We start from the raw sequence: 113,369 nt of genomic DNA, 5'->3' as shown, positions 1-113,369 counted from the left end.
AGAAAGTAGAAAGTCGCAAGGAAACCCAAGCCCGCCCCACCTTGGAAAAGAAGGCCCCGCTGGTGATTGCCAGAAGTGAGGTGGCCCTGAAAAAGTAGACACCTTGATCAGGCAGCGGCTTCAAACGCCTTGGGCGATACCCCGCCCAAGGCGCCATGCAGCCGCACCTTATCGTAATACTCTTCGATGTAGTACTCCGCCTCAGCCTGCAGTTCAGCACGACTCTGCCGTGCCAGGCGACGGAGCCACTCTTCCTTCAGCTGGGCAAAGAAACTCTCGGCACAGGCGTTATCCCAGCAATTGCCACGACGGGACATGCTCAACGTGATGCCTCGCTCCGTCAGCCACCGCATCACGTTCTCGCTGCGGTACTGCGCCCCCTGATCTGAATGGAACAGCATGCCTCCGCTTGAGGGCTGCCGCGCCGCCCAGGCCATCCTCAGCGCCCGCTCCACCAGGTGGCTGTCGTTGAGAGGCCCACCGGCCCAGCCGACGATCCGCCGGGAATACAGGTCCATGACGATGGCCAGGTACCACCAGCCTTCGTGACAGCGTACCTGTGTGATGTCCGAGACCCAGACGCGATTGGGCGCCGTCACATCGAATTCTCGGTTCAGCAGGTTGGGTAAGGCCGGCAGGCCAGGCTTGGGGCGCCGATAACCGGGGCGCAAGGCCCGTGTCGAGCGATAGCCCGCGCGCTGCAGGAGCCGCTGCACACGATTCTGGCTACAGGCAAAGCCCACGTTCACGGCCGCCTGCCAGAGTTTGCGATAACCTGGTACGCCTGCCTGCCGGTCAGCTTCGGCCAGCAGGAAGCGCAACAGGCGCTCGTTCTCCGTCACCTGGGGGGACGGTCGGCGACTTAGCCAGCGATAGAAGCCCGCCTTGGACACGCCGAGTACTCCGCACATCAAAACAACCGTCCAGCGTCGGGAGCGGTAGCGCTTGATGAAGGCGAACTTCACTTCGGGTCTTTGGCGAAGTACTCGTTGGCCTTTTTTAGGATTTCGACTTCCAGCTCGGCCCGCTCGAGACGCTTCTTGAGTCGCCGGTTCTCACGCTCCAGCTCATGCTGGCTCTTGTGGGGACCCGCGTTGGGCACCCCCTTGGGCTGGCGGTCATCCGTGGTCACGAGTTCTCGCCTCCATCGACCTAGCAGTTTCGGGTGTATCCCGAACCGCTCCGCTACGCGGGCCTGGGGTTCGGGGGACTCCAGCGAATGCTGGACCACATGGCGTTTGAACTCCAGGGAGAACTGGCGACGGGTTTTCAAGCGCATAGCACCTTACCTCCGGGTTGCAGGTAAGGTGTCTACAAATTCAGGGGCACTCCAAAGAGCCTTCTTGCCACTTTCTACTTGTCACTTGCTACTTTGCGGCTCGGCGCTCGGCGCTTGCAGCTCGGCGCTCTCAGGCGCGGTCGACCACCGTCACCTCCTGCAGCGAGACGCCGTGGCGCAGCGCCTCGCGGACGACCTCGTCCTGACTCTCCTTGGCGGCCAGGCGGTGGATCACGAGGCGCCGGGGGAGGAAGGCGAGTTCGACCAGTGCCCAGGCGACCAGGAAGCCGACGCCCGCCAGCCACCAGCCGGTAGGGTCGAAGACCAGCGCCAGGAAGTAGCTGGCGGCCGGCGTGAGCAACAGGCCGTACCACAGCTGGTGCAAGCCGAAGAAGCGGTTGTCGCGCAGCATCTGCCGGCGCACCAGGCGCGCGGACCGGGCCACGGGGGGAGCGGTCATGGTCATGTCGCATCCAGGAATCTTTCCAGCGAGTCTCGGCCCAGTATGCCGGGATGCACCTGAAACGATGGACGCATTAAGCCAGATAAGCTTTCGCTTATCCGGCTAAAGTTACGCGCCGGCAACATTCGGGTACCGTCCCGAAAGCCAGCCGCTCACTTGGTGTCGATATAGCGATGGTCGTTGAAGGTCGCCACCCAGTCCGGGTGATAGACCATCAGGATGCTCATCAGCATGCCGGTGATGAAGGCCTCGGAGGGCATCAGCAGGGGCAGGAAGCGGGCGTATTCCATGGCCTGATACATGGCCTGGGGATCCGTGCCCCCCAGGGCCATCAGGCCGACGGCGGCCAGGCCGCTGCCCAGGGCGGAAAGCGCCGAGCCGAAGAAGCCGCACACGAAAAGGAAGACCATCAGGTTGTCGGGCAGGCGACGGTCCACCAGGCGCCACACCAGGCTGATCACCAGCACCGGCACCACCCCGGTCACCAGCAGGTTCACCCCGAACAGGGGCCACTCGACCCGCCCCAGCAGGATCATCGCCAGGTTCACCAGCGCCACCGACAGCAGCGCCAGGGGGGCCTTGAAGAGCAGCGTCAGCAGCGCGGTGAACATCAGGTGCAGGGTCAGCCAGTCCACCGCCTGGGCACGCAGCTGCCACAGCAGCATCACCATCACCGTGGCCGCCAGCCAGCGATGCTGGAGGCCATGGTCGGCGAGCAACGCCGCCCAGGGCCGGCGGCTCAGCGCCAGTCCCAGGAAGCCGACCGACACGGCCCCCCCCAGCCAGAGCAGCCAGGGGGCCAGTACCAGTTCGGAGAAAGACATCGAAACTCTCCTGCCTCGGTGCGCGTCGTTGCCGGGCTAGGCGAACACTACCGTCTTGTTGCCATGCACCAGCACCCGGTCCTCCAGGTGCCAGCGCAGCCCCCGGGCCAGCACGGCCTTCTCGACATCGCGGCCGAAGCGGACCAGGTCGTTGGGGGTATGGCAGTGGCTGACCCGATGGATGTCCTGCTCGATGATGGGCCCGGCGTCGAGCTCCTCGGTGACGTAGTGGCAGGTCGCGCCGATCAGCTTGACCCCGCGCTGGTAGGCCTGGTGATAGGGCTTGGCCCCGGCGAAGGATGGCAGGAAGCTGTGATGGATGTTGATGACCCGCCCGGCATAGCGCTCGCAGAGGCTGGGCGGCAGGATCTGCATGTAGCGGGCGAGCACCACGCAATCGGCCCGGGCCTCGTCCACCAGCCGCTGCACTTCGCCGAAGGCGGCGGACTTGTCATCGGGGCTCACCGGCACATGGTGATAGGGAATCCCGTGCCATTCCACCAGGGCCCGCATGTCCTCGTGATTGGAGATTACCGCGGCGATATCGCAGTCGAGTTCCCCGGCGGTCCAGCGATACAGCAGGTCCACCAGGCAGTGGCTTTCCCTCGAGACCATCAGCACCACCCGCCGCCGTTGCCGGGTGTCGGTCAAGGCCCAGTCCATCTCGAATTCCTCGGCGATGGGCGAGAAGGTATCGCGCAGCGTCTCGGCGGACATGCCGATGGAATCCGCCAGGATCACGTAACGCATGAAGAAGCGCCCGGACTCCAGGTCGGAATGCTGGCTCGCCTCGGTGATCGAGCCTCCCTGCCCGGCGATGAAGCTCGAAACACGAGAGACGATTCCCAGGCGGTCGGGACAGGAAACCACGAGACGATAGTAGTGAGACATCGAAGGACCGTTGCATGTCAGCTGTCGAACGAGGCCGCATTGTAACGGACTCGACCGCTCGGGGTCGCGCTTCGGCGCCCCTCGGGGTCAGACCCTTCAGTAAATTTAGGGGTCAGCCACCTAAGTTTAATGAAGAGTCTGACCCGGAATGTGGGCCGTTGTTGGAGGCGGGGTCGCTCCCGTATAGTGAAATCCACATCTTCCCGTTACCGGCCCTTCGATGCCCAGACCCCGCGTCCAGATCCGCCCCCGCCGCCGCCCGCCCCTGCATTTCCTGCCGCTGGGCGGCTGCGGCGAGATCGGCATGAACCTCAGCCTCTATGGCCACGAGGAGCGCTGGATCGCGGTGGATTGCGGCATGATGATTCGCCAGGACCTGCCGGACAGCCCGCTGCAGGTGCCGGATCTCTCCGCCCTGGGGACGCTCGGCATCGCCCCCGAGGCGCTGATCATCACCCACGGCCACGAGGATCACATCGGCGCGGCGGCCTGGCTGTGGCCCCAGTGGGGCTGCCCGATCCACGCCACGCCCCTGGCCGCCGGCCTGCTGCGGGCCAAGTTCGCCGAACGCGGCCTGTCCCAGGACGCCATCCGGGTCATCGAACCCGGCGAGGCGCTGGAGATCGGCGCCTTCACCCTGCGCTACCTGCCGCTGACCCACTCCATCCCGGAAAGCTGCGCCCTGCTCGTCGCCGCCGGCGATCACCGGGTGCTGCACACCGGGGACTGGAAGCTGGACCCCGAGCCGCTGATCGGCCCGCCCGTGCGCGACGAGACGTTTCGCGCCCTGGCCCCGGTCGACCTGGTGGTGGGGGACTCGACCAATGCGCCCCTTCCCGGCCACTCGCGCAGCGAGGGCGAGGTGGCCCGAGCCCTGGAGACCGCCATCGCCGGCTGCGAGGGGCGGGTGGTGGTGAGCTGCTTCGCCAGCAACCTGGCCCGGGTGCTGGCCATCGGACGAGCCGCCGCCCGCTGCGGACGACGGATCAGCCTGATGGGCCGCGCCATGGAGCGCATGGTCGGGGTGGCCCGCGGGCTCGGCTACCTGGACGACCTGCCGCCCCTGGTGCCGGTCCGCGACCTCGGCTACCTGCCCCGGGAGGAGGTGCTGGTGATCGCCACCGGCAGCCAGGGCGAGCCCCGAGCCGCGCTGTCACGGCTGGCTCGGGACCGACACCCGCACTTCTCGCTGGAGGCCGGCGACACCGCGATCTTCTCGTCCCGGGCGATCCCCGGCAACGAGCGGCTGATCGAGCGCCTGAAGCACGCCCTCGGCCTGCGAGGCGTGACGCTGATGGACGAGACCAACCATCCCGAGCTGCATGCCTCGGGCCACCCGGCCCAGCAGGAGCTCACCACCCTCTACGGCTGGGCAAGGCCGCGCCACCTGTTGCCCGTCCATGGCGAGCTGCGCCACCAGCACGCCCACCAGGCCCTCGCCCGGGAACTGGGCATCGAGGCCCCGCTGATCCCGCGCAACGGCGACCTGATCCGCCTGGACGGCGAGGGCCTCCATCGCGAGGCCCGGCACCCCCAGGCGCCCCGGATCATCCACCAGGACGAGGTCGCCCGCTTGCCCGGGCTCGGCGGGGACTCCACCGCGCGCCACGGGGAGCTGCACCTGGCCTTGACGGTGGCCGCCACCGACCGGGGCTGGACCCGCGTCGGCCGCCTGCTGCTGGACGCCAGCCACGCGAGCCCCCTGGACGAGGACGCCTTCGCCGACTGGCTGGACGACTGCCTGGAGGAGATCCAGGTGGATTCCCTGGCCGACCTGCCGCTGGCCCTGCGGCCCCGCCTGCTGGCCTGGTTCGGCGATCACCTGCGGCGCATGCCGGACATCCACCTGCAGATCCTCGCCGCCGAAGCGGAGTTGTCGGGGTAGCAGCCAAGCTGCAAGCTGCAAGCTGCAAGCTGCAAGCTGCAAGCTGCAAGCTGCAAGCTGCAAGTCATGTAGCTTGGATTCTCCCCAAGCAAACGCAACCCCCGAAGGCCGCGTGAGGTGGCCGGAAAAATTAACCCCGAAGGTCGATGCCTCCGGGGTTCCTTGTCGCTTGCGCCTTGTAACTTGTAGCTGCCCGAAGGGCGCTTGTTGCTCGGCGCTTGGCGCTACTCGTCGCCCTACTCCTCGGCGGCCTTCTTCTTCGGCGGGCGACCGCGCTTGCGCTTGGGTTGCTCGGGTACCAGGTCGTCGATCGACAGGCCGGCCTCGTTGATCTGCTCGCGAATCTCGGCGAGCTTGCGGGCCTTGAGGGCTTCCTCTTCCTGGCGCTTGCGCTCCTCATCGTTCTTCTGCTCGATGACTTCGCCGATCACCTCGGCCAGCTTGTGGAGTTGCTCCATGCTGAGTTGACGGGCCGCCGCGCGGGCCACGTTCTTGTTGCGAGCGATACGCTCCAGGGTGTGGTCGGACATTGCCCCCTCCATGACAGGAATTGACGCACGGTCGCACGCGACCGACATAGGGAAAAGTATAAGCGCCTGCGAGGATTTGGCAAGAAATGCCGGGGCGATATTCCCGCTGGAGTGCCCGGCAATCGGCTGGCTCCACCTTCACATAAGCCGGGGACGATACTAGCGGGTTGACGGTCATTCGGGTGGCCGGGAGGGGCAGGATGATGGCCCTTTGGGCACAGCAATGAGCCGCGAAAGGAGGGCGACCTCGGCGCCCCTTGCCCCTCATTGGGCCATCGCCTCGGGCATGCGGAAAGCTTGCGCGGGAACGGCCACGAGCGGGCCATCATGGCCAGGAGGATCCGGGCGGATGCGTCTCCGGGTCACGACCAAATGAGGATGGCAAGGGGGACCGGGGTCGTGCGAAGAATCCCGCAGGCGTCGTACCGCGCCCCACCCTCATCCATCACCCCGGGAGGTTGCATGTCCCGCTATCTTCAGCACCGTGTCTTCGTCGTTTCCGTCGTGGTGAACGTGCTGATCGTGATGGCCGGCGCCCTCTTCCCCGAGCGGGTCGCGGAGCTGGCCGAGGCGGGACTCGCCGCCGTGACCCGACTGTTCGGCTGGTTCTACATGGCCAGCCTGTTCGGCTTCATCGTCCTGCTGGCGGCACTGGCCTTCAGCCGCTATGGGAAGGTTCGGCTGGGGCCCCAGGACGGCCGCCCGGACTACGACGCCTTCTCCTGGATCAGCATGCTGCTGGCCGCCGGTCTCGGGGTGGGCCTGGTGTTCTACGGCGTGGCGGAGCCCATGCGCCACTACCTGGCGCCGCCCTATGGCGAGGCCGTCCCGGGCACTGCCGAGGCGGCCCGTCGGGCCATCCAGTACAGCTTCTTCAACTGGGGCGTCCACCAGTGGTCGGTCTTCGCCCTGGTGGGCCTGGTCATCGCCTATTTCCAGTTCCGCAAGGGACGGGCCGGCCTGGTGTCCTCGGTACTGTCCACGGTGGCGCCCGCCACGCCCCGCGGGCGCTTCTGGGCTCCCTGGCTAGACGTCTTCGCGGTGGTGGCGACGGTGATGGGGGTGGCGACCTCCCTGGGGCTCGGCGTCCTGCAGGTCAACGGCGGCCTGCATGCCGTCTTCGGCCTGCCGGAGAGCGTGCTGTGGCAGGGCGTCATCCTGGCGGTCATGTTCGTGGCCTACATGACCTCGACCTGGGCCGGGCTGGACAAGGGGATCCGCCGCCTGTCCAACTTCAACATGCTGCTCTGCCTGGTCATGCTGGTCTATGTGCTGTTCGCCGGACCGACGCTGCGGATTCTCGAGACGGTCACCCTGGGCTTCGGCGACTACCTGCAGCACTTCATCGGCATGAGCCTGCGGGCCACGCCCTACTCGGACGGCGCCTGGGCGCGGGACTGGACGCTGTTCTACTGGGCCTGGGCCATCGCCTGGTCGCCCTTCGTCGGGACCTTCGTGGCACGGGTCTCGCGGGGGCGCACCATCCGCGAGTTCGTGCTGGGGGTGCTGCTGGTGCCGGCGCTGCTGGCCTGCCTGTGGGTCGGGGTGTTCGGCGGGGCGGCGCTGCACCTCGAACGCAGCGCCGATACGGGGCTGGCTTCGGCCACGGAGGCCAACCTCAACGTGGCGCTCTTCCAGATGATCGACCTGCTGCCGTTCAGCGGATTGCTCTCGGTTGTGGCCATGCTGTTGATCCTGGTCTTCCTGGTGACCTCGGCGGACTCGGCCTCCTACATCGTCGCCCAGATGACCGACGACGGCTCGATCAATCCCCCCTTCTACAAGCGGGCGATCTGGGGCGGGCTGATCGCCGCGATCTGCCTGATGCTGATGGCCCTGGGCGGGCTGTCGGGACTGCAGTCGGCCTCGGTGCTGGCCTCGCTGCCCTTCGCCTTCGTGCTGTTCGCCATGGCGGTCGCCCTGCTCCGAGTCCTGCGGGAGGACCACCGCTCGCTGCTCAGCCTGCTCTACCGGCGCCACGGCGAGGTGCCCGTGGGCGCCGATCCCATCGAGGCCGACCTGCTCGAGCGCGAGCGGCGAGCGGCAAGGGCCAGCGGCAAGGGGCGAGTGGAAAGTAGAAAGTAGAAAGTAGAAAGTAGAAAGTGGAAAGTGGAAAGTGGAAAGTGGAAAGGGCCCTCCGGGCAGCTACAAGCGCCAAGCTGCAAGCTGCAAGCTGCAAGCTGCAAGCTGCAAGCTGCAAGCTGCAAGCTGCAAGCTGCAAGCTGCAAGCTGCAAGCTGCAAGCTGCAAGCTGCAAGCTGCAAGGCAGTGTGATAACCCCCGAGGCACGCTACAAGGGGTTTCCTTGTAGCTTGCTCCTTGTAGCTTGTAGCTGCCCTAAGGGCGCCTTTCTACTTGTTACTTTCTACTCGAGACTGGTTTGGCTCAGCCGCCGGTCATGTTCATGAAGCGCACCACCTGCACGTCGCCGTCGGTGGTGAAATGATGGCGTTCCGGCTTGAGCGGCATGGCCTTGACGATGGCGTCCTTGAGGGCGTCGATATCGCCGGGGTGGCGGCGCAGCACGGCGCGCAGGTCCACCGAGTGTTCGTTTCCGAGACACAGCAATAGCCGCCCTTCCACGGTCACCCGCACCCGGTTGCAGCTGTCGCAGAAGTTGTGGCTGTGGGGCGAGATGAAGCCCACCCGGGTCTCGCTGTCGGCCATGCGGAAATAGCGCGACGGGCCCAGGGTGGATTCGGTGGTGGGAATCAGGGCATGCCGGGCCTCGATCAGCGCCTGCACCTCGTCGCTGGAGCAGTAGGTCTCGTCCCGGGAGTGATCGGACACGTCCCCCAGGGGCATCTCCTCGATGAAGCTGATGTCGACGCCCTCGGCGCGGGCGAAGTCGACCAGATCCACCACCTCGTCGTCGTTGCGGCCCTTGAGGATCACGGCATTGAGCTTGATGCGCTCGAAGCCGGCCTCCCGGGCGGCCCGGATGCCGTCGATGACCCGGGACAGGTCCCCGGTGCGGGTCAGGCGCCGGAAGCGCTCCGGATCCAGGGAATCCAGGCTGATGTTGAGGCGCTGCAGGCCCGCCTCGCGCAGCCGCGGCGCGAACTTGCCAAGGCTCGCCCCGTTGGTGGTCATGGCGAAATCCTTCAGGCCCGGCAAGGCGCCGATGTCCCCCACCAGGCGATCGATGTCGCGACGCACCAGGGGTTCGCCGCCGGTGAGGCGGATCTTCTCCACCCCCATCTCGGTGAAGGCCCGCGCCACCATGGCCAGTTCCTCGAGGGTCAGCACCTGGGCCCGCGGCAGGAAGGTCATCTCCTCGCTCATGCAATACACGCAGCGGAAGTCGCAGCGGTCCGTGACCGAGATGCGCACGTAGCGCACTCGCCTGCCGAAGTCGTCGATGAGCTCGTCGGTCATGAGGTCGTCTCCCAACGCCGTGCGTCCTGGTGATCGGTCTCCCGCTCGGCCACCCAGTACTCGCCACTGGCGGTGTGTTCCTTCTTCCAGAAGGGGGCGCGGGTCTTGAGGTAGTCCATGATGAAGTCGCAGGCCTCGAAGGCGGCTCGCCGGTGGGCGCGAGCCACCACCACCAGCACGATGGGATCGCCCGGCGCCAGCCGGCCGACCCGATGGATCACCCGCACGCCCTGCAGGGGCCAGCGGGCCTCGGCCTCGGTGACGATCTCCTCCAGCGCCGCCTCGGTCATCCCCGGATAGTGCTCCAGGCTCAGGGCCTGCACCTCGGGGCGCTCGTTGAAGTCTCGCACCAGGCCGGTGAAGCTCACCACGGCCCCGATGTCGGTGCGCCCCGCGGTCAGCGCCGCCTGCTCGGCGCCGGCCTCGAAGACCGCTTGCTGTACGCGTACCCGTGTCATGCTCAGCCTCCGGTCACCGGGGGGAAGAAGGCGACTTCATCCTCGGCGGTCAGGGGGGTGGCATTGCCCGCCATGACCTGGTTGACGGCACACAGCACCCGACCTTCCTCGAGGGCCGCGAAGCGCGGGTCCATGGCCTTGAGCGCCGCCTTGAGGCCGGCCACGTCGGCGGTCTCCAGGTGGTCGACGGAGACGGCGACCTCCCCGACCCCCAGGCGCTCGCGCAGCTCGGCCAGGCACTTGACCAGGATACAGGGCTCGCCCAGGGCGCACCTTGCTCCCAGCGACACCTCGCCCGCCTCGCCCTCGCCGGTGACGATGGGAGCCGGCTCGGCGGGGGCGTCGCGGCGATAGTCGCCGGACTTGCCGCCGGTCTTGGCGTCCAGGTGGATCGCGCCGATCTCCATGTCCTTGTCCACGGCCTTGCACATGTCGTAGAGCGTCAGGCAGGCCACCGAGACCGCGGTGAGCGCCTCCATCTCCACGCCGGTGCGCCCGGTCAGCCGGCAGCTGGCGCTGACCCGCACGCAGGACTCGGCCTCGTCGAGCTCGAAGTCCACGCTGACCTTGGACAGGGCCAGGGCATGGCACAGCGGGATCAGCTCATGGGTGCGCTTGGCGGCCTGGATGCCGGCGATGCGGGCCGTGGCCAGGACATCGCCCTTGGGCAGCTGACCGTCGGCCAGCAGCGCCAGAGTGGCGGGCCGCATGCGGATCACCCCGGAGGCCGAGGCCTCGCGTCGACTCTCCGGCTTGTCGCCGACATCGACCATGTGGGCTTCGCCGCGGGCGTTGAGATGGGTCAGGCTCATGGAAAGGGGTGCCTCATGACAGTCGGGAAAGGGGTTGAATGGTCACCGGCTCGCCGGGTTCGACCGAGGCGCGGGTCTCGTCGAGTTCGATCAGGCAGTCGGCGGCCACCATGGAAGACAGGATACCGGATCCCTGGGCGCCGGTGTCGCGCACCCAGAGTCGCCCCTGGGCATCGTGGCGGGTGACGCCACGCAGGAAGTCGGTGCGCCCGGTGCGGCTTCTCAGCGCCGTTTCGGCCAGGGCGGTCAGGCGCCGCGGCGCGACGTCCGGTCGCCCCTCCAGCCGGCGCAGCAGCGGCGCCACGAACTGCAGGAAGGTGACCATCGCCGCCACGGGATTGCCGGGCAGGCCGAGGAAGGGCACCTCCCGCTCGCCGAGCTGCCCGCAGGCGAGCGGCCGCCCGGGGCGGATGGCGATGCGCCAGAAGGCCATCCGGCCCACGGCTTCCAGGGCCTGTCGGGTGTAGTCCGCCTGGCCCACCGAGACGCCACCGCTGGTCAGCACCAGGTCGGCCCGGCGGGCGGCGTGCTCCAGGGCCCGGATCATCGCCCCGCGATCGTCGGGCAGGATGCCGAGGTCCAGGCAGTCGGCGCCGTGCTCGGCGAGCAGCCCGGCCAGGGTGAAGCGGTTGGCATCGAAGATGCCCGCCTCCGGCAGCGGCTCCCCCGGGGCGGTGACCTCGTCGCCGGTGGAGAACACCGCCACCCGGGGCCGGCGCATCACCGCGGCCTCGGCGTGGCCCAGGGAGGCCAGCAGGCCGAGTTCGGCGGCCGCCAGGCGGGTCCCGGCGGCCAGTGCCCGTTGGCCGCGAGCGATGTCCTCGCCGGCCCGCCGGACGTGCTGGCCCCGGCGCACCCGATCGGGGTGCTCGACGACGACCTCGTCGCCGTGCCAGGCCAGCTGCTCGCGCATGACGACGGTATCGGCCCCCGCCGGCAGGGGAGCGCCGGTGGTGATGGCCACGCACTCCCCGTCCCGCAGCGGGGTGGCATGGCGACGGCCGGCGAGCACCTCGCCGACCCGGCGCCAGCGCGCCGGCGCCTCGCCCTCCCCCGGCCAGGCCAGGGCGATGCCGTCCATGGCGGCGTTGGTGTTCTGGGGCACGTCGATGGACGAGACGATGTCCTCGGCCAGCACCCGCCCGTGCAGGGCCGCCAGGGGGAGCCACTCGGCCGGCAGGGGCGCCGGCGCCAGGCCGCCGAGGGCCTCGTTGGCCTCGGCCGGGGTGAGCATGCGTTCGCCAAGGTCGAAGCAGGACAGCGTCATGCCGGCAGCCCCTCCCGGCGGGGGTGGCGCTCCTCGGGCCATCGGGCGGGCCACTCGGCCACCCAGTCGGCCAGGCGTTCCAGGTCGTTGAGGTCCAGGGCCGCGACCCCGGCCGGGAGCGGCAGCAGGGTGTCGCTGGCCACCGCCTTCACCCAGGGGTCCTCGGCGGCGCGCAGCGGCTTGCCCACGTCGTCGCGGTAGAGCTCCAGCTTCGGCAGGGGCCAGGCCTTGAAGCCTTCCACCAGCACCAGGTCCGGCGCTCTCGGGGCGACCATCTCGACCAGTTCGGCGAGATCGGCCTCCTCCCGCTCCGGGGTCTCCAGCATCAGGGCGATGCGTGCCCGGGAGGCCACCACCATGGGCTCGGCGCCGGCCTGGCGCAGGCGATGGCTGTCCTTGCCGGGCTGGTCCACGTCGAAGGCGTGATGGGCATGCTTGATCACCGCCACCCGCAGCCCTCGGGCGCGCAGCCCCGGCAGCAGCCGCTCCAGCAGGGTGGTCTTGCCGGTGCCGCTCCAGGCGGCGATGCCGAGCAGCGGCAGCTCGTCGCGAAGGGGCAGCTCGGACAGGGGCGCGTCGCTCATGGCCGTGACACCTCCTCTTCCAGGCGGCGCTTGTCGTCGTCGGTGTTGAGGTTGGCGAAGGCCGCGGGGCAGTCGGACATGTCCACGGCCCGCCAGTCGTGCCGGGCATACCAGCGATCGATCTTGCGCTCGCCCTCGGCGAGCGCACGACCCAGGTCGTCGACCAGGTCGCGACGGACCAGGGCCACCACCGGATGCAGCCGCTCGCCGTCGTGGGCGACGGCGATCTCGGCCTCACCGCGCCCGGCGATCAGGCGGGCGACCAGGTCGTCCGGGAGCGCCGGGCTGTCGCAGGGCACCACCACCACCCAGTCGGTGGTCGCGGCGCGCAGGCCGCTGTAGATCCCCATCAGCGGCCCCTGGTAGCCGGCCTCGGCATCGGGAACCACCCGGTCGGCCAGCGGGGCGTAGGCGTCGAGGTGGCGGTTGGCGTTGATCAGCACCTCGGCCACTCGCCCTTGCAGCGGCGCCAGGGCATGGCACGCCAGGGGACGGCCGGCGAAGGCCTCCAGGCCCTTGTCGCGGCCCCCCATGCGTCGTCCCTGGCCGCCGGCCAGGACCAGGCCGGTGAGCGCGTCGCGGTCGATCACGATAATGCTCCAGTAAAATGGTCAGGCTTGGGCTCATCATGCCTCAGCCACGGTCCGTGTGCCATGACCATGGGGTCAGGTTCCGTCCTGACGCTGACCCGGGTCAAGCCACGACTTATCGTAGCCGACGAGAGACGGTATCATCCGTCAAGAATTCTCCACGTACCGCGGCCCCGGCCGCTGCAGGATCGATGATGGACGCAGGTTTCGATGTGGGCGCCCGGCTGAGGCAGCTGCGCCTGGAAAGGGGGCTCTCCCAGCGGGAGCTGGCCAAGCGGGCCAAGGTGACCAACAGCAGCATCTCGTTGATCGAACAGAACAGCGTCAGCCCCTCGGTGAGTTCGCTGAAGAAGATCCTCGATGCCCTGCCGGTCTCGATCAGCGCCTTCTTCGCCGGCGACGAGCCCAACCACCCGAGCCCCTTCTACAAGGCCTCCGAGCTCACCGAGATCGGCGACGGCCAGCTTTCCTGGCGGCTGGTGGCGGCTCGGCGGCCGGACCGGCGGATGTCGATCCTCCACGAGCGCTACCCGCCCGGCTCGGACAGCGGCGAGGACATGCTGGAGCACGACGGCGAGGAAGGCGGGGTGGTGATCTCCGGGCGGATCGAGATCACCGTCAACGGCGAGGTGGAGGAACTCTCGGCGGGCGACGCCTACTACTTCGACTCCCGCCTGCCCCACCGCTTCCGCAACACCGGCGACGAGGAATGCGTGATCGTCAGCGCCAACACCCCGCCGACCTTCTCGGATGGCGGGGAGGAGTTGCATCACGGGTGAGCTGCAAGCGCAAAGTGGCCAAGCGGCCAAGCGGCCAAGCGGCCAAGCGGCCAAGCGGCCAAGCGGCCAAGCGGCCAAGCGGCCAAGCGGCCAAGCGGCCAAGCGGCCAAGCGGCCAAGCGGCCAAGCGGCCAAGCGGCCAAGCGGCCAAGCGGCCAAGCGGCCAAGCGAAGGCTCAAGTAGAAAGTAAAAAGTAGCAAGGAAACCCAAGCTGGCCCCACCTTTCAAAAGAAGGCCCCGCTGGAGATCGCTAGCGAGGCCTTCTTGTCACTTTCTACTTGTCACTTGCTACTTGGCGGCTCGGCGCTCGGCGCTGGATCACTCCCCCGCCCGATAGAGCGTCTGGATGCTGGAGAAGTCCAGCTGGCCGCTGCCTTGGGCGCTGTGCAGGGCGAAGAGGTTGCGGGCCTGGGAGCCCATGGGCACGGTAGCCTTGGCCTTGAGGGCCAGTTCCCAGGCGAGGCCGAGGTCCTTGGCCATGAGGTCGGTGAGGAAGCCGCCCTGGTAGTCCCGCGAGGCCGCCGAGCCCTCCATCACCCCCGGCCAGGGGTTGTAGACGTTGAGCGCCCAGTTGCCGCCGCTGCTCTGCTTCATGATCTCGGAGAGCACCGCCGGGTCCAGGCCGTTCTTGACCCCCAGGGCGAGCGCCTCGGCGGTGCCGCTCATCAGGATGCCGAGCAGCATGTTGTTGCAGATCTTGGCCACCTGGCCGGCACCGATCTCGCCGGCGTGGAAGATGTTCTTGCCCATGCCCTCGAGCACCGGTTTCGCCTGGTCGAAACCGACCGCCTCGCCGCCGACGATGAAGGTCAGGGTGCCGGCCTTGGCCCCGCCGACCCCGCCGGACACCGGGGCGTCCAGGTAGGTCAGGCCGCGCTCGGCGGCGGCCTCCCCCTCCGCCCGGGCATCGTCCGGGGAGATGGTCGAGGCGTCGATGATCAGCGGCTTGTGATCCAGGGCGTCGAGCAGGCCGCCCTCGCCGTCGCGGCCCAGGTAGAGGCTGCGCACGTGGGCGCCGGCCGGCAGCATGGAGATGACCGTCTCGGCGTCTCGGCAGGCCGCCTCGGCGCTCTCGCCGCGCCGGGCGCCCTGCCCTTCCAGGTCCGCCATGGCGGCCTCGACCAGGTCGAAGACGCAGACGTCATGGCCCGCCTGGAGGAGGTTGGCGGCCATGGGCGCGCCCATGTTGCCGAGTCCGATGAATGCGATCTTCATGGCGTTGCTCCTTGGTGTCTTGTCAATTGTTCTACTGCTTCTACTCGGTGTGACAATTCCGGGGGCACCGGGATCATGTCATGACCTTAGGGAGCGCTGATTGATGTCGCGAGCGAAGAGAGGCTGGCCGCCGCCGGAACGGAGCAACCGGAGTTGACTGGCTGCTCAATGAGGATTGCGAGTACCGCCGGCGGCCAGGATATCGAGCGCAGCAATCAATCAGTGTTTCCTAGCCGACCCGGTGGCCCACGCCCAGGTCCCGCAAGGGGTGCTCTTCCTTGCTCCAGGGCGAGGCGAACAGGGCCTGGATGTCCTCTTCGGGGACGCTGGCCACGTCGGCGTGGGACCACTTCGGCTGCTTGTCCTTGTCGATCAGCAGGGCGCGCACGCCTTCGGCGAAGTCGCCCTGGCGGCAGCACTGGACGGAGAGCCCCAGCTCGTCGCGGAAGGCATCGGCCAGGGAGCTGTGGCGATGGCGCTCGAGCATCCGCCACACCAGGTGCGCGGTCATCGGGCAGCCGGAGGCGAGTCGCCCGCGGTTGGCCTCGAGCCAGGGGTCGTCGCTGGCGTCGGCGAGGATTCGCGCGGTGGCGTCCGCGGCCCCGGTCTCGCCCACCAGCGACTGGAGATGATCGCGCAGCGGCCAGACCTGGCCCTCGGGGGCCTGGTCGCGGGCCTCGAAGCGATCCAGCACGCCTTCCACGGCCAGCCGGCAGTCCGCGGGGTCGTGATCGCCGTAGTCGGCCTCGGCCAGGGCGCCGAGCAGGTCGTCACGCCGGTCGCGGGGGATGAAGCGATCCGCCAGCCCCAGGTCCAGGGCGTCCCGGGCGTTGAGCTGGGCGCCGGTGAGCCCCAGGTAGGCGCCGATGCCCGGGGGCATGCGGTTGAGGAACCAGCTGGCGCCGATGTCCGGATAGAGGCCGATGGTGATCTCGGGCATGGCGATCCGGGTGGTCTCGGTGGCCAGGCGCTGGAAGCCGCCGGCCAGCAGGCCCAGGCCGCCGCCCATGACGATGCCGTCGCCCCACACCATCAGCGGCTTGGGATAGGTGTGGATCCGGTGATCCAGGCGATACTCGGCGGTGAAGTAGGTCTCGGCGAACAGGCCGCCCCGGTCCGGGCCCCGCACGTCGCCCTCCTCCATGAGGGAGCGATACAGCGCCACCACGTCGCCGCCGGCACAGAACGCCTTGTCCCCGCTGCCCTCCAGCCAGACGGCGACCACGCTGCGATCCACCGCCCAGGCCTCGAGCTTGGCCGAGAGGCGCTGGATCATCTCCAGCGACAGGGCATTGAGGGATTTCGGCGCGTTGAGTCGCGCCACGCCGACCCGGCCGCCGCCGCGGGTCGGCAATTCGTCGAAGCATACCGCAAGGTCCGACATCACTGTCTCTCCTGGTGTCCGGTCACTGAAGCGATTCGATGACGCCGTCGGCCAGCAGCCGGCGAGCGACGATCAGCCGCATGATCTCGTTGGTCCCCTCGAGGATCTGGTGGACGCGGGTGTCGCGGACCAGGCGCTCCAGGGGGTATTCGCGGATATAACCATAGCCGCCGTGCAGTTGCAGGGCCTCGTTGCACACGTTGAAGCCCATGTCGGTGGCGACGCGCTTGGCCATGGCGCAGTGGGCGGTGGCCTCGGGGTCGCCCTGGTCGAGGCGCCAGGCGGCATGCCGGACCATCAGGCGGGCGGCGGTCAGCTCGCTGGCCATGTCGGCGAGCTTGAACTGCAGGGCCTGGAAGCTCGACAGCTCGCGACCGAACTGCTTGCGCTCGGCCATGTAGTCACGGGCCAGGGTCAGCGCCTGCTGGGCGGCCCCCAGGGAGCAGCTGGCGATGTTCAGGCGGCCGCCGTCGAGTCCCTTCATGGCGAACTTGAAGCCCTCGCCTTCCTCGCCCAGGCGATTGGTCACCGGCACCCGCACGCCGTCGAAGCTGATCAGGCAGGTGGGCTGGCTCTTCCAGCCCATCTTCTCCTCCTTCTTGCCCACCTCGACGCCGGCGGCATCCGCCGGGACCAGGATGGCGGAGACGCCGCCGGCGCCGCTGTCCGGCGCGCCGGTGCGGGCCATGACCACCAGCACGTCGGTGGCGCCGGCGCCGGAGATGAACATCTTGGAGCCGCTGATCACGTACTCGTCGCCCTCGCGCACCGCGCGGGTCTTGAGGCTGGCGGCGTCGGAGCCGGCGCCGGGCTCGGTCAGGCAGTAGGAGCCCAGGGCGTCACCCGCTATCATGGCCGGGACGTAGCGCTCGCGCAGGGCGTCGTCGCCCCAGTTGGCGACCATCCAGGTCACCATGTTGTGGATGGTCAGGTAGGCCGTGGTGGCGATACAGCCCTGGGAGAGCTGCTCGAAGATCAGCGAGGCGTCCAGTCGGGACAGCCCCAGCCCCCCGTGCTCCTCGGGGGTGTAGATGCCGAGGAAACCCGCCTCGCCGGCACGGCGGATGACGTCCACCGGGAAATGGCTGCGCGCATCCCAGTCGGCGGCATGGTCGGCCAGCTCGGCCCGGGCGAAGTCGGCGGCGGCGTCGGCCAGCGCCTTCTGATCGTCTGTCAGCGCAAAATCCATGGAAACCTCTCTTCGAAGAACGGCTATGGGGATCGGGATATCGGCTAGCGCCCGCCCTGCCGACGCCGCTCGCCGGGCGAGACGCGTCGGCTGTCTGGGCACCAACCTAGCACTTGCTTGGTTTATCCCATATCACCCCATGGTCGAACAAGCACTTTACGTTAACGTAAACCTCGTCTAGGGTTCTTGGACGAGGTGGGAAACCGCCGGTGGACCACCCGGCTACAGGAAACAACGTCATGAGTCGACCCTCATCCCAGGCCCAGGAGGCCAACCCCGATGCGCTGCCCAAGCAGCACCGTACCTACAGCATCGGCGAGTTGGCGCGAATGTTCGAGGTGACGCCTCGCACCATTCGTTTCTACGAGCAGGAAGGCCTGCTGGCCCCGACCCGCCAGGGACAGAAGCGCATCTACCGCGAGAAGGACCGGGTGCGCCTGAAGCTGACCCTGCGCGGCAAGCGACTGGGATTCTCGCTGGCCGAGATCCGCGAGGTGGTGGAGATGTACGACGCCATGCCCGATGGCAACGCTCGTCAGCTCAAGCGCCTGCTCGAGATCCTGGCCGACAAGCGCGCCAATCTGGAGCGCCAGCTCGAGGATATCCGCCTGATGAAGCTGGAGATCGACGACGTGGATCAGCGGGCGCGGGAAGTCCTGCGCCAGCTGGGAGATGATGCCTAGCCGGGTGGTCGCCGCGTGATGTTTCCGGTGCCCGACGCTTTCACGCCACAACAAGACGAGAGCCACCATGTCACGCCAAACCCGTCAGATCAGCTATGTCAGCGGCATCAGCGACACCCCCTTGAAGGGCCAGACCATCGGCGACTGCTTCGACGAGACCGTCGAGCGCTTCCCCGACCGGGACGCCCTGATCAGCCGCCACCAGGGGCTGCGCTATAGCTGGAAGGCCCTGCAGGAGGCCGTGGATCAGGCCGCCCGGGCCCTGATGGCCCTGGGCGTCGCCAAGGGCGACCGGGTGGGCATCTGGTCACCCAACTGCGCCGAATGGACCATCACCCAGTTCGCCACCGCCAAGCTCGGCGCGATCCTGGTCAACATCAACCCCAGCTACCGCACCCACGAGCTGGAGTATGCGCTCAAGCAGTCGGGCACCTCGACCCTGATCCTGCAGGGCGCCTTCAAGAGCTCGGACTACGTGGCCACCCTGGCCGAGCTGGCCCCGGAACTGCGTGACGCCACCCCGGAGAGCTTCAAGAGCCAGGGCCTGCCGGAGCTCAGGCGGGTCGTCTGCCTGGACGCCGAGCGCGCCCTGCCCGGCATGCATAGCTGGGACGGCCTGCTCGCCCATGCCGACCGGGTCTCCGCCGAGGAGCTGGCAAGGCTCCAGGCCACGCTTCAGTTCGACGAACCGATCAACATCCAGTACACCTCCGGCACCACAGGGGCCCCCAAGGGCGCAACCCTCTCGCACCACAACATCCTCAACAACGGCTTCTTCGTCGCCCGGACCCTGAACCTCAGCGAGGTCGACCGCATGGTCATCCCGGTGCCGCTCTACCACTGCTTCGGCATGGTGATGGGCAACCTGGGCTGCATGACCCACGGGGCCGCCATGATCTACCCGGGCGACGGCTTCGATCCCCGGAGCACGCTGGAGGCCGTGGCCGAGGAGCGCGCCACCACCCTCTACGGCGTGCCCACCATGTTCATCGCCGAGCTCGAGCATCCCGACTTCGACCAGTTCGACCTGAGCAGCCTGCGCACCGGTATCATGGCCGGCTCCATCTGCCCCATCGAGGTGATGCGCAAGGTCATCGACCAGATGCACATGGAAGACGTCACCATCTGCTACGGCATGACCGAGACCAGCCCGGTGAGCTTCCAGACCCAGACGGATGCGCCGCTGGAGAAGCGGGTGACCACGGTGGGCACCATCCACCCTCACCTGGAGGTCAAGCTGGTGAGCCCGGAGACCGGGGCGGTGGTGCCGCGGGGCGAGACCGGCGAGCTCTGCACCCGGGGCTACAGCGTGATGCTCGGCTACTGGAACAACCCGGAGGCCACCGCCAAGTCCATCGACGAGGCCGGCTGGATGCACACCGGCGACCTGGCCACCATGGACGAGGACGGCTACGTGGCCATCGTCGGGCGGATCAAGGACATGATCATCCGCGGCGGCGAGAACATCTATCCGCGGGAGATCGAGGACTTCCTCTATACCCACCCGGCCATCTCCGACGTCCAGGTGATCGGCGTGCCCGACGAGAAGTACGGCGAGGAGATCATGGCCTGGGTCAAGCTCAGCGAGGGCGAGCGGCTCGACGAGGAAGGCCTGAAGGAGTTCTGCCAGGGCAAGATCGCCCACTACAAGATCCCGCGCTACGTGAAGTTCGTCGACGAGTTCCCGATGACCGTCACCGGCAAGATCCAGAAGTTCAAGATGCGGGAAGAGGCGACGCACGAGCTCGGACTGGACTGAAAGCTGCAAGCTGCAAGCTGCAAGCTGCAAGCTGCAAGCTGCAAGCTGCAAGCTGCAAGCTGCAAGCTGCAAGCTGCAAGCTGCAAGGCAGTGTGATAACCCCCGAGGGAGGCTACAAGGGGTTTCCTTGTAGCTTGCTCCTTGTAGCTTGTGGCTGCCCGAAGGGCGAGGGGTTTCCTTGTAGCTTGTAGCTCGGCGCTTGTAGCTTGAAGCTCCCGGGCGAAGCCCGGGTCACAGCCCTTTCGGCGCGAAGATGCCCGGGGCGTTGCGCCAGTAGCCCTTGTAGTCCATGCCGAAGCCGAAGACGTAGCGGTCCACGACCTCGAGGCTGCAGTAGTCGGCCTTGAGGTCGGGCACGGCCTTGCGGTCGTGACGCTTGTCGACCAGCACGGCGGTGGAGACGCTGGCCGCGCCCGCCTCGCGGCAGTAGTCGAGGATGGCGGCCAGGGTGGCGCCCTCGTCGAGGATGTCGTCGACGATCACCACATGGCGGCCGGCCATGGGGATCTCGGGAGAGACCCGCCAGAACAGCTCGCCGCCGCGGGTGCCGCCGCGATAGCGGGTGGCATGGAGATAGTCCACTTCCAGGGGGAAGCCGAGCCGGGTCAGCAGGTGGCCGGTGGTGATCAGGCCACCGTTCATCACGCAGTAGAAGACCGGCAGCTTGTCGCCCAGGTCCCGGGCGATCTCGTCGGCCATGCGGTCCAGGGCGCGTTCCACCTCATCGTGGCTGATCAGGCAATCGGCGGAATCCATGACCTCACGCATGTCCTCCAGGGACGGGAGGTCGGCATCGAGTTTGGGCATCGGGTGACTCGTCGTGGTTCGGAATACGAAAGGGCGTCAATCGGCGGCCATGGCCTCGAGGCGGTCGTGGACGCGGCGCCAGCGCGGCAGGGCGTCGAGGGCGTCGAGGTCGGGGCGGGCGCGGGCGTAGCGAAGCCTGGCCGGGCGCTTGGCGACCCGGCCGTCGCAGGCCTCGACGACCTCGAGCGCCGCGGCCCGGTCATTGCACACCAGCAGGATGTCGCACCCCGCGGACAGGGCCAGGCGGGCGCGTTCCGCGGGCGAGCCGGCGGCGTTCGTCCCGGCCATGCTCAGGTCGTCCGAGAAGATGGTGCCCTTGAACCCCAGGGTCTCGCGCAGCATGCCGAGCCAGGCCGGGGAGAAGCCGGCCGGTCGATGATCGAAGGCGGGATAGACCACATGGGCCGGCATCACGCCCTCGAGCCGGGGGGCCAGCGCCGCGAAGGGGGCCAGATCCCGGGCGCGCAGCGCGTCCAGGGGCCGCTCGTCCACCGGCAGTTCATGATGGGAATCCGCGGCCACGCCGCCGTGCCCGGGGAAGTGCTTGCCCACCGCGGCCATGCCGGCCTCGTGGAGGCCGTCGACGAAGGCGCCCCCCAGGGTCGTCACGGTGCCGGGATCCGCCGCGAAGCTGCGATCCCCGATCACCGTGGACCGGCCGTCGTCCACATCCAGTACCGGGGCGAAGCTGAGGTCCAGGCCACAGGCCGCCATCTCCATGCCGAGCAGCCAGCCGGCATCCTGGCACAGGCGCCGGGTCACCTCGGGGGTGACGGGATAGTCACGGCCGATGCGCCCCATGGGCGGCAGGCGGGTGACGCCCTGGCGCAGGCGCTGCACGCGCCCGCCTTCCTGGTCGATGGCCAGCAGCAACTCGGGGCGCTCCCGACGGATCGCCCGGCACAGCTCGCGGACCTGGCCGGCGTCCTCGACGTTGCGGCCGAACAGGATCACGCCGCCGACGGCCGGCTGCCTGAGCAGCTCACGCTCCTCGTCACGCAGCCGGGGGCCCTCGAGATCCAGCATCACCGGTCCAAGCGTCTGGGTCATGGTCGCCTTCCTGACGGTTGAAGGGGGGCGATTCTAGCCGAATGCCGAAGCATGTGACAGTCCGGGACGACTCCGCCCGGGGCAATCCGAATCGAGAACCGCGTGTCAGTCGGCCGGATCAAGCCGAAGGCGCATTCGACGTGGCGAGGACGCGGCCGGCCTGGGCTGTCGGGTGCGCTCGCGAGCTGGCGTACCCGACCTACGCCACTGAGCGATCGGCGCCGACGGGCGCCCTTGGCGACAGGAGAGAGCCTGCGCTCACCGCCATCGAGCAGCGGAGATGCCTCCTGCACCCGTCCCGGCGGCCATTGATATCGGCTCCAATGCGAAACAACCGTTGCCCGTGTTTCCCTCGGGAATCCACCCGCCATTCAGGATAGATGAGACCGGACAAGACCGCGCTCGCCCCGTAGAATGGGGCCGGACACCATCGCGGAAAGGAGCGCCCCTTGCCTGTCGACCTTCCCCCCCCATTGCTGTGGCCGCTGGCCGCGATCCTCGGCCTGTGCCTCGGCAGCTTCCTCAACGTGGTGATCGTGCGCCTGCCGGTCATGCTGATGCGCGAGTGGCGCGCCGAGGCCCGGGAGGCCCTGGAGCTCGAGACCGAGGCGCCGCCGACCTTCAACCTGGTCACGCCGCGCTCGATGTGCCCGCGCTGCGAGGCCCCCATCGCCTGGCACGACAATCTGCCGCTGCTGGGCTGGCTCAAGCGCCGCGGCCGCTGCGCGAGCTGCCGGTCGCCGATCAGCCCGCAGTACCCGCTGGTGGAGCTGGCCGGCGGCTTGCTGGCCCTGGCGGTGGTCGCCCTGTACGGGGCCAGCCTGGAGGGGCTCTTCATCCTCGGCGCCTGCCTGGCCCTGCTGGCCATGGCGGTGATCGACCTGCGCACCCAGCTGCTGCCGGACATCCTCACCCTCCCTTTGCTGTGGGCGGGACTCCTCTACCAGCTGATCTTCCAGCCCCTGCAGCTGCCGAGCGCCGTGGTGGGCGCCATGGCCGGCTACCTGGCGCTATGGAGCTTCTACTGGCTGTTCAAGTGGGTCACCGGCAAGGAAGGCATGGGCTATGGGGACTTCAAGCTGCTGGCGGCCCTGGGCGCCTGGCTGGGCTGGCCCTTCCTGCCCATGGTGCTGATCCTCGCCGCCGGCGCCGGCGCGGTGGTCGGCGTCATCGTCCAGCTCGCCGTGCCCCGCCTGCGCGGCGCCCCCATGCCCTTCGGCCCCTGGCTGGCCGCGGCGGGCTGGATCGCCCTGCTGGTCGGCGAGCCGCTGATGGCCACCTACCTGGGACTGGTGACCTGATATGCCCGACATTCCCCTGATCATCGGCGTCACCGGCGGCATCGCCTCCGGCAAGTCGACCGTGGCGCGCGCCTTCGCCCGGCACGGCATCCCGTGGGTGGATGCCGACGACGTGGCCCGGGAAGTGGTCGAGCCTGGCGAGCCGGCCCTGGCCGCCATCGCCGAGCGCTACGGCGAGCGCGTGCTCCAGCCGGACGGCCGGCTGGATCGACGCGCCCTGCGCGAGATCGTCTTCGCCGATGCCGAGGAGCGCCGCTGGCTGGAAGGCGTCACCCACCCGCGCATCCGCGAGCGCCTCACCGAGCGCCTGGCGGCGTTCCGCGACGGCGACGCGCCCTATGCGCTGCTGGTCTCGCCGCTGCTCTTCGAGTCGGGCCAGCACGCGCTGGTCGATCGCACCCTGGTGATCGACGTGCCCGAGGCGCTGCAGATCCGGCGAACGGCGAGCCGAGACGATGTCGACGAGGCCCAGGCCCAAGCCATCGTCGCCGCCCAGATGCCGCGCCGCGAGCGCCTCGCCCGGGCCGACGACGTGCTGGACAACGACACCGACGAGGCCGGCCTGGCCGAGCGGGTCGCCGATCTCGACCGCCGCTATCGCGCGCTGGCCGGTTTGCCCCCGGAACGCTGATTCGAGATCCTTGTCACCAACGAATGACGCCCCCGAAAACGAGAGCGAGCCGATGAGCCAAGCCGATTCCAAGCGCCCCCTCGAGGTCGCCTGCCCCCAGTGCCGCAAGACGGTGCCCTGGACCACGGACCACCCCTACCGCCCCTTCTGCAGCAAGCGCTGCCGGCTGCTCGACCTGGGTGCCTGGGCCGACGAGTCCCACCGCATCGCCGGCGAGCCGGCCATGGACGAGACCGATATCGATGCCTGGCTGGCCCGGGCGGATCGGGACGGGAGCGACTGAGCGACCCTTCCCCCCATCGCAAGGCACTCGAAGAGCTTTTCCGGCGACAAGCCTGCGCGAGGGCGCTGTAGACCCTTCCATGGGCGCTACTTTTGCCCTGCGGCGCTACTGCATCCTGCGTCGCTTGCAGGGCCTGGGTTGGCCATCCGTGGCCAACCCGCTCGGCGGGAAGAACATCCACCGGATGTTCTTCACTTTCCGCCTCGCCCCTGGTCAAAAGACCCACGCTACGCCTTGTCCCCGGCGCTCTTCTCGTCGGAGATCTGGACATGAATTCTGAAGCCATGGGCGACGCCCCGGAATATCGCCTGCTGGCGGAGCTGGAGGCCGCCTATGACCGGCTGGTCGAGGAGGCCGAGGCGCTGGTGAGCGCCTGGCGGGAGAGCGGTGCCCAGGCCTGGGCCTTCGAGGCCGAACACGCCGACGCCGACTGGCTGCACCGGGCCCTGCTGGACTTCTGGTACCAGGACGGCCAGGACGGTCGCAGCACCCGCAGTCACGTGGGGCTGGTCGCCGCCCCGGCGCGGGTCATGGCCGGGGCCGAGGCGGTCAATGCCGCGAAGCGGGCCTTCGCCGAGGTGCTGGGCCGGATCCGCGAACAGGCGCCGTCGCTGCTCCCCGAGGCCAAGGCCGTCCTGCCCTTCCGTCATCCCCGGCTGCACAGCCACCTGCGCGGCAGCGGGCTGGCGCGGCTGCATCTCAAGCAGTGCTGGCGGGCCATCCCGATCGCTCCGGCCCCGGTGGCCCGGGTCCGGCTGGCCTGGTACGCCAGCGGTCGCTCGATCAAGCGCCTCAGCGTCCGGGAGGCCGAGCAGAAGCTGCTCGCCCTGGACACCGAGGCCCCCCATGTGCAGATCCAGCTGCGCACCCTGGCCGGACTGCCCGACGGCGAACCCCTCGCCCAGGTGCAGCAGCAGGCCCCGCTGATGCGCGCCAACCTCTTCTTTCGGGAACCGCTAGAGGACGGCCACGACCGGCAGGCCATGAACGTGGCGCTGCCGCTCTTCGTCCCCGCCGAGGATGGGCGCCTGCCCGACCACAATCGGCCGCCGACGAGCCCGCCGGAGCGGCGCACCCGCGCCCTGCGCCGAGATGTCCGCCTGGAGGCCGAGCCGTTGCTGCCGAGCCTGAGGGTGTATCGCTACCGAGGCTGAGCAAGGCTCGGGGTTCGAGGGTCGAGTGGAAAGTAGAAAGTAGAAAGTGGCAAGGAAAAGGCTGCAAGCGTGAGGGGCCAGGTGTGAGGTGGCCCTGTAGGCTGGATAAGCCCGCCCAGCGGGCGCCTCCGGCGTCCCGGAAGGCCAGGCTCGTGCCGGCATCGTGCTGGATGCGCTAGCGCTTATCCACCCGACCCCACTACCAGATGACTGCAGGCCCCTCGGGCAGGGACAAGGCGCGAGGAACGAGCAGCAAGGAGCGAGGTATTCCTTGCGACTTTCTACTTGCTACTCGCAGCTCGCACATACCCGACGCCTTACCGGGGGGGGATCAGGCGATGCGGCCGAGGGCCTGAAGGGTCTGGAGAAGGTCCTTGACGCTCTCGGCGGGCAAGGCGTAGTCCTGCATCAGGGCCGCGAGCTGGCGCTCGAAGGCCTGGTGCCGGGCCTGTTCGTCCATCTCGGGTTCCTGGTCCTCGAGGGGGCGCACGGGCGGGCCGGTGGGAATATCCAGTCGGGAGTCCGGACGTTCGAGTTCACGCAATGCCTCGGCGAAGGCATCGTCGAGTTCGCGGAACTTGCGTAACTTCTCACGCTCATCCATGGGTTTTCGGGAGTTTGACTGTTTCATTCGCTTCCAATGGGTTTACGGCACAGGGCGGTAAGGGGAGCGGCCGCTGGCCATGACGATGCGTTGGAGTATACCCGCTAACCCGCCCCCTGACACCTGCCGGTGGCGGGCTCGCCCGCCAGAAACTATGCCGAATCGCTCAATGCTGGTGAGCAAACTTGCCTTTGTTGCGAAGAGTCGGCATAAACAAAACTATATAGGACATAATTAAAGCCGTCAGCGGCATACGGCTGGCTTCAGCCCGACACCAGATCGGGCATGCCAAAGGCCCGAGGGCCACTACCGCCATCACGCAAGGCACGGGTATGAGTCGCAGTACGGGGGAAAGGCCATGTGCCAGGAAATGATGCGAGCGGAAATCTGGCTGCAGGAGAGTCTGAGCAGTCAGGGAGGAATCGAGGAGCTGGCCGTGCGAATGGGCTACTCCACTTCACAGATTCGGCGTCGGTTTCGACACTGCTTCGGAATATCGCCCGGCGTCTATCGCGACCGGCTGCGTCTGGAGAAGGCGGCGCGATTGCTGATCCACACGCCGGAAGGCATCAGCCAGATCGCCAGGTTGTGTGGGTATTGCAACCATTCGGCATTCTCGCGCGCCTTCCACCGTCGCTATGGCCAGACGCCACGCCGCTACCGCCAGAGCATGCGCCTCAGGCTCAATCGACAACGACGGGGGATCCCCGCCTTCCCTTTCCGGGTGACCGAGCTACCGGCGCGACAGGCGGTACTGACGCGACTCTACGACCCGCCCGGTGAACTGGAGGACCTGACGGGATGGCGGTCGCATGCCCAGGGAGCGGAGGTCCTGCCGCCCCAACTCGGCGAGGCGCCGCCCCTCGCCATCTTCCATGACCAACCCCTGGAGAGCAGCCTGCCGCGGCTGGACCTGGGCGTGCAGCTGCCGGACGAGCCGCTCAACCTGGCTCTGCCGCCGACCTTTCGCTTGATGCGCCTGCCCGCGCAGCGCCATGCCTGCCTCAGGCTCGAGCATAGCCGGGAGCTGCGCTCCGCGATGCTGTTCATGACCTGTCGCGGCATCACCGGCGAAGGGGAGACGCTCAGCGGCGATCCTCCCCACCTGGTCCAGGAGGACAGCGAACTGGAGCTACGCATCCCCCTCCTCTAGGCAATGTCCGAAAAGTGCCTGCGCTCGGCTATACTGCGTTAAAAATCGGCTCAAAGTGCTCATTTACTACCTGTAAACTCCGCCTTTTCACCGATTTTTGCCTTGTCTAGCCTTCGCTCGTCGACTTTTCAGACAATGCCTAGGAACGACGACGCCGCCCGAAGGGGCGGCGTCGCAGCACGGGTCGTCGCGACCGGGCTCAGTCCTCGGTGCGCACCAGCCAGGACTCGACGGTCTCGGCGCCGAACTCGTCCTTCCAGGCCTTCAGCGTCTTCTGGTTGCCGCCGCGGGTCTCGACCACCTCGCCCGTATGGGGATTCTTGTAGATCTTCAGCTTGCGCTTGCGACGCCCGCCGGCAGTGGATGCCGCCTTGGGAGCCGCCGCGGCCGGCTGCGGGTTGAGCAGCTCGATGACATCGCCGGCACTCTTGCCGAACTCCTTCATCAACTCCTCGAGCTTGGTCTTGAACTCGAGCTCTGCCTTGAGGCGCTCGTCGTTCTCCAGCTTTTCGAGTTCGTTCTGGAGTTGCTTGAGCTGCTGCTCCTTCTGCATGTAATTACTGAGCAGTGATGACATCTAGGGAATCCTTGTTCGAAAGTTCGGGAATGCGTCCGTATTATTGCTCCAATATTCGACTTATGCAACTGTGCGCTAATAATACATCCGGGAGACAACTACGAGGACTCTTGAGAACCTCCAGCCAACTTAGACAATAATACCGGTCAAGAAGCTCCTTGAAGTCCGATACCCGGCCGGATAAACGCGTCTGCGAGTGTATCCGGCATGGAACCGTCAAGATGACGAGTAGCAAGTGACAAGTAAAAAGTGACAAGAAAGCCCCGCCGGGATCATCAGCGGAGCTTTCCCTTGAAAAGACGTAGCCAGCCAAGGTTTCCTTGCTACTTTCTACTTGAGCCTCGGCTTGGCCGCGAGCCGAGATCTGGCGGATGCGCTAACGCCTTTCCACCCTACGATTGCCAGCTACAAGGAGCAAGCTACAAGCCCCAAGGCCGAGACCTCGGGGGGTTCCTTCGCATCGGGGGCCGGTCACGGCCTGGGGTTTCGCCGGATGCGCCCGCTACGCGGGCTTATCCGGCCTACGACTGCTCGCCCCTCGAACCTCGCCCGTCGAACCTCGAACCTCGAACCTGGAACGAAAAACGCCGCCCCGGAGGGCGGCGTTGTCGATCGGGCTATAGGCGGGGCATGGGCCCTCGACCTCAGTCCTGACCCATCTGCTGCTTGATCAGGTCGCCGATGGTGGTCGGGCCACCGGTCTCGACATCCTGCTCGCGCAGCTTCTGCATGCCGCGACGAGTGTCTTCCTGATCCTTGGCCTTGATGGACAGGTTGATCTGGCGGTTCTTGCGATCGACACCGATGATACGGGCCTCGACGCTATCGCCTTCGTTCAGCACGTTACGGGCGTCCTCGACACGGTCGGCGCTGATCTCGGAGGCCTTCAGCACGGCGACCACATCGGTGGCCAGCTCGACGTGGGCTTCCTTGGCGTCGACCTCGACCACACGGCCGGTGACGATGGAGCCCTTGTCGTTGACGGCCAGGAACTCGGCGACCGGATCGGTGTCGAGCTGCTTGATGCCCAGGGAGATGCGCTCGCGCTCCGGGTCGATGGACAGGATGACGGCTTCCGCCTCGTCGCCCTTCTTGAACTGGCGAACGGCTTCCTCGCCGGTCTCGGTCCAGGAGATGTCGGACAGGTGCACCAGGCCGTCGATACCGCCTTCCAGGCCGATGAAGATGCCGAAGTCGGTGATGGACTTGATGGTCCCGGTGACGCGGTCGCCCTTGTTGTACTGGGCGTTGAAGGTCTCCCAGGGGTTCGGGGTGCACTGCTTGATGCCCAGGGAGATACGACGACGCTCCTCGTCGATATCGAGCACCATGACGTCCACCTCGTCGCCGACCTGAACGACCTTGGACGGATGGATGTTCTTGTTGGTCCAGTCCATCTCGGACACGTGGACCAGACCCTCGACGCCCTCTTCCAGCTCGGCGAAGCAGCCGTAGTCGGTGAGGTTGGTGACGCGGGCGTGCACCTTGGTGCCTTCCGGGTAGCGATCCTTGATGTTGACCCAGGGATCCTCGCCCAGCTGCTTCAGGCCCAGGGAGACACGGTTGCGCTCGCGGTCGAACTTGAGCACCTTGACGGTGATCTCGTCGCCCACGGAAACGATCTCGCTCGGGTGCTTGATGCGCTTCCAGGCCATGTCGGTGATGTGCAGCAGGCCGTCGACGCCGCCCAGGTCGACGAAGGCGCCGTAGTCGGTGAGGTTCTTGACGATACCGACGATCTGCTGGCCTTCCTGCAGGGTGGCGAGCAGGGCCTCACGCTCGGCGCTGTTCTCGGCCTCGAGGACGGCACGACGAGAAACGACCACGTTGTTGCGCTTCGGGTCGAGCTTGATGACCTTGAAGTCCAGCTCCTTGTTCTCGAGGTGCGTGGTGTCGCGCACCGGACGCACGTCGACCAGGGAACCGGGCAGGAAGGCACGGATGGAGTCGATGTCGACGGTGAAGCCGCCCTTGACCTTGCCGTTGATCACGCCCTTGACGATCTCTTCCTTCTCGAAGGCCGCTTCCAGGACCTTCCAGGCCTCGGCGCGCTTGGCCTTCTCGCGAGACAGGCGGGTCTCGCCGAAGCCGTCTTCCACGGCCTCGAGGGCGACGTGGACCTCGTCGCCCTGGGCGATGGTCAGCTCGCCGTTGTCGTCGCGGAACTGGGCCGCGGGAATCTGACCTTCGGACTTCAGGCCGGCATTGACGGTGACCCAGTCACCCTCGATGTCGACGACGGTGGCCGCGACGATGGCGCCCGGCTCCATGTTGATGTCCTGAAGAGACTGTTCAAACAGTTCAGCAAAGCTTTCGCTCATGATGTTCCTACGTGATCAACGTTGTGTGCGGCAGGGCCGCTCCTCCGCACCACCAGCGAGTGCGGGCCATTTCAGACTACCCTCGGGGATGTTGGCGCTGGTTCGACCTGGCCGGGCTCACGGGAAACGGGGTGCCCGACCACGTCATCACATCTTGCCGAAGGCGCCGCAAGGGAGTTCAGGTGCCGGAGGCCAGGCCACGCCGGGCCAGCAGTTCCGTCAGCCGATCCACCACTTCCGGTATCGTCAGGCTCGTGGTGTCCAGCTCGACGGCGTCATCGGCCGGGACGAGCGGGGCCACGCTGCGCTGCATGTCGCGTGCATCGCGTGCCTGAATCTCCTTTAGAAGACTCGATAGACTAGCATCCACCCCCGCCTCTCGCAACTGCAGGTGCCGGCGGCGGGCGCGTTCCTCGGCACTCGCCGTGAGGAAGATCTTCAGCGGGGCCTCGGGAAAGACCACGGTGCCCATGTCGCGGCCGTCGGCCACCAGCCCCGGGGATTTCCGGAAGTCGCGCTGGCGCTTGAGCAGCGCCTCGCGCACCGCCGGCAGGGCCGCCACCCGCGAGGCGGCGTCGCCCACCTGCTCGGTGCGGATCGCCTGGGTGGCGTCCGCCCCCTCGAGCAGGATGCGCGCCTCGCCCTCCTCGGCCAGGAAGACCACGTCCAGGCCCTCGGCGATCCGCGCCAGGCCCGCCTCGTCGTCCAGCGACACCTCGTGCTTGCCCGCGGCCAGCGCCGTCAGCCGATAGAGGGCGCCGCTGTCCAGCAGGTGCCAGCCCAGGCGCTCGGCGATCAGGCGGCTGATGGTGCCCTTGCCGGCCCCGCCGGGGCCATCGATGGTCAGTACCGGCGGCTGCTCGCTCATGACGCCTCCCGCTCTTCCTCGAGGGACAGGCCGACCCGGCGGGCCAGGGCGACGAAGCCGGGGAAGGAGGTCGCCACGTTGGCGCAGTCGTCGATGACGATCTCGTCCGAGGCGCGCAGCGCGGCGACGGTGAAGGCCATGGCGATGCGGTGGTCTCCCAGGCTGTCGATGCGCCCGCCCCCGTAGCTGGGCCCCTCGCCGCCGTGGCCGACGATATCGATACCGTCGTCGTACAGTCGGTTCTCGACGCCCAGCACGGCGAGCCCGTCGGCCATGGCCTTGAGGCGGTCGGATTCCTTGACCCGCAGCTCGGCGGCCTCGCGCAGCCGGGTGGTGCCCTCGGCGTTGGCGGCGGCGACGAACAGCGCGGGGAACTCGTCGATGGCCAGCGGCACCTGGTCGACGGGGATGTCGATGCCCTTGAGGGGCGCGTAGCGAATGTGCAGGTCGGCCACCGGCTCGCCGCCCACCTCGCGCTCGTTCTCCAGGCGCAGGTCGGCCCCCATGGCCTTGAGGATGTTGATCACGCCGATCCGCGTGGGATTGATGCCGACGTGCTCGAGCACCAGGTCGGCGCCCGGGGTGATGGCCGCGGCGACCAGGAAGAAGGTCGCCGAGGAGATGTCGGAGGGCACGTCGATGGGCGCGGCGGCCAGGCGCCCTCCCCCCTGCAGCCAGCAGGTGTCGCCCTCGCGGGAGACCTCGTAGCCGAAGCCGTTGAGCATCCGCTCGGTGTGGTCGCGGGTCGGCGCCGGCTCGCGCACCCGGGTCTCGCCCTCGGCGTAGAGCCCGGCCAGCAGCAGGCAGGACTTCACCTGGGCGCTGGCCATGGGCATGTCGTAGGTGATGCCCCGGAGGCGCTGGCCGCCGCGGATCTTCAGCGGCGGCCGGCCGCCCTCGGCGGTCTCGATGACCGCGCCCATCTCGCGCAGCGGGTCGGCGACGCGCCCCATGGGCCGCTTGGTCAGGGAGGCATCCCCGGTGAGCTCGGTGTCGAAGGCCTGGCCGGCCAGCAGGCCGGCGAACAGCCGCATGGCGGTCCCGGCGTTGCCCACGTAGAGCGGCCCGGCCGGCGCCTTGAGGCCGTGCAGGCCCACGCCGTGCACGGTGACCCGCCCCTGGTGGGGCCCCTCGATGGCCACGCCCATCTCGCGGAAGGCCTGGAGGGTGGCCAGGCTGTCCTCGCCCTCGAGGAAGCCGGTCACCTCGGTGACGCCGTCGGCCAGGGCCCCGAGCATGATGGAGCGGTGGGAGATCGACTTGTCGCCGGGCACGCGGATGCGGCCGGTCACGCCGCCGCCGGGCCTGACCCGGTAGCGCAGCCTGTCTTGTGCTTGCATCTGGTATTCCGCCTGATAGCTGGTCTGGTTGAGCAGGGAATCGAAGTAGTGGCGGGCATGGCTGGCACGATCGAAGGTCGCCAGCATGGCATCGGTGTCGCCCCTCTCCACGGCCCGGCGCAGCCGGGCCACCCCGGCCTCGAAGTCGTCGAGGGCGGCGAGCACGGCGTCGCGGTTGGCGACGAAGATGTCCCGCCACATCACCGGGTCGCTGCCGGCGATACGGGTGAAGTCGCGAAAGCCGCCGGCGGCATAGCGGAAGATCTCCAGGCGCTCGTCCTGGCGCGCCAGGGTATCCACCAGGGAGAAGGCCAGCAGGTGCGGCAGGTGGCTGGTCCGGGCCAGCACCTGGTCGTGGCGATCCACCGCCATCTCCAGCACCTCCGCACCGGTCGCCTCCCAGAGCCGGCGCACCCGGGCCAGGGCCTCGGGATCGGTGTCCGGCTCGGGGGTCAGGATCACCTTGTGCCGGGCATAGAGCTTGGAGTCGGCGGCCGCCACGCCGCTCTTCTCGGAGCCGGCGATGGGATGGCCGAGCACCAGGTTCGCCGGCATCCTGCCGAAGACCCCCGCGGCGGCCTCGCGGATCGTGCCCTTGGTGCTGCCCACGTCGGTGATCACCAGGTCGTCGGCGGCCCGTTCCCGGCCCGCGGCGACCTCCTCCATCACCTGGCGCATGGCCAGCACCGGCACCGCCAGCACGACCAGGCTGACGCCCTCGAGGAGCGGCGAAAGCCGGGTGCCGCCGCGCTCGATCAGCCCCATCTCGACGCCCCGGGTGATCTCCTCGGCATCGGGATCGCAGGCCAGGATCTCGCCCGCGAAGCCCGCGGCACGCAGGGCGGCGGCCAGCGAGCCGCCGATCAGCCCGACGCCGACGATCAGCAGCCGCGGCTCCGCCGGCGCGACGGCATGACGCCCCATCTAGAGCACGCCCTGGGGGTAGGAGCCCAGGACCTTGACCTCGGCGGCGCGCAGCCGCACCTCCTCGAGCATGGCCGAGACCCGCGGTTCCTCGTGGTGCCCCTTGAAGTCGATGAAGAAGACGTAGTTCCACACGCCGCTGCGCGAGGGCCGAGTCTCCAGGCGGGTCAGGTCGATCTGGTGGCGATGGAAGGGCTCGAGCAGGTCATGCAGGGCGCCGGGCTGGTTGCGCATGGCCACCACGATGGAGGTCTTGTCCTCCCCGGACATGGGCACGTCCTGGTTGCCGATGATCAGGAAGCGCGTGGAGTTGTCCGGGCGATCCTCGATCTTCTCGGCGATGCGGGTCAGGCCGTAGAGCTTGGCGGCCATGTCGCCGGCGATGGCGGCGCTGTGCCACTCGGTCTTGACCAGGCGGGCGGCCTCGGCGTTGGAGGAGACGGGGACCCGCTCGGCCTGCGGATAGTGGGCATCCAGCCACTTGCGGCACTGGGCGAAGGACTGCGGATGGGAGTAGATCCGCGAGACCTTGTCGCGCCGGGTGGTCTCGGAGACCAGCAGGTGATGGTGGATCCGCAGCACCACCTCGCCGCAGATGCGCAGGCTGGAGTCCATGAAGGAATCCAGCGTGTGGTTGATCACGCCCTCGGTGGAGTTCTCCACCGGCACCACGCCGTAGTTGACGGCCCCGGCCTCCACCTCGCGGAACACCTCGTCGATGGCCGCCATGGGCAGGCTGATGGCGCTCTCGCCGAAGTGCTTGAGGGCCGCCTGCTGGGTGAAGGTGCCCTCCGGCCCCAGGTAGGCGACCTTGATCGGCTGCTCCAGGGCCAGGCAGGCGGACATGATCTCGCGGAACAGCCGGGCCATCTCCTCGCTGTCCAGGGGACCATGGTTGAGCTCCATGATCCGGCGCAGTACCTGGGCCTCGCGTTCGGGACGATAGAAGACCGCCTGGGGGTCGTCCTGGGTCTTGATCTCGGCGACGTTGCGGGCGCACTCGGCCCGCTCGCTGATCAGTCGCAGGATGTCGTTGTCCAGCTCGTCGATGCGCTGGCGCAGCGCCTCGAGATTGATGGGGGTATCACTCATCGGTGGTTCCCTTCTTATCGGGCAGGGCCCGGTGTCTTACATGTCGGCCAAGCTGCAAGCTGCAAGCTGCAAGCTGCAAGCTGCAAGCTGCAAGCTGCAAGCTGCAAGCTGCAAGCTGCAAGCTGCAAGGCAGTGTGCTGCCCCCTGAGACAAGCCGACAAGGGGTTTCCTTGTCGCTTGCTCCTTGTAGCTTGTCGCTGCCCGAAGGGCGTTCGGCGCTTGTAGCTGCCCTCTAGGCGCTTGTCACTTTCTACTTGTCACTTTCCTCTTGGCGCTCGGCGCTCGGCGCTATCCTCTCCGCTTCTCGAAGTCGCCCATGAAGTCGACCAGGGCGTCCACGGCGGCTTCCGGCACGGCGTTGTAGAGGCTGGCGCGCATGCCGCCGACGCTGCGGTGGCCCTTGAGGTTGAGCAGGCCCGCCTCCTCGGCCTCGGCCAGGAAGGCCTTGTCCAGGCGATCGTCGGCGAGCACGAAGGGCACGTTCATCCGCGAGCGGTTGGCCATCGCGATCGGATTGGCATAGAAGTCGCTGGCGTCGATGGCGGCGTAGAGCTTCTCGGCCTTGCGGCGATTGATGGCCTCCATGGCCGCCAGGCCGCCGATGTCGTGCTTCAGCCAATGGAAGACCAGCCCCGCCAGGTACCAGCTGTAGGTGGCCGGGGTGTTCACCATGGAGCCTCCCTCGGCGAGGGTCTTGTAGCCCAGCAGCGTCGGCATGTCGGCCCGGGCGCGGTCGAGCAGGTCGTCGCGCACGATCACCACGGTGAGCCCCGCCGGGCCGATGTTCTTCTGGGCCCCGGCGTAGATGACCCCGAACCGCGACACGTCGAGCGGGCCGGAGAGAATGCTCGAGGACATGTCGCAGACCAGCGGCACCCGGGTTCCGTCAGGGCGCACGGCCTCGGGGGTGTAGTCGAACTCGAGGCCGCCGATGGTCTCGTTGGCGGTGTAATGCAGGTAGGCGGCGTCATCGGTGAGCGCGATATCGGCCTGGCGCGGCACGGCCGTGTGGCCGTTGGCCTCGCTGGAGGCCGCCACCGGGGCCGCGCCGAACAGGTGGCGGGCCTCGGCCATGGCCTTCTTGCCCCAGATCCCGGTATGGACGAAGTTGGCGCTGCCCCCGCGCCCCAGCAGGTTGTAGGGGGCCGCGGCGAACTGCAGGCTCGCCCCGCCCTGGGTGAACAGCACCCGATAGTCGTCGGGAATCGCCAGCAGGTCGCGCAGGTCGCGCTCGGCCTGCTCGGCGATGGCCACGTACTCGGCGGAGCGATGGCTCATCTCCATCACCGAGAGGCCCCGCCCCTGGTAGTCCAGCAGTTCGTCCCGGGCCCGGACCAGCACCGGCTCGGGCAGGGCGGCCGGGCCGGCGCAGAAGTTGTAATGGCGTGTCATCGGCGTCGTGGTTCCTTGTCTCGAATATTCCCCCACCCGGTGGGAGCGCGCTTCAGGGCGCGACGGTTGCCACCATCGCGCAGCAAGCGGCGCTCCTACTGGGCATCGGTGTCTTCATCCGGCGCCTCGGCGTCTTCTCCCTCGAGCGCGGCTTCCTCGGCCGGCTCGTCGATGCGCACCGTCTTGACCAGGGACTCGGCCTCGCCGAGGCGGATCAGCATCACGCCCTGGGTGTTGCGCGAGGAGATGGACACCTCGTCGACCCGGGTCCGCACCAGGGTCCCCTTGTCGGTGATCAGCATCATCTCGTCGGAGCCGTAGACCTGCATGGCCGCGACCAAGGCGCCGTTGCGCTCGCTGGTCTGCATGGCGATCACGCCCTGGCCGCCGCGCCCGCGCAGCGGGAACTCCTCGAGCCGCGTGCGCTTGCCGTAGCCGTGCTCGCTGGCGGTGAGGATGTAGATCTGGCCGCCGTTGCCGTTGACCAGGGCCTGGTCGTCGCCCTCCTCGGTCTCGGCCTCCGCATCGATCTGCTGGCTCTGGGGAATGATCAGGCTGATCACCTCGGCGTCGCCGATCAGGCGCATGCCCCGCACCCCGCGGGCGGTGCGCCCCATGGCCCGCACGTCCTTCTCCTCGAAGCGGATGGCCTTGCCGTTGGAGGACAGCAGCATGGCGTGATCCGAGCCGCTGGTGATGGCGGCCCCCACCAGGCGATCGCCCTCCTCCAGCTCGATGGCGATCAGGCCCACGCTGCGCGGCCGGGAGAACTGGGCCAGGCTGGTGCGCTTGACCGTGCCCTTGGCGGTGGCGAAGAAGATGTAGCTGTCCGGGTCGTAGTCATGGACCGGCAGGATGGCGTTGATCGCCTCGCCCTCGTCCAGCGGCAGCAGGTTGACCAGCGGCTTGCCCCGGGAGCCGCGGCTGGCCGCCGGCATCTCGTAGACCTTGAGCCAGTAGACCTTGCCGCGGTTGGAGAACAGCAGCACGGTGTCGTGGGTCGAGGCCACCAGCAGGTGCTCGATGACGTCCTCGTCCTTCATGGCCGTGGCCGACTTGCCTCGCCCGCCGCGGCGCTGGGCCTGGTAGTCGGAGAGCGGCTGGGTCTTGGCGTAGCCGGAGCGGGACACGGTGACCACCATGTCCTCCTCGGCGATCAGGTCCTCGATGGACAGGTCGAGATGGCTGGCCTGGATCTCGGTGCGCCGCGGCTCGCCGAACTGGTCGCGCACCGCGACGAGCTCCTCGCGGATCACCTCCAGCAGGCGGTCGGCGCTGGCCAGGATCTCGGTGAGCTCGGCGATCTTCTCCAGGATACCCAGGTACTCGTCGAGCAGCTTCTCGGTCTCGAGCCCGGTCAGGCGATGCAGGCGCAGCTCGAGGATCGCCTGGGCCTGGGCCGGCGACAGGCGATACTGGGTCGCGGTCGGATCGAGCCCGTAGCCCTCCTCCAGGTCCTCGGGCTTGCAGGAGGTGGCCCCGGCGCGCTCGAGCATGCCGGTGACCTGGCCCGGCGGCCAGCTGCGGCCCAGCAGCTTCTCCTTGGCCTCGGCGGCCGACGGCGAGGCCTTGATCAGCTCGATGACCTCGTCGATGTTGGAGATCGCGACGGTCAGGCCCTCGAGGATATGGCCCCGCTCGCGGGCCTTCTTGAGCTCGAAGAGGGTGCGGCGCGTCACCACCTCGCGGCGGTGGCGGATGAAGGCCTCGAGGGTTTCCTTGAGGTTCAGGGTGCGGGGTTCGCCGCCGTCCAGGGCCACCATGTTGATGCCGAAGACGTTCTGCAGCTGGGTCTGGGCGAAGAGGTTGTTGACCACCACCTCGCCGGACTCGCCGCGCTTGACCTCGATGACGACCCGCAGCCCCTCCTTGTCCGACTCGTCGCGCAGTTCGGCGATGCCGTCGATCTTCTTGTCCTTGACCAGCTCGGCGATCTTCTCGATCAACCGGGCCTTGTTCACCTGGTAGGGCAGCTCGGTGACGATGATGTGGTCACGGCCGGTCTTCTCGTCGTGCTCGATGGTGTGGCGGGCCCGCACGTAGATGCGCCCGCGGCCGGTGCGGTAGGCCTCGAGGATGCCCGCCCGGCCGTTGATGATGCCGCCGGTGGGGAAGTCCGGGCCGGGGATGTACTCCATGAGGTCGTCGACGGACAGGGTGTAGTCGTCGATCAGCGCCAGGCAGCCGTCGATCACCTCCACCATGTTGTGGGGCGGGATGTTGGTGGCCATGCCCACGGCGATGCCGGAGGAGCCGTTGATCAGCAGGTTCGGCACCTTGGTCGGCAGCACGTCGGGGATGCGCTCGGTGCCGTCGTAGTTGTCGACCCAGTCGACGGTGTCCTTCTCCAGGTCGGCCAGCAACTGGTGGGCCAGCCGGGCCATGCGCACCTCGGTGTAACGCATGGCGGCGGCGTTGTCGCCGTCGATGGAGCCGAAGTTGCCCTGGCCGTCGACCAGCACGTGGCGCATGGAGAAGTCCTGAGCCATGCGCACGATGGTGTCGTAGACGGCGCTGTCGCCGTGGGGGTGGTACTTACCGATGACATCGCCCACCACGCGGGCCGACTTCTTGTAGGGCTTGTTCCAGTCGTTGCCCAGCTCGTGCATGGCGTAGAGCACGCGCCGGTGGACCGGCTTCAGGCCATCGCGCACGTCGGGCAGCGCACGGCCGATGATCACGCTCATCGCGTAATCGAGGTACGACTGCTTGAGCTCGTCCTCGATGTTGACTGGCAGAATCTCTCTGGCGATGTCACCCATGGGTCGTCGAATCCTTTGCACTGCAAGAGGTTGGCGCGTCACGTGGCCGTGAGGGAGCGCACAATAATAGCGCTACATCATACCACTACGGGCGGGGCAAAGCAGCGGGTCACGAGGCGACGACCAGGGCGGCCAGCCGGTCTCTCACCTCCCCCTCGATGGTCACCGCCCTCTGGGTACTGAAGTCCATCAGCAGGAAGGTGAGGTCGGCGTCGGCCACCGCCCTGCCGCTGACGGCGTGCCGAATGCGCTGCCGGATCCGCATCCGGCGGGTGCCGATCTCGGCGATCGAGGTGACCACCTCCAGGTCATCCCCCGCGACCGCCGGCCGGCGATAATCCAGGTTGAGGTTGACCACGACGAACCCGAGCCGCTCTCGGCGCACGACCTCGGCCAGGTCCGGGTGCCGATCGAAGTAGTCCCAGCGCCCCTCCTCGAGGAACTCCAGATAGCGGGCGTTGTTGACGTGCCCGTAGCCGTCCAGGTGATAGCCGCGCACCCGGATCGGGGTCACGACGGTGGCGTTGGCGTCCATGGCGGGCGTCTCCTTGGGAAAAGTTCGATCATAGGGGGGAGTGCCGGCGAGACTCAAACCGTCGTTTGATTCCCGATGATGGATCATCGCTGGCACCCCCGAGCCCCATTCGCCATAATGTGCCTCCTTTTCGGCCAGGAAATGCGTCATGTGGTTCAAGCACTTGCACCTCTATCGCCTGCACGGTGCGCCCGAACTCGACACCGCTCGCCTGGAGGAGGCCCTCGGCGAGCAGGCCTTCCGCCCGCTGGGCGGCAGCGAGCCGCGCCGCCTGGGCTGGTGTGCCCCGGCGGGGCGGGCCGGCACCCAGCTGCTGCATGAACTCCAGGGACAACGCCTGATCACGGCGCTGCGCCAGGAGCGAATCCTGCCCGCCTCCGTGGTGCGCGAGGAAGTGGACGAGCGCGCCGAGGCCATCGAAACCGCCGAAGGGCGCAAGCTGCGTCGCCAGGAGAAGCTGACCCTCAAGGAACAGGTCTACGAGGAACTGCTGCCCCGGGCCTTCGTGCGCAGCCAGAAGGTCGACCTCTGGTGGGACACCCGGCGAAGCCTGATCGCGGTGAACACCAGCAGCCGCAAGCGTGCCGAGGAAGTGCTCGACCTGCTGCGCGAGACCCTGGGCAGCCTCAAGGTCACGCCGCTGGCCAGCCAGACCCTGCCGATGCGGGCCATGACCGCCTGGCTGGGCGATCCGGGCGCACGACCCGCCGACCTCGTGCTGGGCGACCAGGTGGAGCTCAAGGCCAAGGGCGACGACGGCGTGCTGCGCGCCCGCCAGGTGGACCTGGACAGCGACGAGATCCAGCAACTGCTGGAAGGCGGCCGCCAGGCCAGCAAGCTGGCCCTGGGCCTGGAGGGCCGGCTCGGCTTCGTGCTGCATGATGACCTGGCCGTCAAGTCGCTACGCTTCGATGATGCACTGATCGACGAAGCTTCCCAGGCCGACGACGGCGACGATGCCCTGGTGCGCCTGGAGACCGATTTCCTGCTGATGACCCAGGCGCTGGCCGACAGCATCGAGCGCCTGCTGGCCTGGCTGGGCGGCGAAGCCCAGTCGAGCCAGGATGCCCCCTCCGTCTGACCGAGCTGGCCCCGCGCCCATGACTACGATTCAAGATCACACCACCGCCGATCCCTGGGCAGAGATTCGCCCCTATCAGGATGACGAGGTCGCCGAGGTGCTCGAGCGCCTCGCCAAGGATCCGGAACTCCTGGACGCCCTCACCCGCTTCCGCCTGCCCCGCCTGGCGCGGGTCATGCCGCGCCTGTCCCGCGCCATCGCCGGCTTCGCGGTGCGCCGGGAGACCCGGGGCGTGACCAGCGTGCGCGCCTTCCAGGATCGCATCGCCGCCTACATGCAGCGAATGATCCGCAACTCCACCAGCGACTTCCGGGCCGACGGCCTGGAGCGGCTGGCACCCGACACGGCCTACCTGTTCATCGGCAACCACCGCGACATCTCGCTGGACCCGGCCTTCGTCAACTATGCGCTCTACCTGGCCGGTCGCGACACCGTGCGCATCGCCATCGGCGACAACCTGCTGAAGAAGCCCTACGTCACCGACCTGATGCGACTCAACAAGAGCTTCATCGTGCCACGCAGCGCCCGCGGCAAGCGCGCCATGCTGGCCGCCTACCAGAAGCTCTCGGCCTACATCCGCCACTCCATCACGGTGGACAACCATTCGATCTGGATGGCCCAGCGAGAGGGGCGCGCCAAGGACGGCATCGACCGCACCGATCCCGCCATCGTCAAGATGCTCACCATGGCCCGCCGGGCCGAGGCCAAGGGCATCGGCACCGGCGAGGCCATCGCCGAACTGCGCCTGGTGCCGGTCTCGATCAGCTACGAGTACGATCCCTGCGACATCCAGAAGGCCCGGGAGCTCCAGGCGATCCATGACGAGGGCCAGTACCGCAAGAGCGAATTCGAGGACATCCGCTCCATCGTCGCCGGCATCACCGGCCAGAAGGGGCGGGTCCACCTGCGCTTCGGCACGCCGCTGGGCGCGGACTTCGACACCCCCGAAGCCGTCGCCGCCGAGATCGATCGCCAGGTGCTCGAGGGCTATCACCTCTTCCCCAGCCACTACCTGGCCCTCGAGGCGCTGGGGGACGCCCCGGAGCTCGTCGACCTGAGCGAGGTGACCGACGCCGACCGCGCCCGCTTCCAGACCCGGCTGGCCGAGGTGCCCGAGGACCTGCGCGATTGGTGGCTGGCCCAGTACGCCAATCCCGTTCGGAACATTCGGGGGAAGAGGGAAGAACGGCGAGAGAAGAAGGAAGAGGGAAGAGGGAAGGCGTAGGCCGAGCGCCGAGCCGACGGTGTGAAGGCGGTATCGGCGTCATCGAGACGCAGCTTGGGCGAGCGAGCCTGCGAGCGCACCCGACCATCCAGCCGGAGGAACCACGATGACGGAGCGTGCCGCCCAGACCCGGGAAGCCCACAAGGCCACCCTGATCGGCGCCGGGGTGGACCTGCTGGTGGGCCTGGCCAAGCTGGTCACCGGCGCCCTGGTGGGCTCCGCGGCGCTGATCGCCGACGGGATCCACTCCTTCTCGGACATCGTCACCGACCTCTTCGTGCTGGGGGCCACTCACTTCGGCCGCCAGGCGCCCGATCGGGATCACCCCTATGGTCACGGGCGCATCGAGACGCTGGCGACCCTGTGGCTGGGCTCGGTGCTGATCTTCGTCGCCGGCGCGATCGCCTGGGCCAGCCTGGGCCGCCTGCTCGCCGGCGACCCCATCCCTGCCCCCGGTGGCTGGGCCATCGCCATCGCCGTCCTCGCCCTGCTGGTTAAGGAAGCCATCTACCACTACACCCTGGCCGTCGCCCGGCGCATCGGATCGAGGCTGCTGGAGGCCAATGCCTGGCATTCACGATCCGATGCCCTCTCCACCCTGGTGGTGCTGGTGGGGCTGGTCGCCGCCCAGGTCGGCGTCGGCTGGATGGATGCCGTCGCCGCCATCGTGGTCGGCGTCATGGTCGGCCAGGTCGGGGGGCGCCTGCTCTGGGAGTCCAGCCAGGAGTTGATCGACACCGCCCTGCCCGAACCGGAACAGGCCTCCCTGAAGAGCGCCGCCGAGGCGGTCCCCGGGGTGCGTGGCGTCCACGAGTTGCGCACCCGTCGCGTGGGCGGCGAGGTGCTGCTGGACCTGCATATCGTGGTACCGCCCCGGGTGACCGTGTCGGAGGCGCACGAGATCGGCAACGCCGTCAGCCGACGGCTTCGCGCGGCACGACCGGACCTGGCCGACGTGACCTTCCATATCGATCCCGAGGACGACGAGGGCCAGACCGCCCACAGCCTGCGTCCCGGCTTGCCGCTGCGCGATGACGTGGAGGCGCTGCTCGACACGGCCTGGCGCGATCTGCCGGCCTGGCATGACCGGGTCGACCTGGACCTGCACTACCTGGAAGACCGAATCGACGTCTCGCTCTTCGTCGACCGGCGGCCGGACCGCCAGGACCTGGACGCCACCGCCGACGAGCTGCGCCGCGCGGCTCGCGACCTGGACTGGCTGGGGCGCCTGCGGCTCTGGGAGGGACCGGGGCGCGGTTGAGTTGATTTCATACCCTCGCATTAGCGTTCTCCCCCACCTAAGCTTTAGATATCGCTCATCCATCGGCGGGACCGCATGGCCGATTCATCGCCTCCATCGCTGACCTCCCCCGACCGCCGGCGCTGCCTGAGGCTGCTGGGCGGCCTGTTGCTGGGCGGCGTGCTGGGGCTGGGGCCGCCACCACTCGCGGCTCGGCTCGACCAGGCCCAGCTTCGGACCAGCATGCGACGAGAGTATGGCCAGGAAGGGGTGGCGGTGCTGGAAGAGTGGCTGGCGCTGCTCGATCGCCTGCGTGGCGCCGACCGCCAGGATCAGTTGCGCGAGGTCAATGCCTTCTTCAACCGCCGCGTGCGCTGGCTGGAGGATCCGCAGGTCTGGCAGCGCGAGGACTACTGGGCCACGCCCCTGGAGACCCTGGGCCGGGGCGCCGGGGACTGCGAGGACTACACCATCGCCAAGTACGTGACGCTGCGCCAGCTCGAGGTGCCGGAGGCCATGCTGCGGCTGATCTACGTCAGGGCCCGGATCGGTCGCAGCCGGATCACCCAGGCCCACATGGTACTGGGGTACTACGCCACACCCGGAGGCGAGCCGCTCGTCCTCGACAACCTGGTACCCGACATCACGCCCGCCGGCGCTCGCACCGACCTCGACCCGCTGTTCAGCTTCAACGGCAGCGGCCTCTGGGCCGGCGGCTCCAGCCGCTCCCGCGCCGACCCCGTCGCGCGGCTCTCACGATGGCGCAGCGTGATCGACCGCATGCGACGACAAGGCTTCATCCAGGGGGGATAACGACATGTCGCTCATCAAGCAGCTCTGGCTGATCATCCTCGGGCTATTGTTGCTGGCCTTCGGCGGCAGCCTGTTCATCGGGGTAACCTCGAGCCGCGCCTATATCGAGCAGGAAGTCCGCATCAAGAATGCGGACAATGCCAATGCGCTGGCCCTGACGATGACCCAGATGCCCAAGGATGCCGTGACCGTGGAGCTGCTGATCGCGGCCCAGTTCGACACCGGCCACTACCGGCGCATCGAGCTGCGCGACCCCGACGGCGAGATCATCGAGCGGCGACAGGCCGACGAGGCCATCGAGGACGTCCCCGGCTGGTTCGTCGAGCTGATCGACTTCCAGGTGTCCCCGGGGGTGGCCGTGGTCCAGGACGGCTGGCAGCAGTTCGGCACCCTGACCGTGGAGAGCCAGCACAGCTATGCCTATCGCTCGCTGTGGCGCAGCACCCTGGAGCTGGCCGGCTGGTTCCTGGTCGCCGGCGCCGCCAGCCTGCTGCTCGGGGGCTGGCTCGTGCGCACCATTCGCCGCCCCCTGCACCGGGTGGTCGAGCAGGCCCGGGACATCGGCATGCGCCGTTTCACCACCTCCAGGGTGCCGCGGACCCGTGAACTGCGCGAGGTGGTCGAGGCGATGAACCGGCTGGCGGCCGCGGTGGGCGAGATGCTGGGCCGGGAGAGCCAGCAGCTCGACGTGCTGCGCCGGCGGCTCCAGCATGACGCGGTAACCGGGGCGTTGAACCGTGAGGCCTTCCTCGCCCAGCTGCAGATCCACCTGGAGAGTCATGACTTCCGGGCCAGCGGCAGCGTGTGCCTGGTGCGCGTCAGCCGACTCGCCCAGGTCAACGAGCAACTCGGCCATGCCGAGACCGATGCTCTGCTGAAGGCGCTCGTCGACTCCCTCGAGCAGCTCACCCAGGTGCACGGGAGCGGCCTCGTCGGACGACTCAACGGCAGCGACTTCGCCGTGCTCCTTCCGGGCCTGGGTGACCTGGAGTTCGTCCACCAGGACCTGTCCCGGCGCCTCAAGGCCCTGACCCAGGACCGCGGGCCGCTGATCACGCTTCCCGGGGCCATTCGCGGCTATGCCCAGGGCGATCGACGCAGCACCCTGATGGCCGACCTGGACGGCGCCCTTTCCACGGCCGAATCCCACGGCCAGCACGGGATCACCCTGGTGGAGAACGGCAAGTCCCGCAGCCTGTTCACCAGCCACGCCGAGTGGCGCAAGGCCCTCCAGGATGCCATCCAGGAAGGCGTCTACCTCGCCCATTACCCGGTCCTGGATGCGGATGGCAGGCTGCTGCATTTCGAGTGCCCTTCCCGCCTGCGACTCAGGCAGCAATGGCAACCGGCCGGTGTCTTCATTCCCTGGGTGGCTCGCCTGGGACTCGATTCCCAGCTGGATCTCGCCGTGATCGATGCCGCACTCGAGGACATCGCCCAGCGTCACCAGGCCGTGGGCGTCAATCTCTCGCCCGCCTCGATCCGGGATGCCCGGTTCGTCCTGGAGCTTCGCGGCCGGCTCAGCACCCGCCCCGACGTGGCCCGCCAGCTGTGGCTGGAGCTCCCGGGCAACCTCGCGCTTCAGGACCTGGCCAACTTCCGCAGCCTGTGCCGGGAACTGCGTCCCCTGGGCTGCCAACTGGGCCTCGAGCACGTGGGCGCGGAGTTCACGCGATTGTCCGACCTGCATGACCTGGGCCTGGCCTACCTGAAGATCGACAGCACCCTGGTCAAGGGCGTGACGTTCGCCCATGAGCAACAGACCATCCTGAGGGGCATGGCCACCCTCTGCCATTCCCTGGGCATTCTCGCCATCGCCGAAGGGGTGCACTCCCTCGACGAGGCCAAGACCCTGTTCGAGCTCGGCCTGGACGGGGTCACCGGGCCCGGCATCCGACACAGCGACAAGTCCGGCCTCTAGGTTACGCCCCTGACGGACGATCGCCGGCCCGGGGGGCCGGCGATCGCCAGGGTCGAACCTGCTTGCCGAAGCCGTCAGATGACGTCGTCATCCTCCCTTCCGGCGACGAGCTGCAAGCCATTGAGACGACGACGCAGGGACTGGCGCTCCATGACCTTGTCCTGTGCGGCCTCGGGAAGTTCGGTGAAGCTGATCACGCCCTTGTCCATCAGCAGGGCGATCACGTCCTCGAGGACCCGGACGAAGGCCAGGTCGGAGGCATGAAAGCGCGCCGCGCTCTTGCCCACCGTCTCTTCCGTCAGGAAGCTCAGCAACTCGGGGGAATCGGCAGCGAGGTACTCGCGGCATTCCGCCGTGGCTTCACGGCTCACGAGCCGAATGCGGCTCTGGTCATCGCGCTGGACATACATGGCTGGACTCCCTCGCCGGATCGCCTGTGCCGCATGGTAGGCAGGCGCTGGCCGGTCGACAAGTGCGCCCGGCAAGCGCCGGGCACGGGGGCATCACTCGATATCGAGCTGGCCGTCGTCGATCAGGCTCTGAAGGAAGGCGGCCTGATCGAGGCCCCCCATGCTGACGCCCTCCAGGACGATCGATTGATCGGCATTGCTGACATCACCGGCGCTCATGTTGCCCGCCGAGCTGATGTGCAACGTGGTCGTACCGCTGGAGGTATCCTCGGTGGCCTGGAGATAGCGGGACAGGTCATCCCCGCTGGACATCCCGGACAGCAGGTCGGCGATGTCCAGCTTGTCGGCGTTGGCCTCCGTCCCGAAGGTGCCGAGGGTGAAATCCTTGACGCTATCTTCGGCCGGACTGACGGCAGAGCCTTCGTCACCCAGGCTCCATGCGAAGACGTCCGCACCTAGCCCACCCTCGAGGGTGTCATTCCCCTCGGCTCCGAGCAGCAATTCATCGAAATCACTGCCCGTCAGAACGTCATTGCCATCACTTCCTACCAGGGAGGGATCCAGCGTCACGGTGAAGTTCGCGGAATCCGTCTCGTCGCCATCACCATCCAGGACGGCATAATCGAAGCCGATATCCACGGGCTCATGGGTGATGGCAGCTCCATCCAGGCCATTGACGGCAAACCAAGCGCTTTCGTGATTCACGACTTCAAGCGTGTCGAAGCCTTGATCGGTGGCGATGCCGACGGAGCTGTGTTCATCGACCCCATCGATCACGAGCCCCGAGACCAGATAATCGCCTCCTTTACCCGACACCGTATAATCCGTGACGAAGTGTAGACTTCCCGAGTCCAGAGCCGCCTGAATGTCTGCGGCACCTTCAAGCTCGATCAACTGACCGTCCGAGACATAACGAATCGCCGAGACCGTATCGAGAAGCTCGCTCTGAGAAGAAAAGAGCGCACTGCCGGCTTCATAAAGGGCCAGCAAGACGTTTGTCTGGGTGGCGCCCCCCTTGACATCCGCGATATCGACGGCAGCCCCTGTCAGCACTCGGGCTCCGTCATGACTCCCATCCGACTGGATATCGGTCACGAACTCGAATCGGATGCCGGTAGAGGGCTCGACCCATTGACTGTCCGTCCCGATATCTCCTGCCGAGGTGTTGATCGTCCCTCCCAGCTGGACCGCGGTCACCAGAACATCGTCATCGGTTTCCGGGGAACCGGCCCCGACGATGAATGACTCGCCATTACCACCACTGATCCCGATATCGCCGATATCCACGATGCCGAATTGGCTGATCGCATCGATGCCCTGGTGGACCGTAAGAGAGTAGGAACCATCACCGTTCAAGGAAGCCGTGAAGACCTCTTCACCACTCTCGAGTTTACCCACGAGAGTGTCGGTTCCCTCCCCAAACCAGTAGACCGGGTTGCCGTCAGAGCTCATCAGGGTAGTGCCATCGCTCAGCCCCCCCTGATTGCCATCCTCGAAACCCCGGAACACAAGACCACCGAGTTCGTCTGCACCGGTGGCATAGTCCAGGGCCCCTACGGCGATGTAGCCGGTGTAGTTGAACGTCTTGCTCGCGTCCGCACCGTTCACCGTGGGCACGTCATCGACGATGTCGATGGTCAGGGTGCCGCTGGCGCTGGAGCCCCCGGCCCCGGTCACCGACACTCCCAGGGTGTCGCTCAGCGTGTCGTTGCCCGCCTCACCGTGGGTCTGGGCCGAGGTCAGGGTGTAGGCATAGCGGAGCGTGGCGCTCTGGTCGCCATCGCCGCTCTGGTAGCCGGTGAGGACCAGGGTGCCTTCCCCGGTATCGATCGCAGCCGACGGTGAGGCGTCGGTGAAGCCCTTGAGCTCGGCCAGGGTGAAGGTGGTGCCGCCTACCGTCACGCTGGCGATGCCATCGGTAGCCGACACCCCGAAGTTGCCCGTCGCCGTCTCGCTGTCGGCCTCCGCGTTCGAGCCGTCCGGCGACAGGCCGGCCTCGTAGACGGTGCTGTCGGCGCCCTGGGCGGCGACGGTGACCGCGGCGCTGTCCCCGGCGCCGGTGAGGGTGAGCGTCAGGCTGGCCTCACGCGTGTCGCCGTCGGCGTCCTGCATGGTGTAGGTCAGCGTCTCGCTGATGCTGTCCTCGGCGGTCAGCGTCTGGACGGCGGGGGCATCATTGTGCAGCACGAACCGATAGCCGCCATCCTCATCGAGCGAAAGCTCGCCGTACTGCGACAATACCGAGATCGCTTCGGCATTCTCGCCCCAGGCCACGAAGCTCGCCGGCGCATCGGCCCCGGAGGCGTCGTTGTCGAGGACATTGCCGCTGGCCGTATCGGTGGCCCCGTCCTCGACCAGGGCCACGTCATCATCGGCGACCACCGGCCCGTCGTCGTTGACGTCGATGGTCAGGGTCGCCTCCGGCGAGACGTCGCCGTCGTCGTCGGTCACCCGCACCGCGAACGGGTCCTGCACCTGGTCCCCGGCCCCAATGGCCGTCGGGTCGTCATGGTCCAGGGTGTTGGCGTCGAGGGTGTAGCTCCAGCGGCCGTCCGGATCCACGCTCAGGGTGCCGTAGGCGCCCTGCACCAGGGTCCCGACGCTGTCGATGGCGATCCAGTCGCCATTGGCGTCCTGCACCTCGACCAGCGCCAGGGCGTCACCGCCGGTGTCGATCTGCAGGGTGCCGGCGGTGGTCGTGGTGCCGCCGCCGCTGCCGCCGGCCAGCGCGGATTCCCAGACCACGTCGCCGTCCTCGTTGAGGTCGGGCGTGGCCACCGTCGGCGTGGAGTCCTCGGCGATGGTCAGGGTGACCGTGGCCGTCGAGGTGTCGCCCTCCCGGTCGGTCAGGGTGTAGGTGAAGCTGTCGCTGCCCTCGGCCCCGGCATCGGCGGTGTAGGTGAAGGTGCCGTCGCCGTTGTAGACCACGCTGCCCTGGCTCGGCCCGCTGGCCAGGGCGATGCCGGTCGCCAGGTTCACGCCGTCGGCCCCGGCGGCGTCGTTGGCGAACACGTCGATCTCGACGCTGCCGTCCTCGGCCACCGCGCCGTCGACGCCGTCATCGGCGGCCACCGGCCCGTCGTCGTTGACGTCGATGGTCAGGGTCGCCTCCGGCGAGACGTCGCCGTCGTCGTCGGTCACCCGCACCGCGAACGGGTCCTGCACCTGGTCCCCGGCTCCGGTGGCCGTCGGGTCGTCATGGTCCAGGGTGTTGGCGTCGAGGGTGTAGCTCCAGCTGCCGTCCGGGTCCACGCTCAGGGTGCCGTAGGCGCCCTGCACCAGGGTCCCGGCGCTGTCGATGGCGATCCAGTCGCCGTTGGCGTCCTGCACCTCGATCAGCGCCAGGGCGTCACCGCCGGTATCGATCTGCAGGGCGCCGGCGGTGGTGGTCGAGATGCCGGGGCCGGCCTCACCTCCTTCACCGCCCTGGGCACTGCCACCTTCGAGTGCCGCCTCCCAGACGGTGTCGCCATCGCCGTCGAGATCCTGGGTATCGACACTGGGGATGTCATCGGGCTCCGGGGCCGCGGGTTCCGCGGCGGCCAGGGTGGGATCGAGTTCTACCTGATCCGCTCCCTCCAGGCTGTTGGTGCCGAAGCCGAAGGCCAGGGGATCCACGCTCTCGCTGATGCGGGCCAGGCGGACGAAGCTGTGTCCGCCATCGCTGCCGCCGCCGCCACCGGCCCCGGCGGCGGTGGCCTCGAGGTCCTCGAGCAGGTCGCCCTCGCCTTCCTCGAGGGCAGCAAGCAGGGCCTCGAGATCCTCATCCTGGGCACTGGCCTCTTCCGCCGAGACCGTGGCATCGAGGGCGAGCTCCGGCGTCATGGCGACCTCTTCCCCGCCGGGAACGGCCGTGGGCTCCAGACCGTCACCGAAATCGAGCACCACGCGCCCGTTGTCGGAGGTCACCAGGATCTCGCCTTCCTGCAGGCTGTCGCCGACGCTCAGCTCGCGCAGCTCGCCATCCGCATCACGCGCCCAGGCCTGGCCGGTGATGGACACCACGGTTGCGATGGTCATAGTCCCTTCCCCCTGATGAGTGACATCAGCCAGCGATCTGGCGCCATCACTGGTCGTTGATACCTTCAGACTAGGTCAGGGGGTGGGTCTCAGGTATTGGACCCATGGACAGGTCGGTGCCGGGCTAGAGGACATCCTGCTCCTGACGGGATAGCTTCAGGACCAGCTGCATGCGATCGCGGATCCCGAGCTTGCGGAAGACGGCGCCGAGGTGGGCCTTCACCGTTCGCTCGGTGATAGCCAGGCGTCCCGCCACGGCCTTGTTGCTCAACCCTTCCGCCACGGCCAGGGCCACGTCCCGCTCCCGGTCGGTGAGTTCGGCCAGCACCCCCTGCTCAAGGCCGGCTTCCCCGCCGAGCGCCCGGAAGGCACCGCCCACCACCTGGGACATCAGCTCCGGCCAGACCCAGATGCCCTGATGGGTGACCACGGTCTCCAGCTGCCTGAGCAGCTCCGGGGTGGACAAGGCATGGGCATAGCCACGCGCACCGGCACTCAGCGCCAGGAACGCCTCCCTCGACTCGGGACGATAGCTCAGCACGCTGAGGATGGCGCCGCGCCGGCTCAGCGCCGTGACCAGCGCCGGCCACTGCTCCAGGCTGGCCATCACCCAGACGCGATCGCCCGCCTGCACTCGAGTGCGTGCCAGCGAAGGATCGAGCCGCTCGGCGTCCGGAAAGGCCTCGCGCCAGCGAGGCATCTCGTCATGTCCCCTGCAAACGAACCACTGCCCCATCATCGTTCTCCCATGGCATTGTCCCAGGCCCGCAACACCGGCTTGAGCAGATACTGCATGACCGTGCGTTTCCCGGTCAGGATATCCACTTGCGCGGTCATCCCCGGGATCACGTCCAGTGCCTCGTGCTGCTTGCCCCCCTCCTCGGTGCGGACCCGCACGAGGTAGAAGGTATTACCCTCATCGTCGGTAATGGTATCGGCACTGATATGGTCGAGCTCGGCGTCGAGGCCTCCGTAGATGGCGAAATCGTAGGCGGTGAGCTTGATGGTCGCCGGCTGCCCGGGTCGCAGGAAGGCGATATCCTGAGGTGCGATCCTGGCCTCCACCAGCAGGGCATCGTCGCTCGGCACGATATCCACCACCTCCTGTCCCGGTTGCACCACCCCGCCCAGGGTCGTGATGCCCAGCCGTTGCACGACGCCGTCGACGGGCGAGCGGATCTCCGCCAGCCGGACCCTGTCCTCCAGACCGGTGCTCGACTCGTCCAGGGCGGACAGCTCGCCAAGCGTCTGGGAGAGCTCGTTGCGCCACTCGTTGCGGGCCTCCAGCGTCACCTCGCGCAGCTGGGCCTGGACTTCCTCGATGGCCGCCTGCAGCCGTTCCATCTGGGCGGCGGCCTGGTTGCGTTCGCCGCTGGCCCGCGACACTTCCCGCTCGAGGCGGAGGACCTCGACCTCGGAGACCGCCCCGGAATCCAGCAAGGGGCGAGTGAGGTTGAGCTCCCGGCTGGCCATGTTCAGCTCCCGGCCCGCCGTGTCCCGTCGGGACCTCGCCTCGTCCAGCTCGGCGCGGCGCTGGGCCAATCGTTCGCGAAGGACGCTCCTCTGCTCCTCCAGGGCCTCGAGGTTGCTCCGGTAGAGCTCCCTCTCCTGTTCCACGATGCCCGGCGCCTCTGCACGCAGGGTCGCGGAGGGCGTGAACTCGGAATCCGTGACCAGGGCGCGCAGGCGCTCGGCGCGGGCTTCCAGCGCCTGGGCCTTGGCCCGGTTCTCGCGGAAGTTCGCGAGGAAGCGAGTCGGGTCGATCCGCATCAGCAATTCGCCTGCCTCCACGCGATCCCCCTCCTCGACCAGGATCTCCTGGACCACGCCGCCATCGAAGGACTGCACCCGCTGCAGCTGGCTGGAGGGGATGACTCGCCCGGTCCCGCGGGTCACCTCGTCGAGGGTGGCGAAGGCCGACCAGACGAGCAGGGTCGCGAGCGCCAGCAGGACGACGTACAGGAAGGCCCGAGCGCGCAGCGGGTCCTGCTGGAGCCGCGCCCAGTCGGCATCGCTCGCCCAGTCACGATCGAGGTGGGCCGAGGTGACGCGACGGGCGAAAAGCCGATCGACGAAGGCGCGCAGCGGCTTGCGGCCGACCGTCGAGAAGCGACCGATGGCCTCGAAGCCACGCTGCTCGGCATCGGGTCTCGGAGAGGTCATCAGCCCGCCCTCCCGATCTGTCCCTTGCGCAGGGCTTCGACGACCTTGTCACGGGGACCGTCGGCCACGACCTTCCCCGCATCGATGACCACGATACGGTCGACCAGCGTCAGCAAGGAGGTGCGATGGGAGACGAGGACCAGGGTCTTGCCCCTCGCGAACTCCCGCAGCCGGGCCTTGAAGGCTTCCTCAGCGGAGTGATCCATGGAACTGGTGGGCTCGTCGAGCAGCAGGATCCGGGGATCCTGGACCAGCGCCCGGGCGATGGCGACTTGCTGACGCTGCCCCCCCGACAGTCGCTGGCCCCGTTCCCCGACGTTGAGGTCCACGCCGTCGGGATGGCCATCCACGAGTTCGTTCAATCCGCTCAGACGAAGGGCGCGCAACAGGGTGTCGTCGTCGACACCGTCGCTGCCGGCACCGGCCAGGACGTTGTCCCTCAGCGAGCCATAGAAGAGGCTCACGTCCTGGGGCACATAGCCGATGTGGCGGCGAAGCTGGACCGGGTCGAACTGGCGAATGTCGACACCGTCGAGACGCACGGCGCCGGCCGTGGGCTCGTACAGCCCCAGCACCAGCTTGTTCAGGGTGCTCTTTCCGCAGCCCACCCGGCCCAGCAGGGCGACCTTCTCCCCGGGCTCGATCGACACCGACACCTCTCTCAAGGCGTCCCGCCGCTCGTCGGGATAGCGAAAGCTCGCCTTGTCGAAACGGATCTCCCCCCGCACCACCGGCCGATCGACGAATCGCTGCCCTTCCGGACGCTCCACCGGAAGCTGCATCACCCCGTCGAGGGACTGCAGGGCGGTCGAGGCCTGATGGTACTGGGTCAGCAAGGCGGCGGCCTGGCTCACCGGCGCCATGGCCCGGGACGATAGCAGGTAGGCCGCGATCAGCCCTCCCTGGGTCAGCTCGCCCTGGATGATCAGGTAGACCCCGATGATGATGACCGCCACGGCCACGCTGTGCTGTGCCCAGAGCGCCACGCTGGAGACGGAAGAGCTGATCAGCCTCAACTGGGCGGCCGTGCGCGACAGGAAGGCGGAGGCGCGCTCCCAGATGCCCTGGATGCGGCTCTCGCTTCTCAGGGCCTTGAGGGTCTCCAGCTGGGAGACCGACTCCACCAGGGTCGCGTTCCGCTGGGCGCTGACCCGCCAGGTGGTTTCCGACAGTTCATGCAGCTTGCCCTGGGCCGCCAGGGCATAGAGCAGCACGAAGACGATCCCGACCAGGACCGGGATCACCAGGACGGGGCCGATCAAGGCGATGATCGCCGCGAAGAGCAGCGTGAAGGGCAGGTCGACCAGGCCCACCACCGTCGCCGAGCCGATGAAGGCCCGGACCGACTCGAAGGATTGCAGGGTCGCTGCGAAGGACCCGGTCGAGGCCGGACGGGCCGCCATCCGCAGGCCCAAGACCTGGCTCATGAGGGTCGACGAGAGCTTGACGTCGGCCCGGCTCGCCGCGAGATCCACGAAGGCGTTGCGCATCAGCCGCAAGGCCAGGTCGAAGCACAGCACCAGGAAGACGCCCACCGCCAGCACCCAGAGGGTCTCGGTGGCATGGTTGGGCACCACGCGATCGTAGACGTTGAGCACGAACAGCGGCATCGCCAGCGCGAAGAGGTTGATCGCCACCGAGCCGGCGATCACGTCGCGATAGAGTCGGCGGTTTTCCCGGATCACGCCCCAGAACCAGTGCCGACGTCGCTCCGGCCCGATCTCCGCCCCCCGGGCATCGAAGCGGAAGCGGGGACGCACGTAGATGGCCTGGCCGCTGTAGCTGGCCTGGAGGCCATCGAGATCGACCTCGGACTCGGCCTCGCCCAGCTCGGGAAAGACCACCCGGGCCCGGCGACTGGCCAGATCCACGCCCAGGAGCACGCAGGCCCGCCCCGGCTCGAGCAGCAGCACGACGGGGAAGAGCGCGGGGTTGAGCTGCACCAGGCGCGACTTGACGATGCGGGCCGTCAGTCCGGCCCGGGCGGCGGCTCGCGGGAAGACCGACGGCGTGAGCCGCCCCTCCTCCAGGGGCAGCCCGGCGGTCAGGGCATCCGCGCCGACGGCATGGTCATGGATCAGCGCGACGGTCTGCAGGCATTCCAGCAGTTCATCCCTCACCGCCGAGCCGGCGGTCACGTCCTCCCCGAGCGTTTCCTGATGTGTCACGCGCACCTCTGCGGTCGAGCGTTGGTATCACCGGGGCAGCCCGCGCCCTGTCCGTCCCTCACCCCGGGTACCGACCACCGGCGAGCGGCTGGCGTTGGCCGAGGTCGAGATTCTCCCCGACGCGCTCCAGCGTCACTTCCACCCGGCGATTCTGGCGACGGCCCTCGACCGTGGCGTTGGTGGCCACGGGCCGGCGGGAACCGAAGCCCTCGGTCTGGATGAGGGAAGCCTCCACGCCCTGGGAGACCAGGTAATCCCCTACGCTCTGCGCACGACGACGCGAGAGAGGCTCGTTGATCGCATCGGTGCCGGTGGAATCGGCATGCCCGGCGATATAGACCCGAACCAGGTCGTTGCGCCGACGAATCTGCTCGGCCAGCGCCGTCAGCTCGCGCCTCGCCTCGGGACTGAGTTCGGCGCTGTTGATGTCGAACAGGGCATCGGCGGACAGGGTGACGTCGGGTGCCCGGGTGGGCGGAGCGGTGATGCCGGCGGTGAAGTCGGCGAGGGTGTAGCCCGTGGGCCCCGGCGCCGGACACAGCGTCTCCGGGTCCAGGCTGACCCCGTCGCTGCCGAGTTCCGCCAGGGTCGGCACGTCGTCGCGACGCACGTCCAGGACCTGAGTCAGGCGGCCCATGGCGGCCAGGGTCCTGGCATCGGCCAATGCCACGTCGTACTGGGCGTTGACGTAGGCCCGACTGGCCTCGAAGTACTCGTTCTCGGTATCCAGGACGTCCAGCAGGGTGCGTTGGCCGATGTCGAACTGCTGCTGATAGGCACCGCGGACCCGATTGGTGGACTGGCGGTGCTCGTTGAGGTAGGCCAGTTGCTCGCGCAGTCGCCGGGTGTCGTTGTAGGCGATCTGGGTGGTCTGACGCACGTCGGTGCAGGCCTTCTCGCGCAGGTGGATCGCCTGCTCGACCCGATCGGTGGCGGCGCGGAAGCTGGCCAGGTCGCTGCCCCCACGGTAGAGGTTCATGCTCGCCACCAGTTCGATGCTGTGCCGGTCCTGGCGCTGGTCGGGGGAGAGGATGCTGCCCGTGTCCCCGTCCTTGTAGGTGCCGGTGCGCCCCACCAGATCCAGGCGCGGCTGAAAGGCGGCCTGGGTGCCCTGGCGTTCGGCCCGGGAGGCGGCGATGTTCTCGATGGCGGCATGGAAGTCCGGGCTGCCCTGGAAGGCCAGGTCGAGAGCCTGGGCGACATCCCCCGGCAGGCTGTCTCCGAGGCTGGGTGCCGGTGCCAACGAGGCGGCCGGCAGCTCGCCGACGATTCGCTGGTAGCGGGCCGTCACGTCGTGGAGGTTGGACGCCTCGGTCATCAGGTTGGATTCCGCCAGGGCCAGGCGGCCACTGATCTGCTCGAGGTCGACACGGCGTCCGGCACCGGACATGACGCGCTGCTCGATCTGGTTGAAGACTTCCAGGTGCTGGCGGTAATTGTCCTGGGCCAGACGCACCAGTTCCCGGTAGCGCTGCACATCGAGGTAGGCGCGGACCGCCTCCAGGGCGATGTCCTCGCTGGCGCCAAGCAGCTCGTAGTAGCGCACCAGCTGGGCCCGGTCGAGCCTCTCGACTTCACTCTGGGTGGCGAAGCCATCGTAGAGCATCTGGGTCAGGGTCAGTTCGGCGTAGTCGGTGTCATAGCTTCCCCGCGCATCGTTTTCACGGTCTTCGCGTCCGACCCCGGCGTTGACGTCCGCGCTGGGCAGATAGTTGCCCCAGGCCGCCCGACGATCATGTCCGGAGGCCTGGAACTCCCGCCACGCCGCCTGGACCTCGGGATTGGTGGCGATCGCTTCCTGAACGACCCCCTGGAGATTCGCCGAGCCCGGCGACATCAGTCCCTCGGGTAGCGACTGGGCCACCGCCGCGGTGAGCGGCAGCAAGGAAAGACTGGCACCGACGGTGAGCCCGCGAAGCAGGCGCCCACCGGCGATGCGTGATGACATGATGGCGCTCGAGCGTTGCATGATCGTTCCCTTTATCTTGTGTGGCCCAGGACGCGTCTTGTGGTTGTGGTCCTGTCATCCTGGCGGCCGTTTGGTCTGGCTGGCCCGCTGTCGGACCGTGTTAGCAACATAGTCCCATTCGAGTGACCTGCCCCAGTCGAACAGGGGGCGTCGCTAATGCGAGCGTATTAGAAATACATATTGTTACACAGCGTAACGGACTTGTCCGCGTTTACCACCCCGGCAACGTGGATTAAACGTAAGAGCATGCCGATCCTTCCTGTAGGAAAAGACGTACAAGGCGGGAAGGCGGCGCCCTCTCACGCGGCACCCGGCAAACATGGTATCGTCGACACGTCCCGATCCGGCCCGCACAAAGGAGCTCTCCATGACCTCATCGGAAATCCAGAAGACTCGTGTCATCAACGAGCTGCGCAGCTTCATCAAGAAACTGCTGCAGGATCCCCAGATCCTCGAGCAGTCCCTGGCGATCACCCGACAGCAGCTCGGCGAGGGCGACCAGACGGACGTGATGGCGCGCATCGCCAACGAGATCTCCGCCACCACCAGCGTCCACATCCCCGAAGACCCCGGCGAGCACTCCGAGGCCGACCGCCTCTTCCTGGAACTGCTGAAGGAAGTGGTGCGGGAGGAACAGGCGCTCTACTGATCGGCCGGGGAGAGGCGCGAACAGCGGCGCCGCGACGCGCCTCTCCCGACTGCGCTCGCCCCGTGCAACTGGTACAATCGCGCGACACCCCTCCAACGCTGCGTCGCATGCTCTACCTGCTCAAGCTCCACCCCGAGATCACCATCAAGTCCCGTTCGGTCCGCCAGCAGATGACTCGCTGCCTGACCGCCAACATCCGCAACACCCTGCGCCGTCATGACGAGCGCATCCGCGTCAAGGGCCAGTGGGATGCCGTGCGGGTTCGCCTGCCCGAGGACGCGACCCCGGACACGGTGGCCGCCGTCGAGGACGGCCTGCCTCGCATTCCGGGCATCCACCAGATCCTGGCCACCGAGGAAGTGCGCTTCGACAGCCTCGATCAGGCCGCCGACCGCATCGTGCCCCTGTGGAGCCCCGCGATCGCCGGACGCAGCTTCCGGGTCAAGGCCAAGCGCCGCGGCCAGCACGACTTCACCTCCGCCGACATCGAACGGCATCTCGGCAGCCGCCTGCTCGCCGCCACCCCGGATGCCCGGGTGGACCTCAAGCATCCCGACGTGGTGGTGCCGGTAGAGCTGAACGATCGCCGCCTGCAGGTGATCCGCGCCCGCTGGCAGGGGCTCGGCGGCTATCCCCTGGGCATGCAGGGGCAGGCGCTGGCGCTGATCTCCGGGGGCTTCGACTCCCCGGTGGCCGCCTGGAAGATGCTGCGCCGCGGGGTGAAGACCCACTTCCTCTTCTTCAACCTGGGTGGCCCCGCCCATGAGGCCGGAGTGCGCGAGGTGACCCACCATCTCTGGGCGCGCTACGGCACGTCCCACAAGGTGAAGTTCATCTCGGTGCCGTTCGAGGACGTGGTCGGCGAGATCCTGCGCACCATCCCCGACGGCCTCATGGGCGTCGTGCTCAAGCGCATGATGGTTCGGGCCGCGGGACGCGTGGCCCGACGTGCCGGGATCCCGGCCCTGGTGACCGGCGACGCCATCGCCCAGGTCTCCAGCCAGACGCTGCATAACCTGGGCATGATCGACGCCGCCAGCGAGTTGCCGATCCTGCGCCCGGTTCTCACCGACGACAAGCAGGACATCATCGACCAGGCTCGGATCCTCGATACGGCCCGCTTCGCCGAGGTCATGCCCGAGTACTGCGGCGTGATCTCCCGCCGTCCGCACAACAAGGCCGCCAGGGAGGACATCGAGGCAGCCGAGGCCGGCTTCGACTTCCAGGTGCTGGAAGACGCCCTGACGGCGGCGGTGACCACCCGGGTCGATCGCCTCCTCGATGACCAGGCGACCCCGCCGCCGACCGAGGTCATGACCGTGGACTCGCCGGAGGCCCTGGCCAGCCTGGAGGCGCCCTGCGTGATCGACATCCGTCGCGCGGACGAGCAGGAGGCGGCACCGCTGGACCTGCCCGAGGTCCCGCTGATGCACATCCCCTTCTATGAGCTCCAGGACAGGGCCCCGGCGCTGCCCGGTGACCGGCAGTACCTGCTCTATTGCGATCAGGGCGTGATGAGCCGGATGCAGGCCCTCCATCTCGCCGACCGTGGCCTGCATCACTTCGGCGTCTATCGCGGCACCGCCCCCGCCGACTGAGCGCGATCGCACCATTCGACGGCGCCGGGCGGGTCGCTTCCCGCCCTGTCGGGCCTTGTCACCGGATCCGGTCGTGGCCGAAGACCATGTCGCCGCCCGGGGCGGCGCTGTGGCAGGCGATGCAGCCCTGGTCCATGCCCTTGGCGACTCGTCCGGCCAGGGGCACCCCCTGGGGGTTGGTGTCCAGCTCGCCGCCGGGCAGGTACTTGACCCAGAACCAGTCCTGGTTGTCGGGATCGTAGCCCTCGCGCTTGAACATCACCGTCACCGCGCCGAGGTAGTCGTCGGGGGCGTCCCAGACCTCCTGCTTGCTGACGCCCTCCCCGCCGTAGTTGCGCTTGATGATCACCGGCCCGGTGGTGCCCTCGACGGTGATCTCGCCGTCGATGGTATCGAGGATGGCCCCATGGGGATGCTGGCCGGTGTAGGGGGCGGACATGGTGCGTCCCTCGCCGACCAGGTTGGCCTCGCTGAGGGCGTTCCAGAGCGAGGCCGCGTAGGCCGTGTCCTCCTCGCCGCCGAAAGGCGCCGCCGCGGCCACCTGAGTGCCGAGCAGCATCCCGGCGCCGAGGGTTCCCAGCATCGTCGTGACCTTCATGGCATACCTCCATTCATCCGTCTCGTGAGATTGGGGCTTGCAACGGTTGGTGGCGGAGGCCTGGCGAACCTTACACAGGCCAGTCGGCAGATATCCTGTTCAGGGACAAGCGGATACCGGGGAGCCAGTGGACTCGGCGGGCCGTTCTCCGGACAGCAGCCGACGGGATTCGAGCCGGCTTTCCGGCCCGACCACGCCGAGCAGGCTCCCCTCGACCAGCCGGACCCCGACCGACGGCGGCCCGGACAGCTCCCCTTCCCAGCGCACGGCCAGGTCATCCGGAGCCAGCACGACGACGCGGCCGTCGGCATGGGTGGCCACGACGGCCTCCTCGTCGAGGTGGACGGCCATGAGGTCGTCTTCCAGGGGCCGCCGGGCGAGGCGCTGGCCGGTGGCCGCGTCGAGCACCAGGAGGACGCCGTCGAAGCGCGGCAGATAGAGCCGGCCGTTACCGGCTCGTGGGCTGGCGACGGCCACGGGCTCCCGCCGGCGCCAGCGCACCGCGCCCGAGGCGGCATCGATGGCCAGCACCTCGCCGGCGAAGGTGGTCACGTAGACCGAATCACCCTCCGCCACGGGCCGATACACCAGCTCCTGGCCGAGGTCGCGCCGCCAGCGGATGGCCCCCGTGGCCGGGTCGAGGCCAGCGAGCACTCCCTCCTGGCCACCGGTGACCAGCATTCCCGCCTGCAGGGCCGGCGGGTAGATCCAACCCTCGAAGCGGCGGGTCCAGAGCACCTGCCCCTCCTCGACGGTCAGGGCGCGCAGCACCCCGTCGCGCCCGGCGGCATAGGCGTGCTCACCGTCCCGGGTGGGGGAGAAGACGGTGGCGTCGGCGAAGCGTCGCCAGAGCAGGTCGCCGCTCCCGGCCCCCAGGGCGACCAGGCCGGCGCTGGTGCCGACCAGCAGGCGACAGCCGGCCCACACCGGCTCGAAGGTCTGCTCGTCGGCCGGCGATCGCCAGCGGGGCCTGTCGGAGGATGCGTCGAAACGCATCACGCCCTGGCGAGAGGCGAACAGCGCCGCCTCGGCCACCAACGGATTCTCGGGATAGTCCGCCGCCGCCGCGGGGCCGACCGGCCCCAGCCAGCCCGCCACCATCAGCACCATCGCCAACACGCCTGGCCTCATGCCATCGAATCTCCCCCATGAGCCATCACCGATATTCAAGCTAGTGGGGATGACGCAGGTGGTCGATGAAGCCTTTCCAACGTTCCGGCAGCGGGATCCAGCCCTTGTCGACGAGTTTCGGCAGGGCCACCAGGAAGCAGAACACCACGATGCCCGTGCCGATCGCCCAGACGCTGTCGATGGCCATGCCCTTGCCCGCCAGCACATAGAGCAGGGTCATGGGCGCCATGCCCAGGCCCGAGGCGAGCAGGAAACGCCCCGTGGTCAGTACCGTGAGCCCCGCCGCATAGCTGACCAGCGCGAAGGACACCACGGGGATCAGCCGCGCCAGCAGCACCATGGCGAAGAGGATGTGCTGGGGGCATTCGGGAAAGAGGGCGACATGGCCCCGGAAGAGGCGCTCGATGAGCGGCCGCCCCAACAGGCGGGCGATCCAGAAGCTGATCCCGGCACCGGCCAGGGCGCCGAGCATGCTGAGCGAAAAGGCCACCAGGGGATGGTAGATCATCCCCGCCGCGACGCTCACCACCATGGTGGGAATGGGACCGACCACCACGGTGAGCGCCATCACCGCGGCCAGCATCGGCGGTCCCCAGGGCCCCAGCCGCAGGCTCAGCCGCTCCAGCCGCACCGGGTCGATCAGCCCCTGCTGGTACAGCCAGATCCCCAACGAGCTCAGGACCAGCAAGAGCAGCAGGCCCAGTAGCGCCTGACGCACATGACGCCGTTGCACGCTCATCGCCACTCTCCCTGACGCTCGGCCCTCATCACCTCGCGTCCTGCCATTCAGTATAGTGGTCCGCGCTTCGAGCCCTGGCCGCCAAACGGCCGGCCTCCATCAGCGATCGAGGTCCGGTTCCCCGCAATGACGCAGGATGAAGCGTCGGGCCCGGGTGCGGAGCGAGAGCGCCTGCGTCCAGAGGTTCGAGGCGTCATCGGAGCGGGAGCCGGCATCCGGCTCGATGGCCTCGCCGATGGTCACGGTCACGGCGCCGTGATGGGGGAACCAGGATCCCGAGCGCAGGATGGATCGGGTCCCGCGAAGGGCGATGGGCAGGACGGGCGCCCCGGCGGCGGCCGCCGCCTGGAAGGCTCCAAGATGGAAGGGGCGCAGCCCGGGAATGCGCGTGAAGGTGCCCTCGGCGAAGAAGGCCAGTCGCTTGCCGGCTTCGAGCTCCTCGCCGAGACGCCGGGCATCGGCGACGCTCCTGCCGACATCGAATCGCTCGACGAACGCCGTCCCGAGCCGCTCGAGGGGCAGGCGGGCCCACCAGGCTCCCCGGAACTCGGCCTTGGCGACGAAACGCACGGGGCTGTCGAGGGCGGCCGCCAGCATGAGCCCATCCACGTAACTGGCGTGGTTGACCACCAGCACCGCTTGCCTGGGCAGGGCGGTGAAGTGCTCCCGCCCCCGGACGGTCAGCTTCGTCCGCGTCAGCTTGAGCCAGGTACGGGCCAGGCCGTGCAGCAGCCGCCACCGCCCTTCGAGGGTCGGCGCCGCGACGATGGCCAACCAGCCCGCGGGCAGGATCACCAGGCCGACCACCCAGGCATGGAAGGCATAGAGGGCCGCCATGAGCAGGCGGCCGAGGCGGCGCGCCTGCGGCAAGGCCGCCCGGAGCGATAGCCGTGCGACCTGCCAGGGCAGGGCACGGCGCCTGGGGCCGATGTCGCCCTTCTCGTACATCTCCCGGCTGGCGCTGCGTCGGATCTTGCCGCTGGAGGTCTTCAGCACGCTGCCCGGTGGCGCCAGGACGACCTCGTCGGGTGGGGTGCCGATCAGGTCGGCGGCCAGGTCGTTGACGCGTTCGCGGAGTCGTCGACGCGGCTCGGCGCCCTCGAGGCGAGTCTCCGCCAGCACGATCAGGCGCTCGGTGCCGGTTCGCGGGTCGCTCGCCCCGAAGATGGCGACACAGCCCTTGCGGATGCCGGTGATGTCCCCGATGGCCTTCTCCAGTTCATCGGGATAGATGTTGCGGCCGGCACGGATGATGATGTCCTTGGAGCGGCCGGTCACGAAGAGCTCGCCGTCGGCGATGTAGGCGAGATCGCCGGTGGCGAGCCATTCACCGTCGAACAGCTCCCGGGTCGTGGACGGTTCACGGTAGTAGCCCGTCGTCGATGAGGGTCCCTGGAACTCCAGCCGCCCTTCCTGGCGTTCGGGCAATTCATTGCCGGCCGGGCCTACCACCCGGATCTGATGGCCCGGCAGGGGCGTCCCGCAGGACACGAAGCGCAGTGCGGACTCTCCCTCTCCCGCCGGGAGCGCTCGTCCCCGGCGCATGAGGGCCTCGCCCTGGACCCGGTCGATCACGGGCCGGCGGTCAAGCGGCGACAGGGTGAGGCCCACGGAGGACTCGGCCAGGCCATAGACGGGGGTCATCGCCTCGGCCCGGAAGCCATGGGGGGCGAACCGCGCGAGGAAGGCATCCAGCGTGACCGGGCTGATCGCTTCGGCGCCGTTGAACGCCGCCCGCCAGGAACCGAGGTCCAGTCCCGCCAGGTCGACGTCTCGCAATCGATGGAGGGTGTACTCGTAGCCGAAGTTCGGGGAGGCGGACAGGGTGCCGCCATGGCGCTCGATGGCGCGGAGCCAACGCTCCGGCCGGGCCAGGAAGGTCAGGGGGGACATCACCACGAGCAGGGCCGCGTGGTACAGGCTCCCCAGCCAGGCCCCGATCAGCCCCATGTCGTGATAGAGCGGCAGCCAACTGACGAACACATCCCGGGATGAGCCCTCGATGACGCGTCCCATGGCACGGATGTTGGCCAGGAGATTGGCGTGGCTGAGCATCACCCCCTTGGGATGCCCCGTGCTGCCGGAGGTGTATTGCAGCAGGGCGATATCCTCGGCACAGGGTTCGGGCAACGAGGCCGGCTCCGGGGCGTCACGCAACTCGGGAGCGGTCAGGACGTGTCGGAGGTCCGGCGCCAGCCCCTTGAGGAGGCGGGCGGCCTGCCGAGTCTCGGAAACGCTGACGAGCAGGCGTGCCCGGCAATTCGCCAGGATGCGGGCATGGCGTCGCATGTGCTCCTCGAGCTGAGACGGACGCGCCGGCGGATAGATCGGTACCGGGATGCCCCCGGCCATGAGGATGCCGAAGAACGTCATGAAGTAATCCGCCCCGGTGGGCAGCATGATCACGACCGGCCCGCCCGGCTCGAGCCCCCGAAGCTGCAGGGCGGCGGCGACTCGTCGGGCCGTCTCATGGAGCTGGCGGTAGCGGAGGGTCTCGCCGTCGCCTCGATCCCGATAGAAGCGGATGTGGACGCGCTCGCCGGAGTGCCGGGCATGCCATTCGAGCACCTCGACGAGGGTCCGCGCCCGCTCGGGAGGGGGGGCCTCCAGGCGCTCCCGGGGGGAAGGCGTGATCTCGGGCATCGCCGCAGGCACCGACGGCGCACGCGCCTTCAGTACCCGCAACAGGTCGCGAGGCGTCTCGACCTCGGTGTAGGTCCGTTCGGGCAGGCTCAGTCGGTAGGCGGCCTCGACCCTCGCGATCAGCTCCACTCGCGCCAGGCTATCGAGGCCCAGGTCCCTCTCGAGACGGCTATCGAGCGTCAAGGCCTCCGGCGCCGAGTGATCGGCATGGATCTCCTTGACCAGCGCCGACACCATCTCCAGGAGCCCGGCCTCGTCGATCTCGGGCGATTCGTTCACGGGCCCTTGCTTCTTCACCGCTCCTCGTCCCCCTGTCCAGGATCCTGCCAACGCCTGAGGGAGCGGAGGGGCATACGAGAATCCCCCGGAGCACACTCCGGGAGCTGGTCCCGCCCCCGCCCTCTCCGACGCGGGGGTTGGAGAGGCTGGGGAATGAGCCGTGCGGACCGATGATCACGCCCGGCCCGCCTCCGCCTCAGTTGCAGGGCACCACCTTGCGCCGGGTATCCAGGGCCCAGAGCTTCTGGCCGTCGGGCGTGGCACCCTGCTCGCTCCAGGTCTCGGTGATCTCCAGGCAGTAAGAGCCCAGGCGCTCGGTGGTCACCTGGGGATCGGCGGGTCGCTCGTTGCCGATGCGCATGATGTCGGGATTCTCGCTGGTATAGGTCGGCGCGATGGCGCCGCTGCCGCCGCCGGCCAGCAGCACGGCGAGACCGAGCAGGAAGGGGAAACGACGAGGGGACATGGCATCTACCTCCGTGATCAGGGCTATCGCAGTTAGCGTTCTCGCTCGGGGCTGATCCGTCGACAGGTCTCCGAGGGGGCGCTGTGAACCCCTCCCTGGGCGCTACCGACGCCATCCATGGCGTAGGACCCCCTCTTCGACCTGTCCCCGGCGCCCCTCGCTAGACCCAACTGCGAGTACCCTGCCTCCGTGATGCGCCCTGACCCGGGAGTGTCCCCGAGTCCGGGCCGTGACGGGATACGCGATTCGAGAGGCCGCCCTTGCCAGCTTAGCCGGCGCCCCGACGCCCGGCGAGTCGCCGGGCGGATGCAGCGGGCGAGGAAGATGCTACAATCGGGAGCCTGATTTCACGGACCTTTCGCATGGCGGCCTCGACTTCGCCCAGGCGTCGAGTCGGCCGCCGTGCACCACGCTTACGGGAACCTCAGAGCCACCATGTCGAACACCGCCCCGCGCAAGATCCTGGTCACCAGCGCCCTGCCCTACGCCAATGGCGCCATTCACCTGGGCCATCTTCTGGAGTACATCCAGACCGACATCTGGGTCCGCTTCCAGAAGAGCCGCGGCCAGGACTGCCATTACGTCTGTGCCGACGATGCCCACGGCACCGCCATCATGCTGCGGGCCGAGCAGGAGGGCATCACCTCCGAGGCGTTGATCGACCGGGTCTCCCGGGAGCACCAGGAGGACTTCGCCCGCTTCGGGGTGGCCTTCGACAACTATCACTCGACCCACTCCGAGGAAAACCGCTACTTCAGCGAGCTGATCTACACCCGGCTGCGCGACAAGGGGCATATCGCCACCCGCGACATCGAGCAGATGTATGACCCGGTCAAGGGGCTCTTCCTGGCCGACCGCTTCATCAAGGGCACCTGTCCCAAGTGCCACACCGACGACCAGTACGGCGACAACTGCGAGGCCTGCGGAGCCACCTACACCCCGGCGGAGCTGATCGATCCGGTCTCGGCGATCTCCGGCGCCACGCCCGAGGTGCGAAGCTCCACCCACTACTTCTTCAAGCTGCCGGACTTCGCCCGCTTCCTGCAGGGCTGGATCGACGACGACCATGTCCAGCCCCAGATCCGCAACAAGCTGATGGAGTGGTTCGAGTCCGGGTTCAACGAGTGGGACATCTCCCGGGACGCCCCCTACTTCGGCTTCGAGATCCCCGATGCCCCGGGCAAGTACTTCTACGTCTGGCTGGACGCGCCGATCGGCTACCTGGCGAGCTTCAAGAACCTCTGCGACCGCGAGGGGATCGACTTCGACGCCTACTGGCGGGAGGGTTCCGACGCCGAGGTCTACCACTTCATCGGCAAGGACATCGTCTACTTCCATGCGCTGTTCTGGCCGGCCATGCTCCACGGCGCCGAGTTCCGCACCCCCACGGCGGTGAACTGCCACGGCTTCGTCACCGTCAACGGTGCCAAGATGTCCAAGTCCCGCGGAACCTTCATCAAGGCCGCCACCTACGCCGAGCACCTCAACCCCGAGTACCTGCGCTACTACTTCGCCGCCAAGCTCACCGCCGGCGTCGACGACCTCGATCTCAACCTCGAGGACTTCGCCCAGCGCGTCAACTCGGACCTGGTCGGCAAGGTGGTCAACATCGCCAGCCGCTGCGCCGGCTTCGTCAAGAAGCTCGGCGGGGGTCGCCTCTCGGGCCATTGCGCCCAGCCCGAGCTGGTAGCGCGCTTCATCGCCGCCGGCGACGAGATCGCCGAGCACTACGAGGCCCGGGAGTTCGGCCGCGCCATGCGCAAGGTGATGGAGCTGGCCGACGAGGCCAACACCTACATCGCCGAGGCCGAGCCCTGGGTGCTGGCCAAGCAGGACGGACGCGAACAGGAGGTGCTCGACATCTGCTCGGTGGGCATCAACCTGTTCCGCCAGCTGATGGTCTACCTGGCCCCCGTGGTGCCGGCCATGGCCGAGGGCGCCCGTGCCTTCCTGAAACTCGACAGCCTCGACTGGGACAGCCGCCAGGAGCTGCTCCTCGATCACGAGATCGCCAAGTTCAAGCCCCTGATGACCCGGGTCGAGCGCGACCGCATCGACGCCATGATCGAGGCGTCGAAGGAGGACCTGGTGGAAGAGCAGAAACTCAAGGAGACCCCCAAGGGGCCCCTGACCGATACCCCCATCGCGCCGGAGATCGCCTTCGACGACTTCGCCAGGGTCGACCTGCGCATCGCCCGCATCGCCAAGGCGGAGTACGTCGAGGGCGCCGACAAGCTGCTCCGGCTGACCCTCGACCTGGGTGGCGAGACCCGCAACGTCTTCGCCGGGATCCGCCAGGCCTACGCCCCCGAAGCCCTCGAGGGCCGCCTGACGGTGGTGGTCGCCAACCTGGCGCCACGCAAGATGCGCTTCGGCGTCTCCGAGGGCATGGTGCTGGCCGCCGGCGACGACGAGGGCATCTACCTGCTGGAGCCCCATTCCGGCGCGCAGCCGGGCCAGCGGGTCAGCTGACCCCGCCTCCCGGACAGGGGGCCTCGTGCCCCCGCCTTCCAGCTCCGCGCGTTGGCAGCACCGCCTTGTCCCGGAAACGGCGGGCCGTCATGCTAGGCCCACAGGTAACGTGACAAGGACGGTTGCCCGCCATGGCTTCGCTGCCTCCCCGCTTCTCTTCGCTGCGCAACCGCTTCCTGGCCGCCCTGACCCTGGTCGTGGGCGCCGCCGCCTTGGTGCTGGCGCTGATCGCCCGCTACCAGATCACCCCGATCCTGCTGGAGGACGAGAGCCGTTTTGCCAGCGACGAGCTCGACCGCATCGAGCGGGCCCTGAGCAACGAGCACCATCACCTGCGAAGCCTGGTCGAGGATTGGGCCTGGTGGGATGACACCTACGCATTCGTCGACGGGGCGCACCCGGGATACGTCGACAGCAACCTCTACGCCGACTCCCTCGAGACGCTCGGCGTGCAGCTGATGGCCTATTTCCGGCCCGACGGCGCCCCTTATTGGACCGCCGGGATCGATCGACGAGGGGAATTCTGGTCCTGCGCCGGCCCTCCCTCTGCCTGCGGCGGCAGCCGCACGCTCACCGACCGGCTCGGCGGACGCATCGCCCAGGGACTGGATCGGAAGACCCACACCTGGCTGTGGGCGGGCGAAATGCCGGCCATGATCGCCTTGTCGCCCATCCTGAAGAGCCAGGAACGGGCGTCCCCAAACGGTTGGCTGGCGATGGTGCACCCGCTCTCGGAGTCCCTGGTCACCCAGCTTCGCGAGACCACCGGCATCGATCTGGCGCTTCATGGCCAGCCAGATGAGGGCTCCCCGGCCATCGATCATCTGGAACGGCTTTCCCCGACCCGAATGCGGGTCACGCGCGATCTCGAGGCCCTGCCCCCCGGTCGGGCGCTACGCATCGCGGCCGACCTCCCACGTCAACGCTACCAGGCGAGCCTGGAGACCTTCCGCTTCGCGCTGGTCTGGACCGCGGCGGTCCTCGTCGCGACCCTGATCGTGGTACTGCTGTTGCTGGAGCGCATGATCCTGCGTCCCCTGCGGGACTTCGCCCACTTCACCCAACAGCTGGGGGAGCAGGATCATGATCGACAGACCCCCGATACCCTGCTCGAGCGCAAGGACGAGATCGGGGTCCTGGCCCGAGCGTTCCAGCAACTGCGGCAACGCCAGCGACGGCAGCATGATCTTCTGCTCGAGATGTCCCAGCACGATGCGTTGACCGGCCTGGCCAACCGACGGCTCCTCGACGAACACCTCGCCGCGGCCCTGGAGCGGGTGGTTCAGGGCGAGTAAGCCGTCACCCTGATGATGGTCGATATCGATCACTTCAAGACCTACAACGACCATTACGGCCACCCCGCCGGCGATCAGTGCCTGAGAAGGATTGCCGAGACCATGCACCAGCACTTCAGCCGTCCGGGACAGTTGGTCGCCCGGACCGGTGGCGAGGAGTTCACGGTCATGCTGCCCGGGGCGCCCTCGGAGGGCGGACCGCGCATGGCGGAAAGCCTGCGCGCTGCCATCGAGCATCTCGCCATTCCTCACCCCCATTCCAGGGTCACCATCAGCGTCGGCGTCAGCCACGTCGCGCCGAGTCAGCGACGATCCGCCGCTTCGCTGATCGAGGGCGCCGATGCCGCCCTCTATGCCGCCAAGCGAGCTGGACGCAACCGGGTCCGAGTCGAAACGGCCCCGAACTGGGTATAAGCGATACCGTCCGGCCGCCCAGGCCTCCCTGCTTCGAGAGAGGCCCGCCCCCGAACAGGCCTGGGAGCCGCCGGTGGTATGGCGGCGGGGCCAGCCCCTATAATGGGCGCCTCGTCGCCCCACCCCGCCACGCGAGGTGGTCTGTCCCCGATGCATCCGGCTGGCAATGACCGATTTCTTCCTGATCCTGGTCGGCACCGCACTGGTCAACAACTTCGTGCTGGTGCAGTTCCTCGGCCTCTGCCCCTTCATGGGCGTCTCCAGCAAGCTGGAGTCGGCCATGGGCATGTCCCTGGCCACCACCTTCGTGCTGACCCTGTCCTCGGTGGCCAGTCACCTGGTCTACCACCTGCTGCTGGCACCGCTGGGCCTCGAGTACCTGCGCACCATCGCCTTCATCCTGGTCATCGCCGTGGTGGTACAGTTCACCGAGATGGTGGTACGCAAGACCAGTCCCCTGCTGCACCAGGTGCTGGGCATCTTCCTGCCGCTGATCACCACCAACTGCGCGGTGCTCGGCGTGGCCCTGCTGACCCTCAACCGCGGCTCCACCTTCCTGGAGGCCGCCCTCTACGGCTTCGGCGCCGCCGTGGGGTTCTCCCTGGTACTGGTACTGTTCGCCGCCATGCGCGAGCGCCTGGCCAACGCCGACGTCCCGACCCCGTTCCGGGGGGCGGCCATCGCCATGATCACCGCCAGCCTGATGTCACTGGCCTTCATGGGCTTTTCCGGGCTGGTGCAACTATGAGGGGGAGCCCCACCGATGCTTGATGCCCTGCTCGACAACGGCATCCTGGTGGCCGGCCTGGCCCTGGTGGGCCTGTCGGGCGCCTTCGGCGCCCTGCTGGGCTTCGCCGGCGAACGCTTCAAGGTCGAGGGCGACCCGGTGGTGGAACGGATCGACGCCCTGCTGCCCCAGACCCAGTGCGGCCAGTGCGGCTATCCCGGATGTCGCCCCTATGCCGAGGCCATCGGCGAGGGCGAAGCGATCAACAAGTGTCCCCCGGGCGGCGAGGCCACCATCGCCGCCCTGGCCGACCTGCTGGGCCGGGAGGCCGTGCCGCTGGACGGCGAGGCCGAGGACAGTCCCAGGGTGGCGTTCATTCGCGAGGACGAATGCATCGGCTGCACCAAGTGCATCCAGGCCTGCCCCGTGGACGCCATCCTCGGCGCGGCCAAGCACATGCACACGGTGATCGCCGAGGAGTGCACCGGGTGCGACCTCTGCGTGGAGCCCTGCCCGGTCGACTGCATCGACATGCTCCCGCGACGCTCGGCCGATGAGGACGCCACGCCCCTGCCCGCGGGCCCCGGCCACCGCCCGGTGCTGCCCACCCCGACCTGGAACGGCGAGCTGATCGCCAGCGACCGGGAGGCCCGGCATGGCTGAGCGCCTGGACTTCCCCGGCGGCATCACGCCGCCGACCCGCAAGGCCCGCTCCACCCAGGCGCCGCTGCGCGAGGCGCCCCTGCCGAGCCGGGTGGTGCTGCCGCTGGCCCAGCATGCCGGCGCCCCGGCCGAACCCTGCGTCGAGGTCGGCCAGCGGGTCCGCACCGGCGAGCCCATCGCCCGGGCCGTGGGGCTGGTCTCGGCGGACGTGCACGCCAGCGTGACCGGCCGGGTCGCGGCCATCGAGGAACGGCCGCTGCATGACGGTGGCCGCGGCCCCTGTGTGGTCATCGAGGGCGAGGGCGAGGACGACTGGTGGCCGCTGCCGCCGCTGGACTGGCGGACGGCCGACGAGGCGAGCCTGCTGGCGCGCCTCGACGGGTCCGGGGTGGTGGGTCTCGGCGGCGCCGCCTTTCCCACCCAGGTCAAGGCGCGCATCCGCGAGCTGCACGAGGTCGACACCCTGGTGGTCAACGCCGCCGAGTGCGAGCCCTACATCAGTGCCGACGACCTGACCCTGCGCCATCACGCCGCCGAGGTCCTGGAGGGCGCCCGGATGATGGCCCGGCTGGCCGGCGCCTCGCGCCTCCTGGTGGGCATCGAGGACGACAAGCCCGAGGCACGCCAGGCCCTGGAGGCGGCGATCGCGACCTCCCGGGACGACGAGCCGCCCATCGAGCTGCGCGTGATCGCCACCCGCTACCCCAGCGGCGGCGAGCGCCAGCTGATCAAGCGCCTGCTCGGCCGCGAGGTGCCGAGCGGCGGCCTGCCCGCCGACGTCGGCGCCCACTGCCACAACCCCGGCACCCTGCGGGCGGCCCTGCTGGCGGTTCGCGACGGCCGCCCGCTGGTGGACCGGGTGGTGACCCTGACCGGGGAGGCCCTGGCACGCCCCGGCAACGTCGTCGCCCGCCTGGGCACGCCCATCGCCGAGCTGCTGGCCACCGCCGGCCTCGACGCCTCGCGGCTGCATCGCCTGGTGATGGGCGGGCCCATGATGGGCCGCGCCCTGGGCGAACTCGCCCTGCCGGTGATCAAGGCCACCAACTGCCTGATCGCGGCCACCCGGGAGGAACTCCCCGATCCGCCGCCGGAGCAGCCCTGCATTCGTTGCGGGGCCTGCGAGGAGGCCTGTCCGGCGATCCTGCTGCCCCAGCAGCTCTACTGGTTCGCCCGGGGCCAGGAGCACGACAAGGCCGAGCGCTTCCACCTCTTCGACTGCATCGAGTGCGGGGCCTGCGACTACGTCTGCCCCAGCCACATCCCGCTGGTGCAGTACTTTCGCGCCGAGAAGGATGCCATCCGCGCCAGGCGCCGCGAGGCCGCCCGCGCCGATCACGCCCGGCACCGCTTCGAGTTCCGCCAGGCCCGCCTGGCCCGTGAGGAGGCCGAGAAGCAGGCCCGCCGTGCCGCCCGCAAGGAGGCCGCCACCCGAGGGGGCCGTCGTCACGCCGGCGAGGGCCAGGCCGCCGAACCCGCCACCGACCTGCGCAGCCTGCGCATCGCCCAGACGGCGGCCAAGGCCGCCGAGCGCAAGGCCGAGAAGGCCCTGGCCCGGGCCGCCGAGAGCGGTGAGGACGATCCCGCGGTGATCGCCGACCTGGAGACCCAGCTGGCCACCGCCCGGGAGAACCTCAAGGCCGCCGAGGCCCGCCTCCAGGCCGCCCGCGACGCCGAGGAGAACGCGCCATGAGCCTGATGCACGCCGACCAGTCCACCTCGCGTCGGCCCGCCGCCACCGCCGCGGTGATGGGCTGGCTGCTCGTCGCCACCCTGCCCGGCATCGCCACCCTGACCTGGCATTTCGGCTGGGGGGTGCTCACCAACGTCGCCTGCGCCGCCGCCCTCGGCGTGGGCCTGGAGGCGGCCATGCTGCGCCTGCGCCGTCGTCCGGTGGCCCCGACCCTGGCCGACAACAGCGCCCTGGTCGCCGGGGTGCTGCTGGGCGCCAGCCTGCCTCCGGGGAGCGCCTGGTGGCTGATCCTGATCGGCATGGTCGCCGCCGTCGTGGTGGCCAAGCAGCTCTACGGGGGCCTCGGCCACAACCCCTTCAACCCGGCCATGGTCGGCTATGCCCTGCTGCTGGTGTCCTTTCCGGTGCCCATGAGCCTGTGGGCCGCGCCGACCGGCCTCGTCGGGCCCGAGGCCCTGACGCTCGGCGAAGTGCTGCGGCAGTTCGCCGGCCTGGTGCCGACGGAGACCCTCGACGCCTTGAGCGGCGCCACCCCGCTGGACGCCTTCAAGCACAAGCCGGCGGGGGTGATGGCCGCCGAGTTCTGGGCCGGCTCCCCCCTGCCCGAGGGAGCGCTTTCCGCCTGGCATCAGGTCGCCCTGGCCTGGCTGGCCGGGGGGCTCCTGCTGCTCTACAAGCGCATCATCGGCTGGCAGATCCCGATCGCCATGCTTGCCACCCTGACCCTGGTGGCGGCGCTCTTCTACGGCGCCAGCCCCAGCCACCAGGGCTCGCCGCTCTTCCACCTGCTCGGCGGGGCCGCCGTCTTCGGCGCCTTCTTCATCGCCACCGATCCGGTCAGCGCCGCCACCAGCCGGCGCGGCAAGCTGCTCTACGGCGCCGGCATCGGCGCGCTGGTGATGCTGATCCGGCCACTCGGCGCCTACCCGGATGCCGTGGCCTTCGCCGTGCTGCTGATGAACTTCGCGGTGCCGCTGATCGACTACTACACCGAGCCGCGGGTCTACGGCCACGCCGCGGCCAGGCGCGGCATCAAGGCCGAGGCCGGGGAGGACGGCCGATGACCGCCCTGCCCCGCGCCATGGCCCGGGCCGCCCTCGGCCTGGCCGCCTTCGCCCTGATCACCGCCGGCAGCGTCGCCGTGACCCGCGCGCTGACCGCCGAGCGCATCGCCGACAACCGCCGGGCCAGCGAGACCCGGGTGGTGGCCGAGGTGGCCCCGCCGGGACACGCCGGCGACCTGCTCGACCAGGCCCTGACCCGGCCGGCTGCCCCCCTGCTCGGCCACGAGGGTCCCTTCACCCTGTGGCCGGCCCGGGCGGACGACGAGCTCCTGGGGGTGGTCGTGCCCCTGGCCACCGACGGGGGCTACAGCGGCCGGATCGAACTGGTGATGGGCCTGGACACCCAGGGACGGATCACCGGGGTGCGGGTCACCGAGCATCGCGAGACCCCGGGGCTCGGGGATCGCATCGAGGCCCGCAAGAGCGACTGGATCAGGCAATTCACCGGCCACTCCCTGGCCGCCCCGCCCGCCGGCGGCTGGGCGGTGTCCCGGGATGGCGGCGGCATCGACGCCCTGACCGGCGCGACCATCACGTCCCGGGCGGTGGTCGACGCCGTCCGCGACGCCCTGCGCTGGTTCGACGCCGAGCGCAAGGCCCTGCTCGAGTCCCTCGACACCGGAGAAACGCCATGACGGACACCCCCGCCCTCGGCGAAGTCGCCCGCAACGGCCTCTGGTCCAACAATCCGGCGCTGGTGCAGCTGCTCGGCCTCTGTCCGCTGCTGGCCGTCTCCAGCACCGTGGTCAACGCCCTGGGCCTGGCGCTGGCCACTCTGCTGGTGCTGCTGGGCTCCAACCTCGCCGTGTCGCTGATCCGCCACCAGGTCACGCCCACCGTGCGGCTGCCGGCCTTCGTGATGATCATCGCCGCCTTCGTCACCTGCGCCGAGCTCTTGATGGCGGCCTACACCTTCGAGCTGTACCGCATCCTGGGCATCTTCATTCCCCTGATCGTCACCAACTGCGCCATCCTGGGCCGCGCCGAGGCCTTCGCCTCCAGGCAGCCGCTGCTGCCCTCGGCCACCGACGGCCTGATGACCGGCCTGGGCTTCGGCGCCGTGCTGGTCCTGCTCGGCGCCCTGCGCGAGCTCTTCGGCCAGGGCACCCTGTTCACCGGCATGGACCTGCTGCTGGGCCCGGCGGCCGCGGGCTGGGGGATCACCGTCTTCCCCGACCTGGACTTCCTCTTCCTGGTGCTGCCGCCAGGCGCCTTCTTCGCCACCGGCCTGCTGATCGCCCTGAAGAACGTCATCGACGACCGCCTGGAACGCCGTCGCCGGGCCCGAGAGCCCGACACGCCCCGGGAGAGTCGCCGGGTCCGGGTCACCGGCACCATCCGCTGAAGGAACCGCTCGCCACCATGAACGCCCAGAAACGCCACGAGATCTTCGTCCGTCTGCGCGACCACAACCCGGAGCCGACCACCGAGCTCCACTGGTCGACGCCCTTCGAGCTGCTCGCCGCCGTGCTGCTCTCCGCCCAGGCCACCGACGTGGGGGTGAACAAGGCCACCGCCCGGCTCTTCCCGGAGGCCAATACCCCCGAGGCCATCCTCGAACTGGGCCTGGACGGCCTGAAGGAGCACATCAAGACCATCGGGCTTTACAACACCAAGGCCGAGAACCTGATGAAGACCTGCCGGATCCTGGTGGACCAGCACGGCGGCGAGGTGCCGCGCACCCGACAGGCCCTGGAGGCGCTGCCCGGCGTCGGCCGCAAGACCGCCAACGTCATCCTCAACACCGCCTTCGGCGAGCCCACCATCGCGGTGGACACCCACATCTTCCGGGTCTCCAACCGCACCGGCCTGGCCAAGGGCAAGGACGTGCTCGAGGTGGAGAAGAAGCTGCTGCGCCACGTGCCCCGGGAATTCCGCCAGGACGCCCATCACTGGCTGATCCTGCACGGCCGCTACACCTGCCTGGCCCGCAAGCCCCGCTGCGGCAGCTGCGTGATCGAGGATCTCTGCGAATTCCCCGATAAGGTGTACGAGTAAGGCCATTTCGGGGCTGGGCTATCGCAGTGGGTGTTGTCGCTCGGGGCTGATCCGTCGACAGGTCTGCGAGGGGGCGCTGTAAACCCTTCCCTGGGCGCTACCGACGCCATCCATGGCGTAGGACCCCCTCTTCGACCTGTCCCCGGCGCCCCTCGCCAGCCCCACTGCGATTGCCGTACCATTCGGCGCCATGGCGACCCACGGGGATCCGCTAGGCTCTAGGCATCGACGCATCGGACGCCGGCGAGAGAAGAACAAGGAGACGACCCATGGCGATACTCGAGACCCTGCTGCTGCCCCCCGTGGTCAATGCCTGGCTGATCGTGCTCGGCGGCCTGCTGTGGATGCGCCTGCACCTGATCGGCGGCCTGCTGGTGGTCCTGGGGCTGGGCGGGCTGCTGGCGCTGGCCACCCCCCTGGCCAGCCATGCCCTGCGCCAGGGCCTGGAGCCGCCGGCGCTGGCGGCGAGTCCTCGACTGGAGGGCGCCGAGGCCATCGTCATCCTCGGCGGCGGCCGGGACTATGCGGCCCCGGAATTCGGCTGGGGGGATGCCCCGGCCAACGCCAGCTGGCGGCGGATGGCCTATGGCGCCTACCTGCACCGTCGCACCCGGCTGCCGATCCTGGTCAGCGGCGGCCGGGTCCATGACGAGCACAGCGCCGAGGCCAGCCTGATGGCCGCCGCCCTGCGCCAGGTGTTCGACGTCCCGGTGCGCTGGCTGGAGGGCCGGAGCGCCACCACCACGGACAATGCCCGCTACAGCGCCGAGATGCTCGCCGCCGAGGGCATCGACCACGTCGCCCTGGTCTCCCAGGCCTGGCACCTGCCCCGCGCCACCGCCGAATTCGAGCGAGTCGGCCTGACGGTGACGCCCGCCCCCACCGAGTTCGCCAGCCCGCCGCCCGGGGGGCTCGCCGCCTGGCGCCCCAGCGCCTACCACCTCCACCAGAGCACCCGCGCCCTGCGCGAATGGCTGGGTCGCGCCGAGCTGTGGCTCAAGGACGAACTGCTGCGTTAGCCGCGGCTTCGGACTTGGAGCTTGGCCGCTTCGGGGTCGCCGTAGGCCGGATAAGCCCGCGCAGCGGGCGCATCCGGCGAAGCCCCGGGCCAAGACCGTGGTAGATGCGCTGACGCTTATCTCCCCTACGACAGCCAAACGCTGGATCAGGAATCGTAGACCGGATAAGCCCGTGCGCTAGCGTTCTCATGCAAGCGAGAACTCCCCGCCGCGCTCGATCGCCCTCTGGTAGGCGGGACGCTCGCGACAGCGCGCCGGGAAGGCCTGCAGGCGCGGCGCCGCCTCGAGCCCGCCGCGCCCCTCCAGCGCCAGCACCGGAAAGCTCATCTGGATGTCCGCCGCCGAGAAGGCCTCGCCGGCGAACCATGTCGAGCGTTCGAGCTCGGCCTCCCAGAAGTCGCGCAGCTCGGTGATGCGCGGCCCCAGGAAGCTCTCCTCCACCCCCTGGGCGAACCGGCGACCCAGCGGCCGGACGAGGGCCGGCACCGGCGGCTTGGACAGGCGCGAAAAGACCAGGCGCATGACCAGCGGCGGCATCGCCGAGCCCTCGGCATGATGCAGCCAGAAGCGGTAGCGCTCCCGGTCGTCGCTGCCGACGGCCGGGGCCAGTCGTCCTTGCGGATCGTGGTGCTCGAGCAGGTACTCGAGGATGGCCCCGGACTCGGCGATGGCGCGCCCCTCCCGGGCCTCGTCGGTGATCACCGGCGACTTGCCCAGCGGATGCACCGACTTCAGCGACGCCGGGGCCAGCAGGGTCTCGGGATCGCGCCGATAGGCGACGACCTCGTAGTCGACCCCCAGCTCCTCGAGGAGCCAGAGCACGCGTTGGGAACGGGAATGCTCCAGGTGATGCACGCGGATCATGAATCGACCTCCTTGACGATGAGCGGCCAGTGTAGCGGCTTGGGCCAAGGTCGTCTTTGCCGGTCCATGACGCGTCACTAGACTGACGGAAACGCTGATTTATTGCTGCGCTCGATATCCTGGTCGCCGGCGGTACTCGCACGCGAGCCCGGTCAACCTCCTCATTTACTGCCGTGTAAACTCCGGGGTTTCCGTGCCGGCGTCGACCAGCCTCTCATCGCTCGCGACATAAATCAGCGCTTCCTTACAATAATGCCAACGGCTTTCATGACGAGGAGAGCGCCATGCCCAAGGTGCTGGTGGTGGACGACGAACCCAACATCGTCCTGTCACTGGAGTTCCTGATGCAGCAGGCCGGCTTCGAGGTGATCACCGCCGAGGACGGCGAGACCGCGCTGGAACGCGTCGCCGAGCAGGCGCCCGACCTGGTGCTGCTCGACATCAGCCTGCCCGGCATCGGCGGCTTCGACGTCCTGGAGCGCCTGCGGGCCGACCCCGCCCTGGCGCGACTGCCGATCATCATGCTCACCGCCCATGGCCGCGAGGTGGAGCGCGAGAAGGGCCTGGCCCTGGGCGCCGACGACTACGTCACCAAGCCCTTCTCGACCCAGGCGCTGGTCGAGAAGGTCCGGGCCCTGCTCGACGAGGCCTCCTGATGGCCCGCCGGCGCCCCGGCCTGCCCCGCCGCCAGACCCTGGTGGGCCTCTGGCTGCTGCTGAGCGGCGTGAGCCTGCTGGGCGGCGCTCTCTTCGCCCTCTGGCTGGACGGCCTGGTCCAGCCCCGGGGCCTGGCCCGCTGGGCGCTGTGGCTCGGCAGCTTCTCCGGCGGCGGCACCATCTTCCTCGTCGGGCTGCTCCTCGAGCGCCAGCTGTTCACGCCGCTTCGCCATCTCCAGGTGCAGCTGGCTCGGCTGGTGGCCAATCCCGACGCCCGGGACGACTATCCGCCGGAGGGCTGGCTCCGCGGCCTCGGCCCCGACCTGACGCGCATCCGTGAGGCCTGGCGGGACGACCGGGGCCGCCTGGCCAACGCCCGCGCCGAAGGCGCGCGCAGCGCCGCCCGCATCCGCCAGGAGCTCGAGGCCCTGCTGCAGGTGCTGGACACCCCCTTGCTGCTCTGCGACCGCCACCGCCGCCTGCTGCTCTTCAACCCCGCGGCCGAGACGCTCTTCGAGGAGGCGCCCGGGCTGGGGCTCGGCAAGCGGCTGGAGGCGCTGCTGCCCGCCGCGAGCCTGGAGGACGCCCTGACCCAGCTGCCCGAGGACGGCAGCCCCCGGGAGGTGCTGGTGCCCTGCGGCGAGCGCTGGCTGCGGGCGACCCTGCGGCGGATCCCCGGCAGCGGCGGCGAGACGCTGCTGACCCTGGTGGATGCCACCGCCGCCTGGGCCAGCGAGCTGGGCACCGGGGCCGCCCTGGCCGAGCTGTTGCCGGCCCTGCGCCGTCATGGCGCCGGCCTGACCAGCGCCGCCGACGCCCTGAGCCACCTGCCCCGAGACGGCGCCGGCGAGCTGCAACGCCGCCTGGAACGGGTGGTCGACGAGGAAGGCCGTAGCCTGGCGGATCACCTGGAACGGCTCGGCGAGACGGTGGAGGCCTTGCAGCGCCAGGCCGAGCGCCTGGCACCGCTGTGGTCCAACGATCTCTGGGCCGCGCTGGCCGAGCGGCTGCCCGAGGGCGGCCCGACGATCACCCCGATCGGCATGCCGGCCTGGTTCAAGGGCGATGCCCCCGCCCTGCTCGAGGTCCTGCAGGCACTGCTGGCGCATCTCGTCGAGCACACCGGCCGCTCGCGCTTCGACGCCGAGGTGTGCCTGGGCAACAAACGGGTCTACCTGGACCTGCGCTGGCAAGGCCGGCCCCTCACCGAGGAGCGCCTGCGGGGCTGGCGGGGCGAGCGGCTAGCGCGGCTGCCCCTCTCCCCCACCCTGGGCGAGGTGCTCCGCCAGCATGCCAGCGACGCCTGGAGCCTGGCCGACCCGGACGGCGAGCATGCCCGGCTGCGCCTGCCGCTCCCCGCCCTGGAACGAGTCGGCGCCCCTCGCCCGCGCACGCCGCCGCGTCCCGAGTTCCACGACTTCGGCATCGCCGAGCTCCCTCCGCCGGACGCCGAACTCGCCGCCCGCCCCCTGCGAGCGCTCGAGATCGTCGCCTTCGACACCGAGACCACCGGGCTGGAGCTGCGCGCGGGGGCCCGGGTGATCAGCATCGGCGCCTGCCGCATCGTCAACGCCCGGCTACTGGCCAGCGAGACCTTCGACCTGCGCGTCGACCCGGGGCGCGCGATCCCCCCGGCGAGCACGGCCATCCACGGCCTCACCGACGAGGACGTGGCCGGAGCGCCCCCGCCCGCCGTGGCCCTGCCGCGCTTCCGCGACTATATCGGCGACGCGGTCATCCTCGCCCACAACGCCGCCTTCGACCTGCTGGCCATCCAGCCGCCGGACGGGGGCGTGCGCTTCGACATGCCGGTGCTCGATACCCTGCTGATCTCCCGAGCCCTGGACCCGAGCCTGGACGGCCATGACCTGGACTCCCTGGCGGAGCGCTATGGGTTGAGCTTCCCGCCGGGCAGCCGACACACCGCCCTGGGGGACGCCCGGGTCACCGCCGAGCTGTGGCTGTCGCTGCTGCCGCGCCTCGAGGCCCGGGGGATCGACACCCTGGACGACCTGCTGGCCCTCCAGGCCAGCGCCTTCGACCGGGAGGACGCCAGCGCCTCATGATCTCCCCTCGCCGCAAGGAGCGCCTGGTCGCCCTGATCGTGCTGGCCACGGCCCTGTTCACCCCGCCGCTGCTGCTGGTGGCCGAACGCGCGGGGGCCGCCCTGCCGCTCTACGTCTTCCTGGCCTGGGCCGGGGTGATCGCGCTGGCGGCCTGGCTGACGGAAGGCGGACGCGGAGAGTGAGGCCGGCATGCGCAGCGAGCTGACCCTACTGGCCATCGCCTTCGGCTACCTGGCGCTGCTGTTCGTGATCGCCGCCTGGGGGGATCGCCGCGCGGAGCAGGGCCGCTCGATCATCGGCTCGCCCACCATCTATGCCCTGTCGATCGCCGTCTACTGCACCGCCTGGACCTTCTACGGCAGCGTGGGGCGCGCCGCCGAGACCGGGCCCAGCTTCCTGCTGATCTACCTCGGCCCCACGCTCGCCATGCTCATGGCCCCCTTCGTGATCCGCAAGATGGTGCGCATCGCCCGGGCCCAGCGCATCACCTCCATCGCCGACTTCATCAGCGCACGCTACGGCAAGAGCGCCGGCCTCGGCGCCCTGGTGGCACTGATCGCCCTGATCGGCATCACCCCCTACATCGCCCTGCAGCTCAAGGCCATCACCCTGAGCCATGCGGTGCTGGTGGACTACCCCCTGACCGCCGGCGATCGGCTGGACGCGGCGCCCTTCTGGGCCGACAAGTCGTTCTGGGTGGCGATGGTGCTGGCGGTGTTCATCATCCTGTTCGGCACCCGCCACCTGGACGCCAGCGAACGCCACGAGGGCATGGTGGCGGCCATCGCCTTCGAGTCGCTGGTCAAGCTGGCCGCCTTCCTGGCGGTGGGCGCCTTCACCGTCTTCGTCCTCTACCAGGGGCCCGGCGATCTCTTCGCCCGGGTCGGGGAGACGCCGGGGCTGGCCGAGCTGCTGAGCCTGGACGCCGTGCCCGGGGGCGCTCTGGGCTGGATCGGCACCCTGGTGCTGGCCTTCCTGGCCTTCCTCACCCTGCCCCGGCAGTTCCAGGTGCTGGTGGTGGAGAACGTCGACGAGCGCCACCTGCGGCGCGCCACCTGGCTGTTCCCGCTCTACCTGCTGGCGATCAACCTCTTCGTGATCCCCATCGCCCTGGCCGGGCTGCTGGGCGAGGCCGGCAGCGACCCGGACAGCTTCGTGCTGACCCTGCCCCTGGCCGCCGGCGTGGAAGGGCTACCGGTGCTGGTGTTCATCGGCGGGCTCTCCGCGGCCACCGGCATGATGATCGTCGAGACCATCGCCCTGTCCACCATGGTCAGCAATCAGCTGGTGATGCCGTTGCTGCTGCGCACGGGCCGGCTGCCACGCCGCGGCCAGGGGGCCCTGGCCGGCTGGGTGCTGGGCATCCGCCGCCTGGCGATCCTGGCCATCCTGCTGCTCGGCTATGGCTACCATGCCCTGGTGGGCGACGCCTACAGCCTGGTCACCATCGGCCTGGTGTCCTTCGCCGCCGCCGCCCAGTTCGCCCCGGCGCTGCTGATCGGCATGTACTGGCGGGGCGCCAACCGGCTGGGCGCCGGCCTCGGGCTGGTGGGCGGCTTCGCGGTCTGGGCCTGGACCCTGCTGATCCCGGGCTTCGCCCAGTCCGGCTGGCTGGACGCCGGCTTCCTCGTCCGGGGCCCCTTCGGCCTCGAGTGGCTCCGACCCTATGCGCTGTTCGGCCTGGAGGGCTGGGACATCTACACCCATGCCCTGCTGTGGAGCCTGGCCGTCAACGCCGGCCTGCTGGTGGGGGTCTCGCTGTTCAGCCGGCAGTCGGCGCTGGAGCAGACCCAGGCGGCGCTCTTCACCCAGGCGCTGCACCCGCGGCTCGACCAGGCGTCGCTATGGCCCGGGCAGACCCCCAGAGGGGAGCTGCGCGCCCTGCTCGATCGCTACCTGGGCGCCGCCGCCACCGCCCGGGTCTTCGCCGGCGAGGATGCCCAGGACGACGACCGGCCGGCGCCGGGCGCCATCGCCGCCCGGGCGGAGCAGGCCCTGGCCGGGGCACTGGGCAACGCCTCGGCGCGGGTGCTGATCGATTCGGTGGTGCGCGGCGAGGCCCTGGACCTGGACGCCATCCTGAGCATCCTCGACACCACCTCCGAGACCCTGGAGATGAACCGGCGCCTGGAGCAGAAGTCCCGGGAACTGGAGCGCATCGGCGCCGAACTGCGCGACGCCAACGAACGGCTGCGCGAGCTGGATCGGCTCAAGGACGAGTTCGTGGCCATGGTCAGCCACGAGCTGCGCACCCCGCTGACCTCGATCCGCGCCTTCGCCGAGATCCTGCGCGACAACCGCGAGCTGCCCCTGGACAAGCGCGAGCACTTCCTCGACGTGGTGGTCCGCGAGAGCCAGCGCCTCTCGCGGCTGATCGAGGAGATCCTCGACCTGGCCCGCCCCGAGAGCGGCCGCCTCACGCTGCATCCCGAGCGCCTCGACCTGGCCGCCCTGGCCCGGCACGGCGTGGAGGCGGTCCAGCAGGTGCAGGAAGAGCGCGGCGTGGCCCTGGAGGTGGCCATCGAGGTCGAGGACGCCCCGGTGATCGGCGACCCGGACCGCCTGGAGCAGGTCGTCATCAACCTGCTCGACAACGCCGGCAAGTTCGCCGACGACGCCGCCCCGCGGGTACGCCTGGGCCTGGCTCGCCACAAGCGCGGCTTCCGGCTGACCGTGGAGGACAACGGCCCCGGCATCGCCGAGGACGAGCGCGAGCGGGTCTTCGAGAAGTTCCACCAGATCCAGCACCAGGACGACGGCGCCATCCGCGGCCGCCCTCGGGGCAGCGGCCTGGGCCTGCCGATCTCCCGCGGCATCGTCGCCCACCTGGGCGGCCGGCTCTGGGTGGAGGCCGCTCCCCACCTGGGCGGCGCCTGCCTGGTGATGGAGCTGCCGGAGGCGCCGGCGGAGTAAATGGCAAGCGGCCAAGCCGCCAAGCCGCCAAGCCGCCAAGCCGCCAAGCCGCCAAGCCGCCAAGCCGCCAAGCCGCCAAGCAAAGGCTCGAGTAGAAAGTAAAAAGTAGAAAGGCACTCCTTGCCACTTTCTACTTTCTCCTTGCCACTCGCCACTCGCCGCTCGGCGCTTGTTGCCGATACTCAGCGCTTGGTGGCGTAGCGAACCAGGTCGCGGATCCGGCCCAGGTCATGGCGGAGCAGCAGGCGCCGACCCTCGCCGAGCCCGTCGAGGCCCACCCAGCCGTCCGGCGCCCGCCCCTGGGCGAGCGCCGTGCGTTGCGCCTCGAGCAGCAGGGCCTGGAGCCGCTCCAGGGCGCGGATCGTCTCGTCGGCCCGCTGCGCGTCGAGCGCCCCCGCCATCACCAGGGCCGCCAGTCGTTCGCGGGTGGCCACGGCCCGGATTCGATGACGCACGGCCAGCAAGCGGACCGCGCCGACCAGCGGCAGCAGGGCGCGATGCTTGAGGTCCACCGCCGTCTGGTGGGGCGCACCCTCGCCGCCCCCCACGACACGCCCCCACCGGTCCAGGGCCAGCGGCGATTCCTCCAGCAGGGTCGCCATCTCGTCGAGAAAGCCCCCCGCCGGCGGCAGGTGCCGGGCCACGCTCTCGCCCAGGGCCCGGGCGAGCGCCGGATCGCCATGCACCGGATGGAAGTCCAGCAGGATATTGGCCTGCTGGACCCGCTTGACCCGGCGCTCCCCGGTCCAGATGGCCAGCTGGGCGTCCCACTCCGAGCGTCGCTTGCGCCACATCGGCCAGCGCGCCATCACATGGCCCTGACACAGCGGGATCCCGGCGGCGTCCAGCCGCTGAGTGAAGCGCTCGCCCAGGGACTGGAAATAGGCGTCGATCTCGGTATGGCGACGGTCGGGATAGTCCGCCAGGATCATGGCGTTGTCCTGATCCGGCGCCAACAGGCTCTCGTGGCGGGCCGCCGAGCCCAGGGTCAGCACGCAGAAGGCGACCGGCGGCTCGCCCCATCCCTGGCCGCGCATCTCGGTCAGCGACTCGGCGATGGCGCGACGATAGAGGCCGTCGTTGTGATCGCTGAGCAGCTGGCTGATCCGCGAGGCGGGAAGCTCGAGGCGCAACAGCGCGTCCAGCAGGTCGGCCTGCCAGGCCCGCGCCTCGGCCAGGGTGGGTGCCGGCCCCAGCCGCTCGACCACCTCGCGCAGGGGGGCGAGCAGCCCCGGCAGCCGCATCGGATCGGGCACGGCGTCGGCGGCGAACAGCCTCCGCCAGGGGGAGGCACGGTGAAGCAGGCGCATAGGCGAGTCCGTTCCGAGCGATGACGTTAGCCTAGCCACTTTCCTTCCCGGCCGACCATGAGGCCTGTCATGCCGGGCCCAATCAGGCGACGACGCCATCGACCTATCGCGCCCCCGCCGGGACTCTGGCAAGCTTTCCCCATCGAGACACCAGACGTGGAGGGACCGGACGATGGCGGGCGGCTGGTCGAAGGATGGCGATGTGCAGCAGCAGATCGACGACAGCGTACAAGACGAGCTGGAACGGGCGAGACGCGCCCTGCCCCGCGGGGAGAGCGCGCGCCACTGTCACGAGTGTGATGAACCGATTCCCGAGGCGCGACGCCGCGCCGTGCCCGGGGTGCGACTCTGCCTCGACTGCCAGGCCGAGCGTGACCGGCGCGGCGGGCCCTCCGCCGGGTTCAACCGGCGCGGCAGCAAGGACAGCCAGCTTCGCTGAGGATCAGGGAGAAGCGGCCGCAGGCGGGTCTCGACGCCGCTCGACAAGACAGACGCCCCGCCAGCAAGACCCGGCGAGGCGCCTATCGAGAAGCCATCTGACGGGACGGACTCATCCCTCGTCGAAGATGGCATCCCCCATCTCGTCGATGAAGCGCTGGGCCTTGTCGACCATCAGGGCGTCACAGGCCTCGCGGCTGGGCAGGACGTCGGAGCGTTCGAAACGATGCTCGAGCATCGCCTCGCCCTCGCCCCGGGGCTTGCGGATCCAGCCGCTGACGCGGAACTGGCCGCTCATGTCCTCGGCCTGGGGCACGATCAGGTAGCCCCGGTATTCCACCGGCTCGGCCTCGGGGGCGCCCTTGGCCTCCCCCTGGCCGAACAGGCCGGACAGCAGTTTCTTCAGCATCTGGGGCCCTCCCGAAACGGTAGCGCCGGCCGGGCCGGCGCCGACTCTTGCAGATGTCTAGAAAACGGCTGATTCATGTCGCGAGCCGCAGCAATAAATCAGCGTTTCCTTAGACTGTTGGAAAAGTCGACGAGCGAAGGCTAGACAAGGCAACAATCCGGAAAAACGCGGAGTTTACTGGTCGTAAATGAGCAGTTTGACCGGATTTTTAACGCCGTATAGCCGAGCGCGGGCACTTTTCAGACAAGTCTTAGTCCTGCTGGCGGCCCTTGCCGGCGGCAATCCGCAGCCGCAGGGCATTGAGCTTGATGAAGCCCTCGGCGTCCTTCTGGTCGTAGGCGCCGGCGTCGTCCTCGAAGGTGGCGATGGACTCGTCGAACAGCGAGGCATCGGACTTGCGGCCGGCCACGGTGGCGTTGCCCTTGTAGAGCTTCATGCGCACCACGCCCGAGACGTTCTTCTGGGTCTCGTCGATGGCGGCCTGCAGCATGCGACGCTCCGGGCTCCACCAGTAGCCGTTGTAGATCACCTCGGCGTACTTGGGCATCAGCTCGTCCTTGAGGTGCGCCTCCTCGCGGTCCAGGGTCAGCGACTCGATGGCGCGGTGGGCGCGCAGCATGATGGTGCCCCCCGGGGTCTCGTAGCAGCCGCGGGACTTCATGCCCACGTAGCGGTTCTCGACGATGTCGAGACGGCCGATGCCGTTGTCGCCGCCCAGCTTGTTGAGCCTGGAGAGCACCTCGTGGGGCTTCATGGGCACCCCGTCGATGGCCACGATGTCACCGCGCTCGTAGGTGAGCTTCACGTAGGTGGGCTCGTCCGGGGCGGCCTCCGGGGAGACGCTCCAGCGCCACATGTCTTCCTCGGCCTCGGTCCAGGGATCCTCCAGGTTGCCGCCCTCGTAGGAGATGTGCAGCAGGTTGGCATCCATGGAGTACGGCGACTTCTTCTTCTGGCTGGTGAAGTCCACCGGGATGTCGTGCTGCTGGCAGTAGGCCATCAGCTTCTCGCGGGAGTTGAGGTCCCACTCGCGCCACGGGGCGATGACCTTGACGCCCGGCTTCAGCGCGTAGGCGCCCAGCTCGAAGCGCACCTGGTCGTTGCCCTTGCCGGTGGCCCCGTGGGAGATGGCATCGGCACCGGTCTGGTTGGCGATCTCGATCAGGCGCTTGGCGATCAGCGGGCGGGCGATGGAGGTGCCCAGCAGGTACTCGCCCTCGTAGATGGTGTTGGCGCGGAACATCGGGTAGACGTAGTCGCGCACGAACTCCTCGCGCAGGTCCTCGATGTAGATCTCCTTGACGCCCAGGGCCTGGGCCTTGGCGCGGGCCGGCTCGACTTCCTCGCCCTGGCCGATGTCGGCGGTGAAGGTCACCACTTCGCAGTCGTAGGTCTCCTGCAACCACTTGACGATGACGGATGTGTCCAGGCCGCCGGAATAGGCGAGCACGACCTTCTTGACATCGGACATGCTGGGGCTCCTCTAGGTGATCGATGCAAAGGGACAAGTATAGCGTGACGAGCCCGGCGCGAATACCGGCCGACGGGACGCGTCGGCCCCGAACTGCTAGACTCTCGCGTTTCGAGACAACCCGTTCCCGACTAAGGAGAGGTGCATGAGCGAGGTGGCCGCCCGCGAACTCATGGCACAACGCTTCCGCAGTTTCCTGCCCGTGGTGGTGGACCTGGAGACCGGCGGCTTCAATGCCCGGACCGACGCGATCCTGGAGATCGCCGCCGTCACCCTGACCATGGACCCCGAGGGCAACCTGATGCCCGACGCCACCTATGCCTACCATGTGACCCCCTTCGAGGGCGCCAACGTCGAGCAGTCGGCGCTGGACTTCACCGGCATCCGCCTCGACGACCCGCTGCGACAGCAGGTGGCGGTCAGCGAGGCCGAGGCGCTGGGCGAGGTGTTCCGGCCGGTGCGCAAGGCCATCAAGGGCAACGGCTGCACCCGGGCCATCCTGGTGGGGCACAACGCCGCCTTCGATCATGGCTTCGTCAATGCCGCCGTGGAACGCTGCGGCATCAAGCGCAACCCCTTCCACCCCTTCTCGAGCTTCGACACGGCCTCCCTGGCCGGCCTCGTCTACGGCCAGACCGTGCTGGCCCGGGCCTGCCGGGCCGCGGGCATCGAATTCGACAACAGCGAGGCCCACTCGGCCCGCTACGACACCGAGCGCACCGCCGAGCTGTTCTGCGCCATGGTCAACCGCTACAAGGACCTGGGTGGCTGGGACCTGGCGATCCGCGAGCAGGGAATGGACGAGGAGGCGTAAGCTGGAAGCTGGAAGCTGGAAGCTGCATAGGCTCGCCATACCCCATAGCAAACACCCCCGCAGCCATGCTGCAGGGGTGTTGTTCTTCCAGCTTCAAGCTTACCGCTTATAGCTCCGGGCGAAGCCCGGTCATTCGTCGTCCTTGTGCTTGGCGGCGGTTTCCTTGATCAGCGTCTCGAGCTCGCCGTTCTGGTACATCTCGACGACGATGTCGCAGCCGCCGACCAGCTCGCCCTCGACCCACAGTTGCGGGAAGGTCGGCCAGTTGGCCACCTTGGGCAGCTCGGCGCGGATGTCCGGGTTGTCCAGGACGTTGACGAAGGCGAAGCGCTCGCCGCAGGCCATCAGGGCCTGGACGGTCTGGGCGGAGAAGCCGCACTGGGGCAGCTGTGGGGTGCCCTTCATGTAGATCAGGATGGGGTTTTCGCTGATCTGGCGCTGGATGTTCTCGACGGTGGTACTCATCTGCACTCCCTCTGGATCGTGGTGGCGAAAGCGCCGTGGGGCAATACCCGAGTGCGCTTGTCGGCCTTGTCGATGGGGCCATTGTACGGATGCCGGGCGCATTGCGCATCCCCCGGCGCCTGGCTAGGATGGTCGTTTTTTCCCGTGGAGCGACGCCATGGCCACCCGCCATTTCCTGACCCTGCTCGACCTGAGCGCGGAAGAGCTGCGCTACCTGATCCAGCGCGCCATCTCGATCAAGAACGGCCTGAAGACCCATGGCCCCACCTACACGCCGTTCGCCAACCGCACCCTGGCGATGATCTTCGAGAAGTCCTCGACGCGCACCCGGGTGTCCTTCGAGACCGCCATGGCGCAGTTCGGCGGCCACGCCCTCTTCCTCTCGCCCCGCGACACCCAGCTCGGGCGCGGCGAGCCCATCGGCGATACCGCCCGGGTGCTCTCGGAGATGGTCGATGCGGTGATGATCCGCACCTTCTCCCACGCGGGCCTCGAGGAGTTCGCCGCGGCCAGCGAGGTACCGGTGATCAACGCCCTCACCGACGACTACCATCCCTGCCAGCTGCTGGCCGACGTCATGACCTGGACCGAGCTGCGCGGCAGCGTGCGCGGCCGCACCGCGGTGTGGATCGGCGACGGCAACAACATGTGCCATTCCTGGATCAACGCCGCCCGCCAGTTCGACTTCCAGCTGCGCGTCTGCTGCCCGGAAGGGTACGAGCCGCGCCAGGACCTCCTCGACGCCGCCGGCGACCGGGTGACCATCCATCGCGACCCCATGGAGGCCGTCGCCGGCGCCGACCTGGTCACCACCGATGTCTGGGCCTCCATGGGCCAGGAAGAAGAGCAGGCCAAGCGCGAGGCGGACTTCGCCGGCTTCCAGGTCACCGAGGCCATGCTCGACCGGGCCGCCAAGGACGTGCTCTTCCTCCATTGCCTGCCGGCCCATCGCGGCGAGGAGATCAGCGAGACCCTGCTCGACGACCCCCGGGCCGTGGTCTGGCAGGAGGCGGGCAACCGCCTTCACGCCCAGAAGGCGCTGATCGAGTTCCTGCTGCTGGGCCGCGTGGAGCACTGAGTCCCCGCGACGCCTCCACCCGATATCGCCCCGGCCCCGGTCGGGGCGATGTCGTTTGGGGCCGCCTGTGTCACCGATGGCTTACGACCTTGGTCGAAGCCCCCTTCCCCGGTATAATGCACTGCAACATTTGCCACCGCGAGGAAGGCGCCCTGCCCATGACTCCCTCCACCACCGGATCCATCGCCCAACGCAGCCTCCGCCAGTGCCTGTGCAACATGGCCGCCCTGCTCTACCGGGAAGGGCATGTCCTGGAATCCGTCTCCAGCCCTCACCGCGGCCTGGACCGCCAGGCGCTGCGTCGGCTCGCCGAGGCCGACCATGAGTGGCCGAGCCACCAGCGCACCCTGGAGCGCAGCGAAGCCGCCACCTACAACATCCAGAAGCGCTTCGTGCTCACCGACCTGGGCCGCGAGCTGCTGTTCGAGATGTTCGGCGAGGGCGCGGCGGACATCGCCTAGGCGAGCTTCGGGTATCGCCTGACGCCACTTCGGCGACTCGTGTCAACTTCGTGTCGCCTCCAGCACATTCGATGCCGCCGTCATGACGGACACTCCCTGCAGGTTTCGCAAGGAGGTCCCCATGAACCGCAACGTCATCCTTACCTGCGCCGTCACCGGCGCCGGCGACACCACCGGCAAGAACCCCAACGTGCCGGTGACGCCCAAGCAGATCGCCGACAATTGCATCGAGGCCGCCCGCGCCGGTGCCAGCGTCGCCCATATCCACGTCCGTGACCCCGAGACCGGAGGCATCAGCCACTCCGTCGACCACTTCCGCGAGGTCATGGAGCGTGTCCGCGAGGCCGACGCCGACATCGTCATGAACATCACCGCCGGCGGCGGCGGCGACTGGATCCCCGACGCCGAGGACCCGACCCGCGGCGGCCCGGGCACCGACATCCAGACCCCGGCCCAGCGCCACGAGCCGGTGGGCGAGCTGCTGCCGGAACTGTGCACCCTGGACTGCGGCAGCCTGAACTTCGGCGACATGGTCTACGTCAACACCGCCGACTGGCTGCGCGAGCACGCGCGACTGGTGCAGGCCGCCGGCGTCAAGCCCGAGCTCGAGTGCTTCGACCTGGGCCACGTCTGGTTCGCCCGCCAGCTCCAGCAGGAAGGCCTGCTCGACGGCGACCCGCTGTTCCAGCTGTGCCTGGGCATCCCCTGGGGCGCCGAGGCCGACCCCGAGACCATGCTGGCCATGCGCAACAGGCTGCCGGAGAACGCCAACTGGGCGGCCTTCGGCATCGGCCGCCACCAGATGCCCATGGTCGCCCAGGCGATGCTGCTCGGCGGCCACGCCCGGGTCGGCCTGGAGGACAATCTCTACCTGGAGAAGGGCGTGATGGCGACCAACGGCGGCCTGGTCGAGAAGGCCGGGACCATCATCGAGAACCTCGGCGGCCGCATCATGACCCCGGCCGAGACCCGGGCGCACCTGTCGCTGCGCGATCCGAGCACCGGCCAGACGGTCGAGACAGCCGCGGGAGGTGAGGCATGAGCCGTCAACTCAGCGTCATCGGCACCGGGGTGATCGGCAACGGCTGGATCGCCCGAGCCCTGGCCCAGGGCTGGGACGTGGTGGCCTTCGATCCGGCCCCCGAGGCCGAAGCCCGTACCCGCGCCTTCGTCGACAACGCCTGGCCGTCGCTCGAGAGACTCGGCCTGGCCGAGAGCGCCGACCCCGCGCGGCTGACCTTCGTCGACAGCCTAGAGGAGGCGGTGGCCGGGGCCGACCTGATCCAGGAGAACGTCCCCGAGCGCCTCGAGCTCAAGCGCGAGATCCTCGCCGCCATCGACGCCGCGGCGGCGCCCGGCGCGATCGTCGGCTCGTCCACCTCGGGCTTCAAGCCCAGCGACCTGCAGCGCGACTGCCGCTGGGTCCCGGGCCGGGTGATCGTCGCCCACCCCTTCAACCCGGTCTATCTGCTGCCGCTGGTCGAGCTGGTGGGCGGCGAGGCCACCGAGCCCGACCATATCGCCCGCGCCCAGACGCTCTACCAGGAGCTGGCCATGCGTCCGCTGGTGGTACGCCGCGAGATCGAGGGCCATATCGCCGACCGCCTGATGGAGGCGCTGTGGCGCGAGGCCCTGCACCTGGTCAACGACGGCGTGGCCACCACCGAGGAGGTGGACGCCGCCGTGGTCTACGGCTGCGGGCTGCGCTGGTCGCTGATGGGCACCTTCCTGACCTTCCACCTGGCCGGCGGCGAGCAGGGCATGCGCCACATGCTCGAGCAGTTCGGCCCGGCCCTGAAGCTGCCCTGGACCAAGCTCGAGGCGCCCGAGCTCACCGATGAGCTGATCGACAAGGTCGTGGAGGGCTGCGAGTTCCAGGCCGCCGGCCGCCCGGTGGCCGAGCTGGACCGCCGCCGCGATGACTTCCTGGTCGAGCTGCTCGACCTGGTGCAGAAGTACTGGCCCGAGGCCGAGGGCCTGGAGGGGCGCATCTGATGGCACTGCTCGAGACCCGCGTCGCCCCGCAGTGGGTCGACTACAACGGCCACATGAACGACGCCGAATACGCCCGGGTGTTCTCCCTGGGCGTGGAGGCGCTGATGGAGCGTCTCGGCCTCGACGAGGCCGGCCGGCGCCGCCACGGCTACACGATCTTCACCCTGGAGACCCATCTCTGCTACCGGCGCGAGGCCCACGAGGGCCAGCCGCTGGCGGTCGAGGTGACGGTGCTGGACCGCGATGCCAAGCGCCTGCATGTCTTCTTCGAGATGCGCGCCACGGACGGCACCCTGCTGGCCACCAGCGAGCAGATGCTGATGGGCATCGACAGCGAGGCCGGTCGCCCGGCGCCCTTCCCCGAGGAGGTCGCCCGGGCCGTCGCCGCGCTGCCGGCGGCCGCCGCCGACGCCTGGCCGGAGCTGGCCGGGCGACGCATCGGCCTGCCGCCCGCCAGGCGCTGATCCCTACACCGCCACCAGCCCCGCCCGGTGCCTCGTCACCGGGCGGGACGGGGATCGTCGGCCCCTCGTCCGACCTCAGGAGGACCCTTCCTATCGTGACCGCAGTCCCCCTTCACCCTCTGCAAAGGAAGCTTCCATGACAAGTCCAACGAAATCGCCCGAAGGCGAAAGCTATCCCGACCCCGCCTTGGCTCAGACCGGCCTCTTCCGTCATGTGCACAAGGGCATGACCCTCACCGCCGCCGGCCTGGTGCTGGCCTTCGTGCTGTTCACCGGCCTCGGCCCGGAGCTGGCCGGCAGCGTCTTCGGCGCGGCGCGCGGCTGGATCGAGAGCACCTTCAGCGGCTACTACCTGGTCACCGTGATGCTGCTGATGGCGGTCTGCGCCTTCATCGTGCTGAGCCGCTTCGGCGGCGTGCGCCTGGGCGCCGACGACAGCCGTCCCGAATTCAGCAACTTCGCCTGGTTCTCGATGCTGTTCTCCGCCGGCATCGGCATCGGCATCCTCTTCTTCGGTGTCGCCGAGCCCGTCTTCTACCTCGACGACACCGGCGCCTTCGGCTACCCGAACAACCCCCATGCCGACATGGCCGGCGCCACCGCCATCGGTCACGAGCGAGCCATCGATGCCCTGCGCGTCTCGGTCTTCCACTGGGGCCTGCATGGCTGGGCCGTCTACGTGATCGTCGGGATGTCGCTGGCCTACTTCGCCTACCGCAAGGGGCTGCCGCTGGCCCTGCGCTCCGCGCTCTACCCCTTTATCGGCGAGCGCATCTACGGGCCCATCGGGCATGCCGTGGACATCCTCGGCGTGCTGGGCTGCGTCTTCGGGGTCGCCACCTCGCTGGGACTGGGCGTCAGCCAGATGGCCGTGGGTCTGGAGCGCCTGGTGGGTCTCAGCGCCGGCCTTGATACCCAGCTGACGCTGATCGCCGTGATCTCGGCGATTTCCATCCTATCGGTGGTGTCCGGGGTGCAGCGCGGCATCAGGCTGATCTCCGAGCTCAACATCTGGGTCTCGGTGCTGGTGGTCGGGGCCTTCCTGCTGGGCGGCCCGACCCTGTGGCTGGTCCAGGCCTTCGGCGAGACCCTCGTGGACTACGCCGCGAACTTCATCCCCATGGGCCTGTGGTTCGCCGAGACCCCGGAACGGGTCGAATGGCAACAGGGCTGGACCATCTTCTACTGGGGCTGGTGGCTGGCCTGGGCTCCCTTCGTGGGGCTGTTCATCGCCCGCATCTCCCGGGGGCGCACCCTGCGCGAGTTCGTGCTGGGCGTGCTGCTGGTGCCGACCCTGATCATCTTCGTGTGGCTGATCATCTTCGGCGGCAACGCCCTCTACCAGGAGCTCAATGCCGCGAACGGGCCGGGCACGGCGGGGATCATCGAGCTGGTCAACGCCTGGAACCTGCCCGCCGCGCTCTTCGCCAGCGCCGACGGCATCGCCGGGACCGGCGCCATCGGCTGGACCCTCTCGGCGCTGATGGTCTTCCTGCTGATGAGCTGGTTCGTCACTTCCTCGGACTCCGGCACCCTGGTGCTGACCACCATCCTCTCGCTGGGCAACGACGATCCGCCCCAGCGCTTCCGGGTCTTCTGGGGCGTGGTGATCGGACTGGTGGCCGCCGTGCTGCTGGTGGCCGGCGGGCTCAAGGCGCTGCAGACCGCCCTGATCGCCGCCGCCCTGCCGCTGAGCGGGGTCATCCTGGTGATGACCGCCGGCATCCTGGTCTCCCTGGTGCGGGAGTCCCGCCGCCCCCGCCCGGCCTTGGAGCGTCGATGACGCCGGAGGCCTTCCGCCGCGCCTTCACCCATGGCCTCCAGGCACTGGCCGGGCTGCCCCTCGGGGCGGCCCGGCCGCGCTATGACCGGCTCTGCCAGGGCTTCGCGCCGCCGCTGCCCGAGGGCATGGCCGTCCAGGACGGCAGCGTCGCCGGCGTCGCCGTACGCCGCGTTCGCCCGGCCGGGGCCCTGCCCGGCGAGGTCGTCTACGTCCATGGGGGCGGCTGGACGCTGGGCTCGGTGGCGAGCCACCAGGGCATCGCGGCGAGCCTCGCCGAACGCCTGGGCCGAGAAGTGGTCAGCGTCGACTATCGGCTGGCGCCGGAGGCGAGCTACGTCGAGGCCCTGGCGGACTGCCGGGCGGTGATCGAGGCGCTCACCCCGCGGGCGGCGGTGGGCGACAGCGCCGGCGGGCGCCTGGTGATGGACGCGGCGGGGACCGGCGAGTGGCGAGGCCCGCTGGGGTTGATCTATCCGCCGGTGGGCCATCCCACCCCGGACACCCTGGGACCGGACGCGCCCCTGCTCTCCCGAAAGGACGTCCTCGCCCTCTGGGCGATGGTGGAGGACGACCTGCCGGAGGGCGATCCCGCCCTGCCGCCCGGCGCACGCCTCGAGGTACTGGCGGTGGAACACGACCCCCTCACCGCGCCGCTGGAAGACGCCGTGGCGGCCTGGCGCGCCGCCGGCGCCGAGGTCGGCTACCGTCGTGCCCCGGGGCTCTGGCACGGCGCCCTGCATGCCCATGCCGCCCTGCCCGCCATGGGCGAGGCCTGGGGCGACTTCTGTACCGCCCTGGCACATCGGCTGTCGTGAGCCCCACAGACGACAAGGCCCGACCCGGCAGCGCCGGGTCGGGCCTTCCTTGCTGGGGCCTCGGCCCCCGCTTCGATCGTCCGCGGCTCAGGCTCAGTACTCGCCGAGCTCCGCCTCCAGCTTGAACATCGCGGCCGAGAGCTCGCCCGGCGTCATCACCGGCGCCTCGGGAGCGACGGCGGACGGCCAGGCCGCGAGCGCGTCCTCGTAGGCCGCCAGCAGCTCGCCGTAGGCCTCGTCGTCGTACAGCTCGGACTGCACTTCGAGCAGCGCCTTGGCGGTCAGCACGAAGCCACGGCTGTCCTGGTACTCGAGGACATTGACGAACTGGCCGTCATCCACGGCTTCCTCGTACTCGTGCATCGCCTGGCGCAGCAGGGCCAGCTGGACGCGGCTCTGGAAGGTCACGTCCTCGCGCAGCTCACCGTCCACGTCCTGCATGGCGGCGTCGATGGCACCGACGGCCGCCGCATAGGCGTCGGCATGGTCGCCCCACTCGCCGCCTTCACGGACCTCCTCGACCAGGGCTTCCAGGGTACCCTCGAAGTGCTCGACGCCCCGCGCCTCGAAGGCGGATTCCAGGGGCTCGTAGTGCTCGTGGAGGGGATGGCCGAAATGCGGCTGGGCCGCGGTCTGCTCGCCGGCCTGGTAGAGCTCGCGGGCGACGGCCAGGTGGCCCTTCATCATGGCCAGGTTGGTGTAGTAGACGCCGGGGTTGCTGGCGTCGATGGCATGGCCGGCTTCGCCACCTTCGCCACCTTCGCCACCTTCGCCACCTTCGCCACCTTCGCCACCTTCACCACCTTCACCACCTTCGCCACCTTCGCCGCCTTCACCGCCTTCGCCGCCGGCGGAAGCGTTCAGGTAGGCGAAGACCGCATAGGGATCGGCCGCGGCGCTGCCTTCACCGCCTTCACCGCCTTCACCGCCTTCACCGCCTTCACCGCCTTCACCGCCTTCACCGCCTTCGCCGCCTTCGTGGTGGTGACCGGCCTCGCCGCCTTCGCCGCCTTCACCACCTTCGCCGCCTTCGTGGTGGTGACCGGCCTCGCCGCCTTCGCCACCTTCACCACCTTCGCCGCCTTCGTGGTGGTGACCGGCCTCGCCGCCTTCGCCGCCTTCGCCACCTTCACCGCCTTCGTGGTGGTGACCGGCCTCGCCGCCTTCACCGCCTTCACCGCCTTCACCACCTTCCTCGTGGTAATGGCTGGCTTCGCCGCCTTCGGCGCCTTCACCGCCCTCGCCGCCGTGATCGGCGGAGGCCAGCAGCAGGTTGTCGGGACCTTGGGTGAACTCGGCGGAGGCGTCGGCCTCGGCCCAGCTGGCCGCGCTGGTGCCCAGCAGGACGCTGGTACCGACGCCGACCCACAGCTTGGTACGGATGTTGTTGGACATTCGGGCTTCCTTATCGATTGCGATTGCCAGGGCGCACGGCCATGCAGGCCATTCTCGGTGCCCCGATAGCTTGCCGACTACGAAAGACTAATGCAAACGATTCACACTTGTTTATAATCGTCGCTCAATCCGAACGACTGGAGCGTGCCCGTGATCCTCTGCATCGACCAGGCCATCTCCCCCGAGCTGCTGTCCCGCGTCAGGGCCACCCTGGCAGAGACCGACTTCCGCGACGGCCGGGAGACGGCCGGCTGGCATGCTCGCACGGTGAAGCAGAACGAACAGGCCGACGGGCGACGGCCCGAGATCGCCGAACTCCGCCAGGAGGTCGCCAAGGCGCTCCAGGCCAACCCCCTCTTCCAGATGGCGGCCCGCCCGAAGCGCATGAAACCGTTGATGTTCAGCCGCTACCAGGAGGGCATGACCTACGGCAACCACGTCGACGATGCGATCATGGCCACCCCCCAGGGCGCCATGCGCACCGACCTGTCGTTCACCCTCTTCCTCAACGATCCGGACAGCTACGACGGCGGCGAGCTGCTCGTCGACTCGACCGCCGGCGAGCAGACCTACAAGCTGCCGGCTGGCGCGCTGATCCTCTACCCCTCCTCGACGCTGCATCGGGTCGAGCCGGTGACCCGGGGCGAGCGGCTCGCCGCGGTGGGCTGGGCCCAGAGCCAGGTTCGCGACCCCCAACAGCGCGAGATCCTCTTCGACCTGGATACCACCCGTCGACAGGAATTCGAGGCCAACGGCAAGACACGGACCTTTGACATGCTGTCGAAGAGCCTGGCGAATCTGCTGCGGATGTGGGCCGAGGTGTAAGGCCGCGCGGAAGGGTCAGCCGCGACGGACCTGCCGCGGCGAGGCGCCGAAGCGCTGGCGGAAGGCCCGGGCGAAGCTGGAGCTCGAGGCGAAGCCGCAGGCCAGCCCCACCGCCAGGATGTCCAGGTCGGTCTCCTCCAGGAGGTGACGGGCCCGATCCAGGCGCAGCTCCAGGTACCAGTCCCGGGGCGATCGCCCCAGCTCCTGCTCGAAGAGCCGCTGCAGGTGGCGCAGCGAGACGCCGCTTCGCCTTGCCACCTCGGCCAGCGGAAGCGGCGTCTCCAGATGACGCTCCATCAGGTCCACGGCCTCCACCAGGCGGGCGTTATGGGTGCCCAGGCGCCGGGCCAGGGTCATGCGCTGCTGGTCGTGCCGGGTCCGCATGCGCTCGTGGATCAGCTGCTCCGAGACGTCGATGGCCAGGCGCTGGCCGTGCCGGCGGGCGATCGCTTCCAGCGCCATGTCCATGGCGGCCGCCCCGCCGGCACAGGAGAAGCGCCGCCCGCCCAGCTCGAACAGCTCGTCCGAGGTCGCGATGGCCGGGAAGCGCTCCCGGAAGGCCGGCAGGCTCTCCCAGTGCAGGGTGACCCGCTCGCCCTCCAGCAGCCCCGCCGCGGCCAGCAGGAAGCAACCGGTGTCGAGTCCGCCCAGCGCGCAGCCCGCCGCATCGAGGCGATGCAGCCAGCGCATCAGCGCCCGGCTCAGGTGACGTTCCGGATCGAAGCCGCTGCACACCGCCAGGGACGGCAGATGGTGCACCCCTTCGATCGACTGGTCGGCGAGCAGCGTCATGCCGTTGGAGGCCGTCACCGGTCCGCCGTCCTCGCTGATCAGCGTCCAGTCGAACAGGGGCCGGCCGCTGATGCGGTTGGCGATGCGCAGGGGCTCCACGGCCGAGAAGAAGGCCATCATGGAGAAGCTCGGCAGCAGCAGGAAGCCGATCGGCTCGGGAAGGGGACCGGAATAGTCGAGACGCATAAGGGAAGCGGCGGAAGCGACGGGGGCCGATCATGATGACCGGCCCCGGCGAGGCGAGCAAGGCACCCGTTCAGCCGAAGTGGGCCCTCACCGCCTCCATGGCGGGCCGGCCGTCCCGGGCCTCGACGTCCTCGAGCCAGGTCGCGACGGTGTCGTAGTGGGCGCGGATCCACTCGCGGGCCACCTCCTCGGCGGGCCGCTCCTCGTAGCTGTAGCCGTGCACCCAGTCGTTCTGGTCGGCGGTGTCGACCACGTACTGGCTCATGAAGCGGTACAGGTCCGGATCCTCGGCTTCGAGGGAGGCCGGCACCACCGTCCAGACCGTGCTCTCGATGTCGGCGATGCCGGCCTCGTCGGCATCGTCCAGGTAGACCAGATCGAAACTGACGTTCATCCAGTGGGGCTCCCAGCCGACGAAGGTCACCCACTCGCCGTCGCGCATCTTCTGCTCCGCCTGGGCCAGCATGGCCGCGGTGGAGCTCTCGCGCAGGTGCCAGTCACCGAGGCCGGCGAGATCCTCGTCGATGGCCCCCAGGATGGCGGTGTTGATGCCGGTCCCGGCCTCGATGCCCTGGATGGTGCCGTCGAAGCGCTCGCGATGGGCGTCGAGATCGGCCACCGAGGTGATGCCGGCCTCATGGACGTAGCGCGGCACCACCAGGCCGGACGTGGCCCCCTGGATATTGGCGGCGGCCTTGGCCACCTTGCCCTCGGCCACCAGCGGTTCGACCATCTCGGTCTGCACCGGGTACCAGCCCCCCAGGTAGACCTCCAGGTCACCCTGGGCCAGGCCATTGAGGATGACGCTGACCGCCAGGTCTTTCTGCCGGGTCTCGTAGCCCAGGGCCTCGAGCAACTGGGCGGCGACCTCGGACTTGACGGTCACGCCCGGCCACGGAGGCACGCCGAAGCGCACTTCCTCGATCTCGGCCTGGGCCGGCAGGCTCGCCAGGCCGGCGAGGGAGAACGCGGCGGCGGTCAGCAGGGTGCGGTGCGGGCGAAGGTGGGGCATGCGAGACTCCTCGTTCGATGAAGATGCCTTCATTCTGACGACACCTCGCCCCCAGACTTGACGCCAGGCGACACTGGAGCCGCATCAGGCGACAGATGCCCGGCGTTGCAAAGGCCCGTCCAGCCCCTACAATCGGGGGTCGAGATCCGCGGGCCCCTTCCAGGGGCCTCCCGAGCCCCCACTCGACGCCGGCCCGACCCCCATGAGACTTCATCCTCCCGTCCCCGCCCCGGAGCGGATCGGTTTCCTGCTGCTGCCGCGCTTCGCCATGGTCGCCTTCTTCTCGGCCATCGAGCCGCTGCGCATCGCCAATCGCATCAGCGGCGCCCCCCTCTTCGAGTGGGACCTGATCAGCCGTGACGGCGAACCGGTGGTCGCCTCCAACGGCATGACGCTGACCGCCACCCGCGCCCTCGCCGAGGCGACGGCGCTGCCCAGCCTTGCCGTCTGCGCCAGCTTCGAGCCCGAGGCCTCCCTCGACGAGGCCCTGCTCGACTGGCTGCGCCAGTGCGCCGCCTCGGGCTGCGTGCTCGGCGGGATCGACACCGGCTGCTTCGCGCTGGCCGCCGCCGGGCTGCTCGACGACCAGACGGTCACCCTGCACTGGGAGTGCCTGCCCGAGTTCCGCACCCGCTTTCCCCGGGTCGATGCCGTGGAGTCGATCTACGAGGTCACGCCGGAGGGTTTCTCCTGCGCCGGGGGCAGCGCGGCCATCGACATGAGCCTGGACCTGATCCGGCGTCGCCACGGCGACGACCTCGCCCAGCGCGTCCGTGACCAGCTGATCCACGACCACGGACGATTGCCGGCCAGCCGCCAACGTGATCCGGCCGCTCCGCCGGACCCGACCCTTCGGCGCGCTATCGGCCTGATGGAGGCCAACCTGGAGTCGCCGCTGGGCATCCGCGAGCTCGCCGCCGAACTCGACCTCTCCTGGCGCCGCCTGGACCGACTCTTCGCCCGCCACCTGGGCACCTCGCCCCAGCGGGCCTACCTGGCCCGGCGCCTGGACCATGCCCATCGGCTGCTGCGCGAGACCCGCCACAGCGTGATGGACATCGCCCTGGCCTGCGGCTTCGCCTCCGCCTCGAGCTTCACCCGGGCCTTCCGCCGCCGCCACGGCGTCACCCCGAGCGAGTGGCGCCGGCGGCCCTGAGCCGCGGCATGCCCTCCGGCCCTGGGCACTCGCGGTCGGCGGCCGACATTGACAGGCTGGCCGGCAACTGGTTTCGTTTGAAACCAAATGCCCCCTGATCCCCGGAGCCCCCGATGACCCCAGCCTGGAAGACCTACCGCAGCGCGCCCTCCCCCGGCACCCCCGTGATCGAGGCCGAAGCCCTGCCCGAGCAGGGCCACCTGAGCCTGACCCTGGAAGGCGAGCGAGGCCGCTTCCCGCTGCTCGTGGTGTGCCTCGGCGATGGCGAGCTCAGGGCCTACGTCAACGCCTGCCCCCACCAGTTCCTGCCCCTCGACCAGCGCGGCAGGCGGGTGCTGAGCGAGGATGGCGAGCGGCTGCGCTGTACCAACCACGATGCCGCCTTCTCGGCCCGCACCGGCGAGGGGACGGGCGGGTATGGCCTGGGCTGTGCCCTGGATCCCGTCCCGGTGCGCCGGGAGGACGGCTGGCTGGTGATCGGCGATTAGGCGCCGGCCGATCTGTCGAATCGTGCACAGTCGGCGTCGAATTCTGTGGTATGGCCGGAGGGGGCGCCTGGCATCCTGAGTCGCGTTGTCACGACGTTCAGGAGATCCCATGTCCCGCACCGACCTGCCGCTCACGCCCGACTACGACGCCTGGCCGATCGACGTCGAGCTCGACGCCGTCTCCTTCACGCCGCGCCTGGTGACGCTGCGCTGGCGCGATGGCCGGGTCAGCCGCTATCACGGCATCTGGCTGCGCGAGAACGCCGCCGACGACACCACCGTCAACCCGGCGACCCGGGAGCGCATCCTGGACCTCTCCACCCTGCCCGCCTGGCCGGAGATCGCCGGGGCCGAGATCGATGACGCCGGCGCGCTGTGCGTCGACTTCATCCCCGAGGATCGTCGCCTGCGCTTCCACCCGGGGTGGCTGCGCGCCCACGACTACGACAACGCCCAGGATCCCGAGGCGCCGCTGGTGGCGATCTCCACCTGGCAGGGCGGCCCCGACGCCGGTCCCGACACCCTCGACGCCGCCGGCCTGCTCGATACCGCCCCGGGCGGGGAGGCCGAGGAGGCGATCCTCGCCCCGGCGCTGGAAAGCGTCCTGGGCAAGGGCCTGGTGCGGCTTCGCCAACTGCCCACCGAACCCGGGTCGCTGGACGCCATCGCGCGGCGCATCGGGCCGGTGCGCCCCACCAACTTCGGCGAACTGTTCGATGTCAAGGCCAAGCCGGACCCGGACTCCAATGCCTACACCGCCATCGCGCTGCCGCCCCACGTGGACCTGCCGACCCGCGAGTACCACCCGGGCCTGCAGATGCTCCACTGCCTGGAAAACAGCGTGGAGGGCGGCCAGGCGGTGATGCTCGACGGCTTCGCCGTGGCCGAGGCCCTGCGCGACCGCCACCCGGAGGCCTGGGCGACCCTGACCCGGGTGCGCTGGTGCTACGCCAACACCGCGAAGACCACCGATTATGTCTGGTACGAGCCGATGATCCGCCTCGACGCCCGGGGCGAGCTCCTCGAGGTGCGCATCGCCGACTTCCTGCGCGGCCCCCTGCAGACCGCCTTCGAGGACGTGGAGCCGGCCTATGAGGCGCTGATGACGCTGCAGCGCCTGCTGCGCGACCCGGCCTTCGCCATTCGCTTCACCTACGCACCCGGCGACCTGGTGATCTTCGACAACCGTCGCCTGCTCCACGCCCGGGATGCCTTCGAGGGCAGCAGCGGCCATCGCTGGCTGCAGGGCTGCTACATGGAACGCGACGAGATTCGCTCGCGTTATCGCATGATCCAGCGGGCCCGGCGCCGACGGCGCCTGCCCCTGGAGGCCTGAAACCCACCCGCCGCAGGAGGCCAGCATGACCCGCGACGCCCAGACGCCCGCCACCACCCTCTCCGCGGCCTGGAGCCTCTGGGCGCTGTTGCTCGGCGTCGGCCTGCTGATGCTGGGCAACGGCCTGCAGGGCAGCCTGCTCGGCATCCGTGCCGCCGAGGAGGCCTTCGGCAACACCGTCACCGGACTGGTGATGTCGGCCTACTTCGTCGGTTTCCTGGCCGGCTCGACCCTGGCGCCGCGCAAGCTGCGCCGGGTCGGCCACATCCGGGTGTTCGCCGCCCTGGCCTCGATCACCTCGGTGGCCATCCTGGTCCACGTGCTGTTCATCGACCCCTGGGTCTGGGCGGCCATGCGCCTGGTCACCGGCTTCGCCTATGCCGGGCTCTACGTGGTCACCGAAAGCTGGCTCAACGGCCATGCCGGCAATCATCTGCGCGGCCGGCTGCTGGCCTTCTACATGGTGATCAGTTACCTGGGGATGGGCGGCGGCCAGCTGCTGCTCAACGTCGCCGACCCGAGCGGGGTGGTGCTCTTCCTGATCGTTTCGATCCTGATGTCCCTGGCGCTGGTGCCCATCCTGCTCAGCTACACCCCGCAGCCCGACTCCAGCCAGCCGGAGGCGATGTCCCTCCGGCGGCTGTATCGGCTCTCGCCCCTGGGCACCCTGGGCTGCCTGCTGACCGGTATCGCCAACGGCAGCGTCTTCGGCATGGGGGCCGTCTTCGCCACGGGCAGCGGCCTGACGGTGGACCGGGTCGCCGCCTTCATGGGCGCCTTCATCCTCGGCGGTGCCCTGCTGCAATGGCCGCTGGGCAAGCTCTCCGACAAGACCGACCGCCAGGGAGTGATCGTGGTGGTCGCCGCCCTGGCCACGGTCCTCTCCCTCGCCGGCCTGTGGCTGGGCCAGGGCGACGCCCGCGCCCTGACGCTGCTCGGCGTGCTGCTGGGTGGCACCACCCTGACCCTCTACTCGCTGCTGCTCGCCTGCGCCAACGACGTGCTCACTCCGCAGCAGACGGTGGCGGCGAGCAGCAGCCTGGTGCTGGCGCTGGGCATCGGGGCCATCCTCGGACCGCTGACCACCGGCCTGCTCATGGACGTGCTGGGTCCCGACGGCTTCCTCTGGGACCTGGCGCTGATCCATGCCGCCCTCGTGGCCTTCGGCGGGTACTGCCTGGTCCGTCATCCCAGCACCGATTCCGGGGAACACGGACACTACGTGGCCGTACCCGCCGGCACCGCCCCGCTCGGCGCCACCTGGGTCGAGGAGGCGGCCAGCGAACCGACCCAGCTGGAACTCGACCTGGCGGAGTCGCCCTCCGAGGCGACGCCGGACGGCACCACCGCCTGACGCTTCAGCCCGGCCCCCGGGCCGCCGTCTCCTTCGGCGACTCCCCGAACCGGGCGCGATAGGCTCGGGAGAAATGCGCCGGCTGCTGGAAGCCCGTGGCCAGCGCCGCCTCGGTGACCCGGCAGTGGCTGCCGGCGAGCAGCCGCTGGGCCCGGTCCAGCCGCATGCCCAGGTAACATTGCTTGGGGGTCTCGCCGAAGTGGGCGGTGAACAGCCGCGTCAGCTGACGCTGGGACTGGCCCACCATCCGGCAGATCTCGGGGATCGGCAGGGCCTGGGCCAGGTTGGCCTCCATCACCGCCAGGCTGCGCAGCACGCTGCGGGGCAGCCGCGCGTAGCGGGCCTGTCGCTCCCCCTCGTCCGCCCCCTGGTAACGATCGTGCACCAGCTGGCGCCCCACGGCATCGGCCAGGGCCGGGCCATAGTCCCGCTCGATACGGTCCAGCATCATGTCGATGCCGGTGGTGCCACCGGCGCCGGTCTGGCGGGCGATATCGGACTCGAAGCGCTCCCGGCTGATGCGCAGGTGAGGAAACTCACGACGAAAGGCCGGCACGCTCTCCCAGTGCAGCGCCACCCGATGCCCTTCCAGCACCCCGGCCCGGGCCAGGATGAAGGGGGCGGTGTCCAGCCCCCCGAGCCAGCCGCCGTGCGCCGCCACGCGACGCAGTACCGCCCGGTCCTGGGCCGTCACCTCGGCCTCCGCCTCGTAGGACGACACCACCATCAGGCTGGCGTCGTCGGGCACCGAGGCGAGCGGGCCGTCCACGTCGATGCGCACCCCGTTGCTCGCCACCACCCCCTCGCCGTCCGACGATCGAAACCGCCAGGCGAAGAGATCGCGTCCGAAGCGGTTGGCCACCCGCAGCGGTTCCAGCATGCAGAACAGGGTCAGCATCGAGAACTTGGGCACCAGCCAGACATCCAGGGTGTGTTCGGCCTGGTCGGGGGACAGCAACGGCGGCGAGTCCGGCCGCGGATAGGGCCAGGCCTCGGGATAGTCCTGCATCATGGCCAAAAAGATCAACTTTATGGCGAATTTCAACAAATGCTAGCCGCAAGGTGACGTTAGGGTAAAGCCGGTCACGTCATCGGCGCCGCTGACCACGAACCCACGACGTCCCCTGCTTTACCCGGAGATCCACCGCCATGACCCCAAGCGGCAAGCCTCGGCTGTCCCCCGACGGGCAGCGCCTGACCCTCGACCTCGATGATCAGACCCACGAGTTCGCGGCCCTGTGGCTGCGCGAACGCGCCCCCGACGCCGAGACCCTGGACCCGCGCACCGGGCAGCGCCTGGTCGAGGCCGCCGAGCTGCCCCTGGACCTCGCGCTGGCGCACGCCGAGCTGGACGGCGATGCCCTGGCCCTGCGCTTCAGCGACGGTCACGCCACGCGCTTCCCGCTGGCTCTCCTGCGCGCCGAGCGCAAGCCCCTGGCCACCGTGGCGCCGGGGCGCACGCTCTGGGAGGGTGACCTGGCCGACCCGCCGCGCGCCTCGTTCGACGAGGCGGTGAAGGGCGACGACGCCCTGCTCGCCCTGCTCGACGACCTGCACCGCTACGGCTTCGTGCTGGTCTCCGGCGTGCCCACCGACGAGGACGGCATGCAGGGGCTGATCGACCGCATCGGGCCGCTGCGGCGCACCAACTGGGGCGGCATCGCCGACGTCAAGTCGGTGGCCGACGCCTACGACCTGACCATGACCCAGCGTGGCCTGGAGCCGCACACCGACAATCCCTATCGCGACCCCATCCCCGGCTACATCTGGCTGCACTGCCTGACCAATGCCGCCGATGGCGGGGACAACACCCTGGTGGACGGCTACCGCGCCGCCCAGCTGCTCGCCGAGCGCGACCCGGCGGCCTTCGATTGCCTGACCCGCGTCTCGCCGGGCTTTCGCTATCGCGACGAGACCACCTGGCTCGAGAGCGAAGGCCCCTTGATCGAGCTGGACGGCCAGGGCCGGGTGACCCGGGTGCGCTACTCCAACCGCACCGAGCGGGTCGAGGCGCTGCCCGCCGAGGAGCTCGCCCGCTACTATGCCGCCCGCCGGGCCTTCTACGAGCTGATCACCTCCGACGAGCTCACCGTGCACCTCAAGCTCGATCCGGGCCAGATGCTGATCATGGACAACTACCGCCTGCTGCACGGCCGGCGCGCCTACGAGCTCGCCGGCGGCGTGCGCCACCTGCGCCAGGGCTACGTGGATCGCGACAGCACCGCGAGCCGTCGCCTGGTGCTGCGCCGCCGGCTGGCCGAGACCGAGGAGGTGGCATGAACCAGGCACGCTTCCGTCACTTCGGCGAGGCCCGGCGCGAGGAGTGGGCCCTGATCGACGACCGCTTCCGCGACTACGTGGCCGACGCCCCGCGCCGGGTGCTCGAGCACCTGGACCGCCTGGCCGGCGACACCCACGGCTACCCGGTGGACCGCCACGAGCACTGCCTGCAGACCGCCACCCGGGCGCTGCGCGACGGCGCCGACGAGGAGATGGTGGTCTGCGCCCTGCTCCACGACATCGGCGACGACCTGGCCCCGGCCAACCACGCCGAGATCGCCGCGGCCATCCTCGAGCCCTTCGTCGATCCGCTCAATGCCTGGATGATCCGCCACCACGAGCTCTTCCAGGGGTATCATTACCGCCATTTCTTCGGCCTGGACCCCCACGCCCGGGAGCGGTTCCGCGACCACCCGGCCTATGCGCGGACCGTGCGCTTCTGCGACGACTGGGACCAGGCGAGCTTCGACCCCGACTACGACACCCTGCCGCTCGAGCACTTCGTGCCGATGGTCGAGCGCGTCCTGGGACGCGCCCCCTACGGCGGCCTGCCGGCGATCCTCGAGGAGACCGATTCCCCATGACCTGTGCCCAGCGACTGATCCGCCTGCTCGAGGCCCACGGCGTCGACACCGCCTTCGGCATCCCCGGGGTGCACACCATCGAGCTCTACCGCGCCCTGGGCGAGAGCCGCCTGACCCACGTCACCCCGCGCCACGAGCAGGGCGCCGGCTTCATGGCCGACGGCTACGCCCGGGCCAGCGGCCGGCCGGCGGCCTGCTTCATCATCTCGGGCCCCGGCATGACCAACATCGCCACCGCCATGGGCCAGGCGCTGGCGGACTCGGTGCCGATGCTGGTGATCTCCAGCGTCAACCAGCGTGCCACCCTGGGCCGCGGCCAGGGCCGGCTGCACGAGATGCCCCACCAGGGCGAGACGCTGTCCGGCGTCAGCGTGTTCAGCCACACCCTGCACGACCCGGAGGGGCTGCCCGAGGTGCTGGCCCGCGCCTTCGCGGTGTTCGGCTCCGCCCGCCCGGGCCCGGTGCACCTCGAGATCCCGCTGGACGTCATGGCCGCCCCGGCGCCAGACAGCCATGCGCCCCCGGCGCGGGTCTTCCCGCCGGCCCCGGCCCCCGAGGCCCTGGCCCTGGCCGGCGACTGGCTCGGCCAGGCGGAGCGTCCCCTGGTGCTGCTCGGCGGCGGCACCGCCGCCGCTCCGGAAGCGGCCCGGGCGCTGGTCGAGCGCCTCGACGCCCCGGCCTTCACCACCATCAACGCCAAGGGCGTGCTGGGCCTCGACCACCCCCTCGACCTGGGCGCCACCCTGAGCCTGCCCGCCGCCCGCCGGCTGGCCGCCGAGGCCGACGTGGTGCTGGCGCTCGGCACCGAACTCGGCGAGACCGACTACGACCTGGTCTTCGACGAGGGCTTCCGGCTCGACGGCCGGCTGATCCGGATCGACATCGACCCCCAGCAGCTGGGCCGCAACCAGGCCGCGGACCTGGCCATCCTCGCCGAGGCCGGCCAGGCGATGGGCGGGCTGCTCGAGCGCCTGCCGGCGGCGGCCGACCGCGACGGCGCCGGGCGCGCCGCCACCGTGCGCGAAGCGCTGGCGCTCGGCGCGGATCCGGAGCTCGCCCCCTATGTGCCGCTCTACGCCACCCTGCGCGAGGCGCTGCCCGAGGCCATCCTGGTCGGCGATTCCACCGGCCCGGTCTACGCCGGCAACTTCCTGGCCGCGATGCCGGCCCCGCGGCGCTGGTTCAACGCCGCCACCGGCTTCGGCACCCTCGGCTACGGGCTGCCCGCCGCCCTCGGCGCCGCCCTGGCCCGGCCGGACCAGCCGGTGATCGCCCTGGTCGGCGACGGCGGACTGCAGTTCGTGCTCGGCGAGCTGGGCACCGCCCGGGACCTGGGCCGGCCGGTGGCGCTGGTGATCTGGAACAACCAGGGCTACGACGAGATTCGCCGCTACATGTCGATGAGCGAGGTGCCGCACCTGGGCGTCGACCTGGCCGCCCCGGACTTCCGCGCCCTGGCCGAAGCCTACGCCTGCCGTCACCAGGCCGTCGGCGACCCGGCGAGCCTGCATGAGGCCCTGGGCCGGCTGAACGAGGCGGATAGCCCACTGATCATCGAGGTCGATGCCGACGCCTGGGCCGAGGCGCTATGAGCGCCACGCACGCGACAACCACCAAGGACTCCTGACATGCGCTATTCCCGACTGACCGACCGTATCGCCGGCGAAGGCGCCGCGGCCTGGGACATCCACAACCGGGCCCTGGCCCGCCGGGCCGCCGGCGAGGACATCACCGTGCTCTCCGTGGGCGACCCGGACTTCGACACCCCGGCACCGATCGTCGAGGGCGCCGTGGCCAGCCTGCGCGCCGGCGCCACCCACTATCCCGACGTCCAGGGCAAGCGGGCCCTGCGCGAGGCCATCGCCGAGCGTTACCGGGCGCGCGGCGTGGCGGCCACGGCGGACAACCTGATCGTCATGGCCGGGGCCCAGTGCGGCCTCTACGCCGCCGCCCAGTGCCTGCTCGATCCGGGCGACGAGGTGATCGTCCCCGAGCCGAGCTACGTCACCTACGAAGCGGTCCTGCAGTCCACCGGGGCGAGCATGGTGCGCATCCCGCTGCGCGGCGACGCCGGTTTCCGCCTGGACCCGGCCGACCTCGAGGCGGCGATCACCCCCCGGACCCGGGCGATCCTGCTCAACACCCCCCACAACCCCACCGGCCAGTTGATCGATGCCGAGGCCTGGGCGGCCATCGCCGCGCTGTGCCGCCGCCACGACCTGTGGGTGATCTCCGACGAGGTCTACGCCGAGCTGATCTTCGAGGGCGAGCACGTCTGCGCCGCGGCCCTGCCCGACATGGCCAGCCGCACCGTGGTGGTCGACAGCCTCTCCAAGTCCCATGCCATGACCGGCTGGCGGCTGGGCTGGGTGCTGGGCCCCGAGCCCCTGATCGGCCACCTGAGCAACCTGGCGCTGTGCATGCTCTACGGCTGCCCGGACTTCATCCAGGACGCCGCCCGCGACGCGCTGCGCCAGCCCCTGCCCGAGCTCGATGCCATGCGCGAGACCTACCGGGCGCGCCGCGACGCCGTGGTCGCCGCGCTCGCCGGGTGCCCGGCGGTGCAGGTCGTCACCCCCGCGGCCGGCATGTTCCTGATGATCGACGTGCGCGCCACCGGGCTGTCCTCCCAGGCCTTCGCCGACCGCCTGCTCGACGAGCAGGGCGTGTCGGTGCTCTCCGGCGAGGCCTTCGGCCCCTCCGCCGCCGGCTTCGTGCGGTTGAGCCTGACCGTCGAGGAGGCCCGCCTCGCCGCGGCCTGCCGGCGGCTGGCCCGCGTCGCCGAGGCCGCCCGCGCCGACACCGCTTCCCTGTCCACCATCGAATGAGTCGTCCATGACATCATCGACCCAAGCCCCCTCCCCCGATGCCTCCGCCGCCCTGGCGGTGGAGGTTCGTCACCTCGTCAAGCGCTACGGCGACCTCGAGGTGCTGCGCGACGTCTCCCTCGAGGTCCCCGAGGGCAGCGTCACCTCCATCATCGGCGCCAGCGGGTCCGGCAAGAGCACCCTGCTGCGCTGCCTGAACCTGCTGGAACGCCCCGACCAGGGCGACCTGGCGATTGCGGACGAGACGATCCGTTTCGACCGCAATCCCCAGGGCGGCATCGTCGGCCTGGACCGGCGCCAGCTGCAGCGGCTGCGCGCCAAGGTCAGCATGGTGTTCCAGCAGTTCAACCTCTGGCCCCACTTCACGGTGCTGGGCAACGTCACCGAGGCGCCGATGCGCGTCCAGGGGCTGTCCCGGCGCCGGGCCATCGAGCGCGCCGAGCACTACCTGGAGCGGGTCGGCATGGCCGACAAGCGCGACGGCTACCCGGCCTACCTCTCCGGCGGCCAGCAGCAGCGGGTGGCCATCGCCCGGGCGCTGGCCATGGAGCCGCGCCTGCTGCTCTTCGACGAGCCCACCTCGGCGCTCGACCCGGAACGGGTCAGCGAGGTGCTCGGCGTGATCCGCGACCTGGCCGCCGAGGGGCGCACCATGGTGCTGGTCACCCACGAGATGGCCTTCGCCCGAGAGGTCTCCGACCAGGTGGTGTTCCTCGACCGCGGCTTCGTCGGCGAGGCCGGCTCGCCGCGCCGGGTCTTCGAGGAGAGCCGGGATCCGCGCTGCCGGCGCTTCGTGGCGCCGGCGGCCTGATCCGACTCTCCCCTTTCCTGCACGACACGACAACAGCAAGGAGAACTGCATGAACCGTCCCCTGATCGCCGCTACCGCCCTCGCCGCCCTGGGCCTGTCCGCCACCGCCCAGGCCGCCGAGCCGCTCAAGATCGGCATCTCCGCCGAGCCCTACCCGCCGTTCACCTACACCTCCTCCGAGGGCGAGTGGACCGGCTTCGAGGTGGAGCTGGGCATGGCCATCTGCGAGGCCATGGCGCGCTCCTGCGAGATCACCCCCACCGGATGGAGCGGCATCATCCCCTCGCTGAACGCCGGGCGCATCGACATGATCATGAACTCCATGTCGATCACCGAGGCCCGCCAGCGGGTCATCGACTTCAGCGACCCCTACTACTTCACCCCGGGCGCCTTCGTCGCCGCCGACGACCTGGCGCTGGGCGGCCCCGACGACCTGGGCGGCAAGGTGCTCGGCGTGCAGGCCGCCACCACCAACGCCACCTACGCCCGGCGCGCCCTGCGCGACACCGTCGGCGACATCCGGCTCTACGACCAGGCCGAGCAGGTCAACCGCGACCTGCTGGCCGGCCGCCTGGACGTGATCCTCGCCGACGAGATCGCCATGACCGAGTTCCTCGAGCGCGACGAGGCCGCGGGCTACGAGATCAAGGCCACGGCACCGCGTCACGAGGCCTACGGCGAAGGCGTGGGCATCGGCATCCGCCAGGACGACGACGCCCTGCAGTCCGCCCTCAACGACGCCATCGCCGAGGTCCGCGCGAACGGCACCTGCACCGCCCTGTCCGAGGAGTACTTCGGTACCGACATCTGCACCTGAGCCCGGTCCTCGACGACGCTCGCCCGGCGGTCGGCCTCGGCCGACCGCCGGTCTCGCCCTGTCTGATCAAGGACACGACGACTCATGAACAAGGTTTCCCAAGAGGGCCTGCTCGACTGGGCGGGCCCCATCCTCGAAGGGGCGCTGACGACCCTGGAGATCGCCGTGCTGGCCTACGCCATCGGCCTGCTGCTGGGGCTGGTCGGCGCCAGCGCGCGGCTCAGCCCCTGGGCGCCGCTGCGCGGCCTGGCCACGGTCTACTCCACCGCGGTGCGCGCCGTCCCCGAGCTGCTGCTGATCATCCTGCTCTACTACGCCGGCTCCCAGGCCCTGACCGCCCTGACCAACGCCCTGGGGCTGCCCGGCCAGGTCGCCATCAACGGCTTCGTCACCGCCGTGGGCGTGCTGGCCTTCGTCCAGGGTGCCTACATGACCGAGGTGCTGCGCGGCGCCATCCTGGCCATCCCCAAGGGCCAGCTCGAGGCCGCCGACGCCTTCGGCTTCTCCGCCTGGACGCGCTTCCATCGCATCGTCATCCCGGCCATGCTGCCCAATGCCCTGCCCGGCATGTCGAACCTCTGGCTGATCCTGATCAAGGATACCGCCCTGATCAGCGTGATCGGCTTCAGCGAGCTGTTCTTCACCATCCAGCAGGCCGCCGCCAGCACCCGCGCCCACTTCCTGTTCTACGCCGCCGCCGGGGTCATCTACCTGGCCATGACGCTCTCGTCCACGGCGCTGTTCACGCGCCTGGAGCGCCGGGTGCGGCGCGGCCAGCCGATCCGCGAGGAGGCCTGAGATGGACTTTTCCTGGCTTCAGGATCCCTTCTATCAGGAGTACCTGGTCGAAGGCCTGATCAACACCCTCTGGCTGCTGGTCGTGTCCGCCGTCGGCGGGCTCCTGCTCGCCGTGGCCGTGGCCATGGCTCGCATCAAGGGGCCCCGCCCGCTGGCCTGGCTGGCGAGCGGCTTCACCACCGTGATCCGCGGCACGCCGCTGCTGGTGCAGCTGTTCTTCTTCTACTACGGCGTCGGCCGGCTGCTCGAGGACATCCCCGGCATCCAGGACAGCGTGATCTGGCCGTTGCTGCGCGATCCCTTCTTCTACGGCGCCCTGACCTTCATCCTCAGCGTCGGCGCCTACTCCGGCGAGGTGATCCGCGGGGCCCTGGTGAGCGTGCCCCCCGGCGAGCGCGAGGCCGGCCGGGCCTTCGGCCTGACCCCCTTCCAGGTCTTCGCCCGGCTGTGGCTGCCGAGGGCCATCCAGCTGTGCCTGCCGACCCTGACCGGCGAGATGATCCTGCTGCTCAAGTCGGTGCCGCTGGTCTCCACCATCGCCATGATGGACCTGCTGCAGGCCGCCAACATCATCCGCGACGAGACCTTCCTGGTCTACGAGCCGCTGACCCTGATCGCCGGCCTCTACCTGGCCCTGACGGTGGTGCTGACCCTGGTGCTGCGCCAGGTGGAGCGCCATTTCCCGGGCATGCAGCCGACCCGCCGCCGCTGGCTGCCCCTTCGTCGAGTCGAGACCGCCCCATGCAAGCATTGATCCATCACTTCATCGACAACCAGTGGATGGCCAGCCGCGGCGACCGTCGCCTGGCGGTCACCGATCCCTGCCGGGAGACCGTGATCGCCGAGGTCACCGCCGGCGCCCCGTCCGACGTGGACGCCGCCGTGGCCGCCGCCCGGCGCGCCCTGCCGGCCTGGCGGGCGCTGGGCGGCGCGGCGCGCGGGGCCTACCTCGACGCCTTCGCGGACGCCCTGGGCGCACGGCGCGACGAGCTCGAGGTCCTGTCCTGCCGCAACAACGGCAAGCCGCGGGCCGAGGCCGCCCAGGACCTGGATGACGCCATCGCCTGCTACCGGCACTATGCCGGCGAGGCCCGGGCCCTGGACGAGCGCCAGGGCGAGCCCGTGGCGACCGGCGAGGCCGGCCTGATCTCGCGGCGCTACCAGGACCCGGCCGGGGTGGCCGGGCTGATCACCCCCTGGAACTTCCCGCTGGTCAGCAGCGCCTGGAAGCTCGCCCCCGCCCTGGCCGCCGGCTGCACGGTGGTGTTCAAGCCCTCGGAGGTCACTCCGCTGCCCGAGCAGGCGCTGGCCGAGATCGCCCTGGCGATCGAGCTGCCGCCGGGCGTCTTCAACCTGGTGCACGGCGACGGCCAGGGCGTGGGGGCCCCGCTCACCGCCCATCCCGGCATCGACAAGCTCTCCTTCACCGGCAGCAACCCCGTGGGCGAGGCGGTGATGGCGGCCGCCGCCCGGGGCACCCGCAACGTCTCCCTGGAGCTCGGCGGCAAGTCGCCGATACTCGTCACCGAGGATGCCGACCTCGACCTGGCGACGGAGCTGGTGCTGGCCGGCTTCTGCTACAACGCCGGCCAGATGTGCTCCGCCACCTCGCGACTGCTGGTCCACGAGCCCGTCGCCGAGGCCCTCCTCGACCGGCTGGACGCGGCCATCGGCGAGCTGGTACCCGGCGATCCACTGCAGGCGGCCACCACCCTGGGGCCGCTGGTCAACGCCGCCCAGCGCGACCGGGTGGCAAGCTACCTGGCCCTCGCCGAGGCCGAGGGGCTCCAGGGCATGACGCCGGCCATCTCCCTGCCCGAGCAGGGCCATTTCGTCGCTCCGCGAGTGTTCCGTGACGTGTCGACCGACAGCCGGCTGTGGCGGGAGGAGATCTTCGGCCCGGTGCTGTGTGCGCGGGCCGTGCGGGACGACGAGGAGGCGGTGGCGCTGGCCAACGACAGCGACTTCGGGCTCGCCGCCACCGTGGTCGCCGGGGACCCGGTGCGGGCCGCGGCCCTGGCGAGCCGTCTCACCGCCGGCAACGTCTGGTGCAACACCCATCAGGTCGCGCCGCCGGGGCTCGGCGCGGGGGGCATGAAGGGCAGCGGCATCGGCCGCGAGCTGGGTCGCGCGGGCCTCGACGCCTACCTCGAGACCCGCTACGTCACCCATCCGGCCTGAGACCCGACGCCGTCCCCTGCGCAACGGGCCGCCCGGAAGGCGGCCCGTGGTCATTCCATTCCGTGCAGTGCCTTCCAGTTGCCCGGGGAGAGGGCGTAGCCGAACAGCGCCTGGCCGCCGTAGACCAGCTCGGTGCCCTCGGGGATCCACAGCATCTGGCCGGGGGTCACGCGGTGGGTCTCGCCGGCGGCGGTGACCTCGAGCTCGCCCTCGATGACGAAGATCACCTCGTCGTAGAGCACCGTCCAGGCCACCTCCGCGCCTTCCCAGCGGGCGAAGCCGGCGCCCATGGTCTCGCTCAGGGCGGTGTCCACGGTGCGGCCGATCTCGGCGTGGCCGGGCGGCCCGCCGCGATGGCGGAACTGCGTCTCGCGATGGTCGAACTTGATGGCGCGGATGGGGGTATCGCTCATGGTGGTCCTTGATTGAATCGGTTCAGAAGGGGCGTCGGGCGGATAGGCGTTAGCGCATCCGCCAGGTCCAAGGCCGGCGCCAAGTCAGATGGCAACATCGACAAGGATGCGCTGATTTATGTCGCGAGCGATGAGAGGCTGGCCGCCGCCGGAGCGGAGGAACCGGAGTGTAGCCTGCTACATGAGGAGACGACCGGGCCGGCGCACCGGCACCGCCGGCGGCCAGGATATCGAGCGCAGCAATAAATCAGCGTTTCCTTAGAGTTCGCTGCGACTCGCCCACGCCGCGTGCTTCATTCGCGTCTTCACGCCGAGGCTCAGGAAGGGCTCCGGCGGATTGATCGCCGGCTTGCCGGAGACCGCGAGCATGTCGGCCAGCTGACTGGAATCCTCGCCGGTGGCCAGCTCCGCCAGCAGCTTGCCGGAGATGGTGCCCCGCGCCGCACCGACGCTCTGGTGGACGCCGGACATCCAGGCGTTGTCGCCGACCTTGCCGAAGAAGGCGGTGTAGTTGCGCGACAGCCCGCAGGCGCCGCCCCAGGTGGCGGTGAAGGGCACGTGGGCCAGCGTGGGGTAGCGGGCCTCGAAGGAGTCGCGGTGCCCCCGGCGGATCCGGGTGCGCTCGGCCAGGTCATCGTGATAACGCGGCACGAAGCGGTACTGGTTGCGGATGATCAGCCGCCGCTCGGGGGTCAGTCGCACCGTGGTACCGGCATGGTCGGCGGGCGTCAGGCCGAAGTGATGGGGCGCTGCGGAGAACAGCGCCATCTCCTCGTCGCTCAGCTCGCGGGTCATGCTGGCGAAGGTCATCACCGGCAGCACGCGATGCTTCAGGAAGCCGAACTCCTGGGAATAGATGTTGGAGCCCAGCAGCAGGTTGGTCGCCCGCAC

103 protein-coding genes (1 of these 103 only partly in view) are annotated in these 113,369 nt (G+C 69.2%); 56 read left to right on the top strand and 47 right to left on the bottom strand.

The window, feature by feature from the left end; all coding sequences use genetic code 11:
- Positions 1-107 precede the first annotated feature (107 nt).
- The 4 genes from BEI_RS08215 to purU all read right to left on the bottom strand — a co-directional run bounded on the left by BEI_RS08215 (position 108) and on the right by purU (position 3,457).
- Positions 108-1,279, bottom strand: a protein-coding gene (locus tag BEI_RS08215) for an IS3 family transposase (protein ID WP_097789061.1) whose coding sequence is annotated in 2 segments (ribosomal slippage) — positions 108-1,003 and positions 1,003-1,279 — 1,173 coding nt in all. Because the reading frame shifts where the segments join, the coding sequence is not laid out codon by codon here.
- 130 nt (positions 1,280-1,409) lie between these two features.
- A complete protein-coding gene (locus BEI_RS08210) occupies positions 1,410-1,739 on the bottom strand; it encodes a hypothetical protein (RefSeq protein WP_153045777.1) in 330 nt (109 codons plus the stop codon).
- A gap of 155 nt (positions 1,740-1,894) precedes the next feature.
- Complete coding sequence (locus BEI_RS08205; protein ID WP_097789059.1) at positions 1,895-2,566, bottom strand: energy-coupling factor ABC transporter permease; 672 nt, start codon at positions 2,564-2,566, stop codon at positions 1,895-1,897.
- Between the two features lie 36 nt (positions 2,567-2,602).
- Entirely contained in the window at positions 2,603-3,457 is an 855-nt protein-coding gene (gene purU / locus BEI_RS08200; protein WP_097789058.1) for a formyltetrahydrofolate deformylase, read from the bottom strand.
- 304 nt (positions 3,458-3,761) lie between these two features.
- Here purU and BEI_RS08195 point away from each other — a divergent pair, with 304 nt between their 5' ends.
- The gene (locus BEI_RS08195; protein WP_097791037.1) at positions 3,762-5,342 is read left to right on the top strand and encodes a ribonuclease J; all 1,581 of its coding nucleotides are present in this window, start codon (positions 3,762-3,764) and stop codon (positions 5,340-5,342) included.
- A 236-nt stretch (positions 5,343-5,578) separates the two neighbouring features.
- Here the strand turns inward: BEI_RS08195 and BEI_RS08190 are convergent, their stop codons facing one another.
- A complete protein-coding gene (locus BEI_RS08190) occupies positions 5,579-5,872 on the bottom strand; it encodes an H-NS family histone-like protein (protein ID WP_097789057.1) in 294 nt (97 codons plus the stop codon).
- A 462-nt stretch (positions 5,873-6,334) separates the two neighbouring features.
- On the opposite strand from BEI_RS08190, the gene BEI_RS08185 reads away from it, so the two are divergent.
- Positions 6,335-7,957, top strand: coding sequence for a BCCT family transporter (locus tag BEI_RS08185; protein ID WP_097789056.1), 1,623 nt, complete (start codon positions 6,335-6,337; stop codon positions 7,955-7,957).
- A gap of 299 nt (positions 7,958-8,256) precedes the next feature.
- On the opposite strand, the gene moaA is transcribed toward BEI_RS08185, so the two are convergent.
- From moaA to mobA, 6 genes are read right to left on the bottom strand one after another with little or no spacing between them, the layout of a single operon-like run.
- The gene (moaA, locus tag BEI_RS08180) at positions 8,257-9,249 is read right to left on the bottom strand and encodes a GTP 3',8-cyclase MoaA (RefSeq protein ID WP_097789055.1); all 993 of its coding nucleotides are present in this window, start codon (positions 9,247-9,249) and stop codon (positions 8,257-8,259) included.
- The gene (gene moaE / locus BEI_RS08175; protein WP_097789054.1) at positions 9,246-9,707 is read right to left on the bottom strand and encodes a molybdopterin synthase catalytic subunit MoaE; all 462 of its coding nucleotides are present in this window, start codon (positions 9,705-9,707) and stop codon (positions 9,246-9,248) included. The genes moaA and moaE overlap by 4 nt, the downstream gene beginning before the upstream one ends.
- 2 nt (positions 9,708-9,709) lie before the next feature.
- A complete protein-coding gene (gene moaC / locus BEI_RS08170) occupies positions 9,710-10,519 on the bottom strand; it encodes a cyclic pyranopterin monophosphate synthase MoaC (protein ID WP_097789053.1) in 810 nt (269 codons plus the stop codon).
- Positions 10,520-10,532: 13 nt separating this feature from the next.
- Positions 10,533-11,786: a molybdopterin molybdotransferase MoeA gene (moeA, locus tag BEI_RS08165; RefSeq protein ID WP_097789052.1), complete on the bottom strand. Its 1,254-nt coding sequence runs from the start codon at positions 11,784-11,786 to the stop codon at positions 10,533-10,535.
- The gene (gene mobB, locus BEI_RS08160; protein WP_097789051.1) at positions 11,783-12,370 is read right to left on the bottom strand and encodes a molybdopterin-guanine dinucleotide biosynthesis protein B; all 588 of its coding nucleotides are present in this window, start codon (positions 12,368-12,370) and stop codon (positions 11,783-11,785) included. The genes moeA and mobB overlap by 4 nt, the downstream gene beginning before the upstream one ends.
- The gene (mobA, locus tag BEI_RS08155; RefSeq protein WP_097789050.1) at positions 12,367-12,960 is read right to left on the bottom strand and encodes a molybdenum cofactor guanylyltransferase MobA; all 594 of its coding nucleotides are present in this window, start codon (positions 12,958-12,960) and stop codon (positions 12,367-12,369) included. Before mobA ends, mobB begins: the two co-directional genes overlap by 4 nt.
- 194 nt (positions 12,961-13,154) lie before the next feature.
- Between mobA and BEI_RS08150 the strand changes: the two genes are divergently transcribed.
- Positions 13,155-13,739 (top strand): cupin domain-containing protein, encoded by a 585-nt coding sequence (locus BEI_RS08150; protein ID WP_097789049.1) that lies wholly within the window; start codon positions 13,155-13,157, stop codon positions 13,737-13,739.
- A gap of 317 nt (positions 13,740-14,056) precedes the next feature.
- On the opposite strand, the gene mmsB is transcribed toward BEI_RS08150, so the two are convergent.
- The 3 genes from mmsB to BEI_RS08130 form a co-directional block, all read right to left on the bottom strand.
- Positions 14,057-14,953, bottom strand: coding sequence for a 3-hydroxyisobutyrate dehydrogenase (mmsB, locus tag BEI_RS08140; protein WP_097789047.1), 897 nt, complete (start codon positions 14,951-14,953; stop codon positions 14,057-14,059).
- Positions 14,954-15,182: 229 nt separating this feature from the next.
- Complete coding sequence (locus BEI_RS08135) at positions 15,183-16,337, bottom strand: enoyl-CoA hydratase/isomerase family protein (RefSeq protein ID WP_097789046.1); 1,155 nt, start codon at positions 16,335-16,337, stop codon at positions 15,183-15,185.
- A 22-nt stretch (positions 16,338-16,359) separates the two neighbouring features.
- Positions 16,360-17,526: an acyl-CoA dehydrogenase family protein gene (locus BEI_RS08130; RefSeq protein ID WP_097789045.1), complete on the bottom strand. Its 1,167-nt coding sequence runs from the start codon at positions 17,524-17,526 to the stop codon at positions 16,360-16,362.
- Positions 17,527-17,765: 239 nt separating this feature from the next.
- Between BEI_RS08130 and BEI_RS08125 the strand changes: the two genes are divergently transcribed.
- Both BEI_RS08125 and BEI_RS08120 read left to right on the top strand, forming a co-directional pair.
- Positions 17,766-18,209, top strand: coding sequence for a MerR family transcriptional regulator (locus BEI_RS08125; RefSeq protein ID WP_097789044.1), 444 nt, complete (start codon positions 17,766-17,768; stop codon positions 18,207-18,209).
- Positions 18,210-18,276: 67 nt separating this feature from the next.
- Positions 18,277-19,968, top strand: a complete 1,692-nt coding sequence (locus BEI_RS08120) for an AMP-binding protein (RefSeq protein WP_097789043.1) — start codon at positions 18,277-18,279, stop codon at positions 19,966-19,968.
- Positions 19,969-20,199: 231 nt separating this feature from the next.
- On the opposite strand, the gene BEI_RS08115 is transcribed toward BEI_RS08120, so the two are convergent.
- Together BEI_RS08115 and nagZ are read right to left on the bottom strand one after the other, a co-directional pair.
- The gene (locus tag BEI_RS08115; protein ID WP_097789042.1) at positions 20,200-20,775 is read right to left on the bottom strand and encodes a hypoxanthine-guanine phosphoribosyltransferase; all 576 of its coding nucleotides are present in this window, start codon (positions 20,773-20,775) and stop codon (positions 20,200-20,202) included.
- A gap of 36 nt (positions 20,776-20,811) precedes the next feature.
- The gene (gene nagZ / locus BEI_RS08110; protein WP_097789041.1) at positions 20,812-21,825 is read right to left on the bottom strand and encodes a beta-N-acetylhexosaminidase; all 1,014 of its coding nucleotides are present in this window, start codon (positions 21,823-21,825) and stop codon (positions 20,812-20,814) included.
- 449 nt (positions 21,826-22,274) lie between these two features.
- Between nagZ and BEI_RS08105 the strand changes: the two genes are divergently transcribed.
- The 4 genes from BEI_RS08105 to BEI_RS08090 all read left to right on the top strand — a co-directional run bounded on the left by BEI_RS08105 (position 22,275) and on the right by BEI_RS08090 (position 25,194).
- Positions 22,275-23,126: a prepilin peptidase gene (locus BEI_RS08105; RefSeq protein ID WP_097789040.1), complete on the top strand. Its 852-nt coding sequence runs from the start codon at positions 22,275-22,277 to the stop codon at positions 23,124-23,126.
- 1 nt (position 23,127) lies between these two features.
- A complete protein-coding gene (coaE, locus tag BEI_RS08100) occupies positions 23,128-23,757 on the top strand; it encodes a dephospho-CoA kinase (RefSeq protein ID WP_097789039.1) in 630 nt (209 codons plus the stop codon).
- 52 nt (positions 23,758-23,809) lie between these two features.
- Positions 23,810-24,040, top strand: coding sequence for a DNA gyrase inhibitor YacG (gene yacG, locus BEI_RS08095; protein ID WP_097789038.1), 231 nt, complete (start codon positions 23,810-23,812; stop codon positions 24,038-24,040).
- Between the two features lie 269 nt (positions 24,041-24,309).
- Positions 24,310-25,194, top strand: a complete 885-nt coding sequence (locus BEI_RS08090; protein ID WP_227644647.1) for a DNA replication terminus site-binding protein — start codon at positions 24,310-24,312, stop codon at positions 25,192-25,194.
- Between the two features lie 331 nt (positions 25,195-25,525).
- Here BEI_RS08090 and BEI_RS08085 read toward each other — a convergent pair whose 3' ends face one another.
- The gene (locus tag BEI_RS08085; RefSeq protein ID WP_097789036.1) at positions 25,526-25,798 is read right to left on the bottom strand and encodes a hypothetical protein; all 273 of its coding nucleotides are present in this window, start codon (positions 25,796-25,798) and stop codon (positions 25,526-25,528) included.
- A gap of 358 nt (positions 25,799-26,156) precedes the next feature.
- Here BEI_RS08085 and BEI_RS08080 point away from each other — a divergent pair, with 358 nt between their 5' ends.
- On the top strand, positions 26,157-26,951 hold the full coding sequence (locus tag BEI_RS08080; RefSeq protein ID WP_097789035.1) for a helix-turn-helix domain-containing protein: 795 nt from the start codon (positions 26,157-26,159) through the stop codon (positions 26,949-26,951).
- A 199-nt stretch (positions 26,952-27,150) separates the two neighbouring features.
- Here BEI_RS08080 and BEI_RS08075 read toward each other — a convergent pair whose 3' ends face one another.
- The 8 genes from BEI_RS08075 to BEI_RS08040 form a co-directional block, all read right to left on the bottom strand.
- Entirely contained in the window at positions 27,151-27,528 is a 378-nt protein-coding gene (locus BEI_RS08075) for a histone-like nucleoid-structuring protein, MvaT/MvaU family (RefSeq protein WP_097789034.1), read from the bottom strand.
- A 644-nt stretch (positions 27,529-28,172) separates the two neighbouring features.
- A complete protein-coding gene (rpsA, locus tag BEI_RS08070) occupies positions 28,173-29,849 on the bottom strand; it encodes a 30S ribosomal protein S1 (RefSeq protein WP_097789033.1) in 1,677 nt (558 codons plus the stop codon).
- Positions 29,850-30,027: 178 nt separating this feature from the next.
- A complete protein-coding gene (gene cmk / locus BEI_RS08065; RefSeq protein WP_097789032.1) occupies positions 30,028-30,717 on the bottom strand; it encodes a (d)CMP kinase in 690 nt (229 codons plus the stop codon).
- Positions 30,714-32,981 (bottom strand): bifunctional prephenate dehydrogenase/3-phosphoshikimate 1-carboxyvinyltransferase, encoded by a 2,268-nt coding sequence (locus BEI_RS08060; RefSeq protein WP_097789031.1) that lies wholly within the window; start codon positions 32,979-32,981, stop codon positions 30,714-30,716. Before BEI_RS08060 ends, cmk begins: the two co-directional genes overlap by 4 nt.
- Entirely contained in the window at positions 32,982-34,073 is a 1,092-nt protein-coding gene (gene pheA, locus BEI_RS08055) for a prephenate dehydratase (protein WP_097789030.1), read from the bottom strand.
- A 288-nt stretch (positions 34,074-34,361) separates the two neighbouring features.
- Complete coding sequence (gene serC / locus BEI_RS08050; RefSeq protein WP_097789029.1) at positions 34,362-35,465, bottom strand: 3-phosphoserine/phosphohydroxythreonine transaminase; 1,104 nt, start codon at positions 35,463-35,465, stop codon at positions 34,362-34,364.
- Positions 35,466-35,560: 95 nt separating this feature from the next.
- Positions 35,561-38,227, bottom strand: a complete 2,667-nt coding sequence (gene gyrA / locus BEI_RS08045; RefSeq protein ID WP_097789028.1) for a DNA gyrase subunit A — start codon at positions 38,225-38,227, stop codon at positions 35,561-35,563.
- 109 nt (positions 38,228-38,336) lie between these two features.
- Complete coding sequence (locus tag BEI_RS08040) at positions 38,337-38,762, bottom strand: acyl-CoA thioesterase (protein WP_097789027.1); 426 nt, start codon at positions 38,760-38,762, stop codon at positions 38,337-38,339.
- A gap of 148 nt (positions 38,763-38,910) precedes the next feature.
- Between BEI_RS08040 and BEI_RS08035 the strand changes: the two genes are divergently transcribed.
- From BEI_RS08035 to BEI_RS08015, 5 genes are all read left to right on the top strand, one after another.
- Complete coding sequence (locus BEI_RS08035) at positions 38,911-39,843, top strand: recombination-associated protein RdgC (RefSeq protein WP_097789026.1); 933 nt, start codon at positions 38,911-38,913, stop codon at positions 39,841-39,843.
- A 19-nt stretch (positions 39,844-39,862) separates the two neighbouring features.
- Complete coding sequence (locus BEI_RS08030) at positions 39,863-41,068, top strand: 1-acyl-sn-glycerol-3-phosphate acyltransferase (protein ID WP_097789025.1); 1,206 nt, start codon at positions 39,863-39,865, stop codon at positions 41,066-41,068.
- A 106-nt stretch (positions 41,069-41,174) separates the two neighbouring features.
- Complete coding sequence (locus BEI_RS08025) at positions 41,175-42,329, top strand: cation diffusion facilitator family transporter (protein WP_097789024.1); 1,155 nt, start codon at positions 41,175-41,177, stop codon at positions 42,327-42,329.
- Positions 42,330-42,404: 75 nt separating this feature from the next.
- Positions 42,405-43,121 (top strand): transglutaminase-like cysteine peptidase, encoded by a 717-nt coding sequence (locus BEI_RS08020; protein ID WP_097789023.1) that lies wholly within the window; start codon positions 42,405-42,407, stop codon positions 43,119-43,121.
- Positions 43,122-43,125: 4 nt separating this feature from the next.
- Entirely contained in the window at positions 43,126-45,042 is a 1,917-nt protein-coding gene (locus BEI_RS08015; protein ID WP_097789022.1) for an EAL domain-containing protein, read from the top strand.
- Between the two features lie 74 nt (positions 45,043-45,116).
- Here the strand turns inward: BEI_RS08015 and BEI_RS08010 are convergent, their stop codons facing one another.
- The 6 genes from BEI_RS08010 to BEI_RS07985 all read right to left on the bottom strand — a co-directional run bounded on the left by BEI_RS08010 (position 45,117) and on the right by BEI_RS07985 (position 55,751).
- A complete protein-coding gene (locus tag BEI_RS08010) occupies positions 45,117-45,452 on the bottom strand; it encodes a tryptophan synthase subunit beta like protein (RefSeq protein ID WP_097789021.1) in 336 nt (111 codons plus the stop codon).
- Positions 45,453-45,545: 93 nt separating this feature from the next.
- Positions 45,546-49,472: a retention module-containing protein gene (locus tag BEI_RS08005; RefSeq protein ID WP_097789020.1), complete on the bottom strand. Its 3,927-nt coding sequence runs from the start codon at positions 49,470-49,472 to the stop codon at positions 45,546-45,548.
- A 124-nt stretch (positions 49,473-49,596) separates the two neighbouring features.
- Positions 49,597-50,172, bottom strand: a complete 576-nt coding sequence (locus BEI_RS08000; RefSeq protein WP_227644646.1) for a response regulator transcription factor — start codon at positions 50,170-50,172, stop codon at positions 49,597-49,599.
- 35 nt (positions 50,173-50,207) lie between these two features.
- Positions 50,208-51,635, bottom strand: coding sequence for an HlyD family type I secretion periplasmic adaptor subunit (locus BEI_RS07995; protein ID WP_097789018.1), 1,428 nt, complete (start codon positions 51,633-51,635; stop codon positions 50,208-50,210).
- The gene (locus tag BEI_RS07990; RefSeq protein WP_227644645.1) at positions 51,635-53,803 is read right to left on the bottom strand and encodes a type I secretion system permease/ATPase; all 2,169 of its coding nucleotides are present in this window, start codon (positions 53,801-53,803) and stop codon (positions 51,635-51,637) included. Before BEI_RS07990 ends, BEI_RS07995 begins: the two co-directional genes overlap by 1 nt.
- A gap of 58 nt (positions 53,804-53,861) precedes the next feature.
- The gene (locus tag BEI_RS07985; RefSeq protein ID WP_227644644.1) at positions 53,862-55,751 is read right to left on the bottom strand and encodes a TolC family outer membrane protein; all 1,890 of its coding nucleotides are present in this window, start codon (positions 55,749-55,751) and stop codon (positions 53,862-53,864) included.
- 388 nt (positions 55,752-56,139) lie between these two features.
- Here BEI_RS07985 and BEI_RS07980 point away from each other — a divergent pair, with 388 nt between their 5' ends.
- Positions 56,140-56,421, top strand: coding sequence for a hypothetical protein (locus BEI_RS07980; RefSeq protein ID WP_097789016.1), 282 nt, complete (start codon positions 56,140-56,142; stop codon positions 56,419-56,421).
- A 62-nt stretch (positions 56,422-56,483) separates the two neighbouring features.
- Complete coding sequence (gene thiI / locus BEI_RS07975; protein ID WP_227644643.1) at positions 56,484-58,019, top strand: tRNA uracil 4-sulfurtransferase ThiI; 1,536 nt, start codon at positions 56,484-56,486, stop codon at positions 58,017-58,019.
- Positions 58,020-58,077: 58 nt separating this feature from the next.
- Here thiI and BEI_RS07970 read toward each other — a convergent pair whose 3' ends face one another.
- The 5 genes from BEI_RS07970 to BEI_RS07950 form a co-directional block, all read right to left on the bottom strand.
- Entirely contained in the window at positions 58,078-58,617 is a 540-nt protein-coding gene (locus BEI_RS07970) for a cytochrome P460 family protein (RefSeq protein ID WP_153045775.1), read from the bottom strand.
- 99 nt (positions 58,618-58,716) lie between these two features.
- Positions 58,717-59,748 (bottom strand): outer membrane protein assembly factor BamB family protein, encoded by a 1,032-nt coding sequence (locus tag BEI_RS07965; RefSeq protein WP_193765180.1) that lies wholly within the window; start codon positions 59,746-59,748, stop codon positions 58,717-58,719.
- 40 nt (positions 59,749-59,788) lie between these two features.
- The gene (locus tag BEI_RS07960; protein WP_097789013.1) at positions 59,789-60,487 is read right to left on the bottom strand and encodes a TVP38/TMEM64 family protein; all 699 of its coding nucleotides are present in this window, start codon (positions 60,485-60,487) and stop codon (positions 59,789-59,791) included.
- Positions 60,488-60,586: 99 nt separating this feature from the next.
- On the bottom strand, positions 60,587-63,409 hold the full coding sequence (locus tag BEI_RS07955; RefSeq protein WP_227644642.1) for an AMP-binding protein: 2,823 nt from the start codon (positions 63,407-63,409) through the stop codon (positions 60,587-60,589).
- Between the two features lie 196 nt (positions 63,410-63,605).
- A complete protein-coding gene (locus tag BEI_RS07950) occupies positions 63,606-63,875 on the bottom strand; it encodes a hypothetical protein (RefSeq protein WP_097789012.1) in 270 nt (89 codons plus the stop codon).
- 435 nt (positions 63,876-64,310) lie between these two features.
- On the opposite strand from BEI_RS07950, the gene metG reads away from it, so the two are divergent.
- The 11 genes from metG (at position 64,311) to BEI_RS07895 (ending at position 75,220) form a co-directional block, all read left to right on the top strand.
- A complete protein-coding gene (gene metG, locus BEI_RS07945) occupies positions 64,311-66,347 on the top strand; it encodes a methionine--tRNA ligase (protein WP_097789011.1) in 2,037 nt (678 codons plus the stop codon).
- A 131-nt stretch (positions 66,348-66,478) separates the two neighbouring features.
- A complete protein-coding gene (locus tag BEI_RS07940) occupies positions 66,479-67,642 on the top strand; it encodes a CHASE4 domain-containing protein (RefSeq protein WP_097789010.1) in 1,164 nt (387 codons plus the stop codon).
- A 12-nt stretch (positions 67,643-67,654) separates the two neighbouring features.
- Entirely contained in the window at positions 67,655-68,056 is a 402-nt protein-coding gene (locus BEI_RS07935) for a GGDEF domain-containing protein (protein ID WP_097789009.1), read from the top strand.
- A gap of 166 nt (positions 68,057-68,222) precedes the next feature.
- On the top strand, positions 68,223-68,804 hold the full coding sequence (gene rsxA, locus BEI_RS07930) for an electron transport complex subunit RsxA (RefSeq protein ID WP_097789008.1): 582 nt from the start codon (positions 68,223-68,225) through the stop codon (positions 68,802-68,804).
- 15 nt (positions 68,805-68,819) lie between these two features.
- A complete protein-coding gene (gene rsxB / locus BEI_RS07925; protein ID WP_097789007.1) occupies positions 68,820-69,446 on the top strand; it encodes an electron transport complex subunit RsxB in 627 nt (208 codons plus the stop codon).
- On the top strand, positions 69,439-71,139 hold the full coding sequence (gene rsxC, locus BEI_RS07920) for an electron transport complex subunit RsxC (protein ID WP_097789006.1): 1,701 nt from the start codon (positions 69,439-69,441) through the stop codon (positions 71,137-71,139). Before rsxB ends, rsxC begins: the two co-directional genes overlap by 8 nt.
- Positions 71,136-72,203, top strand: a complete 1,068-nt coding sequence (locus BEI_RS07915) for an RnfABCDGE type electron transport complex subunit D (protein ID WP_097789005.1) — start codon at positions 71,136-71,138, stop codon at positions 72,201-72,203. Before rsxC ends, BEI_RS07915 begins: the two co-directional genes overlap by 4 nt.
- The gene (rsxG, locus tag BEI_RS07910; RefSeq protein ID WP_097789004.1) at positions 72,200-72,838 is read left to right on the top strand and encodes an electron transport complex subunit RsxG; all 639 of its coding nucleotides are present in this window, start codon (positions 72,200-72,202) and stop codon (positions 72,836-72,838) included. Before BEI_RS07915 ends, rsxG begins: the two co-directional genes overlap by 4 nt.
- On the top strand, positions 72,835-73,548 hold the full coding sequence (locus tag BEI_RS07905) for an electron transport complex subunit E (RefSeq protein ID WP_097789003.1): 714 nt from the start codon (positions 72,835-72,837) through the stop codon (positions 73,546-73,548). The genes rsxG and BEI_RS07905 overlap by 4 nt, the downstream gene beginning before the upstream one ends.
- Before the next feature lie 17 nt (positions 73,549-73,565).
- Positions 73,566-74,201 carry an endonuclease III gene (gene nth / locus BEI_RS07900; protein WP_097789002.1) on the top strand — a complete coding sequence of 212 codons (636 nt, stop codon included), beginning with the start codon at positions 73,566-73,568 and terminating at the stop codon, positions 74,199-74,201.
- Between the two features lie 269 nt (positions 74,202-74,470).
- Positions 74,471-75,220 (top strand): YdcF family protein, encoded by a 750-nt coding sequence (locus tag BEI_RS07895; protein WP_097789001.1) that lies wholly within the window; start codon positions 74,471-74,473, stop codon positions 75,218-75,220.
- 186 nt (positions 75,221-75,406) lie between these two features.
- On the opposite strand, the gene BEI_RS07890 is transcribed toward BEI_RS07895, so the two are convergent.
- A complete protein-coding gene (locus BEI_RS07890; protein ID WP_097789000.1) occupies positions 75,407-76,084 on the bottom strand; it encodes a glutathione S-transferase family protein in 678 nt (225 codons plus the stop codon).
- 284 nt (positions 76,085-76,368) lie between these two features.
- On the opposite strand from BEI_RS07890, the gene BEI_RS07885 reads away from it, so the two are divergent.
- The 4 genes from BEI_RS07885 to BEI_RS07870 are packed head-to-tail and all read left to right on the top strand — an operon-like array spanning position 76,369 to position 81,719.
- On the top strand, positions 76,369-76,740 hold the full coding sequence (locus BEI_RS07885) for a response regulator transcription factor (protein WP_097788999.1): 372 nt from the start codon (positions 76,369-76,371) through the stop codon (positions 76,738-76,740).
- Positions 76,740-78,806, top strand: a complete 2,067-nt coding sequence (locus BEI_RS07880) for a 3'-5' exonuclease (protein WP_097788998.1) — start codon at positions 76,740-76,742, stop codon at positions 78,804-78,806. Before BEI_RS07885 ends, BEI_RS07880 begins: the two co-directional genes overlap by 1 nt.
- Positions 78,803-78,988 carry a hypothetical protein gene (locus tag BEI_RS07875; protein WP_097788997.1) on the top strand — a complete coding sequence of 62 codons (186 nt, stop codon included), beginning with the start codon at positions 78,803-78,805 and terminating at the stop codon, positions 78,986-78,988. Before BEI_RS07880 ends, BEI_RS07875 begins: the two co-directional genes overlap by 4 nt.
- 7 nt (positions 78,989-78,995) lie before the next feature.
- The gene (locus BEI_RS07870) at positions 78,996-81,719 is read left to right on the top strand and encodes a sensor histidine kinase (protein ID WP_097788996.1); all 2,724 of its coding nucleotides are present in this window, start codon (positions 78,996-78,998) and stop codon (positions 81,717-81,719) included.
- Between the two features lie 182 nt (positions 81,720-81,901).
- Here BEI_RS07870 and BEI_RS07865 read toward each other — a convergent pair whose 3' ends face one another.
- The gene (locus BEI_RS07865; protein WP_097788995.1) at positions 81,902-83,029 is read right to left on the bottom strand and encodes a DUF294 nucleotidyltransferase-like domain-containing protein; all 1,128 of its coding nucleotides are present in this window, start codon (positions 83,027-83,029) and stop codon (positions 81,902-81,904) included.
- Positions 83,030-83,201: 172 nt separating this feature from the next.
- On the opposite strand from BEI_RS07865, the gene BEI_RS07860 reads away from it, so the two are divergent.
- On the top strand, positions 83,202-83,468 hold the full coding sequence (locus tag BEI_RS07860; RefSeq protein ID WP_097788994.1) for a DksA/TraR family C4-type zinc finger protein: 267 nt from the start codon (positions 83,202-83,204) through the stop codon (positions 83,466-83,468).
- 111 nt (positions 83,469-83,579) lie between these two features.
- On the opposite strand, the gene BEI_RS07855 is transcribed toward BEI_RS07860, so the two are convergent.
- On the bottom strand, positions 83,580-83,876 hold the full coding sequence (locus tag BEI_RS07855) for an HlyU family transcriptional regulator (protein WP_097788993.1): 297 nt from the start codon (positions 83,874-83,876) through the stop codon (positions 83,580-83,582).
- A gap of 250 nt (positions 83,877-84,126) precedes the next feature.
- Complete coding sequence (locus BEI_RS07850; protein WP_097788992.1) at positions 84,127-85,347, bottom strand: argininosuccinate synthase; 1,221 nt, start codon at positions 85,345-85,347, stop codon at positions 84,127-84,129.
- Positions 85,348-85,492: 145 nt separating this feature from the next.
- Here BEI_RS07850 and rnt point away from each other — a divergent pair, with 145 nt between their 5' ends.
- Positions 85,493-86,161, top strand: a complete 669-nt coding sequence (gene rnt / locus BEI_RS07845) for a ribonuclease T (protein WP_097788991.1) — start codon at positions 85,493-85,495, stop codon at positions 86,159-86,161.
- Between the two features lie 129 nt (positions 86,162-86,290).
- Here rnt and BEI_RS07840 read toward each other — a convergent pair whose 3' ends face one another.
- Positions 86,291-86,626, bottom strand: a complete 336-nt coding sequence (locus tag BEI_RS07840) for a Grx4 family monothiol glutaredoxin (RefSeq protein WP_097788990.1) — start codon at positions 86,624-86,626, stop codon at positions 86,291-86,293.
- Positions 86,627-86,783: 157 nt separating this feature from the next.
- Between BEI_RS07840 and argF the strand changes: the two genes are divergently transcribed.
- From argF to BEI_RS07805, 7 genes are all read left to right on the top strand, one after another.
- Positions 86,784-87,704 (top strand): ornithine carbamoyltransferase, encoded by a 921-nt coding sequence (gene argF, locus BEI_RS07835; protein ID WP_097788989.1) that lies wholly within the window; start codon positions 86,784-86,786, stop codon positions 87,702-87,704.
- 158 nt (positions 87,705-87,862) lie between these two features.
- Complete coding sequence (locus BEI_RS07830; protein WP_097788988.1) at positions 87,863-88,165, top strand: hypothetical protein; 303 nt, start codon at positions 87,863-87,865, stop codon at positions 88,163-88,165.
- Between the two features lie 121 nt (positions 88,166-88,286).
- On the top strand, positions 88,287-89,207 hold the full coding sequence (locus BEI_RS07825; RefSeq protein ID WP_097788987.1) for a beta-keto acid cleavage family enzyme: 921 nt from the start codon (positions 88,287-88,289) through the stop codon (positions 89,205-89,207).
- Complete coding sequence (locus BEI_RS07820) at positions 89,204-90,160, top strand: L-carnitine dehydrogenase (RefSeq protein ID WP_097788986.1); 957 nt, start codon at positions 89,204-89,206, stop codon at positions 90,158-90,160. Before BEI_RS07825 ends, BEI_RS07820 begins: the two co-directional genes overlap by 4 nt.
- Positions 90,160-90,624 (top strand): thioesterase family protein, encoded by a 465-nt coding sequence (locus BEI_RS07815; protein WP_097788985.1) that lies wholly within the window; start codon positions 90,160-90,162, stop codon positions 90,622-90,624. The genes BEI_RS07820 and BEI_RS07815 overlap by 1 nt, the downstream gene beginning before the upstream one ends.
- Positions 90,625-90,760: 136 nt before the next feature.
- Positions 90,761-92,407: a BCCT family transporter gene (locus BEI_RS07810; protein WP_193765179.1), complete on the top strand. Its 1,647-nt coding sequence runs from the start codon at positions 90,761-90,763 to the stop codon at positions 92,405-92,407.
- Positions 92,404-93,222, top strand: coding sequence for an alpha/beta hydrolase fold domain-containing protein (locus BEI_RS07805; RefSeq protein ID WP_097788984.1), 819 nt, complete (start codon positions 92,404-92,406; stop codon positions 93,220-93,222). Before BEI_RS07810 ends, BEI_RS07805 begins: the two co-directional genes overlap by 4 nt.
- Positions 93,223-93,315: 93 nt before the next feature.
- Here the strand turns inward: BEI_RS07805 and BEI_RS19140 are convergent, their stop codons facing one another.
- Positions 93,316-93,909 carry a hypothetical protein gene (locus BEI_RS19140; protein WP_193765178.1) on the bottom strand — a complete coding sequence of 198 codons (594 nt, stop codon included), beginning with the start codon at positions 93,907-93,909 and terminating at the stop codon, positions 93,316-93,318.
- Positions 93,910-93,954: 45 nt separating this feature from the next.
- On the opposite strand from BEI_RS19140, the gene BEI_RS19135 reads away from it, so the two are divergent.
- Both BEI_RS19135 and BEI_RS07795 read left to right on the top strand, forming a co-directional pair.
- Positions 93,955-94,686 (top strand): hypothetical protein, encoded by a 732-nt coding sequence (locus BEI_RS19135; protein ID WP_193765177.1) that lies wholly within the window; start codon positions 93,955-93,957, stop codon positions 94,684-94,686.
- Positions 94,687-94,767: 81 nt separating this feature from the next.
- The gene (locus tag BEI_RS07795) at positions 94,768-95,442 is read left to right on the top strand and encodes a Fe2+-dependent dioxygenase (protein WP_097788983.1); all 675 of its coding nucleotides are present in this window, start codon (positions 94,768-94,770) and stop codon (positions 95,440-95,442) included.
- Positions 95,443-95,457: 15 nt separating this feature from the next.
- Here the strand turns inward: BEI_RS07795 and BEI_RS07790 are convergent, their stop codons facing one another.
- Both BEI_RS07790 and BEI_RS07785 read right to left on the bottom strand, forming a co-directional pair.
- On the bottom strand, positions 95,458-96,420 hold the full coding sequence (locus BEI_RS07790) for a GlxA family transcriptional regulator (protein WP_097788982.1): 963 nt from the start codon (positions 96,418-96,420) through the stop codon (positions 95,458-95,460).
- Between the two features lie 70 nt (positions 96,421-96,490).
- Positions 96,491-97,432 carry an ABC transporter substrate-binding protein gene (locus tag BEI_RS07785; protein ID WP_097788981.1) on the bottom strand — a complete coding sequence of 314 codons (942 nt, stop codon included), beginning with the start codon at positions 97,430-97,432 and terminating at the stop codon, positions 96,491-96,493.
- A 202-nt stretch (positions 97,433-97,634) separates the two neighbouring features.
- Between BEI_RS07785 and BEI_RS07780 the strand changes: the two genes are divergently transcribed.
- From BEI_RS07780 to BEI_RS07765, 4 genes are all read left to right on the top strand, one after another.
- Positions 97,635-98,588: a GlxA family transcriptional regulator gene (locus BEI_RS07780; protein ID WP_097788980.1), complete on the top strand. Its 954-nt coding sequence runs from the start codon at positions 97,635-97,637 to the stop codon at positions 98,586-98,588.
- Positions 98,589-98,701: 113 nt separating this feature from the next.
- A complete protein-coding gene (locus BEI_RS07775) occupies positions 98,702-99,076 on the top strand; it encodes a Rieske (2Fe-2S) protein (protein WP_097788979.1) in 375 nt (124 codons plus the stop codon).
- A 109-nt stretch (positions 99,077-99,185) separates the two neighbouring features.
- The gene (locus BEI_RS07770; RefSeq protein ID WP_097788978.1) at positions 99,186-100,412 is read left to right on the top strand and encodes a TauD/TfdA family dioxygenase; all 1,227 of its coding nucleotides are present in this window, start codon (positions 99,186-99,188) and stop codon (positions 100,410-100,412) included.
- Positions 100,413-100,437: 25 nt separating this feature from the next.
- The gene (locus BEI_RS07765) at positions 100,438-101,766 is read left to right on the top strand and encodes an MFS transporter (RefSeq protein WP_193765176.1); all 1,329 of its coding nucleotides are present in this window, start codon (positions 100,438-100,440) and stop codon (positions 101,764-101,766) included.
- A gap of 4 nt (positions 101,767-101,770) precedes the next feature.
- Here BEI_RS07765 and BEI_RS07760 read toward each other — a convergent pair whose 3' ends face one another.
- A complete protein-coding gene (locus tag BEI_RS07760) occupies positions 101,771-102,778 on the bottom strand; it encodes a GlxA family transcriptional regulator (RefSeq protein WP_379802345.1) in 1,008 nt (335 codons plus the stop codon).
- 137 nt (positions 102,779-102,915) lie between these two features.
- Between BEI_RS07760 and tmpA the strand changes: the two genes are divergently transcribed.
- From tmpA to BEI_RS07715, 9 genes are all read left to right on the top strand, one after another.
- Positions 102,916-104,046: a 2-trimethylaminoethylphosphonate dioxygenase gene (gene tmpA, locus BEI_RS07755; RefSeq protein WP_097788977.1), complete on the top strand. Its 1,131-nt coding sequence runs from the start codon at positions 102,916-102,918 to the stop codon at positions 104,044-104,046.
- Positions 104,043-104,630, top strand: a complete 588-nt coding sequence (locus tag BEI_RS07750; protein WP_097788976.1) for an HD domain-containing protein — start codon at positions 104,043-104,045, stop codon at positions 104,628-104,630. The genes tmpA and BEI_RS07750 overlap by 4 nt, the downstream gene beginning before the upstream one ends.
- Positions 104,627-106,222, top strand: a complete 1,596-nt coding sequence (locus tag BEI_RS07745) for a 5-guanidino-2-oxopentanoate decarboxylase (protein WP_097788975.1) — start codon at positions 104,627-104,629, stop codon at positions 106,220-106,222. The genes BEI_RS07750 and BEI_RS07745 overlap by 4 nt, the downstream gene beginning before the upstream one ends.
- 36 nt (positions 106,223-106,258) lie before the next feature.
- Complete coding sequence (locus BEI_RS07740; protein ID WP_097788974.1) at positions 106,259-107,458, top strand: pyridoxal phosphate-dependent aminotransferase; 1,200 nt, start codon at positions 106,259-106,261, stop codon at positions 107,456-107,458.
- Positions 107,459-107,465: 7 nt separating this feature from the next.
- Entirely contained in the window at positions 107,466-108,269 is an 804-nt protein-coding gene (locus BEI_RS07735; protein WP_097788973.1) for an ABC transporter ATP-binding protein, read from the top strand.
- A gap of 49 nt (positions 108,270-108,318) precedes the next feature.
- Complete coding sequence (locus tag BEI_RS07730) at positions 108,319-109,086, top strand: transporter substrate-binding domain-containing protein (protein WP_097788972.1); 768 nt, start codon at positions 108,319-108,321, stop codon at positions 109,084-109,086.
- Positions 109,087-109,170: 84 nt separating this feature from the next.
- Complete coding sequence (locus BEI_RS07725) at positions 109,171-109,884, top strand: ABC transporter permease (protein ID WP_097788971.1); 714 nt, start codon at positions 109,171-109,173, stop codon at positions 109,882-109,884.
- Between the two features lies 1 nt (position 109,885).
- Positions 109,886-110,638 (top strand): ABC transporter permease, encoded by a 753-nt coding sequence (locus BEI_RS07720; RefSeq protein WP_097788970.1) that lies wholly within the window; start codon positions 109,886-109,888, stop codon positions 110,636-110,638.
- Entirely contained in the window at positions 110,626-112,065 is a 1,440-nt protein-coding gene (locus BEI_RS07715; protein ID WP_097788969.1) for an aldehyde dehydrogenase family protein, read from the top strand. The genes BEI_RS07720 and BEI_RS07715 overlap by 13 nt, the downstream gene beginning before the upstream one ends.
- Before the next feature lie 50 nt (positions 112,066-112,115).
- Here BEI_RS07715 and BEI_RS07710 read toward each other — a convergent pair whose 3' ends face one another.
- On the bottom strand, positions 112,116-112,478 hold the full coding sequence (locus BEI_RS07710; RefSeq protein ID WP_097788968.1) for a cupin domain-containing protein: 363 nt from the start codon (positions 112,476-112,478) through the stop codon (positions 112,116-112,118).
- A 258-nt stretch (positions 112,479-112,736) separates the two neighbouring features.
- Positions 112,737-113,369, bottom strand: the 3' portion of a protein-coding gene (locus BEI_RS07705) for an NAD(P)/FAD-dependent oxidoreductase (RefSeq protein WP_097788967.1). 687 nt of this gene lie beyond the right edge of the window; only the last 633 of its 1,320 coding nucleotides appear in the window; its start codon lies off the right edge, out of view; the stop codon is at positions 112,737-112,739.

The organism is Halomonas beimenensis (genome assembly GCF_002549795.1).
GTDB classification, from domain to species: Bacteria; Pseudomonadota; Gammaproteobacteria; order Pseudomonadales; family Halomonadaceae; genus Halomonas; species Halomonas beimenensis.
The sequence above is the reverse complement of the archived record's forward strand: the minus strand, read 5'-3'. Positions and strand labels throughout refer to the sequence as shown.

Coding starts and splice junctions, on each gene's coding strand:
- BEI_RS07710 (WP_097788968.1), bottom strand. CDS start 112,478: ATGAGCGATACCCCCATCCGCGCCATCAAGTTCGACCATCGCGAGACG.
- argF (WP_097788989.1), top strand. CDS start 86,784: ATGGCCACCCGCCATTTCCTGACCCTGCTCGACCTGAGCGCGGAAGAG.
- BEI_RS07850 (WP_097788992.1), bottom strand. CDS start 85,347: ATGTCCGATGTCAAGAAGGTCGTGCTCGCCTATTCCGGCGGCCTGGAC.
- BEI_RS08130 (WP_097789045.1), bottom strand. CDS start 17,526: ATGGATTTTGCGCTGACAGACGATCAGAAGGCGCTGGCCGACGCCGCC.
- rpsA (WP_097789033.1), bottom strand. CDS start 29,849: ATGAGCGAAAGCTTTGCTGAACTGTTTGAACAGTCTCTTCAGGACATC.
- BEI_RS07970 (WP_153045775.1), bottom strand. CDS start 58,617: ATGAAGGTCACGACGATGCTGGGAACCCTCGGCGCCGGGATGCTGCTC.
- BEI_RS08210 (WP_153045777.1), bottom strand. CDS start 1,739: ATGACCGCTCCCCCCGTGGCCCGGTCCGCGCGCCTGGTGCGCCGGCAG.
- moaC (WP_097789053.1), bottom strand. CDS start 10,519: ATGAGCCTGACCCATCTCAACGCCCGCGGCGAAGCCCACATGGTCGAT.
- BEI_RS07790 (WP_097788982.1), bottom strand. CDS start 96,420: ATGCGTCTCGACTATTCCGGTCCCCTTCCCGAGCCGATCGGCTTCCTG.
- BEI_RS08135 (WP_097789046.1), bottom strand. CDS start 16,337: ATGTCGGACCTTGCGGTATGCTTCGACGAATTGCCGACCCGCGGCGGC.
- BEI_RS07730 (WP_097788972.1), top strand. CDS start 108,319: ATGAACCGTCCCCTGATCGCCGCTACCGCCCTCGCCGCCCTGGGCCTG.
- nagZ (WP_097789041.1), bottom strand. CDS start 21,825: ATGACCCAGACGCTTGGACCGGTGATGCTGGATCTCGAGGGCCCCCGG.
- BEI_RS07760 (WP_379802345.1), bottom strand. CDS start 102,778: ATGATGCAGGACTATCCCGAGGCCTGGCCCTATCCGCGGCCGGACTCG.
- rsxA (WP_097789008.1), top strand. CDS start 68,223: ATGACCGATTTCTTCCTGATCCTGGTCGGCACCGCACTGGTCAACAAC.
- BEI_RS08195 (WP_097791037.1), top strand. CDS start 3,762: ATGAACCTCAGCCTCTATGGCCACGAGGAGCGCTGGATCGCGGTGGAT.
- BEI_RS07750 (WP_097788976.1), top strand. CDS start 104,043: ATGAACCAGGCACGCTTCCGTCACTTCGGCGAGGCCCGGCGCGAGGAG.
- BEI_RS07785 (WP_097788981.1), bottom strand. CDS start 97,432: ATGCCCCACCTTCGCCCGCACCGCACCCTGCTGACCGCCGCCGCGTTC.
- BEI_RS08190 (WP_097789057.1), bottom strand. CDS start 5,872: ATGTCCGACCACACCCTGGAGCGTATCGCTCGCAACAAGAACGTGGCC.
- rsxG (WP_097789004.1), top strand. CDS start 72,200: ATGACCGCCCTGCCCCGCGCCATGGCCCGGGCCGCCCTCGGCCTGGCC.
- BEI_RS07725 (WP_097788971.1), top strand. CDS start 109,171: ATGAACAAGGTTTCCCAAGAGGGCCTGCTCGACTGGGCGGGCCCCATC.
- BEI_RS07715 (WP_097788969.1), top strand. CDS start 110,626: ATGCAAGCATTGATCCATCACTTCATCGACAACCAGTGGATGGCCAGC.
- mmsB (WP_097789047.1), bottom strand. CDS start 14,953: ATGAAGATCGCATTCATCGGACTCGGCAACATGGGCGCGCCCATGGCC.
- BEI_RS07770 (WP_097788978.1), top strand. CDS start 99,186: ATGTCCCGCACCGACCTGCCGCTCACGCCCGACTACGACGCCTGGCCG.
- BEI_RS08125 (WP_097789044.1), top strand. CDS start 17,766: ATGAGTCGACCCTCATCCCAGGCCCAGGAGGCCAACCCCGATGCGCTG.
- BEI_RS08115 (WP_097789042.1), bottom strand. CDS start 20,775: ATGCCCAAACTCGATGCCGACCTCCCGTCCCTGGAGGACATGCGTGAG.
- BEI_RS08035 (WP_097789026.1), top strand. CDS start 38,911: ATGTGGTTCAAGCACTTGCACCTCTATCGCCTGCACGGTGCGCCCGAA.
- cmk (WP_097789032.1), bottom strand. CDS start 30,717: ATGAGCGAGCAGCCGCCGGTACTGACCATCGATGGCCCCGGCGGGGCC.
- BEI_RS07870 (WP_097788996.1), top strand. CDS start 78,996: ATGCGCAGCGAGCTGACCCTACTGGCCATCGCCTTCGGCTACCTGGCG.
- BEI_RS08090 (WP_227644647.1), top strand. CDS start 24,310: ATGAATTCTGAAGCCATGGGCGACGCCCCGGAATATCGCCTGCTGGCG.
- moaA (WP_097789055.1), bottom strand. CDS start 9,249: ATGACCGACGAGCTCATCGACGACTTCGGCAGGCGAGTGCGCTACGTG.
- coaE (WP_097789039.1), top strand. CDS start 23,128: ATGCCCGACATTCCCCTGATCATCGGCGTCACCGGCGGCATCGCCTCC.
- BEI_RS08020 (WP_097789023.1), top strand. CDS start 42,405: ATGGCCGATTCATCGCCTCCATCGCTGACCTCCCCCGACCGCCGGCGC.
- BEI_RS07890 (WP_097789000.1), bottom strand. CDS start 76,084: ATGATCCGCGTGCATCACCTGGAGCATTCCCGTTCCCAACGCGTGCTC.
- BEI_RS19140 (WP_193765178.1), bottom strand. CDS start 93,909: ATGATGAAGGGCCACCTGGCCGTCGCCCGCGAGCTCTACCAGGCCGGC.
- BEI_RS08120 (WP_097789043.1), top strand. CDS start 18,277: ATGTCACGCCAAACCCGTCAGATCAGCTATGTCAGCGGCATCAGCGAC.
- BEI_RS08085 (WP_097789036.1), bottom strand. CDS start 25,798: ATGGATGAGCGTGAGAAGTTACGCAAGTTCCGCGAACTCGACGATGCC.
- BEI_RS07855 (WP_097788993.1), bottom strand. CDS start 83,876: ATGCTGAAGAAACTGCTGTCCGGCCTGTTCGGCCAGGGGGAGGCCAAG.
- BEI_RS07880 (WP_097788998.1), top strand. CDS start 76,740: ATGGCCCGCCGGCGCCCCGGCCTGCCCCGCCGCCAGACCCTGGTGGGC.
- BEI_RS08000 (WP_227644646.1), bottom strand. CDS start 50,172: ATGCCTCGCTGGCGCGAGGCCTTTCCGGACGCCGAGCGGCTCGATCCT.
- BEI_RS07815 (WP_097788985.1), top strand. CDS start 90,160: ATGGCACTGCTCGAGACCCGCGTCGCCCCGCAGTGGGTCGACTACAAC.
- BEI_RS08185 (WP_097789056.1), top strand. CDS start 6,335: ATGTCCCGCTATCTTCAGCACCGTGTCTTCGTCGTTTCCGTCGTGGTG.
- BEI_RS07935 (WP_097789009.1), top strand. CDS start 67,655: ATGATGGTCGATATCGATCACTTCAAGACCTACAACGACCATTACGGC.
- BEI_RS07960 (WP_097789013.1), bottom strand. CDS start 60,487: ATGAGCGTGCAACGGCGTCATGTGCGTCAGGCGCTACTGGGCCTGCTG.
- BEI_RS07745 (WP_097788975.1), top strand. CDS start 104,627: ATGACCTGTGCCCAGCGACTGATCCGCCTGCTCGAGGCCCACGGCGTC.
- BEI_RS08205 (WP_097789059.1), bottom strand. CDS start 2,566: ATGTCTTTCTCCGAACTGGTACTGGCCCCCTGGCTGCTCTGGCTGGGG.
- BEI_RS08150 (WP_097789049.1), top strand. CDS start 13,155: ATGGACGCAGGTTTCGATGTGGGCGCCCGGCTGAGGCAGCTGCGCCTG.
- rsxC (WP_097789006.1), top strand. CDS start 69,439: ATGGCTGAGCGCCTGGACTTCCCCGGCGGCATCACGCCGCCGACCCGC.
- BEI_RS07775 (WP_097788979.1), top strand. CDS start 98,702: ATGACCCCAGCCTGGAAGACCTACCGCAGCGCGCCCTCCCCCGGCACC.
- BEI_RS07940 (WP_097789010.1), top strand. CDS start 66,479: ATGGCTTCGCTGCCTCCCCGCTTCTCTTCGCTGCGCAACCGCTTCCTG.
- BEI_RS07985 (WP_227644644.1), bottom strand. CDS start 55,751: ATGTCATCACGCATCGCCGGTGGGCGCCTGCTTCGCGGGCTCACCGTC.
- BEI_RS19135 (WP_193765177.1), top strand. CDS start 93,955: ATGGCCGGCTTCGCCACCTTCGCCACCTTCGCCACCTTCGCCACCTTC.
- moaE (WP_097789054.1), bottom strand. CDS start 9,707: ATGACACGGGTACGCGTACAGCAAGCGGTCTTCGAGGCCGGCGCCGAG.
- purU (WP_097789058.1), bottom strand. CDS start 3,457: ATGTCTCACTACTATCGTCTCGTGGTTTCCTGTCCCGACCGCCTGGGA.
- BEI_RS08060 (WP_097789031.1), bottom strand. CDS start 32,981: ATGGGGCGTCATGCCGTCGCGCCGGCGGAGCCGCGGCTGCTGATCGTC.
- BEI_RS07740 (WP_097788974.1), top strand. CDS start 106,259: ATGCGCTATTCCCGACTGACCGACCGTATCGCCGGCGAAGGCGCCGCG.
- metG (WP_097789011.1), top strand. CDS start 64,311: ATGTCGAACACCGCCCCGCGCAAGATCCTGGTCACCAGCGCCCTGCCC.
- BEI_RS08005 (WP_097789020.1), bottom strand. CDS start 49,472: ATGACCATCGCAACCGTGGTGTCCATCACCGGCCAGGCCTGGGCGCGT.
- BEI_RS07865 (WP_097788995.1), bottom strand. CDS start 83,029: ATGCGCCTGCTTCACCGTGCCTCCCCCTGGCGGAGGCTGTTCGCCGCC.
- BEI_RS07825 (WP_097788987.1), top strand. CDS start 88,287: ATGAACCGCAACGTCATCCTTACCTGCGCCGTCACCGGCGCCGGCGAC.
- BEI_RS07980 (WP_097789016.1), top strand. CDS start 56,140: ATGACCTCATCGGAAATCCAGAAGACTCGTGTCATCAACGAGCTGCGC.
- rsxB (WP_097789007.1), top strand. CDS start 68,820: ATGCTTGATGCCCTGCTCGACAACGGCATCCTGGTGGCCGGCCTGGCC.
- BEI_RS07805 (WP_097788984.1), top strand. CDS start 92,404: ATGACGCCGGAGGCCTTCCGCCGCGCCTTCACCCATGGCCTCCAGGCA.
- BEI_RS07820 (WP_097788986.1), top strand. CDS start 89,204: ATGAGCCGTCAACTCAGCGTCATCGGCACCGGGGTGATCGGCAACGGC.
- BEI_RS07810 (WP_193765179.1), top strand. CDS start 90,761: ATGACAAGTCCAACGAAATCGCCCGAAGGCGAAAGCTATCCCGACCCC.
- rnt (WP_097788991.1), top strand. CDS start 85,493: ATGAGCGAGGTGGCCGCCCGCGAACTCATGGCACAACGCTTCCGCAGT.
- BEI_RS07875 (WP_097788997.1), top strand. CDS start 78,803: ATGATCTCCCCTCGCCGCAAGGAGCGCCTGGTCGCCCTGATCGTGCTG.
- BEI_RS08025 (WP_097789024.1), top strand. CDS start 41,175: ATGACGGAGCGTGCCGCCCAGACCCGGGAAGCCCACAAGGCCACCCTG.
- BEI_RS08080 (WP_097789035.1), top strand. CDS start 26,157: ATGTGCCAGGAAATGATGCGAGCGGAAATCTGGCTGCAGGAGAGTCTG.
- nth (WP_097789002.1), top strand. CDS start 73,566: ATGAACGCCCAGAAACGCCACGAGATCTTCGTCCGTCTGCGCGACCAC.
- BEI_RS08010 (WP_097789021.1), bottom strand. CDS start 45,452: ATGTATGTCCAGCGCGATGACCAGAGCCGCATTCGGCTCGTGAGCCGT.
- gyrA (WP_097789028.1), bottom strand. CDS start 38,227: ATGGGTGACATCGCCAGAGAGATTCTGCCAGTCAACATCGAGGACGAG.
- BEI_RS07860 (WP_097788994.1), top strand. CDS start 83,202: ATGGCGGGCGGCTGGTCGAAGGATGGCGATGTGCAGCAGCAGATCGAC.
- BEI_RS07915 (WP_097789005.1), top strand. CDS start 71,136: ATGAGCCTGATGCACGCCGACCAGTCCACCTCGCGTCGGCCCGCCGCC.
- BEI_RS07735 (WP_097788973.1), top strand. CDS start 107,466: ATGACATCATCGACCCAAGCCCCCTCCCCCGATGCCTCCGCCGCCCTG.
- pheA (WP_097789030.1), bottom strand. CDS start 34,073: ATGAGTGATACCCCCATCAATCTCGAGGCGCTGCGCCAGCGCATCGAC.
- tmpA (WP_097788977.1), top strand. CDS start 102,916: ATGACCCCAAGCGGCAAGCCTCGGCTGTCCCCCGACGGGCAGCGCCTG.
- BEI_RS07840 (WP_097788990.1), bottom strand. CDS start 86,626: ATGAGTACCACCGTCGAGAACATCCAGCGCCAGATCAGCGAAAACCCC.
- serC (WP_097789029.1), bottom strand. CDS start 35,465: ATGACACGCCATTACAACTTCTGCGCCGGCCCGGCCGCCCTGCCCGAG.
- BEI_RS07895 (WP_097789001.1), top strand. CDS start 74,471: ATGGCGATACTCGAGACCCTGCTGCTGCCCCCCGTGGTCAATGCCTGG.
- BEI_RS08075 (WP_097789034.1), bottom strand. CDS start 27,528: ATGTCATCACTGCTCAGTAATTACATGCAGAAGGAGCAGCAGCTCAAG.
- BEI_RS07995 (WP_097789018.1), bottom strand. CDS start 51,635: ATGACCTCTCCGAGACCCGATGCCGAGCAGCGTGGCTTCGAGGCCATC.
- mobB (WP_097789051.1), bottom strand. CDS start 12,370: ATGAGCGACGCGCCCCTGTCCGAGCTGCCCCTTCGCGACGAGCTGCCG.
- BEI_RS07885 (WP_097788999.1), top strand. CDS start 76,369: ATGCCCAAGGTGCTGGTGGTGGACGACGAACCCAACATCGTCCTGTCA.
- moeA (WP_097789052.1), bottom strand. CDS start 11,786: ATGACGCTGTCCTGCTTCGACCTTGGCGAACGCATGCTCACCCCGGCC.
- BEI_RS07950 (WP_097789012.1), bottom strand. CDS start 63,875: ATGTCCCCTCGTCGTTTCCCCTTCCTGCTCGGTCTCGCCGTGCTGCTG.
- BEI_RS07830 (WP_097788988.1), top strand. CDS start 87,863: ATGACTCCCTCCACCACCGGATCCATCGCCCAACGCAGCCTCCGCCAG.
- BEI_RS07905 (WP_097789003.1), top strand. CDS start 72,835: ATGACGGACACCCCCGCCCTCGGCGAAGTCGCCCGCAACGGCCTCTGG.
- BEI_RS08040 (WP_097789027.1), bottom strand. CDS start 38,762: ATGGACGCCAACGCCACCGTCGTGACCCCGATCCGGGTGCGCGGCTAT.
- BEI_RS07780 (WP_097788980.1), top strand. CDS start 97,635: ATGAGACTTCATCCTCCCGTCCCCGCCCCGGAGCGGATCGGTTTCCTG.
- yacG (WP_097789038.1), top strand. CDS start 23,810: ATGAGCCAAGCCGATTCCAAGCGCCCCCTCGAGGTCGCCTGCCCCCAG.
- BEI_RS08015 (WP_097789022.1), top strand. CDS start 43,126: ATGTCGCTCATCAAGCAGCTCTGGCTGATCATCCTCGGGCTATTGTTG.
- BEI_RS07965 (WP_193765180.1), bottom strand. CDS start 59,748: ATGAGGCCAGGCGTGTTGGCGATGGTGCTGATGGTGGCGGGCTGGCTG.
- BEI_RS08030 (WP_097789025.1), top strand. CDS start 39,863: ATGACTACGATTCAAGATCACACCACCGCCGATCCCTGGGCAGAGATT.
- BEI_RS07765 (WP_193765176.1), top strand. CDS start 100,438: ATGACCCGCGACGCCCAGACGCCCGCCACCACCCTCTCCGCGGCCTGG.
- BEI_RS07720 (WP_097788970.1), top strand. CDS start 109,886: ATGGACTTTTCCTGGCTTCAGGATCCCTTCTATCAGGAGTACCTGGTC.